The organism is Mitsuaria sp. GD03876 (assembly GCF_029840635.1).
Taxonomy (GTDB): Bacteria; Pseudomonadota; Gammaproteobacteria; order Burkholderiales; family Burkholderiaceae_C; genus Roseateles.
In genome coordinates this window covers 56,791-153,825 of the sequence record NZ_JAOCCU010000009.1, presented here as the reverse complement: position 1 = coordinate 153,825, position 97,035 = coordinate 56,791, and the positions used below count along the sequence as shown (strand labels likewise).

The following is a 97,035-nucleotide window of genomic DNA, read 5'->3' as shown; positions in this document are numbered from 1 at the left end:
AGGCGCTGGGACATCTGCTCGAGCTGGCCGGCGCCGACGTGCGCACCGCCGGGTCGGTCGAGGCCGGCTGGCACCAGAGCGCCGACACGCCGGACCGCGCGCCGCCACAGGCGCTGGTCAGCGACGTGGCCATGCCCGGCGAAGATGGCTACGCGCTGATCCGCCGGCTGCGCGAGCGCGAACGCGCCAACGGCGAGGAAACGCCGCTGTACGCGGTCGCGCTGACGGGCCTGGCGACGCTGCAGGACCGCGACGCGGCGATCGCCGCGGGCTTCGACGACCACCTGGCCAAGCCGGTGGACGTGGACCTGCTCATCGAGAAGCTGCTGGTCGCGCGGCCGCGCTGACGGCGCCGGCCGCGGCGCGGGTCAATCCGCCGCCTGCGAGATCACCGCCGGCACGATGACGCTGCGGCGCCGCGCGCGCTTGACCTCGTACATGCGCTCGTCGGCGAACTGAAGCGCCTCCTCGGCGCCGACGCGCGACGGATCGAGCGCGACCACGCCGACACTGGCGCCGGCGTACTGCAGCGCCTGCCCGTCCAGCTCGAAACGGCCGACGCTGGCCAGCGCGGCGCGCTGCTCCAGCGTGCGCGCCGCCAGCGCGGGCTCGCCCTGCTCGATCAGCGGTCCGGCCGACCGCGGCATCCCGCCCAGGCTCACGCCCGGGCCGACGACGACGAACTCGTCGCCGCCCATCCGGGCCAGCATGTCGGAGCCGCGCAGCTCCAGCATCAAGCGCTGCGACATGTCGCGCAGGAACAGGTCGCCGCGGTGGTGGCCCAGCTGGTCGTTGACCGCCTTGAACCCGTCCAGGTCGATGCAGCCCAGCAGCACGCAGGTGCCGTCGCGGGCGGCGCGCTGCAACTGCCGCTGCAACTCGTCGAACAGCGCGCGGCGGTTCGGCAGGCCGGTCAGCGCGTCGGTCAGCGCGTAGGTCGTCAACTGCTCGTTGGCGGCGCGCAGGTCGGCCACCAGCCGCTCGCGCTGCAGGAACTGGCTCACCAGCGTCGAGAACAAGCGCAGCAGCGATTCCGCGTCCGGGCCGATCGGGCGGCGCTCGGCGCTCGCAGCACACAGCGTGCCGAGCAACTCCCCGCCGTCGTCGCGCACCGGCGCGCTCACATAGGTCTGGATGCCGAGCTGTCGCGCGGCGTCCGAATCGCCCCAGCAGTCCGCCACGTCGCTGGTGGCCATGCGCCCGGCGTCCAGCGCCCGCTTGCACAGCGTGTCCGACCAGGCGACCGTCAACCCCTCCGGGATCGTCATCGTGCCCGCGTTGCGCGCCAGCAGCACATGCTGCTGGCCGGCCCGCAGGTCGATCGTGGTCAGGTAGGTGGACTCCAGGCCGGTGACCGTGCCCAGCATGTCCAGCAAGGGCCGGGTGAGCTGTTCCAGGTTCCGGGCGACGGGGACGGTCGACGTCAAGCGGGCAAGCAGGGCATCCAAGATCGAAACCGACAAGTTGGGAGGATCGGAGGGCGGAATTCGCCGATGTTGTCACAACTGCGAACTCGTGCCGGACGCCGTCCGTCATGACACCGCTGCCGTCCGCCGGTTTGTCGCCAAAACCCCCGCAAGCCGTCGCTCGGGCAAGGCGATTGCCGCTGGTTCTCCGTCGCACCAGCGGAAAACTCCAGGAGAAACCCTCATGCAACGCGAAGGCCAATACCGCGGCGTCAACTACCGCGTCGAATCCACCCCCGCCCCCGGAGGCGCCTACCTCGGCCACTACCAACTGCTCGACGCCGGACGGCGCCGCAGCGACGCCTCCGACCACGACTTCCTCGGCGGCGGCCCGGCCGCGAACGACGCCTTCGGGAATCAGCTCGAACCGGAGGGAGAAATGGAGGCTCCGCAGGCAGGCGCTCAAGACGTCGTCCATCCTCCCGTCGACACGGCCTGGGCGACCGAGAACGAAGCGCTCACCTACGCCACCGAGGCGGCCTGCCATGCCATCGAAATCATGCAACTCGGCCGGCCTCAAGCGCAGGGGCGAGGGAGCGGGTCGAGCTGGCGGCGCACCGATTCGCTCGGGCAGTGAAAGAGGCGCGTCTGCCACGGTCGCTTGACCTCGGGATGCCAGGCGCGGGCTCTTCACGATGCAGGGGGCGTCCCTCCGGGAACCCCCAGCATCATTCCGGCCCCACAAGCACTCGCTGACATCGGGCCTTGGTGTTCGGGCCCGGGGATGCGGGCCTGGGTATGCGGGCCCTGGTGTTCGGGCCTTTGTCAGGCTTCGCCGAGGGCTCGCGCGACGAGTTCCACCTGCTCGAGCTGATGGAGGGCATGCGAGGAGGTCGCGCCGCAGCCGTTGGCGCGACGCGCCACGCAGCGCAGCCGCGCATGCGGCGGCATCACCGCCTCCATCTGCTCGCGGATGAAGGACCACGCGCCCTGCTGGCGGTGCTCCTCCTGCACCCAGGTGATCTCCACCAGCGACGGATACCGCGCCAGCAGCGCCACCAGTTCCTCCTCGGGGAACGGATAGAACTGCTCGATGCGCGCCAGCGCCAGGTCCGCCCGCGCCACCGACCGCCGGCCCCGCTCCAGGTCGTAATACACCTTGCCGCTGCACAGCAGCAGGCGCTCGACCTGCCGCGGCGACTCGACCGCGGCATCGTCGATGACGGTCTGGAAACGCCCGCCGGTGAGGTCGCCGATCGACGCGTGCGACGCCTTCTCCCAGTACAGCGTGCCCTTGGGCGACATGACGATCAGCGGCTTGCGCAAGGTGTCGAAGGCCTGGCGTCGCAGCAGGTGGAACCACTGCGCCGCCGTCGACGGACAGGCGACGCGCAGGTTGTCCTCGCCGCACAGCTGCAGGAAGCGGCTGAGGTAGCCACTGGAGTGGTCCGGCCCGATGCCCTCGTTGCCATGCGGCAGGAGCACCGCCAGCGAGGAGGTGTCGCCCCACTTCTCCTCGCCCGAGCTGATGTACTGGTCGACGAAGACCTGCGCGCCGTTGACGAAGTCGCCGAACTGCGCCTCCCACACGGTCAGCGTGCGGGCCGCGCCGACGCTGTAGCCGTACTCGAAACCGAGCACCGCCTCCTCCGACAGCGGCGAGTTGAAGATGTCGAAGCGGCCCGCGTCCCCGCTGCCGTTGGCCACCTGGCGCAGCGGCACGAAGTCCATCGGCGCGCCGTCGGCCGCCGCCGTGTCCTGCGAGGTCCACACCGCCTGGCGATGCAGGAAGGTGCCGCGCCGCACGTCCATGCCGGAGACGCGCACGTTCAGCCCGCCGCGCAGGATCGTCGCGTAGGCGAGGTTCTCCGCGAAGCACCAGTCCGCCGGCAGCGGCGGCTCGGCAAGGCCGGCCATGCGCCGCCAGTGCTCCGCCAGCGTGCGCACCATCGCGTGCGGCTCGAAGCGCTCGGGCCAGGCCGTCATCGGCCCGATCAGCGCCTGGATGCCCGCGGCATCGATGGCCGGCACCTCGCCGGGGCGGCGCAAGGGCGTGGGGCCGTCGTCGTCGTCCGGGATCGCCGGGTCCGCGAAGGCCTGGTGCGCCCGCACGCGTCCATGCGTGACGTGCGAGGCCATGTCGGTGTCGGGCGGCACCACGCCGTCGGCGCGCAGCGCGGCGGCGTAGCGGTCGACGATGGTCGGATGCGTCTGCATGAGCGCGTGGATGCGGGGCCGCGTGAGCGCCGGCACGTCGCTTTCCGAATGCCCCAGCCGCCGGTAGCCGATCAGGTCGATGACGATGTCGCTGCCGAAGCGCGCGCGCCAGGCCAGCGCGATCGCGGCGGCGCGCAGCGCCTGCTCGGGCTCGTCGGCGTTCACGCGCAGGACCGGCGCGTCGACCATGCGGGTGACGTCGGTGCAGTACTGCGCCGGCCAGGCGCTCATCGGGTTGGGCTCGGTGAAACCGACCTGGTTGTTGATGATCACGTGCACCGTGCCGCCGACGGTGTAGCCCGGCTTGTTGCCCAGCATCAGCGTCTCCATGACCACGCCCTGCCCCGCGAAGGCCGCGTCGCCGTGCAGCATCAGCGGCAGCACCAGCCGCCGGCCGTCCTGGTCCGCGCGCTCGCGGCTGAGCGCGTCCTGGCAGGCGCGCGCAAGGCCGGTGAGGACCGGATGCACGCTCTGCAGGTGCGAGGGGTTGTGCGTCAGCATCAGCGTGACGCGGCCGTTGGGCGTGTCGAGCTCGCGCTCGGCGCCGAGGTGGTAGACGAGGTCGGTGTGCAGCTCCGGATGCGGCGACTTGGGGTCGAAGTAGTCCAGCACCCGCGCCGGCGCCACGCCCATCAGGTTGACCAGCACGTTGACCCGGCCGCGGTGCGGCATGCCCAGGAAGATGCGCCGCACGCCCTGGTCGGCCGCCGCCGCGCAGAGCGCGTCCAGCAGCGGGATCAGCGTCTCGTTGCCTTCCAGCGAGAAACGCTTCGCATGCGGGAAGGCCTGGGCGACGTGCTCCTCCCAGCCCTGCGCGCGGATCAGCCGCTCTAGCAGCGCCAGGCGTTGCGCGGCGCCGTCCGGCGCGGGCGGCGCGGACTCCATCTCGTGGAAGAGCCAGTCGCGCCGTGTCGCGTCGCGCACCGCGCTGGCGTCCAGCGCCAGGCCGCCGCAATAGATGGCCTTGAGCGCGCGGTCGAGGTCGCCGACGGTGCGCGCGCTCCACAGCGGCGTGCCCGCCGGCGACAGCCAGTCGCCGGGCTGCAGGCCGAAGCGCCGCGGGTCGAGCAGCGTGAGGTCCGCCGGCCGGGACAGCCCCAGCGGATCGAGCCGCGCGCCGCGATGGCCGTCGCGACGATGGGCCTCGATGAAGGCGAGGACCTCGGGCCGCCAGCGATGGTCGGCATTGCCGGGCGACGCGGCGCCCTCCTTGATGCGATCGTTCATGGGCGGCTCCCGCTACAGCACGAAGGCCCGTACCGCGTTGTTGAGATGGGCCGCCTCGTCCTCGAGCGCCTTGGCCGAGGCGGTGCTCTGCTCGACCATCGCGGCGTTCTTCTGCGTCGTGTCGTCCATCTGCATGATGGCCGCATTGACCTGCTCGATGCCCATGCTCTGCTCGCGGCTGGAGGCGCTGATCTCGGCCACGACGCCGCTGACGCGCTGGATGCCGGAGACGACCTGCGTCATCGTCGATCCGGCCTGCTCGACCAGCCGGCTGCCCGCGCCGACCTGCTCGGTCGAGGCGACGATCAGCCCCTTGATCTCCCGCGCCGCGCTGGCCGAGCGCTGCGCCAGCGCCCGCACCTCGGAGGCGACGACCGCGAAACCGCGCCCGTGTTCGCCCGCCCGCGCCGCCTCGACCGCGGCATTGAGCGCCAGGATGTTGGTCTGGAAGGCGATGCCGTCGATCGTGCCGATGATCTCGCCGATGCGCTGCGAGGACGCGGAGATGGAGCTCATCGTCGCGACGACCTCGCCCACCGCCTTGCCGCCGGCGCTGGCGACCTCGGAGGCCGACGCCGCGCTGGCGTTGGCCTGGTCGGCGTTGTCGGCGCTCATGCGCACCGCCGCGGTCAGCTGCTCCATCGCCGAGGCGGTCTGCTGCAGCGCGCTGGCCTGCGCCTCGGTGCGCGCCGACAGGTCGGCGTTGCCCTGCGCGACCTCGCGCGCCGCCGCCGAGATCGTGTCCGCGCCCTGCCGCACCTCGGAGACGATGCGGTGCAGGCTGCGCACCATGTGCTGCAGCGCGGCGATCAGGCGGCCGATCTCGTCGCTGCTCTGCGGCATGTCGCGCGGCGTGAGGTCGCCCCGGGCGACGTCCTCCGCCAACCCGATCGCGCCGTGGATGCGCAGCGTGATCGAGCGCGTGATGCTGTACGCCGTGGCGACGCCCAGCAGCACCGCGATCGCCGCCACCACGCCCATCCACAGCTTGGACAGGCGCGCGTCGTCCTTGGCGCGCGCGACGTCGTCGCTCATCGCCTTGGCCTGGTAATCCACCATCTTGTCGATCAGCGCGTAGTAGCGCACCTGCAGCTGCGCCATGTCGCCCTGGTAGACGGCCATGGCCGCCTCGCGCTGGCCGGCGGCGATGAGGTCGAAGAGCTTGCGCACCGCGACGCCGTACGCCTTCCGCGCCTCGGACTGCTCGGCGAAGATGGCCTTGCCCTCGTCGGTGTGGAGCAGCTTCTCGAACTTGGCGAAGTTCTCGGTGTTGGCGGCGCGCACCGCGGCGTACTCGTCCATGTAGCGCTTGACCTGCGCCGGATCGGTGGCCATCAGCAGCCGCCCGATGACGATGACACCCTGGTCCCCGACATTCTTGATGTCGTCGCTGATCGAGATCTGCGCGTAGCGATCGTCGACCAGCCGGTCCATGGTGTCGCTGGTGCGGTTGAGCACCGAGACCGCCACCGCCAGGACCAGCAGCAGCAGCAGGATGACGACCGCGAACGCGGCGGCCAGCCGGGTTCCGATCTTGAAGTTGGACAGCGTCGGCATGTTCTTTTCTCCCTGAAAGCCCACGGTCAGTCCCGGAACGGGGCAATGCGCGGGCCGGGTGGAATGTCACCGGACCCATGGGCGCAGCGGCGTGGGCAAGCTCGATGCCCACGGGCCCGCGGCCCGCGCCATTGCCCGCGCGGCTCAGGAAGGGCCCGCGCGGCGGGCGTGGCCGAGGCGGAGCCGGCGCGCCCGCGTGGCCGGGCACGCGGCTTGGCCCGGCGGCGCACGCTCAGGTTTGCTCACGCTTGTTCCGCAAAGGTGGCGATGTACTGGCGCGCCACGCGGTCGGCATGGTCGACGGCCTCGTCGGGGGAGGTGAACTCGTCCTCGAGTTCATGCCAGGCGGTGCCCAGGTGGCCGTCCTCCTCTCCCTTGACGACGAAACGCCCTCGCCACGGCCCGGGGCCCTGCCCGAGCGCATCGAGGACGTAGGTGCGGCCCTTGTGCTGGCGAACGGTCTGCGAGGTCGGCATGGTCGGCGGCATGGTCGGCAACGGACGGACGCTGGAAGCCGGATCGAGGCGCGCGGGGAGGAGGAACGCGCACGGACACGGGTGACGCGGTGTCCGTGGTTGTACACCGTCGCCCGCTTCACGGGAATGAAATCCTGTTCAGCGCACGCGGTTGCGGCCTTCGCGCTTGGCCGCGTACAACGCGTCGTCGGCCTCGGCGATGAGGCTCTCCAGCGTGCGTTCCTCGTCGGGCACGCAGGCCGCGACGCCCAGGCTGACCGTCACCACCGGCCCCGCCGGCGAGGCTGGGTGCGGCATCGCCAGCGACTCGATGCCGGCGCGGATGTGCTCGGCGATCTGCAGCGCCGCCGCCCGGTCCGCGCCCGGCAGCAGGACGATGAACTCCTCGCCGCCGTAGCGCGCCGCCAGGTCGCCCGCCCGGCCGATCGAGGCGCCCAGCACCGCGCCGACCGCGGCCAGGCACTCGTCGCCCTTGAGGTGGCCCATCTGGTCGTTGTAGCGCTTGAAGGCGTCGACGTCGACCAGCACCAGCCCCAGCGCGGTGCCGGCGCGGCGCGCCCGGCGCCACTCCTCGTCCGCCGCCTCGTTGAAGCGGCGCCGGTTGGGCAGCCCGGTCAGCGCGTCCAGGAAGGACAGCTGCTTCAGGTGCTCGTTGGCCTGGCGCAACTCCTCGGTACGCTGCGCCACCAGGCGTTCCATCTCGATCTGGCGGCGGCGCAGCTGGCGCATGCGCAGCATCACGCCGCCGGCGAACAGCCCGATGCAGGCCAGCCCCACCAGCAGGTGGAACCAGCCGGTCTCGTGGAAACGCGGCCGCACGGTGACGGGCAGCGGGGTCTCGGCCTCGCGCCAGCGCTGGCCGTCGGCGGAGGCCGCCAGCCGCAGCCGGTACTGGCCGTGCGACAGCGCGGGGAAGGTCAGCTCGCGGTCGTTGCCGACATCGGTCCAGCCGCGCGACAAGCCGTCCATCCAGAAGCGGAAGCGCACGCGGTCGGCCTCGCGCAGCGTGGACGCCGCCAGGCTGATCGACAGCGCCACCGGGCCCGGCGGCAGGTCCAGCGCCTGGCCGTCGGCCGGCAGCGGCTCGCCGTCGACGCGGATCTGCTCGATGCGGACCGCCGGCGGCGCGCCGCCGCCGGGCAGCCGCTCCGGATCGACGACGACCAGCCCCGCCGACGACGGCAGCCAGACGCGGCCGCGCGCGTCGACGGCGCCGGCCGCCTGCAGGTTGCCGGCGAAGCTGGTCGCGCGCAGCGTGTCGCCGGGGCCGAAGCCGACGCTGCGCACCTGCTTGGCGCGCCCGTCGAGGAAGGCGTCGAGGTCGTCGCGCGCGACGCGGTAGAAGCCGCGGTTGCAGGTGATCCAGAACTGGCCGGCGCGGTCCTCCAGGAAGACCTGCGACAGCCCGTCCCACAGGCCGTCGGCCGGCTTGATCGCGCCGACGCGGCCGCCCTTGAGGCGGTTGATGCCCTCGCCGTTGGTGCCGATCCAGAGTTCGCCGCGGGCGTCCTCCTTGAGCGCGATGATCCAGTCGGACAGCAGGCCGTCGGCGGTCGTGTAGTGCCGCGCCTGCCCGTCGCGCCAGCGCACCAGGCCCTGGCCGGTGGTGCCGAACCACAAGGCGCCCGCGCGGTCCTGCAGGATCGCGGCGACGCCCTCGTTGGGCAGGCCCGGCGCGGTGACGACGTCGAAGCCGGTGCCGTTGAAGCGCGCCAGCGCCGTCCGGGTGCCGACCCACAAGGTGCCGGAACGGTCCTCGTAGATCGAGCGCACCTCGACGCCGGGCAGCCCGCTGCCGGCGCCGAAGGTCTCCAGCCGGCCGTCGGGCAGGCGCCGCGCGAGCCCGGCGGTGTAGGTGCCGATCCACAGGCTGCCGTCGCGGGCCTCGTGCAGGGTGGAGATCTCGTCGGTGGGCAGGCCGTCGGCCTGGCGCAGCGTGGTGATGCGGCCGTCCTGCAGCCGGTTCAGGCCGCCGCCGGAGGTCGCCGCCCAGATCGCGCCGTCGCGCGCGGCGACGACCGAGCGGACGTTGTCATGGCTCAACCCTTCCGGCGTGCCGAGCACGGTGAACGCGCGGTTGCGCAGCCGGTTCAGGCCGTCGACCCAGGTGCCGACCCAGACGCTGCCCTCGCGGTCGGCCATCAGGGTCCAGATCTGGCTGCCGGCCAGGCCGCCGCCGGCGCCGCTGCCGGTGGAGACGGTGCTGAAGCGCCCGTCGCGCAGGCGGCTGACGCCCGCGCCCCAGCTGCCGACCCACAGGTCGCCGTGGGTGTCGCGGGTCAGCGCGGTCAGGTGGTCGCTGGGCAGGCCGTCGGCGGTGGTGTAGATGCGTTGGTCGGGGCGGTCGATGCCGCGCAGGCGCACCAGCCCGCCGCCCGCGGTCGCGGCCCAGATGCCGCCTTCCGGGTCCGGCAGCAGGAAACGCACCTGCGGATGCGGGAAGCCGGTCGAGGCGTCGAAGACCTTGAACTTGCCGTCCGGCGTCATCGCGAACAGGCCGGCGCCGGTGGTGGCGATCCACAGCGTGCCGGCGGTGTCGAAGGCGACGGTGCGCAACCGCGCGGTGGGCAGGCCGTCGGCGGGACCGAAGGTCTTGACCTGGCCTTCCTTCCAGCGGACCAGGCCGCCGTCGCCGGCGGCCCAGATGGCGCCGTCGCGGCCTTCGGCGAAGGACCAGATGCGGCGGCCGCCGGCCTGCGCCTTGGTGATCGCCGGCCGGAAGCGGCCGTGCTCGTAGACGACGGCGCCGGTCGGATGCCCGATCCAGAGCCGGCCCTGCCGGTCCTCGAGCAGCGCGAAGATCGGCTGCGACGCGGCCTCCAGCGATTGCGACGCCTCAAAGGTCACGAAGCGCTTGCCGTCGAAGCGCGCCAGCCCGCCGGCGGTGCCGATCCACAGGCCGCCGTCGCGCGACTGCAGCAGCGCCTGGACGGTGTTCAGCGGCAGGCCCTGCTCGGTCTGCCAGAGATCGATCTTGTATTGGCTGACGGCGCGCACCGGGTCGGCGAGGTCGCCGCCCCCGGCGACGGCGCCGGGCGAGGCGGCGCTCGCCGCCGATGCGGATGCTGCCGAGGGCGCGGGCTTCCGCGCCGAAGCCGCGGAAGCGCCCGAGGCGGCCGCCGTCCCCTGCGCGGTCTGCGCGACAGGCGCCGCCGGGGCCGATCCCGCGGCCAGCATCGCCATGCCGGCGAGCACCCACGCGACGACGCCCCGGCGCGAAAGCGGCGGGGACGCGAAGTCGGCGAAGGGGAGCGGGGACCTGTCGGACGTCATGGGCGGAACCGCCGATTGTGACCGTTCCTTACACAGCAGCCGCGCTGCCGTACGAGGCACGGGGGCGGTTCGCGAGAACCCTGAGCCCCGCCAAACGGGGGCTGTGGTATCGCGCCCGAAACCCTCAACGCAGCGCCGCGACGCGGTCCCAGGAGAGCCCGAACTTCAGCAGGTACTTGCGCAGCCGGTCGGCGTCGTTGACGACGCTGCGCGCCTGGCGGCTGGCCTGGAAGAGCCGCCGCCCGGCCTCCGACAACGACGTGGCGTCGCCGCAGACCCGCAGCACGGCGCCGAGCTGCAGCCGGTCGAACAGGTCCATCGCCGCCAGCTCGGCCGGATCGAGCAGGGCCGCCAGCAACGCCTCGCCGTCGGCGTCACCCGTCGCGCCGCCGCCGCGGCCGGTGTCGCGCTCCCACAGCCATTCGAGCCGCGCGATCTCGGCCTCCACCAGCGGCAGCCCGATGCGGCCGCCCTCGGCCAGCGTGACCAGCCGCGTCACCGAGGCCGACAGGTCGCGGAAGTTGCCGCTCCACGGCGCCCGCGGCGACTGCGCGAAGCCGAGGTAACGCGCCTTCGCCTCGGCGTTGAAACGCACCGCGCGGCCGCTCTCGCGCCCGACCTGCTGCACCAGGTGGTCGACGTTGGGCTCGATGTCCTCGGGCCGGTCGCGCAGGCCCGGCAGGCTGTAGGTCCACAGGTTGATCCGCGCGAACAGGTCGTCGCGGAAGCGCCCCGCCGCGACCTCGGCCCGCAGGTCGCGGTTGGTGCCGGCGATCAGCTGGAAGTCGCTGCCGACCTCCTTGTCGGCGCCCACCGGCAGGAAGCGCTTCTCCTCGATCGCCTTGAGCAGCATCGCCTGCTCGTCCAGGCCCAGCTCGCCGATCTCGTCCAGGAACAGCAGGCCCTGGTCGGCGGTGCGCAGCAGCCCGGCGCGGTCGGCCATCGCGCCGGTGAAGGAGCCCTTCTTGTGCCCGAACAGCGTGGACGCCGCGCCGTCGCCGCGCAGCGTCGCGCAGTTGACCTCGACGAAGTCGCCCGCCAGCTGGTGCCGCGCCTGCTTGAGCTCGTACATGCGCCGCGCGAGGAAGGACTTGCCCGCGCCGGTGGGGCCGGCCAGCAGCATCGGCGCGCGGGAGTGCACCGCCACGCGCTCGATCTCCTCGATCAGCGCGTTGAAGCGCCGGTTGCGCGTGGCGATGCCGCTCTTGAGGAAGGCGACGGCGTCGTGCTGCTCCGCCTCGAAGCGCCGCGCGATGCGGTCGTAGCGCGACAGGTCCAGGTCGATCAGCGTCATCGCGCCGGGCTCGCCCGCGCGCTGCTTGCGCGGCGGCGAGGTCTGCAGCAGCACGCCGGGGATGAAGCGGGCCTCCACCATCAGGAACATGCAGATCTGCGCGACGTGGGTGCCGGTGGTGATGTGGGCCCAGTACTGCTCGCGCGCGGGGTCGAAGCGGTAGCCGCGCACCCAGTCGTAGAGCGTCGCGTAGACCTCGCCGAAGTCCCACGGGTCGGCCAGCGGCATCTCGACCAGGTGGACCTCGGTCTCGGGGGACATCTTGGCGATGTCGTCGCGCAGCAGCCGGCCCAGCGCCGTGTGCTGCGGCGCGTGGAACAGCTCCAGCCGGTGCACGACCACGTCCGGCTGCGACACCAGCGAGATCGTCGGCCGCCACTTCTCCCAGCGGCCCGCGCCCATGCCGCCGTCCAGTTGCGAGCCGAGGTAACCGATCACCACGTTCTTCTTGTCCATGGGCGCGGAGTTTATCCACGCGCCCGTTGCCAACTAGCTGATTGGCTAGTTTTCTATCCAATGCGCTAATGCAACGTATGGGAGCGGATGAATGGAGGGCGGCCCCGCCGGCACCACCAAACTCATTTCCCCATATGGATCAATAGGTTGCCTCATTTCAGGCAAGACCTGGCACGCGCTGGCACGAGCGTTGCAATGAAGAAGGGGCGGCGCGTGTGTGCCGCCCCCGGGGAGCCGTGGCGGAGCTCGAGAACCACCGCCGAGACAATCAGTCGCAGTGAAAGCGACAGGCCGCGAGCGCGGCCGCTGGAGAAGCACATGAAGAACTACAACGAGATGGAAGTCGCCGGCGGCGTGCCGGTGAAGATGTGGACGCAGGGCGTGCCGGTCGAGGACGCGGCGCGCCAGCAGCTGGCCAACGCGGCCAAGCTGCCGGTCGTGTTCAAGCACATCGCGGCGATGCCCGACGTGCACCTGGGCATCGGCGCGACGGTGGGCTCGGTGATCCCGACGTTGAAGGCGATCATCCCGGCCGCGGTCGGCGTCGACATCGGCTGCGGGATGATGGCCTGCAAGACCACGCTGCGCGCCGAGGACCTGCCGGACAATCTGGCGCCGCTGCGTTCGGCGATCGAGGCCGCCGTGCCGCACGGCCGCACGCCCAAGGGCCGCGACGTCGGTGCGTGGGAGAACCCGCCCGAGGCGGTGGACCAGGCCTGGTCCGAGCTCGCGCCCGATTTCGCCGAGCTGTGCCGCGACTACCCGAAGCTGAAGAACACCAACAACCACAAGCACCTGGGCACGCTGGGCACCGGGAACCATTTCATCGAGGTCTGCCTGGATGAACTGGGCTTCGTGTGGTTCATGCTGCATTCGGGCTCGCGCGGCGTCGGCAACGCGATCGGCACGATGTTCATCGAACTGGCGAAGAAGGACGCGATGCAGCACCAGGCCAACCTGCCCGACGTGAACCTCGCGTATTTCGAGGAAGGCGCGAAGTACTTCGGCGACTACGTCCGCGCGGTGAGCTGGGCGCAGAAGTTCGCCGAGACCAACCGCGAGGTGATGATGCGCCGCGTGATCGCCGCCGCGAAGAAGGTGATCGGCAAGCGTTTCGAGAGCCACATCGAGGCGGTGAACTGCCACCACAACTACGTGCAGAAGGAGACCCACTTCGGCCAGGACGTGTTCGTGACCCGCAAGGGCGCGGTGAGCGCAAAGAACGGCCAGATGGGGATCATTCCCGGCAGCATGGGCGCGCGCAGCTACATCGTGCGCGGCAAGGGCAACCCCGAGAGCTTCGAGAGCTGCTCGCACGGGGCGGGCCGCACCATGAGCCGCACCGAGGCCAAGCGCCGCTTCACGCTGAAGGACCAGCGCGCCGCCACCGAGGGCGTCGAGTGCCGCAAGGACAAGGACGTCATCGACGAGATCCCGATGGCCTACAAGGACATCGACGCGGTCATGGCGGCCCAGCAGGACCTGGTGGAAGTCGTGCACACCCTCAAGCAGGTGGTGTGCGTGAAGGGTTGAGGACGCCGCCCCGCCGGACGCGGCGCGGCGTCCGGATTCAGGGAGAAACAAGATGGAATGGAATCAATGGTTCGCCGGCGGCAGGCCGGCCGAACCCGGTGCCGCGGCCTGGCTGCCGCGGCTGACCTCGCGCAGCGGCTACGAACGGCAGGAGGCCGTGGCCATGCTTGGACGGCTGCGCGCGCATGAGGCGCTGCCCGGTCTGCTGACGCGCGTCAACGACTGGGTGCCGGAGGTGCGGTCCGCGGCGAGATCCGCGGTCGGCGCCTTCCTCGACGACGACGCCCTCCCCGCCTGGCGCGAGGCCTTGCCGGCGCTGGTCGACGTGCTCCGCGGCGGCCGTGACGATCACGCGCCGCTGCTGGCGGCGATCGCCGCGTTCCTGCTGGCGCCGGCGCGTGTCGAGCGCTTGAAGGAGTCCGGTCCGGACCTGCCGCCGCTGGTGCGGCGCTGGCTCGACGCCAACCTGTGGCACGCCGCCGGTGACGCGCAGCGGACCGCGCTGCTGGCGGAGCGCCTGCGCGGCGGCGACGTCGTCGCGGCACGCTGGGCGCTGGATCGCGTGGACGAACTGGCCAGCGCCACGACGCGGTCCGCGCTCTGGCTCCTGGGTTGCGACAGCCCGTCCGGCACGGTGCGCGCGCATGCCCTGCGCCGCCTCTGCGACACCGCGCCCGACATCGGGCTCGCGAACGCGTCGCGGCTGGCCCTCGATCCCCGTACGGCGGTGCGGGACGTGGCGCTCGCCCGGCTGCGCGCGGCGGGACGGACCGAACCGGTGCGGCTCCTGGCCGAGGCGCAACTGGTGTCGCCGGTCGGAACGCCGCATCACGGCGTGCCCGCGCTGCTGGTCCTGGCGGTGCTCGATCCCGCCGGCACCACGGCGCGCTGCGAACGGTTGATGACGCTGGCCGGCGGGGCGCGCCCGCATGCGACCTTGCGCGGCCTGGCGCTGCAGCACCTCCTCGGCGCGAGTGCCGGCGAGACGCAGCAGCGCTGGCTTCGCCGGGCGCTGAGCGACGCGTCGGCTCGCGTGCAACGCGTGGCGGTGGACGCGGTGGCGCACGGCGTGCCGCCGCCATCGCCAACGGAACTCTGGCCCCTGGTGCTGGAGCATCGCGAGGTGCAAGCGTTCCGGCGCGGCCTGCGCCTGCTGCAGTACTGGGACCTGTGGAAGCAGCTCGGTGAATTGCTCGAATTGGCGCGGCTGCCGCTGCCCGACGGCGGCGCGGCGGCGCTGGCGGTTGCGCTCGATCTCTGGGAGGTCACCACCCGTCGCGGCGTCACCGCGCCGGCCGAGCCACTGGCGAGCCAGCTGCGCGGCCAATGGCGATCGAGTGCGCCCGCGCTGCCACCGGCCCTGCGGCAACGCCTGGCCTTCGCGCTGACCGTGAGCGGGCTGCTCCGCCAGGACTGAAGCACGCGAGCGCACGAGCGCACGCAAGACAACATCGGAAAACAAGAGAGAGGCGCGAGCCCGCGGCACCCGCCGCGGGCCTCGCGGAACGAGATGAAGACTCGGGAGAACATGATTGAACTGGACGGCTCGCACGGCGAAGGCGGCGGGCAGATCCTGCGCACCGCGCTGGCGCTGTCGATGTGCACCGGCACGCCGCTGCGCATCGAGCGCATCCGCGCCAAGCGCGCCAAGCCCGGCCTGATGCGCCAGCACCTGACCTGCGTGCTGGCCGCGCAGGAGGTCTGCGGCGCCACCGTGGTCGGCGCCGAGCTCGGCTCGCAGACGCTGGCGTTCCGCCCCGGCCGCGTGCATGCCGGCGACTACCGCTTCGCCATCGGCACCGCCGGCAGCTGCACGCTGGTGCTGCAGACCGTCCTGCCGCCGCTGATGCTGGCCGACGCGCCCAGCCGGATCCAGCTGTCCGGCGGCACGCACAACCCGATGGCGCCGCCGTTCCACTTCCTGCAGCGCAGCTTCGCGCCGCTGATGCGGCGCGCGGGCGCGGGGCTGGACCTGACGCTGCGCCGCCACGGCTTCTTCCCCGCCGGCGGCGGCGAGGTCGAGGCGCTCATCACGCCGGCCGCCGAGGGGCTGAAGCCCTTCGACCTGCTGGCGCGCGGCGAACTGCAGGACGCCTTCGCCGAGGCGCTGGCACCGGCGCTGCCGCGCGGCGTCGCGGAACGCGAGCTCGAGACGCTGGAGCGCCTGACCGGCTGGGACCGCACGCAGCTGCGCCTCGGCACGGCGCGCCAGAACGAGGGCCCCGGCAACGTGGTGATGACGACGCTGGTGCATGAGCAGCTCGCCGAGGTCTTCATCGCCTTCGGCGAACGCGGGCTCTCGGCGGAAGAGGTGGCGCGGGCCGTCTTCGAGGAGATGCGCGCCTACGAGGCCTCGGCCGGCGCGGCGGGTCCGCACCTGGCGGACCAGCTGGCCTTGCCGCTCGCGCTCGCCGTGGCGGGATCGGGCCGTCCGGCCGCGTACACCTGCACCGAGCTGACCGAGCACAGCCGCACCAACTTCGCGGTCATCGAGCGCTTCCTCGACGTGCGCTTCGACACGCGGCTGGAGGTCTCGCGCGCCGGCAGCGCGTGGCGCGTCGACGTGCTGCCGGGCGCCGCGTAACCACCTTGAAACGCGGCGCCCGGTCCGCCGCGCCACAATCCCGCACCTCGCGCCCACCCGGGCGCGATCCTCCGCAGCGCGCCCCGACGGGCGCGCTGTCCATTTCCGATCAGCCCCCTCCTCCGCCATGAGCCACGCCCTTCCGCTGCAGCAGCACGTCCCGTCCGCCAGCCCGCTCGCCTATGGCTGCATGGGCCTGGGCGGCCATTGGGACGACTCCCCCTGGACCGAGGCCCATGTCGATCACGCGCAAGCCGCCGTCGAGGTCGCGCTGGAGATCGGCATCACGCTGTTCGACCACGCCGACATCTACACCCGCGGCAAGGCGGAATCGGTCTTCGGCGAGCTGTTCCGCCGCAAGCCGTCGCTGCGCGGGCGCATCGTGCTGCAGAGCAAGTGCGGCATTCGCTTCGCCGACGGCGAGCACCCCGGCCGCTACGACCTGTCCGGCGGCTACATCGTCCAGGCGGTCGAGGCCAGCCTGAAGCGCCTGGGCACCGAGCGGCTGGACATCCTGCTGCTGCACCGCCCCGATCCGCTGATGCAGCCCGACGAGATCGCCGAGGCCTTCCAGCGCCTGCGCGCGGCCGGCAAGGTCGGCCACTTCGGCGTGTCCAACATGAATGCCGGCCAGATGGCCTGGCTGGGCCGCGCGCTGGACCAGCCACTGGTGGTGAACCAGCTGGAACTGGGACTCGGCCACCTGGAGCCGATCGACGCCGGCAGCTGCTTCAACGACCGGCAGGCCGCCGCGCGTCCCGGCGCGCTGGCCTGGCCCGGCACGCTGGAGCACTGCCAGCAGCACGGCATCCAGCTGCAGGCCTGGGCCGCGCTGGCCCGCGGCCGCTTCAGCGGAGAGACCGCCCAGGACCCCGCCGACGAGGCGGCCCGCGCGCTGGTCCACCAGCTGGCGCAGCGGCACGGCGTCAGCACCGAAGGCGTCCTGCTGGCCTGGCTGATGAAGCATCCGGCCCGCATCCAGCCGGTCATCGGCTCGGCCAACCCGGACCGCATCCGCGCCTGCGGCGACGCGCTGAAGCTGCAACTCAGCCGCGAGGAGTGGTACGCGCTCTACGTCGCGGCGCGCGGCGCGCCGCTGCCTTGAAGAGCGCCTAAGCGGCCAGCCGGCAAGCCGGCCGGTCGCCCGAAGGCGGCCGGTGGATGCGGCCCGTGCGGCCCGTGCGGCTCATGCCGATCACGCTGATCGGGTGGTTCAGGCGGCGTCGAAATCGGTCCCGCGCGCGACCGGCTCCCACGCGGCCATCTCGGCCAGCAGCGCCTGGGCATGCGCCCTCACGGCGTCGACCGAATCGCCGCCCAGTTGCAGCCGCAGCGGCGTGTCCGGCGCGGCGATCGCCCGCTCGATCGCGGCCGCCGCCTTGCGCGGGTCGCCCGGCTGGGTCTGGTGCATGTCCTTGGCGAACTGGCGCGTCGCGCCGATCGCTTCCTCGTAGACGCCCAGGATCGGCATGTGGCGCATCGCGCCGCCGGCCAGCTCGGTCCGGAACTGGCCCGGCTCGACGATCAGCACCTTGATGCCGAACGGCGCGACCTCCTGCGCCAGCGCCTCGCTGGCGCCCTCGAGCGCGAACTTGGTCGCCGAGTAGGCGCTGAATCCGCCGAACGACAGCTGCCCGCCCAGGCTCGACAGGTTGACGATCGCGCCGCCGCGCTGCGCCCGCATCGCCGGCAGCACCGCACGGGTGACCGCCATCGCGCCGAAGAAGTTGGTGTCGAAGAGGGCGCGCAGCTCGGCGTCCGGCGTCTCCTCGAGCGCGCCGAACACGCCATACCCGGCGTTGTTGATCAGCACGTCGATGCGGCCGAAGCGCTCGATCGCGGCGGCGACGGCGGCTTCCGGCGCGCCGGCGACCGTCACGTCCAGCGGCAGCGCCAGCACCCGGTCCGGCGCCAGCGCGACCAGGTCGGCGAGCGCTTCCGGCTTGCGGGCGGTGGCGACGACGCGGTGGCCCTGGGCGATCGCGTGCTGGGCGAAGGCGCGGCCCAGGCCGCTGGAGGTGCCGGTGATCAGCCAGGTCTGGACGGCGGCGGCGCGGGGAGTGGTCGAAGCGGTCATGGCGAAGTCCTTGTGCGGTGGTGTCGGAGGGCCTGCGTGCGGGGTTGTTTCCCCGGCGCATGGCTGCACTGTCGCCGCCAGCCACCTTTCGATAAAGAGGTCCTGATCGCAAGCATTGTTCGATACGATGCATGAATGGACCGCACGCTGCTCGCTCATCTGCCGATCGTCCTCGAAGTCCACCGCCGCCAGGGTTTCGCCGCGGCGGCGAACGCGCTGGGCATGAGCGCCTCGGCGGTCAGCCATGCGGTGCAGGCGGTGGAGCGCGCGCTCGGGGAGCCGCTGTTCACCCGCACCACGCGCAGCGTCCGGTTGACCGACAGCGGCGCGGCCTTCGTCGCCGCGCTCGGCCCGGCGCTGGACGGCATCGCCGAGGCCATCGATCACGTCGGCGCCCAACGTGGCCGCGTCGCCGGCCTGCTGCGGCTCAACGTGCCGCGCATCGCCTTGCCGATCGCGATCACGCCGATGCTGCGGGTGCTGACCTCGCGCCATCCCGACCTGGTCGTCGAGGTCTTCAGCGACGACGGGCTGGCCGACATCGTCGCCGCCGGCTTCGACGCCGGCGTGCGCCTGGGCCACACCGTCGCGCAGGACATGGTGGCGGTGCGGCTGACGCCGCCGCTGCGCGTGGCGCTGGTGGCCTCGCCCGCCTATCTGGAAGCGCACGGCGAGCCGGCCACGATCGCCGACCTCGCCGATCACCGCTGCATCGGCTACCGCTTCGTGACCTCGGGCGCCGTCTACGACTGGGACCTGCTGGCGCAGGGCAAGCCGGTGGCCGTCGCCGTGCCGGGGCCGCTGCGGGTCACGGACTCGCTGTACGCGAAGGAGCTGGCGCTGCTGGGCCTGGGCATCGCCTACCTGTTCGAGCCGCTGGTGCGCGAGGAACTGCGCGCCGGCACGCTGCGCCAGGTGCTGCCGCGCGCCGGCGTCGAGGAGCCGGGGCTGTTCCTCTACTTCCCGCGGCGCGCCGGCCAGCAGGCCAAGATGCGCGCGCTGATCGAGGCCGCGCGGGAGATCGAGGCCGCGTCGCGCGCGCCGGCCGAGACGTCGGCGAAAGCGACGGCTACGGGGACGGCGACGGCGAAAGCGAAGACGAGGGCGGCGGTCAGAACGCGGCGCTGAGCTCGCTCACCAGCGCCGCGGCGCCGGTCTCGCGCAGCGCGGCGAAATTCTGCCCCGCCCACAGCGGCGAGAAATCGCCGCTGCCCTGCGCCTCCGCCTTAGCCCGCAGGGGCGCGATGCCGGAGGTCGCCAGCGGGAACTGCGGCGCGGCCTCGCTCAGCGGACCGACCTCGCGCATCAGGCGATTGACGATGCCCCGCGCCGGGCGGCCGGTGAAGAGGTTGGTCACCGCCGTGTGGTGGTGCGCCGGGTCGCGCAGCACCGAGCGATGCGGCGCGCTGGTGGTGGCTTCGTCGCACAGCAGGAAGGCGGTGCCGAGCTGCGCCGCCGAGGCGCCCAGCGCCAGCGCCGCGCGGATGCCGCGCACGTCGGCGATGCCGCCGGCCGCGATCACCGGCACCTTCACCGCGCGCACGATCTGCGGCAGCAGCGCCATCGTGCCGGGCTGTCGCGTCAGGTCGTCGCTGAGGAAATGGCCGCGATGGCCACCCGCTTCCCAGCCCTGCGCGATCACGCCATCGGCGCCATGCGCCTCGAGCCAGAGCGCCTCCTCGACGGTCGTCGCGTTGCCCAGCACCAGGCTGCCCCAGCTTTTCACCCGCGCGACCAGGTCCGCCGGCGGCAGGCCGAAATGGAAGCTGACCACCGGCGGGCGGAAGGGCTCGACCAGGTCGGCGATCTCTGGCGAGAACGGCTGGCGGCCCGGTCCCGCCGGGATCTGCGCGGGGTCGATGCCGAACTCGGCGTAGTACGCGCCGAGGCGATCGCGCCAGCGCGCCTCGCGGGCCGCGTCGGGCGGCGGTGGCGTGTGGGCGAAGAAGTTGACGTTGAACGGCTTGTCGGTGCCGTCGCGCAACGCCTTCAATTCGCGCTGCAGCGCCTCCGGCGTCAGCATCGCCGCGGGCAGCGATCCCAGCCCGCCCGCGTTGCTGACCGCGATGGCCAGCCGCGCGTCCTGCACGCCGGCCATCGGCGCCTGGATCAGCGGCAACCGGGTGCCGAGGAAAAACGGAGCGAAGGGCGCGCTGGACGTGGGCATGGCGGCGGATCCGGACTCGATGGACGAGTCGCGATGATCGCGCAAGCGCAATGCCCCTGTCAGGACGCGTCCAACTCGAAGGGCGGAATGCGGCGTCCGTCGACATCGGTGAAGCCGTACTCGGCCGCGAGGTCGCCGACGCGCATCACGCGGCCGGTGCGATCCATGATCGCCGGGTCCGCGGCCAGCGCCGCCACCGCGCGACCCACGTAGCGCGGCGATTCGGTGCCGGCGAGCTCGGGGCGCTCGCGCCACCGGTCCTCGTCGGTGTGATGGCCGGCGAGGACGAACTCGGTCCGCATCCACCCCGGCGACACCGCCACCGAGGCGACGCCGTGCGGCTTCAGGTCCTGCGCCATGCCGCCGGCCAGGCGCGTCATCGTCGCCTTGGCCAGGTCGTAGATCACATTGCCCTTCAGGTAGCGGTCGCGGTCCCAGAAGGTGGTGGTGACGATCAGCCCGCGGCCGCGCGCGATCAGCAGCGGCGCCGCCGCGCGGCTGGCCAGCAGGTGGTTGCGCGCGCCGCGGTCCAGCATCGCGTCCCATTCGTCCATCGAGCGCTCCCAGAACGGCGCGTCGAAGACGCCGCTGAACACCTCATGGCCGCCCCAGGCGTTGTTGACGAGCAGGTCCAGGCCGCCCTGCTCCGCCTGCACGCGCTGGAACAGCGCCGTCACCTGCGCCTCGTCGGTGTGGTCGCAGCGCGCGGCGATGCCACGGCCGCCGAGCCGGGTCACCTCGTCGGCGGTGTCGTCGATCGATCCCGGGATCGCCGCGAGCTTCGCCTTGGCCTGCAGCTGGCCGTACTGCGTCGCCGGCTCGGCCCGCGTGCTGCGGCCGGTCACGTAGACCGTCGCGCCGGCGGCGCCCAGTTCCAGCGCGATGCCCCGGCCAGCGCCCCGGCTCCCGCCGGTCACCACGGCCACGCGTCCGGCCAGTGGCCGCTCCGCTCGTTCGGTGGTCATGTCGTCTCCCGCGTTGTTGGCAAGCGGAAACGATACGCGGCCCTCGAGGGGCCGCGCGTCCAGTCCTGTCAGCAGGTGCCGCCGCCCGGCTCGACGCCGGGCAAGCGGCCGCTCATGAGCGGCTCAAGGGCGGCTCATGGCCGGCTCAGGGACCGCTCACTTGCAGGTGAAGCTCTTCGAGTTCACTTCCTTGACGTTGCCCGCGCCGCAGGTGGCGGTGGCCTGCTCGCTCATCTTGCGCACGTCGTCCATGCGCTGCGTATTGGCTTCGGTGGAGTTCGGGGCGATCACGCAGCCGGTGGACAGCACGGCGGCGGCGGCGGCCAGCAGCAGGGCGACGGGACGGATGGAGCGGGTGGTCATGGCGAGGTTCCCTCGGTGGTTTCGTGTCGGGGCGCAGTCTAGGCGCAGGCCATGGCCTGAATCGACGCCTGCGACAGACTGCTTTCGGCCCGGCATGAACTGCATCGACGCCCGACAGGGCGGGGAACCGGCCGCGTTCCCCGTCCTAGGAGCGGGCGAGCGCCTCGACCGGGTCCAGCCGCGCGGCATTGCGCGCGGGGATGAAACCGAAGACCACGCCGATCAGCGAGGACACCGCGAACGCGCCGCCGATGGCCGTCATCGAGACCAGCATCCGGAACCCCGCCTGCTCGGCGAAATGGTTGAACAGCAGGCTCGCGCCGACCGCCAAGGTCACGCCCAGCCCGCCGCCGATCAGGCACACCAGCACCGCCTCGATCAGGAACTGCCGCAGGATGTCGCTCTGGCGCGCGCCCACCGCCATGCGCACGCCGATCTCGCTGGTGCGCTCCGTCACCGACACCAGCATGATGTTCATCACGCCGATCCCGCCCACCAGCAGCGAGATGAACGCGATCGCCGAGATCAGCGCCGTGATCGCCGCCGTCGTCTGCTCCACCGTCTTGCGGATGCTGTCGGTGTTGAACAGGAAGAAGTCCGTCGCTCCATGCCGCTGCGTCAGCAGCGTCTTGATGCCCTGCTCGGCCGCCGCGCTCGGCACCCCGTCCCGCACGCGCACCGTGATGCCGCGCAAGAAGTCCTGCCCCGTCATCCGGCTCATCGCCGTCGTGTAGGGGATCCAGACGTTGATCGAGTCGTCGTTGCCGAAGGCGCTCGCCTTCTTCGCCGTCACGCCGACGATGCGCACCGGCACGTTGCCCAGCAGGATCACCTCGCCCAGCGCCGGCTCGCCATGCGGGAACAGCGTCTTGCGCGCGTTCTCGTCGATCACCGCGTCCTGCGCCCGGTTGCGCACCGACACCGCGTCGAACGCCCGCCCCTGCCCCATCGTGTAGCCGCGCACGCGGAAGAACTGCTCGCCGACGCCGGAGATCGACGCGGCCACGTCGACGTTGCGGTAGCGCAGTCCCGCGCTGACCGCCACCGACGGCGTGACGCTGTCGACGTACTCCAGCTGCGCCAGCGCGTCCGCGTCGCCGGCGCGCAGCGTGCGGATCGCCCCGGCGCGCCGGTCGCCGAAGCCCTCGCCCGGCATGACGTCGATGGTGTTGGTGCCCATGGCGCTGATGTCGGCCAGCACCTTCTCGCGGGTGCCCTGCCCCAGGCCGACGACCGAGACCACCGACGCGATGCCGATGATGATCCCCAGCATCGTCAGCAGCGTGCGCAGCCGGTGCGCCAGCATCGCCTTGAGCGCCATGCCGGTCGCCTCCGCGACCCGCCCGAGCACCGCGCCCCAGGCCGGCCCCGAGGGCGCGGGATCGGGCTTGGCCAGCGTGGCCGGCGGCTTGGCGTCGGGCCGGCGCCGGTCGTCGACGATGACGCCGTCGCTGATCTCGATGACCCGCTGCGCATGCGCGGCGACCTGCGCGTCGTGCGTGACCAGGATCACCGTGTGGCCGTCGGCATGCAGCTCCTCGAGGATCTTCATCACCTCGCGGCCGCTGGCCTGGTCGAGCGCGCCGGTCGGCTCGTCGGCCAGGATCACGTCGCCGCCGTTCATCAGCGCCCGCGCGATGGACACGCGCTGCTGCTGGCCGCCGGACAGCTGTCCCGGCCGGTGATGCAGCCGCTCCGCCAGTCCGAGCCGCGCCAGCAGCGCCTTGGCGCGCGAATGGCGGTGCTCCGTGCGCGCGCCGGCGTAGATCGACGGGATCTCGACGTTGCCGACCGCGTCCAGGTCGCCCAGCAGCTGGTAGCGCTGGAAGATGAAGCCGAAGTGCTCGCGCCGCAACCGCGCCAGCTCGTCCGGGTCCATCGCGCCGGTCTCCAGGCCCGCCACACGGTAGCTGCCGCGCGTGGGCCGGTCCAGGCAGCCCAGGATGTTCATCAGCGTCGACTTGCCGGAGCCCGACGGGCCGATGATGGCGACCATCTCGCCGGCCTCGATCGTCAGGTCGACATCGCGCAACACCGCGACGGTGCCTTCGCCGGCCGGGTACTCGCGCACCAGGCCGCGCAGTTCGAGCAGCGCTGCCATGCTCACATCTCCGGCGGCGGGTGATGCTCCTCGCCCGAGGCGGCGGCGCTCGCCGGCGCGGCCTCGGCGGTGACGACCTTCTCGCCTTCCTTGAGCCCGTCCAGCACCTGCACGCGGACCCGGTTGTTCAGGCCGGCCTGGACCTGGCGGTCCTCGATGCGGCCTTCGGCGCCGAGCACCCGGACCTTGTAGCGACCGGTCTTGGCGTCGCGCGCGCCCAGCGCCGCCACCGGCATCGACAGCGCCGCCTTCGCCTGCGCCAGCACGATCGTCGCCTGCGCCGTCATGTTGATGCGCAGCGTGCCGTCGGGATTGGGGACGTCGAAGATGCCGTTGTAGTAGATCGCGCTGGTCGTGCCGGAGGAGCTCGACGTCGCCGCCGTCCCGGTGGCATCGGCCAGCGTGGTGTCGCCGGGCTCGACCGCGCGCAGCGTCGCCTGGATGCGGCGGTCCGGCTCGCCCAGCAGCGAGAAGTACACCGGCATGCCGGGCTTGACGCGGGGGACGTCGGCCTCGGAGATCTTGGCCTTGATCGTCATCGTGTCCAGCCGCGCGAGCTTGACGATCGTCGGCGCCGTCTGCAGCGCGTTCACCGTCTGGCCCTGCTCGGTGACGACCGCCACCACGGTGCCGTCCATCGGCGCGAGCACCTTCGCGTAGCCCAGGTTCAGCTGCGCCGTGTCCACCTTGATGCGGGACTGCGCCACCATCGCCTGCTGCGACTGGACATCCGCGCGCGCGGTGTTCAGCGCCGCCTCGGCGGTCTCCAGGTCGGCGCGCGCGCCCGCGTCGGCGGCCGCGAGCTCGCGCTGGCGCTTCGCGGCCAGCTCGGCCTGGGCCAGCGTCGCCTGGCGGGAATTCAGCAGCGCCTCGGCGCTGCGCAGCGAGGCCTGCGCGTCGCGCAGCTCGTTCTGCTGGGTCAGCGCGTCGATCTCGGCGATCAGCTGGCCTTCCTTGACCCGGTCGCCCAGCGCGACCGCCAGCCGCTTGACCTCGCCGGTCGCCCGGGCGCCGACGCTGACCAGCTTGAACGCGTTGATCGTGCCGGTGGCCAGCACGCTGACCTCGAGGTCGCCGCGCTCGACCGCGGCCGACGTCACCTGCGGCGGGGGCGGCGGCGTGAACCAGATCGCCTTGACCACCAGGCCCGCGATCACGAGCCCCGCCACGACCAGCGCCAGCCGGCGCGGCCTCATCCACTGCTTCATCGGATCTCCCTCGATTCCAGGGTCATGCCGTCGTCATGCGCCGACGCGCGCCGCGACGCCCTCATTCGGCCGCGGCCGCGGGGCCGGCGGTGTCCGCCGCGTCCTCGCGCCATCCACCGCCCAGCACCTTGTAGAGCGTGATGCGGTTGAGCTGCTCGCTCAGCCGCAGCGTCACCAGCGCCTGCTGCGCGCCGACCAGCGAGCGCTGGGCGTCCAGCAGGTCCAGCTGCGTCGTGCTGCCGACGCGGTACTGCGTCTCGGCCAGGCGCAGCTGGCGTTCGCTGGAAGCCAGCAGCGCCTGCTGCGCCGCCAGCCGGTCCGCCAGCGTCGCGCGCACCGCGAGCGCGTCGGCCACCTCGCGGAACGCCGTCTGCAGCGTCTTGTCGTAAGTGGCCAGCGCGATGTCGCGGCCGGCCTCGGCCTGGCGCACCGCCGCTTCTCGCGCGCCGCCGTCGAAGATCGGCAGCGACGCCGACGGCCCGAAGTTCCAGTTGCCGCTGCCCGACTTGAACAGGCCCGACAGCGCGCTGCTGCCGGTGCCCGCGCTCGCGGTCAGGCTGATCGACGGGAAGCGCGCGGCGCGCGCGGCGCCGATGTCGGCATGCCGGGCGATCAGCGCGCGCTCGGCGGCGAGCACGTCGGGCCGGCGTTGCAGCACGCTCGAGGGCACGCCCGCCGGCACCTCGACCAGCAGGCTCATCGTCGCGAGCGCGTCCGCGTCGCGCGGTTCCAGCTCGGCCGGCACCGCCGCGCCCAGCAGCAGCTCCAGCGCGTTCCGGTCCTGCGCGATCGTCGCCGGATACGCGGCGACATCGGCCCGGGCGCTCTGCACCGCGGTTTCCGCCTGCGCCAGCACCAGTCCGGACACCGCGCCGGCCGCATGGCGGCGCTGCGTCAGCGCCAGCGAGCGCTCCTGGCTCTGCAGCGTCTGCACGGCGAGCCGCTGGCGCTCCAGGTCGGCGGCCCAGGTCAGCCAGGCGGTCGCCGTCTCGGCCACCAGCGTCAGGCGCACGCTGCGGCGCGACTCGTCGGCGCCCAGCAGCGCCTGCTGCGCCGATTCGCTCAGGTTGCGCACGCGGCCGAAGAAGTCCAGCTCGTAGCTCGACAGCGCCAGCTGCATCGAGACCTGTTGTGTCACCTGTCCGGCCGCGCCCCCGCGGCTGGCGGTCGCCGAGCCGCCGATCGACGGCAGCCGCTGCGCGTCGGTCTGCCGGAAGGCGGCGCGCGCCTGCTCGACCTGCAGCGCCGCGACGCGCAGGTCGCGGTTCTCGCGCAGCGCCAGCGCGACGGCGCCGCGCAGCCGCGCGTCCAGGAACACCGCGTGCCAGTCGAGCGACGCGGCCTCCGTGGTGACCGGCACGGCGGCCTCGGCTCGCCGCGGCACCGCGGGATCGGGTCGGTGGTAGTCCGGCGCCAGGTTCACGCAGCCCGCGAGCGTCAACGCGACGACGAGGGCCAGGGGGACACGGGAAAGGACGATCGATGAGGCGAACGGGCGCGAGGATCGCGGGCCCGGTGACAGGAATCGGGTCATCGGCAGGGAAACGAACGGATCGGGCGACAGGACCTGGACGGTCCGCCTCTGCGGGCGGTGGTGCGCATCATGCACCACGCGCGGGCCCGTGGAATGCGCCACCGGTAAACCGTCATGTCAGCGCCGACGCAAAGGGCCCCTCGCGACGCGGTCCCCACTAGAGGGCCCATGCATGTCCCCAAGTTCAGCGGCCGTGCGCATCGCGCGCAGAGACCCCATTCACACAGGCTTGACGTTGACTCGGTAGCCTGCGGGTGTCGCCTTCGTGGCGGCCCAGGAGTAGCCATGACCGACCTCGCCTCGATCCAGCGCCCTGCGACCGCGGTCCGCGCCGCGGTCGTGGCGGTGTGCCTTCCCTTCGCGCTCGCCGCCTGCGTCTCGGAAACGCCCCGGCGCAAGCCCGAGATGAGCGCGCACGAGACCGCGCAGCACGACCGCTGCGTCGCGTTGCTGCGCCCGATGCTGCAAGGCCAGCCGGTGCGATCCACGACCATCGAGCGCGGCGCCCATGGCCTGGACTACGTCTGGGTGAACACCGACGTGCACGACGACGAGGACGACCTCGAACGCCGCGTCGCCAAGGGCACGAGCCACGGCGGCCATTGCCAGTTCGACGCCGACGGCCAGGCGGTGCACCTGCAGGCCTACGCGCTGGACGGCGACGCCGCGCATCCGGCGCCACAGGGCGACTACCGGTTCGTCGCCGGCGCGCGCGAGCGGGTCGCGAGCGCCGACGAGCGCTGAACTCCAGCTGAACTCCAACTGAACATCCGCTGAACGCCCACGCGGCCGCGCGCCTCGTCCGGCCTCGTCGCGCCCGGGATGGCGCTTCGGTTCGGCGGATACTCGCGGATCCCTGGACTCGCGGGAGCTCTCTTGGCCGCCCCTTCCGACGCCTCCGCTTCCGCCGACGCCGCGGCCGCCGCGTTGCCGCCGTTCCTGCGCGGCGGCGGCGAGATCGCGCGACGGATCGCCGGGCTCGACTGGCGCGCCACCGCGCTTGGCCCGCTGGCCGACTGGCCCGACCACATGCGGCACGCGACGGCGCTGATGCTGCGCGCGCGCGCGCCGATGGCGATGCTGTGGGGCGAGGCCGGCGTGATGCTCTACAACGACGCCTACGCCGGCTTCGCCGGCGGACGGCATCCGGCGCTGCTCGGCCAGCCGGTCCGCGAGGCCTGGCCCGAGGCCGCCGACTTCCACGACCGCCTGATGCGCGTCGGCCTGGCCGGCGGCACCTGGCATGGCGAGGACCAGCCGCTGACGCTGCGCCGCCACGGTCACGCCGAGCAGGTCTGGGTGACGCTCGACGCCTCGCCGCTGCCCGACGACGAGGGACGCCCCGCCGGCGTGATGGCGATCGTCGTCGAGACCACGGCCAAGGTGATGGCGCGCGCCTACGGGGAGCAGCAACGCTCGGCGCTCGCCGGCCTGAGCGAGCGGCTGCGCGAGGTCGCCTCGCCGGCCGACATCGGCTTCGCCTCGGCGCAGATGCTGGGCATGATGCTGGCCGCGACGCGGGCCGGGTACTGCACCGTCGACCACGACGCGGAGACGGTGCGCATCGACCGCGACTGGATGCGCGGCGGCCTGGACAGCCTGGTCGGCCTGCGCCGATTCCGCGACTACGGCGACTTCATCGACGCGCTCAAGCGCGACGAGGTCGTCGACATCGCCGATGTCGGCGAGGACCCGATGACCCGCGGCCACCGCGACGCGTTCGAGGCGATGCGCGTGCGCTCGATCGTCAACGTGCCGGTGCTGGAACAGGGGCGCCTGGTCGCGCTGCTGTTCGTGCACGACGAGCAGCGCCGCGCCTGGAGCGAGGACGAGATCGCGCTGATCCGCGAAGTGGCCCACCGCACCCGCGTCGCCGTCGAGCGCGCGCGCAACCAGGCGGTGGCGCAGGACCGCGAGGAGCGGCTGCTGCGCTCGGACCGGCGCAAGGACGAGTTCCTCGCGACGCTGGCGCATGAGCTGCGCAATCCGCTGGCGCCGATCCGCAACGCGGTGCATCTGCTCGGCGCGGCCGACCGCGACGGCCGCTTCGGCCCGATCCGCGACTTGCTGGAACGCCAGGTCAACCACATGGTCCGGCTGGTCGACGACCTGCTGGAGGTCTCGCGCATCAGCCGCGGCCTGATCACGCTGCGGCATGAGCCGGTCAGCCTGAACAACATCGCCGACGCGGCCGTCGAGAGCAGCCATCCGCTGATCGACCGCGAGCGCCACAAGCTGACGCTGCGCTTCGACGGCCCGGCGCCGTGGGTGCTGGGCGACCCGGTGCGGCTGACCCAGCTGCTGGTGAACCTGCTGAACAACGCGGCGCGCTACACCGACCCGGGCGGCCACATCGACGTGCACGTCGCGCGCGACGGCGCGGACGCGGTCGTCACCGTCAGCGACACCGGCATCGGCATCGCGCCGGAGCAGCTGCCGCAGCTGTTCGAGCTGTTCTCGCAGCTGGACCGCTCGCACAGCCGCTCGCAGGGCGGGCTCGGGATCGGGCTGAGCCTGTCGCAGACGCTGGCGCGGCTGCATGGCGGCCAGTTGACGGCCGCCAGCGAGGGCCTGGGCCTGGGCAGCCGTTTCGAGCTGCGCCTGCCGGAGATCCCGGCGCCCGCGGCCAGCGCGCCGGCGGCCGCCGAGGACGACGGCCCGATCGACGCGCGGCTGCTGCTGGTCGACGACAACCGCGACGCCGCCGACACCACCGCGGAACTGCTGCGCCTGATGGGCGCGCAGGTCGAGGTGGCCTACGACGGACACTCGGCGCTGGACACGGTCCATGCGCTGCGGCCGGACGCGATCCTGCTGGACATCGGCATGCCCGACATGGACGGCCACGAGGTCGCGCGCCGCTTGCGCGAGATGGGCGACGCCATCGGCCGGCCGCGCCTGATCGCGCTGACCGGCTGGGGCCAGGAACAAGACCGCGAGAAGACGCGCGCGGCCGGCTTCGACGACCACATGGTCAAGCCGGTCGACCTCGACGCGCTGAAAGCCACCTTGAAGGCCGCCCGCCGGCCGCACCTGAACTGACGACGACCATGCTGCTGCGCATTCATCACGCCGCGATCATCTGCTCGGACTACGAGCGCTCGCGCCGCTTCTACACCGAGGTCCTGGGCTTGCGCGTGATCGCCGAGACCTACCGCGAGGCGCGGCGCTCGTACAAGCTCGACCTGGCCTTGCCGGACGGCGCGCAGATCGAGCTGTTCAGCTTCCCCGGCGCGCCGCCGCGGCCGTCGTATCCCGAGGCGCAGGGGCTGCGCCACCTCGCCTTCGAGGTCGACGACGTCGAGGCCGGCAAGCGCGCGCTCGAGGCCCAGGGCATCGCCGTCGAGCCGGTGCGGGTCGACGAGCTCACCGGCAAGCGCTTCACCTTCTTCGCCGACCCGGACGGCCTGCCGCTCGAGCTCTACGAGCGCTGAGCGCTGCATGCCCGGCGCGGGGTGACGCCCCCGCACCGGCGCAGGGCCACTGGCGGTGGCGCGTGGCCACCGCGATACCGCTCAGTTCAGGCGGTAGTTCAGGCGCAGCCAGGTGATGGTGCCTTCGGGGCGGTTGCGCACCGAGAACTCCTTCATGACCTTGAAGTCGACGCCCCAGTCGCCGCTTTCCGACAGGTAGGCCACGAGCGGGCCGGCCGACAGCGCCTGCACCTTGTTGGCGCCGGCGTCCCCGCCGCGGTCGGCGGTGAACTGCTTGAGCACGTAGCCCTGCACGCCCAGCTTCCACTGGTCGTTGAGCTGGTAGGTGCCGGACCAGTCCGCGTGCAGGTACTGGCCGGAGCGCACGCCGGTGTCGTCGTTGCGGGTGTTGAAGGAGTAGGTCGCGCGCAGACCGACGGCCAAGCCGTTCTCCCACACGCGCGAGGCCACCAGCAGCGGCTTGAAGGTCCAGAACTTGCCGGCGCCCGGGTTGACGGGGCGGTCCGCGTCGTACGCGCCCATCGGCGGGTTGAACGCCACGCCCAGCGCGACGCGCGACTCGTCCTGCTGCCAGTCGATGTAGGCGGCGAGCTCGGGGTCGGCCAGGCCGCTGCGGGTGCCCGACAGCGCGGCGCCGGCGCCCGCCAGCTGCGCGTTGATCTGCGCGGCGGCGGCCGGCGGCACGGCGGCGGGGATCACCGTCGTCAGCGTGAAGTCGTTGGTCTGGCGGACCAGCGGGAACGCGGCGGAGAAGCCCAGGCGGCCGTCCATCACGATCTGGTCGGTGACCCAGGTCAGGCGCGGCACGAAGACGTCGGCCTTGATCGAGCCGTGGACCGTCAGCGGCAGCGTGCCGACACCGGGGATCGCCAGCGCGCGCGTGGGCGTGTTGCCGTCGGCGTCGCGCAGCTTGTCGGCCTCGTAGTGCTGGTACCAGGTCTGCAGGTACAGGCCGGGGAACTGCGGCGTCGAGATCTCGTAGGACGGCGCGCCGAGCAGCGCGCGGACCTGGCTGTTCTCGGTGGCGCGCGCGGCGCCGGCGCCCAGGCCGAGCAGCGTCGCGGCGCACAGCGCGGTGGCGGTCGCGGACACGCGACGGCTGGAACTATCGATGGACACGGGGATCCCCTCCGGTTGTTCTGGATTTGCGAAACGGCGCGCATCGTGCCAGCGGATGCGCGCGTCTCGCGTGCCAAACGTCACGCGGCCCCGTCGATTAGAGGCACAGCCCCAGTTTCCGGGGCTGACGCGCCACACCGCGCCGCGTTTTAATCCGGCCCGCCGCGACATGAGCGGAGGAGACACCCATGCCCATTCAAAAGATCCAGTTCGCCCGCAACGCCGTCGCCATCGGCCTCGCCGTGATTTCCAGCCTCGCCTTCGCGGCGGAGATCGAGGTCGAGGGCTACAAGTTCCAGGACGCCGCGACGGTGCACGGCCAGGCGCTGCAGCTCAACGGCGCGGCCACGTCCAGCATCCTGTCGACGCGCTCGACGGCGGTGGCCTTCTACCTGCCGAAGAAGCAGACGACGATGGAAGCCGCCGTCGCCGAGAAGGGTGCCAAGCGCATCACCTTCTACATGATGCGCGACGTGTCCTCGCGCGACCTGGCCAACGCGATGCTGGACCGCATCCGCCAGAACGCGGCGGACGAGTTCGCGAAGAACATCATCCAGACCTCGCAGCTGGGCGTGGTCTTCGGCAATCGCGCCAAGCTGCTCAAGGGCGACCTGGTGGTGATCGACTACGACCCGGCCAAGCAGACCACCGAGTTCAGCGTCAACGGCCAGAAGGTCGGCGACACGATCCAGGGCGAGAGCTTCTTCCCGATGATGATGAAGGTCTGGATCGGCCCGAAGGTCCGCGGCAGCACCCGGGACGGGTTGCTGGGTTTGCCGCCGTCGAAGTGATCGGCCGCGGGGCGTGACGCGCATTGCGCGTTCCGGGCAACGTGACGTTTCCGGAACCGCTCTTCACCGCCCCCGTTTCCACGACGAAATCGGAGGTGTCCGCAGCATCGCATCGAGCGGCTGACGGACACGACAGGCAGGGACCTCCGCTCTTGTGAGCACGGGCGTCCCGCCGCTTCAACACTCCGATTCGAGGGATTCGATCCATGGCGCAAATCATCAACACCAACCTGATGTCGCTCAACGCGCAGCGCAACACGTCGACCAGCCAGAACTCGCTGGCGACGTCGATGCAGCGGCTGTCGTCGGGCCTGCGGGTGAACTCGGCGAAGGACGACGCCGCCGGCCTGGCCATCGCGGAACGCATGCAGGCGCAGGTCCGCGGCATGAACGTGGCCATGCGCAACGCCAACGACGGCATCTCGCTGTCGCAGACGGCGGAAGGCGCGCTGTCCAAGGTCGGCGACTCGCTGCAACGCATGCGGGAGCTGGCGGTGCAGGCGCGCAACGCGACCAACACGACCTCCGACCTGGGCTCGATCGGCCAGGAATACGCGCAGCTGGGCGCCGAGATCCAGCGCGTGCTGGGCGGCACGACCTTCAACGGCAAGGCCATCCTGGCCGGCGGCGCGGGCACGCAGACCTTCCAGATCGGCGCCAACACGACGGCCAACGACTCGGTGGACGTGGTCACGACCAACATGAGCACCGATGCCACCATCACCAAGGTCACCGCGGCCACGGTGGACGGCACCTCGACGCCGGCCACGCTGGCCACGGTGATCAACGACATCGACACGGCCATGAAGACGGTGACCGACGAGCGCTCGAAGATGGGCGCGTCGCAGAACCGCTTCGACGCGATCGTGTCCAACCTGAACATCGCGTCGGAGAACCAGACGGCCGCGCGCAGCCGGATCATGGATGCGGACTTCGCGAAGGAGACGGCCAACCTGAGCCGCGCGCAGATCCTGCAGCAGGCCGGCAACGCGATGATCGCGCAGGCCAACCAGGCGCCCCAGCAGGTGCTGGCGCTGCTGCGCGGCTGAGGCTCAGGCCGCCGCGCGGCGCGGCCTGCGGTCGTGGCGCTCGAAGACCTCGGCGGCCCAGGCCATGAAGTGCCGCAGCTTGGCGCTGGCATGGCGCCCGCCGGGGTGGACCAGGTGCACGGGGTAGCGCGGGCGCGACCACTCGCCCAGGACCTCCCGCAGGGCACCGGTTTGCAGATGCGGCGCGGCGACGACCCGCAGGCATTGCCCGATGCCCGCGCCGGAAAGCAGCGCGTGCAGCTGGGTGCTGGTCTCGTTGACGCACAGGGCGAAGGGGCGGTCGATCACGACGCTCTCGGCGCCGCGGCGGAACGCCAGCGGCCAGCGCCGGCCGGAGCGCTTCGAGAAGGTGCCCACCAGCGCGTGGGGCGCCTCGGCCGTGCCGCCAGCGACGGCGTCCGCGCCATGCAGTTCCGCGGGGTGCCGGGGAACGCCGCGGCTGTCCAGGTAGGACGGCGACGCGCAGGTCACCCAGTCGAGCTCCGCGATGCGGCGCGCCACGAGCGCGGCGTCCGCGAGCTCGCCGCCGCGGATCACGCAGTCCACGCCTTCGTGCACCAGGTCGACGACGCGATCGCTGATGCCGAGCTTGATCTTGATGCCCGGATGGCGGGCGTGGAAGGACGGCAGCGCGGGAATGACGATGGCGCGCGCGAGCGCGGACCCGACGTCCACGCGCAGCACGCCCCGGGCGGAGGCGCCCGCGTCCTTCACGTGGCGGTCCATGGCCTCGAGTTGGGACATCAGGTCGGCGGCGCCGGCCAGGAAGGCCTCGCCTTGCGCGGTCAGGCGCACCCGGCGGGTCGTGCGATGCAGCAGCGACGCGCCCAGGTGCGACTCCAGCCGGCTGATCACCTGCGACGCCGTGGAGCGCGGGATCTGGACGGCGGCGGAGGCTTTCGTGAAGGTGCCGGTGGACGCGATGTGGAGGAAGAGGCGGATGGCCAGGAGCTTGTCCATGAGCGGGGCGGAGGCGGCGGGAGAAACGCGTCGGAGTGTCGGCGCGCGGGCCTCGTCCCGGTCGAGGGAGAGGCGCGCGGGAACCGCGGCGCATCGTGTGCACAGGGAAGCACGTCACCGTGGGCCCGGTCGCCTCCATCGGGGCTCCATGCTTCGTTCACCGAAGCTCCACGGCCCGCGTCGACAGTGCATGACATCGGGGAACGGCGGACCTGCGTCGCCCCGGAGGGTTGGATGGACATGGATCAGCTTCTTGCCTTGCGCCTGTTCGTGCGCATCACTGAATCGGGCGCCTTCGCCCACGCCGCGGATTCGCTCGGCATTCCACGTCCCACCGCGACCAAGGTGATCCAGCGGCTGGAACGGCATCTCGGGATCCGGCTGCTGCAGCGCACGCCGCGCAAGGTCGTGCCGACCGAGGAAGGCGCCGCGTACTACGAGCACGCCGTCAGTTTTCTGCTGGCGTTCGACGAACTGGAGATCAGCGCCCGTGGCGCGGATGCGGCGCTGCGCGGGCGATTGCGCGTCGACGCGGGGTCGGCGATCGCGGACCTGCTGATCGTGCCGGCCTTGCCGGCCTTCCAGGCGATGCATCCGGGCATCCAGCTCGAACTCGGCGTCAGCGACCGGCCGGTCGACCTGATCCGGGATGGCGTGGACTGCGCGGTCCGCGGCGGACCCCTGGACGGCCAGGCGCTGGTGGCGAGGAAGCTCGCCGAGCTCGAGTGGGTGACCTGCGCGAGCCCCGGCTACCTGCAGGCGCGCGGGACGCCGCTGGACCCGTCGGAGCTGATGCCGGCGCCGGCGCCGTCGTCATCGGCGCTCGGGACGCGGCGGCCGCATTCGTGCCTGGGTCATCGGACCAAGGGCACCGGCGAGGCGCATCCGCTGATCTTCGAGCGCGGCGACGTATCGGTCAGCATCGACCGGAGCGACGAGCTGTGCGTCGACGACGCGCATTCCCACATCGCGGCGCTGATGGCGGGGGTCGGCGTCGGACAGACGCTGCGCGCCGCGGTGACGCGGCAGCTGGACGAGGGCTCGCTGGTCGAGGTGCTGGGTGCCTGGAGCCGGCCGAGGTATCCGATCCATGTGCTGCATCCGGCGGAGCGGCCGCCAGCGCCCAAGGTGAGGCGCTTCATGGACTGGATCGAGGCGGTGTTCAGGCCGATCGACGCGGGCGCCGAGTCAGCGCGTCACTCCGCCATCGAAGCCGCGGAGGCCACCGAGGCCACGTAGAGCAGCAGCCCACGCTTGAGCAGCAGCGGCTCGACGCGCGTGAAGCCGGCCTCGGCCAGCGCGAGGCGCTGCTCCTCGATGCTCATGTAGAGCTGGTCGTTCTTCATGCCGCCGTCGCCGGCGAAGTGGTCGCAGACGAGGTAACGGCCGCCGGGCTTGAGCAGCCCGCGCACCTGCTCGTGCAGGGCCCGCGCGTGGCGCTTGTGGCGCAGTTCGTGCACCGCCTGGTTGGTGACGACGTGGTCGAACGGGCCCAGGCCCTCGACCCAGTCCGGCTCTCGGAAGCTGCGCTCGACGAAGCGCACGCGCGACGCGGCGGGGCCGAGGCGCTCGGCCGCGAGCTGGTGCATCGCCGACGAGAAGTCGAGCGCGACGTAGTCGATCTCGGGCAGCGCGCCCAGCAGGTAGTGGGCGAGGAAACCGGGACCCGAGCCGAGTTCCAGCACGTGGTGCGCGTTGCCGGCGTCGAGCGTCTGGGCGAAGGTCTCGAAGAACTCGGTCCGCCACGGCCGTTTGACCATCGCCTCGTCGGCCCATTGGCGGGCATCGGCCATCTGGCGCAGGTCGATCGGGCTGGGGACGTCGAGCAGGGACATGAGCGCTTTCGCAGTCGGTGGAAGAAGCCGCCGACTCTAGCGTCGTCCGGCCCCCATCGACCGGGAGTCATGCCTCGAAGGGCTGCCCCGGGAGTCAGGGCCCCGGGGACAGATCCCGGCGGCTCAGCGGCCGAGTTGCTTCAGCGCGGCCTGCAGGCCGGTGACGCCGCCGACGCGCTGGTCGTTGATGAAGACCTGCGGCATCTGGCGCACCGAGGGACCGCACTTCTCGTAGAAGGCCATCCGTTCGGCCTCGTCGTCGATCAGGATCTCCTGGTAGTCCATCCCGCGGGACTTGAGGAGACTCTTCGCCGTGTCGCATTGCGGGCAGGCGGACTTGGAGTAGACGACGATCTTGAGCTGCATGGGGCGGGAGTGTATTCGCCGGTCCCGCGCGACGTCGTTGCGGGCTGTCCCTGATGGCGCCGGGGCCATTGCCCGCTCCGCCGCTCGGACATGGGGATCCAGGATTCCGACACCCCGCTCCTCGCGTCGCATCGATCACATCGTCGATGTCGATGTCGATGGCGGCGGACAGGCGGGCGCCGGCAGGCGATCGGCCGGATCGCCCCGACGCGTCGGCCGCTGCGGCGACGCCGCCGCGCTGCGCCAGGTCGCGGCCGGCCACCAGCGCTCGCGGGCGGTGTCGAACGGCGGCTCGATCGACTGGCCCGGACGCGGCGTCGCCACGTCCACCGCCGCGCAGGCCGCGGCCGCCAGCGCGCGCTCGACCGGCTCGATCCACGGATGCGGCGCCTCCTGGATCAGGCCCCAGTGCACGGGCACCATCGTCCGGCCGCGCACCTGCTGGTGCGCCAGCACCGCGTGCTCGGGCCCGAGGTGCGTGTCGGGCCACAGCGGGTTGTACTGGCCCGCCTCGATCATCGTGAGGTCGAAGGGACCGAGCCGGCGGCCGATCTCGGCCAGGCCGTCGTGGAAGCCCGTGTCGCCCGAGTACCAGGCGCGGTGCGCCGGCCCGACGACCGCCCATCCCGCCCACAGCGTCCGGTTGCCGCCGCCCAGGCCGCGGCCGGACCGATGGCGCGCCGGTGTTGCGACGAGGCGCACGCCCCGCAGCGCCGTCTCCTGCCACCAGTCGAGCTCGACGATGCGCGTCGCGGGCACGCCCCAGCGCTCCAGATGCGCGCCGACGCCGAGCGGCACGATGAAGCGCGTCGACCAGCCCGCCATGCCCGCGATCGCGCCCTGGTCGAGGTGGTCGTAGTGATCGTGGGAGATCAGCACCGCGTCCACCGGACCGGCCGCGGCGATGTCGTCCAGCGTCGCCGGCGGCGCGTACCAGCGCTTCGGGCCGGCCCAGGCGACCGGCGAGGCCCGCTCGGAGAACAGCGGATCGATGAGGACGCGCAGGCCGTCGATCTCCAGCAGCATCGACGAGTGCCCGAACCAGGTGAGCCGCAGCCCGCTCGACGGCGGCGAGCGCAGGCGCTCCGCCGCGTTCGCGTCGACCGCGACCGGCACATGCGGCGTGGCGTCGGGCGTCGCGGGGCCGAACAGCAGGTCCTGCCAGGCGCCACTGGCGTCGGCCCACAGCGGTTGCGGATCGACGAAACGCGTCCCCTGCCATTGCGGCGACTGCGTAGCGGCGTCCAGGCGGGCGCCGTCGAGCTTGCCGCCGAGCGCGGTGCAACCGCTGACCAGGCCGGCGACCGACACGGCGAGCATCGCGCCCATCGCGAGCGCCCAGGCGCCGCGGCGATGCCAGCGGCTCATGGCGCGGTCCTGGCGCCGGCGTCCGGCGCGCCGCGCCACTGCGGGTCCTCGGTGGCCAGCAGGCTGCGCGCGCAGTCGACCACCGTCTCCACGCCCGGCCGCGGCGCGAAGCCGAGCAGCCGGCGCGCCTTGTCCGCCGCCGGGTGATGCACGCGGCCGAGGTCCGCGGCCAGCATGCGCAGCGGCGGCATCGCCAGCGCCAGCAGCCGGAACACGACGTCCGGCATGCGTCGCGTCGGCACCTTCGCCGCGCGCGCGCCGAGCGCCTGGCGCAGGTGCGTGGCGATGTCGCTCATCCAGAGGAACTCATGCGTGGCCAGGAAGCGCTGCCCCGCCGCCGCGGGCGACGTCATCGCCGCCACGTGCAGCACCGCCAGGTCGCGGACGTCCACCACCGCGAAGCCCAGGCGCGGCACCGCCGGCGGCCGGCCCGCCAACATCCGTTGGATCACCTGGACCGATCCCCATCCGTCGCGCGATAGCACCGGTCCGAAGACCGCGCCGGGCAGCACCGTGGTCAGCCGCGAGGTCGCGCCGCGCTCGCCCATGAATTGCCAGGCGGCGCGTTCGGCCGCGACCTTCGACGCGCGATAGGGGTCCTGCCGGACCGCCGGGTCGGGCCACAGCGTCTCGTCGATCCGCACGCGGCCGTCGCGCTCGGCGCGCGCCGCGGCGGCGGCCGAGGTCATCACGACGCGTTCGACCCCCGCGCGAAGCGCCGCCGCGAGGACCCGCAGCGTGCCGTCACGCGCCGGCACCAGCAGCGCGTCGAGGTCCTTGGGCGTCTTGGCGCCGAGCGGCGAGGCGACATGCAGCACGTAACGGCAGCCCGTCATCGCGGCGTCCCAGCCGTCATCGGACAGCAGGTCGGCCACGGCGACTTCCAGCCGCTCGCGGTCGTGGGCGGCCTCGCCCGCCTGCGAAGCGATCGCCGCGCGCATCGCCGCTTCCCGCCCGGCGCCGCGCACCGTCGCGCGCACCCGGTAACCGCGCCGCAGCAACTCGACGACGCACCATCCGGCAACGAATCCGTTCCCGCCCGTGACCAGCACACGCTCCATCATGTCGACGCTCCGCTCGTGGACCGGATGCGCCGGCGCACGCCGGCACCGCATCCGAAAACGGCGCAAGTATACACATGTATACATAAGACGCGACAAGCCTCCGGGAAGCGGTCCCGGTCGCGCGGCGCGGCTACTTGGCGGGGGCGTCGATCAGGTGCTGGATCACGCCGCCGAGGACCTCGGCCAAACGCTTCGGATCGGCCTCGGCCAGCGGCGACAGGGCGATCATCTGGCGCATGATCTGCAGCCCGGCGATCAGGCTCAGCAGCAGCGCGGCACGCTGGTCACGCCGGGCGCCCTTGAGGCTGCCGGCGATGGCCTTCTGGTGGAACAGCTCGATCTGCTCGCGCGCGATGCGGGCCGCGACCTCGCTGGAGGCCGATCGCAGCATGATCTGGAACCCCTCGAGCGGCACGTCGTGCGCGTCGGTCACGCTGAGCAGCGCGGCGGCGATGTCGGCGCCGGTCGCGCCGGCCTTCAGGATGCGCGGCAGCACGACGGTGGTGGTCGCCATGCTGGCGGCGACGGCCTCGGCGAACAGCCCTTCCTTGTTGCCGAAGTAGCGGTTGACCAGGATCGCGGTGACGCCGGCCCCGGCGGCGATCTCCCGCAGGCCGGCGCCGTCGTAGCCGGCACGGGCGAAGGCGGCGCGGGCGGAGTCGAGGATGGCCTGCCGCGTGGCGGCGGCGTCGCGGCGGCGGACGGGCGGGGTCGGGGGCGTCTCGGACATGGCCGGGAGTCTAGGGGCTCCGCCCGCGCGCTTAAGCTCCGCCCCCATGGACGCCCTGATCACCGCCGCCGCCCGTTTCCTCGCCGCCGGCGACGCGTTGAGCGCGCTGCAGCGCGTGGCGCTGCGCGACGATCCGCCGGCGCTCGCGTTGCGCGGGATCGCGATGGCGCAGCTCGGCGAGCATCCGCGCGCCCGCGAGCTGCTGCGGCGCGCGGCCAAGGCCTTCGGGCCGAAGGAGGCCGTGGCCCGGGCGCGCTGCGTCGTCGCCGAGGCGGAGGTGGCGCTCGCGATGCGCGATCTCGGCGACGCGCCGCGCGCGCTGCTGCAGGCGGCCGCGGCGCTGGAGGCGCACGACGACCGCGTCAACGCGCTGCAGGCCCGGCTGATCGCGGCGCGGCGGCTGATCCTGCTCGGGCGGCTCGACGAGGCCGCCGCGGCGCTGCCGGCCGTCGACCTCGATGGACTCCCTCCGATGCTGGCCGCGATGGCGGCGCTCGCGACCGCGGAACTGGCGATGCGCTCGCTGCGCAGCGGCGATGCGTTGGCCGCCGCCGGACGCGCGACCGACGCGGCGCGACGCTCCGGCGTGCCGGCGCTGATCGCGGAAGCGGTCGAACTCCGCGGCCTGCTCGAACGGCCGGTCGCGCGGCGCATCGATGCCGGCGAGGAGCGGCCCCTCGTCCTGGGCGAGGTGGAGGCCCTGCTGGACTCGCCCACGCTGGTCGTCGACGCCTGCCGCCGCGCGATCCGCGGCGCGGGGCTCGACGTCGACCTGGCGCGGCGGCCGGTGTTGTTCACCCTCGCCCGCGCGCTGGCGGAGGCCTGGCCCGGCGATGTCGACCGACAGACGCTGATCCTCCGCGCCTTCCGCACTCGACACCCGGACGAGACGCATCGCGCGCGGCTGCGGGTCGAGCTCGGCCGGCTGCGCGCGCTGGTCGAGCCCGCGGCCGCCATCGAGGCGACGCCCGAAGGATTCGCCTTGCGCGTGGGCGAGGACAGCGGTGGTGGGAATCGCGGCGCAGGCGTAGGCGTAGGCGTAGGCGATGGCGATGGCGATGGCGATGGCGATGGCGATGGCGATGGCGATGGCGATCGTCGCGGCGGCGAGGGCAGCCATGGCGGATTCCGCGCGGTGACGGTGCTCGTGCCGCCGATCGAGGGCGAGCTCGCCTCGCTGCAGGCCTTGCTGGCCGACGGCGCGGCCTGGTCGACCTCGGCGCTCGCGCTGGCGCTGGGCGCAAGCCAGCGGACGGTGCAGCGCGCGCTGTCGGAACTCGAGGCGGACGGGCGGGTCCGGGCGATCGGCCAGGCGCGCGCCAAGCGCTGGCTGGCGCCGCCGATGACCGGAATCGCGACGATCTTGTTACTCCCCGCCTTGCCGCCGGCTGGATAGATTGCGGTCCATGCGGCGAGGGTTTCGCCGCCAAGGAGAGAGCGATGTCCTGTTCCGATTCCACCGCCTGCGACCCGCATGCCCAGGCGCGCATGGCCTCCAACGAGGGACTGCCGGAAGCCCGGCCCGCCGAGGTCGTCCGCGAGTACGGCCCCTACCCCGGCGCCCCCGCCGTGCACGGCGTCAGCCATGACGGCGACCGCGTCTGGGCCGCGACGGCGCTGGGCCTGCTGGCGATCGACCCGGCCAGCGGCGAGGTGCGGCGCACGCTGCCCTGTGCCGCGGACGCGGGCACCGCCTTCGACGGGCGCCACCTGTACCAGATCGCGGAGTCGCGCATCGACAAGATCGATCCCGCCAGCGGCCAGGTCGTCGGCTCCATCCCGGCGCCGTCCGGCCAGGGCAGCGACTCGGGCCTGACCTGGGCCGAAGGCAGCCTGTGGGTCGGCCAGTACCGCGACCGCAAGATCGTCCAGATCGATCCCGAGACCGGCGCGGTGCGCCGCACGATCGAGTCCAACCGGTTCGTCACCGGCGTCACCTGGGTCGACGGCGAACTCTGGCACGCCACCTGGGAAGGCGACGAGAGCGAGCTGCGCCGCGTCGACCCGCGGGACGGCCAGGTGATCGAGCGCCTGGCGATGCCCGACAACGTCGGCGTCAGCGGCCTCGAGTCCGATGGCGCCGACCTGTTCTATTGCGGCGGAGGCGGCAGCGGCAAGCTGCGCGCGGTCAAGCGCCCGGCGCGCGCCTGAGGCACGGCGCCGTCCCGCGACGGCGCCCTTCCCCGCCGCCTTTCTCCCCCGCATTCCCCTGTCCTTCGATCCCGTCCGCGCGCTCCGGCGCCGCGGCGATGGGCGTCCTCACGCCCGCGTTTCCCGAACCCTCACTCCCCTCTGCTTCTGGAGCTCGACATGAACAGCCCGACCGATCCCCAAGTCCTCGCCCGCCACGAGGTGGTCTCCCGCGATCGCTGGATCGCCGAACGCAAGCGGCTGCTGGCCCGCGAGAAGGAACTGACGCGCCTGGGCGACCAGGTCGCCCGCGAGCGCGGCGCGCTGCCGTGGGTGCGCATCGACAAGGACTACGTCTTCGACACCGCGGCCGGCCCGCGCCGGTTGGGCGAGCTGTTCGGCCCGCACCGCCGGCTGGTGCTGCAACACCTGATGTTCGCGCCGGGCTGGGAGGCGGCCTGCAAGAGCTGCTCGTTCATGGCGGACCACACGGACCCGGCGCTGCCGCACCTCGCGGCGCGCGGCGTCGCCTTCGTGGCGGTGTCGCGGGCGCCGCTGGCGGACCTGGCGCGGTTCAAGGCCCGCATGGGCTGGCGCTTCGACTGGGTCTCCTCCTTCGGCAACGACTTCAACCGCGACTTCCACGTCTCGTTCACCGACGAGGAGCGCGCCCGCGGCGACGTCTTCTACAACTTCACGATGCAGCCCTTCCCGCAGGAGGAAGCGCCCGGCATCAGCGTGTTCGCCAAGGACGACGACGGGACGGTCCACCTGACCTACTCGACCTTCGGGCGCGGGGTCGAACTGATGATGCACACCTATCGCTTCATGGACCTGCTGCCCGAAGGCCGCGACGAGGACGCACTGCCGTACACGATGGCGTGGGTGAAGCATCACGACCGGTACGACCAGGCCGAGGCGCCGACGCCGACGCCGGCGTCGGTCGCGTCTGGCGCATCGAGCGCATCGGGCGCTTCGGGCGCTTCGAGCGCTTCGAGCGCCGTGGGGGTGCCCAGCGCCAGCAGCGGTTGCTGCGCGTCCCACGACTGACGCCACGACCGACCACGCTCTCGACGACGAGACCGGACCACGGAGGCGCTCATGGACACGCTCTGGCCCTGGATCGCCGTGGCCGGTGCCGGCGCGCTGCACGGCCTGAACCCGGCGGCGGGCTGGGGGCCCGCCGTCGCGCTCGCGATGCGCGGCGACGCCGGCTCACGGCGGATGCTGCGCGCGCTCGCGCCGATCGCGGCGGGGCACCTGCTGTCGGTCGGACTCACCGCCGTCGCGATCGCCCAGGGCCTCGAGCACGGACGGACCTGGCTGGCGCTCCTCGCGGTCGCCGGACTCGTCGTCATCGGGGTCCGTCATGCGCGCCGGCGGACGACGGCTTCAAGCGCGCGGCTCACCGGCTGGGGACTGGGCGCCTGGTCCTTCGTCGCCGCGACGGCGCACGGCGCCGGGATGATGCTGCTGCCGGCGCTGGCGCCGTTGTGCCTCGGCGCGACGGTGGGGCGGGAGATCACCGCCTCCGGCTCGCTCCCGCTGGCGCTCCTGGTGGTGGCGGTGCACGCGGCGGGCATGCTTGTCGCCGGAGGGATGGCCGGCCTGCTCGCGACGCGCGCGCTCCACCTGGCGGGGCGATGGAGCGCGGCCGCGCGCCGGCGCTCGCCGTCAGCGCCCGACGCATCTCATTGAGCCGCGCGAGCTCCCCGGCGCGCGGCCTGCGGCGCGACACCGAAGTGCTTCACGTAGACCTCGCGCAGGTGACGCCGGTCGCGAAAGCCCACCTCTCGGGCCACCACCTCGAGCGAATGGCGGCTCTGCTCGATCATCAGCCGGGCCGCTTCCAGCCGCAGGCCCTCGACCGCCTTGGCCGGCGGCACGCCGGTCTCCGCCGAGAACACCCGGCTGAACTGCCGCGGGCTCAAGGCCGCCACCTCCGCCAGCTCCTCGACCGACAAGGGCCGGGCGAGGTTGGCCCGCGCATAGGCGAGCGCCTGCTGGATGCGGTCCGACCTGGGCGCGAGGTCCAGCATCTCCGAATGCTGCGACTGGCCGCCGCTGCGCCGCTGCTGCATCACCAACTTGTGCGCCACCGACCGGGCGATCTCCTCGCCCAGGTCCTTCTCCACCATCGCCAGCGCCAGGTCCAGCCCCGCCGTCATCCCGGCCGAGGTCCACACCGGGCCGTCGACGATGAAGATGCGGTCGCTGTCGACGTCGATCGACGGATGGCGTTCCTTCATCGCACGCGCGAAATGCCAGTGGGTCGTGGCGCGCCGGCCGTCGAGCAGTCCCGCGTCGGCCAGCACGAACCCGCCGGTGCAGATGCCGGCGATGCGGCGCGCATGCCGGTCGGCGCGGCGCAGGAACTGCAGGACCTCCTCAGGGGCCGGCATCTCGACCGGCTCCGACACGCCGGCCACGATCCAGGTGTCGGCCCGCGTCGCAGCGGTGAGGGGCCTGGCCGACACGCTCACGCCCATCGATGAGCGCACCTCGCCGCCGCCCGGCGTGTAGCAGGCGATCTCATAGAAGGGCTGGCCAGTGACGAAGTTGGCGTACTCGAACGCCGCCTGGGTGCCCAGTGCCAGCAGTTGGAAGCCCTCGTTGAGCACGTAGCCGATGCGATGCATGAGGTGTCCGGATTCCGGTCGTCGGTGAACGTCGATGGCACGAATCATAACCCTCTACGTCATTTACGCCATCCGACCTGATTCCTACCATGAACGCACTTTCAGCCACTTGCGTCCACCGGACCGAAGGAATCTCCATGACCGCGACCCCTGTCTCCGCCACCGCTTCCGCCCGCCCGGGCACCGCGCTGATCACCGGCGCCTCGACCGGCATCGGCGCCATCTACGCCGACCGGCTCGCCCGGCGCGGCCATGACCTGATCCTCGTCGCCCGCCAGCGCGATCGCCTGACCGCCCTGGCCGCGCGCCTGGCGAATGAGCATGGCCGCGCGGTGGAGGTGCTGGACGCCGACCTCGGCGACGCCGCCCAGCGCCGGCGCGTCGAGGACAAGCTGCGCGAGGACGCCAGCATCACGCTGCTGGTGAACAACGCCGGCATCGGCACGCACACGCCGCTGCTGGAGAGCGACGTCGAGCGGATGACGCAGATGGTCGAGCTGAACGTCACCGCGCTGACGCGGCTGACCTACGCGGCGGTGCCCGGCTTCGTGGCCCGCGGGCGCGGGGCGGTGATCAACGTCGCCAGCATCGTGGCGATCGCGCCGGAGCTGTTGAACGGCGTCTACGGCGGCAGCAAGGCCTTCGTCGTCGCGTTCAGCCAGTCGCTGCAGCATGAGCTCGGCGGGCAGGGCTTGCGCGTGCAGGCGGTGCTGCCGGGCGCCACCGCGACCGACTTCTGGGCCATCGGCGGCCGGCCGGTCGAGCACCTGCCGCAGGAGATCGTGATGAGCGCCGAGGACATGGTCGATGCCTCGCTGGTCGGCTTCGACCGGGGCGAGCTGATCACGATCCCGGCGTTGAGCGACGAGTCGCAGTGGCAGGCCTTCGACGGCGCGCGCCGGGCGATGTTCGGCGGGCTGTCGGCCAGCGTGCCGGCGCCGCGCTACGCGAAGGGCTGAAGGCGGCGTCGCGGCGGGCCGGGCCGGGCGGGTCCGGCCGCGTCAGCGCGGCTTGCCCAGGTCCATGACCCAGTACTTGCTGTAGGCGTTGGCCGAGGAGGCCGCCGGGCGGCAGGCGACGCCCATGTCGACGAAGTTGGCCGACATCAGGTTGGCGCAGTGCCCGGCGCTGTTGCGCCAGGAGGTCATCACCGAGGCGACGGTGGTCTGGCCGGCGGCGATGTTCTCGCCGACGGCGCTCCAGCCGTAGTTGACCGCGTTGATGCGGTCGACGAAGGTGCGGCCGTCCTGGCTGTCGTGCTCGAAGTAGTTCTTCGTGGCCATGTCGAGCGCGTGGCCGTCGGCGGCTTGCGTGAGCTTGTCGTTCCAGACGACCGGGGCCACGGCCGGGTAGTTCGTGCTGCCGCAGGTCGCGCCCGAGGCGCGCAGCGCGTTGATGCGGTCCAACAGTTCCTGCTTGAAGTTGGGCAGGTCGCAGGTGCCGGCGACGACCGGCGGATTCGTCGGCGCGGGCTGGCTGGGATCGGTCGGGGAAGAGGCGGCGGGAGGAGGCGTGGAGACCGGTGTGCCGCCGGCGGCGGGCGCATCGCCGCCTCCGCCGCCGCACGCGCCCAGTCCGAGCGCCAGGAGGGCGGCGGCAATCGTGGCCATGGGGAAATGCCGGTGGGCCGGCTTGTTGGAAGTGACGTCCATCTGGACATCTTAGGAAACGACTCGAAAGAATTCTGGAACGAAACGTTCCAAAGGTCAGCGTGCGAGGCCGCGTTGCAACAGCCCGCGGTGATTCTTCTCGAACCATGCGGCAACGTCATCGAGGAACGGGACGACCCACGCCATCGCCTCATCATCCCAGGAGGCATCCATCCGGGTGCCGTTCGAGATCGCCGGATGGCGGGCGTCCCGCAGTTTGGTCTGGGCCTGCCCGAGCCACTGGATGGCATCGCGCGCGTTCACCGCGATCGCGCGGAGCGGCGCATCAGGCTGGGCGGCCAGCTCCCGAAAGGACTTCAGCATCGAACTCTCCGATCAAGGGAATTCGCGGCCCTCGCACGATGTCCTGCGCGAAGCTCTCCCCGCCACGAAGTTGTTCCTGAAAGGAGGCGATCGTAGAAACCGTGGCGCGCACCTCGCGGCGAAGCGCCCGCCCCACAGGCTTCAACACCACATTGAGCTTGAGTTCGGACAAAGTTCCGAGCACCAGCACGTCGATGTCGCTGCCAGCGCCGGCTTCGCCGCGAGCGACCGATCCAAACACGACGGCCGCCTGAATGCCCTTCAAGGGTTCAAGGGCCTCGCGCAACGCCCGCGCCAGCGCGCTGTCCTGCTGCATCAACTGCACCAGTGGCATCAGCGTGGGATCGGCACTCGCCGAGTACCGCGGCACCCCTGCCGTTTCCCGGCGGACGACCAGTCCGGTGCTGGCCCAGCGTCTGAGCCAGCGGGCGACGCTTCCCGCGTCCGTGCCGGCTTCGGCAGCCAGTTCGCGCTGTCCGAATCCGCGCTCAGGTTCGGAGAACAGCGCCCGTAGGACCCGGAAGCGTCCGACGCTGCCAAAGATCTCGGTGAGCTGCAGTTCGTTCATGGCTCGTGTGTAGGCAATTTGCCCACATTGTAGGCAAGTCGCCTACGTCGTAGCCAGATTGCCTACACCGTAGCCAATTTGCCTACGGTCTTTTCGGACGGAAAAAGGGCCGCGCGCCCTCCCGGGCGGCGGCCCTGTCCAGGGTCACAGCAGGTCGTAGCGATCCAGGTTCATCACCTTGGTCCACGCCTTGACGAAGTCGCCGACGAAGACCTTCTCGCCGTCCTTCGAGGCATAGACCTCGGCCAGCGCGCGCAGCTGCGCGTTCGAGCCGAACACCAGGTCCGCCGTCGTCGCGGTCCACTTCACCGCGCCCGATGTCCGGTCGCGGCCCTCGAGCACCCCTTCGTCGCCCTCCGAGCGCTGCCAGCGCGTGCGCATGTCCAGCAGGTTCACGTAGAAGTCGTTGCTCAAGGTCTCCGGACGCGTGGTGAAGGCGCCGTGCTTCGTGTGGCCGAAGTTGGTGCCGAGCACCCGCATGCCGCCGACCAGCGCGGTCAACTCCGGCGCGCTCAGCGTCAGCAGCTGCGCCTTGTCGACCATCAGTTCGGCGGCGTGCTTCACCAAGTCCTTGCGGATGTAGTTGCGGAAGGCGTCCGCCGCCGGCTCCAGGACGCCGAAGGATTCGACGTCCGTCTGGTCCTGCGACGCATCGGTGCGGCCCGGCGAGAACGGCACCGTGACGTCATGCCCGGCCTTCTTGGCCGCGGCCTCGACACCAGCGCAGCCACCCAGCACGATCAGGTCGGCCAGCGAGATCTTCTTGCCGCCGGCCGCCGCGCCGTTGAACTCCTTGCGCACCGCCTCGAGCTTGGCCAGCACGTCCTCGAGCTCCCGGGGCTGGTTGACCGCCCATTCCTTCTGCGGCGCGAGCCGCAGCCGCGCGCCGTTGGCGCCGCCGCGCTTGTCGCCGCCGCGGAAGGTCGATGCCGAGGCCCACGCCGTCGACACCAGCTGCGACACCGTCAGCCCGCTGGCGAGCAGCTTGGCCTTGAGCGCCGTGACGTCCTTGTCGTCGACCAGCGGATGGTCGACCGCCGGCACCGGGTCCTGCCAGATCAGTTCTTCCTTGGGAACCAGCTTGCCGAGGTAGCGCGACACCGGGCCCATGTCGCGGTGCGTCAGCTTGTACCAAGCGCGCGCGAAGGCGTCGGCCAGCTCTTCCGGATGCTGCATGAAGCGGCGCGAGATCTTCTCGTAGGCCGGGTCCACGCGCAGCGCCAGGTCGGCGGTGGTCATCATCGGCGCGTGGCTGCGGCTCTTGTCGTGCGCGTCGGGCACCGTGCCCGCGCCCGCGCCGCCCTTGGGCGTCCACTGGTGGGCGCCGGCCGGGCTCTTGGTCAGTTCCCATTCATAGCCGAACAGCGTCTCGAAGTAGCTGTTGTCCCAGGTCGTCGGCGTCGGGGTCCAGGCGCCCTCGATGCCGCTGGTGATCGTGTAGACGCCCATGCCCTCGCCGAGCTTGTTCTTCCAGCCCAGGCCCTGTTCCTCGACTTCCGAGCCTTCGGGCATCGCGCCGACGTGGTGCGCCTCGCCGGCGCCGTGCGCCTTGCCGAAGGTGTGGCCGCCAGCGACCAGCGCGACGGTCTCCTCGTCGTTCATCGCCATGCGCTTGAAGGTCTCGCGGATGTCGCGCGCGGACTTGGCCGGGTCGGGGTTGCCGTTCGGGCCTTCCGGGTTCACGTAGATCAGGCCCATCTGGACCGCGGCCAGCGGATTGGCCAGGTCGCGGTCGCCGGCGTAGCGCTCGTCGCCGAGCCAGGTGGTCTCGGGGCCCCAGAAGGTGTCGGTCTCGGGCTCCCAGATGTCGGCGCGGCCGCCGGCGAAGCCGAAGGTCTTGAAGCCCATCGATTCCAGCGCGACGTTACCGGCCAGGATCATCAGGTCGGCCCAGGAGAGCTTGCGGCCGTACTTCTGCTTGACCGGCCAGAGCAGGCGGCGGGCCTTGTCGAGGTTGCCGTTGTCGGGCCAGCTGTTGAGCGGCGCGAAGCGCTGCGCGCCGGTGCCGGCGCCACCGCGGCCGTCCTGCACGCGGTAGGTGCCGGCGGAGTGCCAGGCCATGCGGATGAAGAACGGGCCGTAGTGGCCGTAGTCGGCGGGCCACCAGTCCTGGGAATCCGTCATCAGCGCGTGCAGGTCCTTGACGACGGCATCGAGGTCGAGGGTCTTGAACTCCCGCGCGTACTTGAACTCCTCGCCCATGGGATTGGTCTTGGGGGAATGCAGGGAGAGGATGCCGAGGTTGAGCTGGTCGGGCCACCAGTCGCGGTTGCCCTTGGCGCCGGCCGTCGTGTGCTTGTGTGACACGCCCGTGAACGGGCACTTCGAATCGACTGACATGTCTGCCTCCTGAGTTGAGCCTGGGGAACAACAGTCCGCTTGTCCGCAGAGTGCGAGCGCGGACGAGTCTAGGACCCGTCCGGAGGTCGGGGCAACAGGCGATGTTTATCGAGGCGATAGCTTTTCTGAGGGACCCGGGCCGTTCGGATCAGGCCGCTTCTTCAAGAACGGACTCCGGCCGTCTGGCGTCCTCGCCGTCACGCCGCTCGCGGCGACGAGCGGTCGAGCGAAGGCCATCGATGTGTTCCTGGAGGTTGGCCGAAACGGGCTGCCACATCGGATCGAGGATGAAGTCAACGCCTTCGCGGCGGGCCAACTTGGCGGCCGGAACAAAGTCAGAGTCGCCGGACACAAGAACGATCTGATCGACCTGCTTTCGCAGCGCGAGCGTCACGATGTCAACGCCGATGTTCATATCGACGCCCTTTTGGCGAAGGTGAGGAACGACATCGCCTTCCGTGAGATCGTCCGACCGGATCTTTCGCTTGAGGAGGGCCTGGATCGCCTCGGGCTTGATCGTCCAGACAGAGTCAGAAGCCAGATGCCCCAATCGAAGCGCCATCTTGCGCTTCGTCTTCAGCCGCTCGTGGAGTTGGATACGAAACAGGGCCTCCGAGCTTGTCGAGAAGTTGATGCCTTTCCCAGAGATCGGGTTCTGCAGTCGCTTCATCAGCGGTGGGCAATCGTAGAAATAAATGCGGAAGAGCTCCCGGAAGCGCTTGCCGCGCCCCCGTCCTCGTTCGACGAGATGGGCAAGCGCCCACCTGAACGCGCAATCGGCCGCTCGCTCGGCATCGTGCGCATTGCCCGGCTCCAAAGCGCGAAACCGCTTCACGAAGAACGCACCGTCGATAAGGATCGCCGTCGGCATGAGGATCTCCCGCACTTCGGAGAAAAAACGCCCCAGGGGCACAGCCCATCCACGATGTATTAGGACGGGGGGCAGCCTGGGGCGGGGATGCGAAGTCTATCGGCCTGCGCGCCCTTCGCGATCGATTTTCAGATGACCACAGGGGCATTCCAGCGGCCGGGAACTTGGCACCTGTTGTCCGCGCCCGACGCCCCCACCCGTCGATCGCGCCCTTCTCCCCCACCGTCATCACTCAGTCCCCTTCGGCGACCACACTGGTCGCCAGGAGACTGTTCATGCCCCTCGTCCTGCTGGTCCTGCTGACCGGCCTGCTGCTGCCACTGTCCTGCCTGGCCGCCGGCGGTCACCACGCCGTCGACGACGCCGTCATCGCCGTGCCCGGCCAGTGCAACCTCGAGCTCTGGGCCGAGCGCTCCAACCTCGACCGGCGCCAGCGCCAGCACGCCGGCCTGGGCTGCTACGTCCTGGGCGTCGAAGCCGAGATCAACGCCGACCGCGAGACCGCCCAGCCCGTGCCCAACCTCCACGCCCACGCGGTGCAGCTGAAGTGGGCCACCGACCTGCGGCCCCGGCTCGCCATCGGGCTGGTCGGCGCGCTCAGCTGGCAAGACCAGGCCCCGCGGTCGCAGCGCTCGCTGCTGGTGCCGCTGAGCTGGACGCCGCGCGACGACCTCGCCCTGCACCTGAACCTGGGCCGCGCCTTCGTCCGCGGCGGCGAGGACCGCACCCAGCGCGGCATCGCCGTCGAGTGGCAGATGGTCGCCGGATGGCAGCTGCTCGTCGAGCATTTCCACGACGGGCTCCGGCCGATGTCCCGGCTCGGCCTGCGACACGACGTCAACGAGCGCCTGTCGCTCGATCTGAGCTTCGCGCGGGCCTCGGCGACCGGCCGCGGACCGAAGGAAGGCTGGTGGACCGCCGGCGTGAACTGGACCTTGGGACAGTGAGGCCATCGCCGGCCACATGCGGCCGGCGCATGAGTAAAGTCGCGGGTCGAGTAAAGCCATTGGGCAGACTCGACCCTTCAACCTTGGAGCCCACCATGTCTCTGCGCATCAACGACACCGCCCCGAACTTCACCGCCAAGACCACGCAAGGGGAAATCGACTTCCACAACTGGATCGGCGACAGCTGGGCCATCCTGTTCTCGCATCCCAAGGACTTCACCCCGGTGTGCACGACGGAACTGGGCTACATGGCGCGCATCGAGCCTGAATTCACCCAGCGCAACGCCAAGCTGATCGGCCTGTCGATCGACCCGGTCGAGAACCACAGCAAGTGGGCCGCCGACATCCAGGAGACGCAGGGCGCCGAGGTGAAGTACCCGATGATCGGCGACACCGACCTGAACGTGGCCAAGCTCTACAACATGCTGCCGGCCGACGAAGCGGGCGGCTCGGACGGCCGCACCGCGGCGACGAACGCGACGGTGCGCTCGGTGTTCATCGTCGGTCCGGACAAGAAGATCAAGCTGATGCTGACCTACCCGATGACCACGGGCCGCAACTTCGACGAGATCCTGCGCGTGCTGGACTCGCTGCAGCTGACCGCCAAGCACCGCGTGGCCACGCCGGTGAACTGGAAGCAGGGCGACGACGTGATCATCGCGGGCTCGGTGTCGGACGACGAAGCCAAGACGATCTACCCCGAAGGCTGGAAGGCGCCCAAGCCCTACCTGCGCATCGTCAAGCAGCCGAAGTGAGGCCGCGATGACGGCCGGGTGAGCCCGCCGTCACGGGCCATCGACATGCCGTTCACGGGTCGCGAAGGCCGGTGCCCTCCGATGGGGGGCACCGGCCTTTTTCCATGGCGGCGTCGATAACATCCGCGCCTTCGATGCGGCGACCGGCCGCGAGAGGAAAGCGACCGATGTCCGATCGACGCCGTTGGATCGCGGCCGCCGCGCTGGCGCTGGCCGGCGCGAGCGCCTGGCTCTGGGTGGCGCCGCCCACCGGCCAGCGCGCCGTCATGGCCGCGCCGCTGCCGGGAGCCGCCGCCGCCGGCGCGAAACACGACAACACCGGCACGCCCGCGTCCGCGCCCGTCGGAGCCAGCGGCCGAAACGGGCCTTCCGTCGCGATGCCCGCGTCGATCGGCGCCTCCGCGTCCATGCAGGACTATGGCCAGCGCGCGCTGGCCGCGATCAACGGCGGCACGCCACAACAGGCGGGCGATGTCGCCAGGTTGATCTCGGTGTGCGGCGTGAACCCGACCACCCGCTTCGCGGTCGAGACCTTGAAGGAGAACGGCCGGTTCGACAACGCCATGGCCAACCGCGTGCTCGCGCAGGTCGACGAGCAGGACCGGCAATGCCAGTCGCTCACCGACGAGATGAAAGCCAAGAAGAAGGAGCTCGCGGAGCGCGCGCTGCTCGGGGGCGTCAAAGGCATCGGCGCGGTCTACGCGGAGTCCGTCCAGTTCGATCCCGCGGAATCCATGCGCCGCCCGCTGATCGCCGCCTTGCACGCCGACCTCCTGGACGGCGATCCCTCCCCGGCCCTGACGCTCGCGCTGAACGGCCGACGCTGGGGACTGTCGGCCGTCGAGGTCCGCGCCTACGAGATCGCCTTCGACACGCTGTCCGCCGACGGGATCAGGGAGATCGTGACCCGTCAATCCGGCGAGGCGACCGTGTCGCTCACCGAGGACGAGGCCCGCCAGGCGGCGGCGCTCGCCGCGCCATGGATCGCGGCGGCCAAGAAGGCGCGGGCCGACCAGGAAGCCGCCCGGGAAGCGGGCGGACGGCGCCCGCCCGGCGGCTAGACACGCGCGACGCCTGAGGCCGCGCGGCGGCTAGAGCGGCGGCTAGAGCGGCGGCTAGAGCGGCGGCTAGAGCGGCGAGCCGATCAGAAGTACCCCGCGTCCGCCAGGTCCTGGGCCAGCGTCGGCTGCCGCGGCGTCCAGCCGAGCGCCGCGCGGGTCTTCGCGCTCGACGCCGCCAGCGTCATGCCGGCGAACTTCGAGAACCAGCCGAAGTGCGCCGCCGCCTCGTCGCCGTCCAGGCGCGCCAACGGCACGCCGAGCCCCTCCCCGATCGCGGCCGCGATGTCCTTGAAGGGGATCGACTCCTCCGCGACCGCGTGCCAGCGCGCGCCGGCCTCGGCCGTCTCCACGGCGCGCCGGAACACGACCGCCGCGTCGCGCCGGTGCGTGGCGCTCCACGCGTTCATGCCGTCGCCGACGTAGGCGGACCGGCCCGTGCGCCGCGCCAGGTCGATGAGGATGGGCACGAAGCCGTGGTCGCCGGCGCCGTGCGTCGTCGGCGGCAGGCGCACGACGGACGCGTGGATACCGCGCTCCGCGAGCGCCAGCGCCGTCGGCTCCGACGCGCGGGCATAGCCCTCGGAGACCGGCAGGCAGGCGTCGCTCTCCTGCCCGAGGCGGCCTTGGACCGCCATCGCGAGGCCGGTGGTCACGACCAGCGGCCGCGAAGAACCGGCGAGCGCCTCGCCCATCGCCTCGATGGCGACGCGGTCGCGCCGGCAGTTCTCGGCGAAGCGGGAGAAGTCGTGGTCGAACGCGGTGTGGATGACGCCGTCGCAGGCGGCGGCGCCGGCGCGCAGGCCGTCCAGGTCGTCGATCGACCCGCGATGCACCTCGGCGCCGGTCCGCGCCAGCGCTTCGGCCGACGCGTCGGAGCGGACCAGGCCCAGCACGCGGTGGCCCGCGTCGATCAATTCCTGCACGACCGCCGATCCGACGAAGCCCGTGGCACCAGTGACGAAAACTCGCATGGGAAATGCCCTCTGTGATGAATGGGGCGGATCCTCCGCGCAGAATGCATCCTGGTGTAGTAGTGACCTTATCCAGGTATAGCCACTACCCCCCAGGCCCCTGGCTCCCTCCCACCTCAGGATCTTCGTGAGCGCCCGCCCCTCCTCCATCGCCCCAGAGCGGGACAACCTGCTCGGCGCCTACCTCCGCGACCGGCGCGAGCGCCTGGACCCCGCGGCCTTCGGCCTGCCGATGACGCGCCGGCGCACGCCGGGCCTGCGCCGCGAGGAGGTCGCGCAGCGCGCGCACGTGAGCTCGACCTGGTACACGTGGCTGGAGCAGGGTCGCGGCGGCGCGCCGTCGGAGGTCGTGCTCGAGCGCATCGCCGGCGCGCTGCTGCTGACCGATGTCGAGCGCGAACACCTGTTCCTGCTCGCCTTCGGCCGCGCGCCCGAGCTCCGCGCGCCGGAAACCACCGGCGTCACGCCGCGCCTGCAGCGCGTGCTGGACGCGCTGACGCTCAGCCCCGCGATCGTGAAGACCGCGCTGTGGGACGTCGTCGCCTGGAACCTCGCCGCCACCGTCGTGCTGACGGACTACGGCGCCCGCGCGCCGGAGGACCGCAACATCGTCCGGCTCATCTTCTGCGACCCGCGCGTGCGGGCCGCGCAGGACGACTGGGAGGGCGTGGCGCGATTCGTCGTCGCCGCGTTCCGGGCCGACGCGGCGCGCGCGGGCGATCCGGCGAAGGTCGAGGCGCTGGTCGCCGAGGTCGGCGCGCGCAGTCCGGAGTTCGCCGCGTTCTGGCGCGAGCACGACGTGCGCGGTTTCGGTGAAGGCCTCAAGCGCCTGAACCATCCGGTCGCCGGGCCGCTGGCCTTCGAATACTCGGCCTTCGCCGTCGATGGCCGGCCGGACCTGGGATTGGTCGTCTACCAGCCGGCGACGCCGCAGGACGAGGACGCCGTCCGGGCGCTGCTGCGGAGCGCCTGAGGCCGGGCGCCGCGATCCGGCGCCGCGCTCGACCATCGCTCCAGCCGGCCGGGCCGATCGGCCGCGCCGCGTTCAGGCCTCGAAGAGCACCCGTTCCTCCTCGAACACCCGCTGCAGGTGATCCGCCACGGTCCGGATCGGCCGGTCCTTGCGATCCCCGCCGCGGATCAGCAGCCAGACCTCGCGCGGCTCGCGCACCGCGTCGAGCGCGCACACCCGCAGTCCCGGCACCTGCCGCCCGAGGTAATGCGGCAGCAGCACGATGCCCACCCCGGTCCGCGCGGCGATCGCCTGCGACAGGTGGTTGTCGGCCCGGAACGCCACCCGCGCCCGGGGGAAGTGCCGCGCCAGCCAGGTCGCGTCCGGCATGTCGCTGTTCTGCTCGTCGAAGGTGATGAACACCGGCGGCGACCCGCTCTCGACCGCGTCGCACACCGCCGGCGTGCCGTAGAACCCGAACGCCATCGTCCCCAGCGGCTTGGCGATGAAGTCGCCATCGCGCGGCCGCGTCAGCCGCACCGCGATGTCGGCCTGGTGCCGGTCCAGGCTCACCGACCGCAGGTCCGTCGCGAGGTCGATGTCCAGCCCCGGATGCGCCGTCGTCAAGCGCGCCAGCCGGTCGATCAGGAACCCCTGCGCCAGCGCCGGCGACGCATTGATCCGCACCAGCCCGCGCACCGCGCCGTCGTCGTCGCCTTCCCGCGCCAGCGTCTGCGCGGCGGCTTCCATGTCGCTCGCCGCCGCCAGCGCCAGGCGCCCCGCTGGCGTCAGCACGTAGCCGTCGGGCCGGCGATCGACGAGCCGCTCCTCGAGGCTGTCCTCCAGCGCCTGGATGCGTCGCGAGATCGTCGCGTGATTGACCCCCAGCGCCCGCGCCGCGGCGGACAGGCTGCCGTGCCGCCCCAGCGCGAGGAAGACCCGCAGGTCCTCCCAGTCGAGCCGCTCGACCCTCTTGCGGGACCCTGTGCGTTTTTGCTCAGCCATTGAGACAGGATAGCGGCTACCGCCCGGGAGGGCCGGCTCCTACGCTCTCGACAACGCCGAACGATCCTCGATCCCGCCGGCGCCATCGACCACCCCGGATCCTCCGGATCCCCCATGCCCAGGAGCTTCTCCATGTCCATCGCTTCCAGCACCACCGCCCCCAAGGTCGCCATCGTCACCGGCGCGTCGCAAGGCATCGGCGCCGGCCTCGTCGCCGCGTATCGCGCACAGGGCTATGCCGTCGTCGCCAATTCCCGGAACATCCGGCAAGGCGACGACGCCGGCGTGATCGCCGTGCCCGGCCACATCGGCGACCGTCTCGTCGCGCAGCGTGTCGTGCAGACGGCGCTCGACCGCTTCGGCCGCATCGACACGCTGATCAACAACGCCGGCATCTTCATCGCCAAGCCCTTCACCGAGTACACCGCCGAGGACTTCCAGAACGCGCTGTCGGTGAACCTGGCCGGCTTCTTCCACGTCACGCAGCTGGCGCTGCCGCAGATGCTGCTGCAGAAGCACGGCCACATCGTGCAGGTGACGACCACGCTGGTGGACCAGGCGATCTCCGCGGTGCCGACCGGCCTGGCCGGGCTGACCAAGGGCGGCCTGGACGCGGTCACCCGCGCGCTGGCGATCGAGTACGCCAAGACCGGCGTGCGCGTGAACGCGGTGCGGCCGGGCGTCATCAAGACGCCGATGCACGCGCCGGAGACGCACGACTTCCTGTCGGCCTTGCACCCGATGGGCCGCATGGGTGAAATCGACGAGGTCGTCGACGCGGTGCTGTACCTGGAGCGCGCCGGCTTCGTCACCGGCGAGACGCTGAACGTCGACGGCGGCCAGCACGCCGGCCATTGAGCGACGCGCCACGCCATCCCGCCTCTCCCACGCGATCGAAGGAGCCCCCATGCCCTACGTCAACATCAAGGTGACCCGCGAGGGCACCGCCCCCGGCGCCAGCGCCACCACGCCCGAGCAGAAGGCGGCCCTGATCCAGGGCGTCAGCGACCTGCTGTTCGAGGTGATGGGCAAGCCGCACCACATGACCTTCGTCGTCATCGACGAGGTCGAGCTCGAGAACTGGGGCGTGGGCGGCCTGCCGACGCCGGAGTTCCGACGCCGGCAGGCCGGCACGCCGGGCTAGGGAGGCCCTCGAAAGCGTGTCGCCGTGGGGATCGGGGGGGTCAGCCGCCCTTGATCCGCACGGTGAACGTGATCTTGTAGCTGCCGCCGTCGCCGTTGTACGAGAGCGGCGACAGCGGCGTCTCCACCGTCACCGTCGGCACGACGAAGCTGTGCCAGCCGAGGTATTCGTCGTTGGACAGCGAGCTGCTGAGGAAGTTGGCCAGCTTGGGCCCGACCACCGAGCGCAGCTGCGACGCGGTCAGGTTGGCCCAGCCGCTCTGGCCGTAGACGTTCCAGACCGACTGCATCATCAGCTGCAGCACGCCGCCGCTGCCCAGGTCGGGATCCCAGTCCTCCTCGAGCAGGAAGGCGAAGACGAAGGCGCCGCCAGCCTCGGCCTCGTCGACGATCTGGCGCGTGTTGACCGTCTTGCCGGCATGGAAGGCGTTGTCCCAGTCGGGGTCGCGCACGCGGATCAGCTTGCCGCCCGGCACGTTGCGGTGGGCCATGAAGACCACCAGGTAGGGGGCGTCGTCGCCCGATTCGCTGGTGTCGTCGACGCACTTGAGCTGCGTCACCATGAGCTGGCGTGTGGGCATCGCGTGTCTCCCCTGCGAGGTCTCGCATCTCGGCCACCGCCCGTGATCGGGCCGTGAAGAAGCCGTGAGCCAGACTAGGCAGGGCCCGGGAAGCGGCCCATCCCTAGGTCGCCTCCCCACCCCTAGGTTGGCAGGGGCCCGCCGCGCGGGCCGCGCGACGCGGGCTCAGAGCACCGCGTAGCGGCCCGGCTTGTGATTGACCGCGATGAAGAGATTCATCACCACGGCCGCGAGCACCGAGTACGCGACCCGCTCCGGCTCCACCACCGTCAGCGCCAGCAGCACGATCGCGCAGTCCATGCCCATCTGCACCTTGCCGGCGCGCCAGCCCTTGGCCTTCTGCAGGTACAGCGACACGATGGTCGCGCCGCCCAGGCTGGCGCGGTGCCGCGCCAGGAACAGGCAGCCCGAGCCCAGCAGTGCGCCGCCGAGGATCGCCGCGTAGGCCGGGTGGATGCGGTCGATGGCGAACAGCTTGGGCGAGAACTCGGTCATCACCGACAGCAGCGCGATCGAGAGGAAGGTCTTGATCGTGAACTCGCGGCCCATGCGGGTCCACGCGAACCAGTAGAACGGCAGGTTGATCAGGAAGAACAGCTTGCCCAGGCTGATGCCGGTCGCGTAATGCAGCACGAAGGCGGCGCCGGCCGTGCCGCCGGTCAGCAGCCCGACCTGCGCGAACAGGATCAGCGCCAGCGACACGAACAGCGTCCCGGTGAAGATCGCCTGCGCGTCCTCGAAGGCGGTGTGCGAGCGGATCGCCAGGTCGGCCAGGGGTTCGGCCGACGCGGCCGGGTCGGAGGCCTCGGGCGACGCGGCGGTCGCGGAGGACGGCGGGGAGGAGTGGGGTTCGCTCATGGCGTAGACAAAGCAGGTTGCGTGCCCGCGAAGGGCGCGCATTGTCCCGCAATCGCCGGCAACGGCGAAGTCCCTTCCGGGGCTGCCCCGCCGGGCCGGGCCGGGCCAGGCCGAGCCGCGCTCAGCGCCCCTGGGCCTTGAGCCGCGCGTCCAGGCGCGGGAACACGCGCCGCGCGTTGCCCTCGTAGACCTGGTGCCGTTCCTCGGCGCTGAGGTGCGGCGTGGCCTCGATGTAGCGCTTGGTGTCGTCGTAGGAGTGCCCGGTCTCGGGGTCGATGCCGCGCACCGCGCCGATCATCTCGGACGCGAACAGCACGTTCTTCACCGGGATCACCTTCGTCAGCAGGTCGATGCCGGGCTGGTGATAGACGCAGGTGTCGAAGAACACGTTGTCGAGCAGGTGCTCGTCCAGCAGCGGCTTCTTGAGCTCCTGCGCCAGGCCGCGGAAGCGGCCCCAGTGGTACGGCACCGCGCCGCCGCCGTGCGGGATCAGGAACTTCAACGTCGGGAAGTCCTTGAACAGGTCGCCGGTCAGGCACTGCATGAAGGCGGTGGTGTCGGCATTCAGGTAATGCGCGCCGGTCGTGTGGAAGCAGGCGTTGCAGCTGGTGCTGACGTGGATCATCGCGGGGATGTCCAGCTCGACCATCTTCTCGTAGAGCGGGTACCAGTGCCGGTCGGTCAGCGGCGGGCTGGTCCAGTGGCCGCCGGACGGATCGGGATTCAGGTTGATGCCGACGAAGCCGTAGTCCTTCACGCACTTCTCCAGCTCCGGGATGCAACTGGCGGGATCGACGCCGGGGCTCTGCGGCAGCATCGCCGCGCCGGCGAAGTGGTCCGGGAACATCTCGGCCACGCGCGCGCAGAGCTCGTTGCAGATCGCCGCCCAGGTCGACGAGGTCTGGAAGTCGCCGATGTGGTGCGCCATGAAGCTCGCGCGCGGGCTGAAGATCGTCAGGTCGGAGCCGCGCTCCTTCATCTTCTTGAGCTGGTTGGTCTCGATGGACTCGCGCAGCTCGTCGTCGGAGATGCGCAGCGCGCTGGCCGATGGCGCCTGGGAGGGGTCCTTCAGGCCGGCGACCTGCAGGTCGCGCCAGGCGCCCAGCGCCGCCGGGGCCGTCGTGTAGTGTCCGTGGACGTCGATGATCATGAGCCCTCTCGCTGTCTCAAGCCGGTGGGGAACGATCGCGCCACGGCGGCGCCCTGCCGCGATCGACTGCGGCGGATTGTGGACAGCCCGGCTCCGGCGTCCTAGTTATGGCCCGAACTAGCTGCTATGCGAATCGGGCATGGCGGGACAGTGCCGGGATGAGGGTCTCACTGAGCCCGCCCCTGCGTGAGCGAGTACGCCGCCCGATGCAGGTGGGCCATGAAGTGCCGCACCGCGGGCTTCACCGCCGCGTCGTTGCGCGCCATGGCGCTGAGCGTCAGGCGCAGCGGCGCCTCCTTCACCGGGACGACGTGCAGGTACTGGCTCGCGAACGGATGTGCGGCGATCTGGCGCGGCAGCAGGCCGACGCAGTTGCCGCTGGCGATCACCGACAGCAGGCCCAGCGTCGAGTTGACGACCGCGCCCGCCGGCGGCGGCGCCAGGCCGTGCTGCTCGAACAGCGTGCGCGGCAGCCCGGTGGCCTCGGTGGCGCCGGTGTAGACCCAGCGCGCCTCGCCCAGCTCGGCCAGGTGCCGCGACCGCCCCAGCGGATTGCCCTTGCGCACGACCACCACCATGTCGATCGGCATCAGCGACTCGACGGTGCATTCGCCGCGCGGCAGGTGCTCGGGCAGCGGGCCCAGCGCGATGTCGACCTCGCCCTTGCGCACCCGCGTCAGCTGCGCGATGTAGAGCTCCTCGACGATGCGCAGCTGGATCTGGGGGAACTCGGCGCCGAAGGTGCGCAGCGCCTCGGGCACCAGCAGCATCACCGCCAGCGGCACCGCGCCGATCGTCAACGAGCCCGTCATGCGGCCGCTGAGCTGGTGGATCTGCTCCCGGGCATGGGCGAGCTCGCGGTCCGCGGCCAGCGCGCGCTCGTACAGCACCATGCCCTGCGCGGTCGCCAGCACGCCGGTGGTCGAGCGCAGCAGCAGCGTGGTCGCGAGCTCGCGTTCGAGCTCGCGGATCATCTTCGTCAGCGCCGGCTGGGACACGCCGACGCGGCGCGCGGCCGATCGCAGGCTGCCTTCCTCCACCGCGGCGACCAGCGCCCGCAAGTTGGTGAGCTTCATGCGGCCGGATGATAGCCAGCGATAACGAGCGGTTATCGCCTCCCCGTTCGCGCCATCTATTCGTGGCGCGGTGCGCTCCCTAGAGTCGCGCCGGTTTTCGCAACGAGGAGACAACGCGATGACGACAAGAACGATCGCCAAGGCGACGACGGTGATGGCGGCGGCCGGCGCGCTCTGCGCGGCGGCGCAGGCGCAGACGGCGACCAACGTGCAGATCTACGGTTTGCTGGACGTGCCGGTCGAGTACCTCAACCACGTGGGCGCGTCGGGGGCGAGCCTGACGCGGATGCCGGGGCTGAGCGGCGGCTTCGCGCCGTCGCGGCTTGGGTTCCGCGGCACGGAGGATCTCGGCGACGGGCTGAAGGCGGTGTTCACGCTCGAGATGGGCCTGGGCGCCGACAGCGGCACGCTGAACCAGGGCGGCCGCGCCTGGGGCCGGCAGGCCTATGTCGGGCTGCAGGGCGGCTGGGGAACGATCAGCCTCGGGCGGCAGTACTCGATGCTGTTCTGGTCGCAGACCGATGCCGACATCCTCGGCCCGGCGATGTTCGGCTCGGGCTCGCTGGACAGTTACCTGCCCAACGCGCGCGTGGACAACGCGATCGCGTACCGCGGCCAGTTCAGCGGCTTCACCGTCGGCGCCACCTGGAGCCCCGGCCGCGACGCGGTCAACGCGGGGCCGAGTCCCTCCGGCACCAACTGCGCCGGCGAGAACGCGGCGGACAAGAAGGCCTGCCGGCAGTGGTCGGCGATGGTCAAGTACGACACGCCGGTATGGGGCCTGGCGGCCGCGATCGACGAGATCCGCGGCGGCGCGGGCGCCTTCGCCGGGCTGACGAGCAGCGCGATGACGGACCGGCGCGGGACGGTGGCCGGGTGGTTCAAGACCGGCGACTGGAAGCTGGCGGCCGGCGTGATCGCGCGCCGCAACGAGGGCAGCGCGACGACACCCAAGAGCCGGCTCTGGTACGCCGGCGCCACCTGGTCGCTGCTGCCGAACTGGGCGATCGACGGCCAGGTGTTCAAGCTGGACTACCAGCACAGCGCCAACGAGGCCACCTTGTGGGCGGTGCGCGGGACCTACTTCCTGTCCAAGCGCACGTCGGTCTACGCGACGGCCGGCCGCATCGACAACGACGGCACGCTCGCGCTGGGCGTCAGCAACGCGGCCGCGGCGGCGGGCAGCACGCCGGTGGCGGGCGGCTCGCAGACGGGGCTGGGTGCCGGGATCCGGCACAGCTTCTGAGCCGCGCGGGCCGCGGGCGGGCCGCCGAGCGCCGGCGCGCGAGGGGGCGTGAGGGCGGGCGAGGACGGGCGAGGACGGACGGGACGCCGCGGGCCTCAGCGCCTGGCCTTGCCCGCCGGCGCGGTGTCGCCCAGTTCCTTGTGCAGCCAGGCGATCCGCTGCTTGATCTCGTCGACCATGCAGCCCCCGGCCCAGGCGGACTGCCAGGCGCTCGTGCCGCCTTCCTGCGCGCCGTGCAGCTCGCAGCGAGCCTGCATGTGCTCGTACCAGGTGCGGTGCACCTTCAGGCCGACCTCGCGGGTGTAATCGGGCGAGGTGGTGTTCTCGATGTCCATCGCGGCATGGCGCTGCACCAGCGGCGCCAGTTCGCGCTTGAGCACCGCCACGCGCATGTACTGGCACTTCCCGGCGCCGATGCCCGAGCCCAGCGAGCGCGACGCGATCCTCTCGTCGCAGAAAAGCTGGGACAGGCGCAGCTCGTACTGCTGCGTCAGGCAGTCCGCCGTCGTGCACGCGTTGCGCCTGGCGAGCCAGCTGCGCTGCGCGATCCGCACCGGGTCGTTGGCGGGCACGTCGTCCTCGACCGGGTAGATGTCGCCGAGGTCGTCGTCCATCTCGGACAACGCGCGGTCCTCGCAGATCAGGCGCTCGACCTTCGTCGATGCCTTCTTGCAATCGAAGCTCGCGGCGTTCGCCAGCAGCGGCGCGCCGAGCGCCAGCGCGGCGCCGATCGACAGCGCCAGGCGGCGAAGCGCCGTCCTTCCCTCAAGCCTCATGGGCGATCTCCCTCGTCTTGCCGGCGCTTCCGGGACCGGCGAAGGCCGCTCCTTGCCCGGATCGGCGCGCAGGGTAAGCGACCTCCCGTCAAGAACCCGTTAGCGCGGGGGCCGGAGGCCGCCGGACCTCGTGCGGTAAAGTCCCGCGCCCGCCGTGTCGGCCGGGCATGCAGTCGAGGCCAGGCCGGAAGGGAAGCAGTTGTGCAGGAAGTGCGGGACACCGATGTCGTGATCGTGGGCGCGGGCGCCGCGGGGCTGATGTGCGCCTTCATGGCCGCGCAGCGCGGCCGCCGGGTGCTGCTCGTCGACCACGCCAACAAGGCCGGCAAGAAGATCCTGATGTCCGGCGGCGGCAACTGCAACTTCACCAACCTCTACACCGAGCCGGCCAACTTCCTCTCGCAGAACCCGCATTTCTGCAAGTCGGCCCTCGCGCGCTACACCCAGTGGGACTTCATCGCGCTGGTCAACAAGCACGACATCCCGCACCACGAGAAGAAGCTGGGCCAGCTGTTCTGCGACAACAAGTCCATCGACATCCTGCGCATGCTGCTGGCCGAGTGCGCCGAGGTCGGCGTGACGCCGATGCTCGAGACCTCGGTCGAGACGATCGAGAAGACCGAGGCGGGTTACCTGCTCGCGACCTCGGCGGGACCGATGCGCTGCCAGTCGCTGGTGATCGCCACCGGTGGGCTGTCGATCCCGACGATGGGCGCGACCGGCTTTGGCTACCAGGTGGCCAGGCAGTTCGGCCACAACCTCCTGCCCACGCGTGCCGGCCTGGTGCCGTTCACGATCACGGACCAGCTGAAGGACCTGTGCAACGAGCTCAGCGGCACCTCGGTCGACTGCCTGGTCAGCTGCAACGGCAAGAGCTTCCGGGAGAACATCCTGTTCACCCACCGCGGCCTGAGCGGGCCGGCGATCCTGCAGATCTCGTCGTACTGGCTGCCGGGGCAGGCGGTGGCGATCAACCTGCTGCCCGACCTGGACGTGCCGGCGTGGCTGGCGCAGCAGCGCAACGACCGGCCGAACGCCGAGTTGAAGACGCTGCTGGCCGAGCGCTTCACGAAGAAGATGGCGACGCTGATCGGCGAGCAGTGGTTCGTGTCCAAGCCGACGAAGCAGTACACGCACGCGGAGCTGGAGCAGATCGCGGAGCGGTTGAGCGCCTGGCAGGTGGTGCCCGCGGGCACCGAGGGCTACCGCACGGCGGAGGTCACGCTGGGCGGGGTCGACACCAAGGAGGTGTCGTCCAAGACGATGGAATCGCTGAAGTCGCCGGGGCTGTACTTCATCGGCGAGGTGCTGGACGTGAGCGGCCACCTGGGGGGATTCAACTTCCAGTGGGCGTGGGCGTCGGCGCACGCGGCGGCGCAGTTCGTCTGAAAGACAGACGGCCCCCGAAGGGGCCGCCGCATTGCGGGGATTCTCTATCGCGTCGACCGCGAACGCCCATTCCAGCTGGGACCCGATTGCTCGGGCGGCACTACCTTTTTCACCCCACCACGGGTAGATCTTGAGGCGCGCAGTCTAGTGATTCCAGGCCGCTCCGCAAGATTCCGGTCGACAACCCACGTCGCCCGCTGAACGGTGCGGCCTCCTGCGACAACAACGCGTCGATCGAACGCAAGCCCCAGTCAGGGTCTCCGGAAAATTGACTCGTTGAGGGTGGTCGGCTGGCGACAGCGCAACCAGGTTTTGCTTGACCCCCGACACCTTTGATCGAGCGCAACGCTCGAGATGAACTTCATCGGAAACATGACCGCCCTCTTGATTTCGAGGGCTTCCCGTCATGAGCAATTCCGTGCTGGAGGATGAGCCACGGCCATCCTCCGAGTCCCCAGTTCTCACCGAAGTTTCGATCGCCGATCACATTGAACTGGTGCGCCCCCATCATCGATTCAGGGGGGTCTCTCATGGCGGCGACCCATGGGATCTGTCGCATCTCGACCCATTTGCCTTCCGCGTCGATCCAGGGTTGGGCTTCGAAGTGACCGTTGTCGTCCTGTTCTCTTCTCACTGCTTCACCAAATCGCTTGCGCGCGATGGTCGTCCTCGCCGTCTGATCCCACTTGCGGAGCTCTTTGACGATGGCCGTGAAGTACGAGTGCTATGCGAACGCCGGTACGAGCATTCACGCCGCCATCTGCCAGTGCTCGTGCGTGACCTGCATCGTCGAACCATTCAGTTTGCACGGGACAACCCGCCGAACTTCGTCACATCGACTTCCGTCGACGGCCAGAATCCCTCCGGCCACCAGTACGTCGTCTTCTTCGAGATCTCGCGCGACAACAAGCGGAAAGGTCGTCTGCTCCTGCAGGTCCAGTCCGCCTATGCCGTGGAGCTATCCGAACAACAGCGATTCCGACTTCGTCGCCGAATCGCATTCCTCAACTTGTTGAAAGCCACCTCGCTGCGGCGGAAGGTGTCCGGATAGAAGCCGCAGAGCTGAAAAGACAGACGGCCCCCGAAGGGGCCGCCGCATGCGGGGGTCTCTATCGCGTTGACCGCGAACTACCAGTCCAGCTGGAACCCGATTGCTCGGGTGGCTCTACCCATCACACTCCGCCCAGGTAGATCTTGAGGCGCGAAGTCTAGTGAGATGCCTGCGGCGTTGCAAGACTTCCATCCGACAACCTCGCGCACGCTACCTCTGCTTGTCACACGCCTTCGCGAAGATCTCCGCCTGTTCCGCCGACCGAGGTTCGCCATGCGATCGATCGCCCTGTTGCTGCTGTCGTTCTCCGCCCCATTCACCGCGCAGGCGGCGAATGAGCCAACGTCCACCGCGGCGGTCTCGATCAAGGCCTCCGCCTGCCAGGAAACCGATCGCATGATGGATTGGCGCGAGATCACCTGCGCTCTCCCCGCCGACGCCAAGCTCGACCGCTTCAGCTTCCGCGCGATGTTCACCGGCGGCCATGACGACACGTCCGCCAGCATCGTCCCCGAGCTCGACGGCCAGCCGTTCGCCTGCGGCCCGGGCAGCAAGCTCAGCCTGTTCGGCGAGGACGGCAACGTCAGCGTCCATTGCCAGTTCACCCGCGCGTCCGTGCCCGCGACCGGCGCCCGGCTGAAGGTGCTCATCAAGTGGAGCCACGCCGAGTTCGCCGACTACGACTTCGCCGCCGAATGACCGCGGCGCGCCGGGACCGGCGCGCCCGCGGACCCTCCCTGCCCGTCCGGCCTGTCGCCGCCCCTCCCCTCCCGCGGGAGTGACGAATGGCGGGTACGCTCGCTCCCGTTTCAATCGACGCTTCGTCGATCAGGGAGATCACATGACCAAGTCGATCCGCACCGCGCTGCTCGCGGCCGGTCTGGGCGGGCTGCTGGCTGCCATGCCCGCGATGGCCCTCACGCCGGTGGCCGCGGCCGCCGCCACGACCGCCGCGGCCAAGTCCGCCTCCACCGACTTCACCGCCGCCGGCTTCGACGCCTGGGCCGAACGCGTCGCCGCCGAGCGCATGCGCGCCGATCCCGAGCACGCCACCCGCATGCAGTACTTCCAGGGCGCCGAGCAGGCCCGCATCGACGGCCAGTGGGGCGCCCACACCCGCCAGTCCGCCCTCGCCGACATCGCCCGCGACCGGCAGGCGCTGGCCGAGCTCGACCGCTTCAAGCGCGAGGAGCTCTCGCCCACGCAGCGCACCTCCGCCGCGCTGATGGCCTGGACGATGCGGCAACGCGTCGCCGATGCCGCCTTCCTCGACCACCACTACGTGTTCGAGCACATGTCCGGCGTGCACGTGGAGCCGATCACCTTCCTGGTCCAGGAACACCCGCTGCGCAATCCGCGCGACGTGCAGAGCTACCTCCAGCGCATGGCCGGCCTGGCCGCGCTGATGGACCAGGGCATCGCGCGCGCCCGCGAGGCCCAGGCCAAGGGCATCCTGATGCCGCGCTTCATCACCGCGACGACGATCGGCCAGTTCGAGCAGTTCGTCGCCGCGCCGCCGGCGGCCAATCCCCTCGTCGTCGGGCTCACCGCGGGCATGGCCCGCATCGACGCGATGACGCCGGCCGCGCGCAAGCGCGCCCGGGCGCAGGCCGAGGCGATCGTCAAGACATCGGTGATCCCCGCCTGGAAACGCGGCCTCGCGCTGGTGCGCGCGCAGCTGCCGCTGACCACCGACGACGCCGGCGTCTGGCGACTGCCCGACGGCGACAAGTACTACGCCGCACGCCTGCGCGAGAACACCACCACCGAGCTCACGCCGGCCGAGATCCACGCGATCGGGCTGCAGCAGGTCGCGCGCATCGAGTCCGAGATGGACGGCCTGCTGCGCCAGCTGGGCTACACCGAAGGCACGATCGAGCAGCGCTACCGCAAGATGGACGCGGACCGCCAGCCCAAGGACGCCGCGCCGCAGGTGAACCTGCTGGACCGCTACACCGGCTTCCTGCGCGACGCCGAATCGCGCGCGCGGCTGCTCTTCGACGTGATGCCCAAGGCGCCGGTCGAGGTCCGCCGCGAACCGGCGCTGACCGAGCCCACCGCCTCGGCGCACTACACGACACCCGCGCCGGACGGCTCGCAGCCGGGCGTGTTCTGGGCGCCGCTGCCGGGCCCCACCTACGACATCGCGGACATGCGCACGCTGGTCCACCACGAGGCGGTGCCGGGCCATCACTTCCAGCTCGCCATCCAGATGGAGGCCAAGGACCTGCCCTACTTCCGCCGCCGCGCCGCGTTCCTCGCGGGTTCGGCCTATGTCGAGGGCTGGGCGCTGTACGCGGAGCAACTGGCCGTCGAGGACGGCTGGTACGACGGCGATCCGGTGGGCCACCTCGGCCAGCTGTACGGCGCGCTGTTCCGGGCGCGTCGACTGGTCGTCGACACCGGCCTGCACGCGATGAAGTGGACCCGCCAGCAGGCGATCGACTACGGCATCACCCCGCAGGAGGTCGACCGCTACGTCACCTGGCCGGGCCAGGCCTGTGCCTACATGCTGGGCCGGCTGCGCATCGAGGCGCTGCGCGAGAAGGCGCGCCAGCAGCTCGGCGACCGCTTCGACATCAAGCAGTTCCACAACACCGTGCTGCTGACCGGGGACGTGCCGCTGACGGTGCTGGAACAGGTCGTCGACGAATGGGTGGACAGCCGGCGCGGCGCCGGAGCGGGCGCGGCCGTTTCCGCGCCCTGAGCGCGCCTTCTGCGCTCCGGGTCAGGAGCCCGTGCCGATCACGGGCGCGTGCCGGGCCATCAACTCATCGATCCACTCGATGAAGACGCGCAGCTTGGCGCTGACGTTGCGATTGGGCGGATACGCCAGGTACATCGGCATCGGCGCCAGCCGCCACTCCTCGAGCAAGGGCACCAGCTCGCCGCGAGTGGCGTGCGCCTCCGCCATGTAGCGGGGCAGCCAGAGTACGCCCAGCCCGGCGAGACCCGCCGCCAGGTAGGCATTGCCGTCGTCGGCCGCGACGACGTACCGGCCCCGCACCTCGATCGATTCCTCGCCGCGATGCATCTCGACCGGCGCCACCTGGCCGGTGCTCGAGCGCAGGAACCCGACGATGCGATGTCGTGGCTCCTCGATCTCGCGCGGATGTGCCGGCGCGCCCGCGGCGGCCAGGTAGGCCGGCGCGGCATAAACGCCCAACGCCAGATCGCCGATGCGGCGCGCGATCAGCGACGGCACCGTCACCTCGCCGCCGCGCAGCACTGCATCGACGTTGTCACCGATCACGTCGACGATCCGGTCGCTGACGCCCATGTCGAGCTGGATCTCCGGATGACGCGCATGGAACTCCGGCAAGGCCGGCATCAGGATCAGGCGCGCGAACGGGCTCGGGACGTCGATGCGCAGCCGGCCGCGCGGCGAGGCCGTGGCGCTGGACAGCGCGGTGTCGGCGTCGTCGAGCTCGGCCAGCACCCGCACGACGCGCTCGTAGTACGCGGCGCCGTCCGGCGTCACCCGTACCTGGCGCGTGGTCCGATGCAGCAGCTTCACGCGCAACCGCGCCTCGAGCTGCTGCACCAGCTGCGTCACCGTGGTCTTGCTCAGGTGCAGCGTCTGCGCCGCCTTGGTGAAGCTGCCCGCCTCCACCACGCGGGCGAAGGCCTGCAGCGCATCGAATCGGTCCATGCCGGAAGCCCCTCGGGATTGTTTGGAATCTCCAAACAGTCATTGTGCGACCTGCCTGTTTATCGACCCGCCCCGGCTTCCTAAAGTCCCCGCATCGCTTTCCGATCCACCTGACTTTCAAGGAACTCCCCGCATGTCCGCACGCGATGTCGTCTTCCCTCCCGGCCGCCAGGCGCTGTACGAGCGCAACCGCTACTCGCCGGCGATCCGCTCCAACGGCTTCCTCTTCGTCTCGGGCCAGGTGGGCAGCCGGCCCGACGGCTCGCCCGAACCCGAGCTCGAGGCGCAGGTCCGGCTCGCGTTCCAGAACCTGAACGCGATCCTGGCGGCGGCTGGTTGCAGCTTCGACGACGTGGTCGACGTGACGGTGTTCCTGGTGAACCCCGACAAGACCTTCGAGCGCGCGTGGCCGATCGTCGGCGAGTTCTGGGGCGAGGCGCCGCATCCGACGCTGACCGGCATCGGCGTGACCTGGCTCTATGGCTTCGACTTCGAGATCAAGGTGATCGCGAAGCTGCCGGAGAGGCAGGCCTGAGGGCCTGGCGCCGCGGCCTCAGGCGTAGGCGACCCAGCCCCGGAACGAGAACCCCATGAAGAACTGGCTCACACCGCTGAAGCCGGCCTCCCGCAGCAGGGCTTCGTCCTCGTCGGGCGTGAGGATGGTCAGTTCGCGCTCGACCTTCTGGCGCGTCATCGCGGCGCTTTCCGGCGGCGTGCCCGACGCGACGAGGAAGGCCTGGTAGCGCGACATCCAGCGATCGCGACCGCCCTCGCGGTCGTCTACGCTGAGGTGCATCGCGACGAAGGGCGCGCCGGGCTTGAGCCGGCGATGGATCTCCGCGTTCATCGCGCGGCGCTCGGCGACGGACACGAAGTGGTAGGTCAGCAGACAGGTGGCGGCGTCGAACGGGCCTTCGGGCACCGATTGCACGTAGCCCTCGTGCAACCGGACCCGGTCGCCGAGCGGTCCGAGCCGGCGGGCGGCGAGGTCCAGCATCGCGGCGCTCGGATCGACGCCGTCGAACTCCCAACCGGGCTCGGCCTTGGCGAAGGCCTCGAGCTCCAATCCACCACCCGCGCCGACGACCAGCACCCGCGCCTGCGCGCCGACGCGCTCGGCCAGCAGGATGCGCGTCATCGGCAGGATGCCGTGATAGCCGGGGACCGCGCGCGGCGGACCCTCGGCGTAGCGGGCGACGGCGTCAGCGTCGGAGAAGACGGTGGAGGGGGCGGAGGACATGGGGCGGGATGATGGCATGCAGGCGTGCCCGCTGCTCGTCGACGAGTTGCCTCCATGTCTTCAGAAGCACGACCGTCGAGCCTTGTCGAACGATGCAGTCACCGTGCTCCCGCATCCGAAAGGCGGCATGCGTTCCAAGCGTTCCGGCAATGGCTAGAAACGTCCACCGTGAACGCGCGCCAGCGCCTCGGTCATCCATGGCGATAGATGCCGCCAGCCCTTCGATGGCAGAGATCGCGCGGCCGTCCAGTTCCGCGGTGGCGCTTCCGGCCAAGACCACCAAGTGCGATCCGGACGTCGACTCCGACTCGTTCAGCGACCACATCATGGGCTGATCCGTGAGGGCATCGGTCGACCACTCCTGCATATGAAGACTCGCGACGAGGGTGGGCTTGGGCGCCCTCATTGCCAACAGGAACTCGTCGCCAAAGAGCCAAGGATTCGGACCCAGCAGACGGTCCACCCACGTGGCGCGCGATGACTCCTGGGACGGGGAATCAACGAGCAATGCTTGCTCGAGTTCGGTCAGGATCTGCAGGCGCTCGATGACGAGCGCTGCCCTCCAGGAACTCGCTGGTTGGAGAAGCTGCGACTTGAATTCAACCGGGTACTGCTGCGTTGCCAAGTCATCACCTCGACAGGAATTGGGGCCGAGGAAAAGTCTATGGCCGGCCAGACCTGTCCGATTTCAACCGTCCCAGGGAATGGTTGCGCCGTCGCCACGGCGCTCGCGTGGATGGGGCCGACCACGAGTTCCTACTCCCCTCCAAGGGGTGGCGACGTCGACGCCGCGGCGGTAGATTCCCCCATCCCCACTCGGACTCGACCGCCATGCGCCACCTCGTATCCACCCTGATGGGCGTGCTCGCCGCTTCTTCGCTCGCGTCGTTGCCGGCGCATGCCCAGGACGGGCCGCTCGAGCAATTGAGCTGGCTCGCCGGCTGCTGGGCCGCGGAGAAGGGCGACCCCGGCTCCGTCGAGCACTGGCTGCCGCTGGCCGGCGGCACGATGCTCGGCGTCAGCCGCACCATCCGCAACGGCCGCACCGTCGAGCACGAGTTCCTGCAGATCCGCCTGAACGCCGAAGGCAAGGCGGTCTACATCGCGATGCCGTCCCGGCAGAAGGAAGCGACCTTCGTCGCCGCGTCGATCGGCGACCGCGCCGTCACCTTCGAGAACCCCGAGCACGACTTCCCGCAGCGCATCCTCTACAAGCAGGTCGGCGTGGACCGCCTCGAGGCGCGCATCGAAGGCCAGCGCAACGGCACCACGCGCGGCATCGACTTCCCGATGAAGCGCGTCAGCTGCGACAGCGCGATGACGCGCTGACCGCCGACGGCCCAGGACGAAAGGACCCCGCGATGGACCGATTCACCGGCGGTTGCCTTTGCGGCGACGTCCGCCTCGTCGCGACCGGACGCCCCTATCGCGTCGGCGTCTGCCACTGCCTCGACTGCCGCAAGCATCACGGCGCGCTGTTCCATTCGTCGGGGATCTTTCCCGAGGGCGCAGTGGCGATCGAGGGCGAGACCCGCGAGTACCGCGGCCGGCATTTCTGCCCGCGCTGCGGCTCGTCGGTGTTCTCGATCTCCGGCGACGAAGTCGAGGTGAACCTCGGCGCGCTCGACGCGCCCGATCAGCTTCAGCCCACCTACGAGCTCTGGACCATCCGCCGGGAGTCCTGGCTGCCGGCGTTCCCGCTCGCGAGGCATTACGAGCGGGATCGGGAGGGACTCACCCGCACCGAGGAGTAACCCCGGCTCCAGCGCCGCTACCGGGCACCGCGCCGGATCATCGGTGCGTCACCCCAACGACGGCACCGCCACCGCCGCGGGCTCTTCCTTCCTCTGCCCCACCACCTGCCCGTCCTGCATCCGCACGACGCGGTCAGCGAGGTGGAAGTACCGGTCGTCGTGCGAGATCACCAGCACGCATTTCCCCTGCGCCCGCAGTTCGGGCAGCAGCTCCCGGTAGAAGACCTCCTTGAACACCGGATCCTGGTCCGCCGCCCATTCGTCGAAGATCAGGAACGGCCGGTCCTCCAGGTAGGACACCACCAGCGCCAGCCGCTTGCGCTGGCCCTGCGACAACTGGCGCGTCGTGAACGCGCCGTCCTTGACCTGCACCTTGCTGTCCAGCAGCAGCTTCTCCAGCAACTGGTTGCCGCGCTCGTCGAGCTCCGTCGACGCCCCGTCCAGCAGCTGCTCGAACAGATGGAAGTCCGAGAAGATCGCGCTGAACAGCTGGCGATACGCGTCCCGGTTGGCATCCGTCACCGGCTCGCCGTCGAGCGCGATCGCCCCGCCGTCCGGCCGGTACAGCCCCGCCAGCAGCTTGGCCAGCGTCGTCTTGCCGCTGCCGTTGCCCCCCACCAGGAAGGTGATCTCCCCCGGCCGGAACTGCAGGTGCACCGGCCCGAGCGCGAACATCTCATTGGCGCCCTCGTGGAAGTAGCGGTGGCCGATCCCGTTCAGCGCCACGCTGCGGAAAGTCCGCGCCGGCACCGGCGTCGTCTCGCGCTCGACGCGCTCGAGCTGCTTGGCGATCTCGTCGATGCGCGCGCCCGAGACCTTGGCCAGGTTGGCCTTGGGCAGGCACAGCAGCAGCGTCTCCAGCGGCGCCACCATGTAGACGAACACCAGCGCGAAGCCCGTCATCACCCGCGCCCGGTCCGGCACGTCGCCGACCAGCACGAACAGCACCAGCCCGATGAAGCCGTAGATCAGGAAATTGCCCCACGACGCCGACAGCACGAACACCGACATCCCCGTCGCCCGCTCGCGCCGCACCGTCTCGATCGAATCGCCCAGCACCGCGCCGGCGAAGCGCTCGCGCTTGGCGGCGTTCAGCCGCAGTTCCTTCGCGCCGTCCACCAGCGAGCGGAAGTGGTCGAACAGCCGGTCCTGCTCCTTGGCCGCCGTGTCCAGGTGCCGGATCGCCCGCAGGTGCGCCAGGTGGTAGCCCAGCGAGCCCAGCCCGATCACCAGCACCGCCGCGGCGAAGACCTGCCACGACAGCAGAGCCATGTAGACCATGCAGCCCACCACGATGATGGTGTTCACCAGGATCGTCGGGAAGCTGACGAAGAACTCCGCCACCTTCGCGCTGTGCTCGGACAGCGCGGACTGCACCTTCGGCGCGCCCAGTTCCTCCAGCCGGCGGAAGTCCGCCGACAGCACCCGCGCCGAAATGAAGCGCCGCAGCTCCGCGTGGGCCCGCTGGCTCAGGCGCTCGAACATCACCGAGGCCACCATCTGGCTCAGCATCGCGCCCAGCGCCGCCGCGGCGAAACGCCAGGCCAGGACCGTCCGGTCCGCGCCGGCCTCCTGCGTCAGCGCCATGTTGATCTGCGCCACCACCAGCACGCTGCACACGCCGGTGACCACGCTGGCCAAGCCCGCCGCCCACAGCAGCAGGCGGGACTGTCGAATCAGATAAGCAAGCACGGTGCACCCATCCCGAGGTAATGCCGAGGAAAAGACGACGCGCGACCGCGCGACGCTCCCCCCTTGACGCCTCAGACCCCACGCATGTTCAGCGGGTGCGGCAGCGGCTGAACAAGCGACGGTCGCCGTTCGTCCTGTCTCGAGACCGGAACCAGCTCCGGACACCGATGTCGATGATTCCGCTGCTGCAACCGATCTTCCAGGGCGACTGGGCGCCCCATGGCGAAACCGTCCAGTGCTCGCCGCCTCCGCCAGGGGCGATCCTCGTCGCCGACCTGGTGTCGCGGCCGGGGCTGCTCGCCGACGTGATGGCGCGCCACGCCGGCCACCTGGGCGTGACCGGCCGCGACTGGCGCGCCGTCGCCTCCGCGTGGAGCCTCGACTACCTGTGGACGCTGCTGCCGCCGGTCGTTGCCGCGGCCAGCCTGCTGCAGCACCGCTTTCCGGTCAGCCCCGCGCGCATGGCGCTGGTGCTGGACGACGACGCGCACCCGGTGCGCTTCCACATCGGCGACCTCGGCGAGGCGATGCCCGGCACCGGCACGGTCGAGCGCTATTCGCCGTTGCTGCACGAGCACCTGCAGCCGCTCTTCGCCGCGCTGCATCGCGAGACGCGCGTGGCCGAGAAGATCCTCTGGGCCAACACCGCCCGCTACCTGGGCGAGATCCTCGAGCAGGGCATCGCCCTCGCCGGCCCGCTGCCGCCGCTGGTGGCGGACCAGGCCATGCTGCTCGAAGGCGGCTCCTGGCCGGAAGGGCGCGGCAACCCGATGCTCGCGCTGCCGCGCCGCAGCGCCTGCGACGCGGCCGGGCAGCGGGTGACGCTGCACCGCCACTGCTGCCTGTACTACCTGCTGCCCGAGCAGCCCTACTGCGGCGGCTGCCCGCTGGCGCCGCAGCACCGGGCCACGCTCAGAACGACAGCACCGACCGCTTGAGCGCCGGATCGCGCGCGATGTCGCGCTCGTGGAACGGGAACGGCAGCCAGTCCTTGCGCGAATAGCGCCGGATCGGATCGAGCCCGATGCCCGCGTCCAGCGCGCGTTCGTCCTGGCCGGCGGCCTGCAGCGTGAACGCCTCGACGCCGGCCGCGCCGAAGCTCACGACCTGCAGGTAGGTGTTGCCCGAGGTATTCGGACCCATGCGCTCACCGCCCTCGCTGTTGCAGGCGACGACGAAGTACCCCGCCGAATGGCAGCCACCGTAGATCGGCAACTGCTGCCCGCCGCTGGCCACTTCGCGATGCCGCGCGACGGCGGCATCCAGCGGCAGGCCCTTGGCCTGCAGCGCCTGCACCGCCTCGGCGAGCGCGCGCGCGACGCGCCCGTCCGCGGCGCCCGGCGACGCTGGCGTCACCAGCGGCTTGTCCGCGGCGAAGGGCACGCGATACAGCGCCGCGTCGGGCAGCGCGTCGACGCGGTCCCAGAACGCATCCCACAACAGCGCGCCGTGGTCATTGGCGTCGGCGCGACCGTCCCAGCGACGCAGCACCTCGCAGGCCTGGGCGATATCGACCCGTTGCATCGCCGGCGCTGGCGCCGATGCGGGAACCCCGGCACCGGCAGCCGTGGCGGCGGAGGCCGCGGCACCGGCCGATGCGGCAGCGGGGCCGGAAGCGGCCGTCGCCACCGGCCACTCGACCACCGGACTCGCGCACGCCTGGCGCAGCACCTCGTCCTTGAACAGCTCCGCCGAGTAGGCCCGCGGCGTCAGCGCCGCCTGCTTCAGGCGGCGGCTCAACGCCCCGGCCGAGCGCGCGTCCGCCTTCAGCAGCTCGCCGGCCATCTGGTGTCCCAGCCGCCCGCGCAGCGTCAGCGCCTTGCGCTCCCCGCCGAGCACCGTCGGATAGCCCTCCAGCGGCGCGCTCGCGTTGGTCAGCCAGTAGCTGTCGTTCATGTTGGCGACGTAGTCCCGCCGCAGCAGCGCCGGCATCGCCTCCGCGGGCATCAGCCCCGGCTTCGTCGCGCCGGGCGCCTCGCTCCAGTCGCAGGCCGCGCGGCTGCCGTCCAGGAACGGCGTCGTCGGGTCGAGCTGCGCGAAGCCCGCGCCCAACGGCGTGCCGCAGGCGGCGCGCAAGGCGTCGGGCACGTTGGGCACCGGGCCGATGTCGGCGAACCAGACCCGCCCGTCGCCACGCCCGATCGCCGAGGTGTTCACCCACGGCGTGGCCGCCTCGCCGCGCTGGATCGCGATGAACTCGTCGAGCGACGCCGCCCGGTTCCAGCGGAAGAAGTTGCGGAAGGCGCCGAAGTTCTGCTCGTTGGCGTCGCGGATCGCGATCGCGGTCCGCCCGGTCCAGCCGAAGGCCGCGTTGTGGCGGCCCAGGTCCACCACCGGGCCGAAGCGGCTGCGGTACAGCGTGCGCGTCACCGGCGCGGGCTTGCCGTCGGGACCGCGCAGCTCGACGCGCACCTCCCTCGCCTCCAGCCGCTCGGACTGGCCGTCGCGCAGGATGCGCGTCGGGTCCGCCGGATCCAGCGTCAGCTGGAACAGCCCGAAGCGCCGCGCCGCCGACACCGTGTGGCTCCACGCCACCTGGTCGTTGAAGCCGATCATCACCACCGGCACGCCCAGGAAGGACACGCCCGCCACGTCGAGCTGGCCCGGCACGGTCAGGTGCATCTGATAGAAGCGGTCCGGCCCGCCCCAGAACCAGTGCGGATTGCCGATCAGCAGCGCCTGGTCCTCGCCGGTGGCCTCGCGGCCGAAGGCCAGCATGTTGCTGCCCAGCGCCGGCTGCTCGCCGATCGAGTGAGACAGGCGCGACTGCAGCGGTTCGGCGCCGTCGAGATCGCGCCCGGGCCTACCGATGGACGCGACAGCCAGCGCGGGGGAAGCGGTCGATACAGCCGATGCGCTCGATGCACTCGACGCTGCCGGCGCGGCGGCGGCCGGCAGATGAGCCGGCTTCGCATTGACGATCTCTGGGATGAAGCGCGCCAGGCCGGCCGCGACCTGCGCCGCGTACATGCGGCGGTAGAGGTCGTCGGCGCTGATCTCGCGCAGCCAGTCGGCGCCGGCGCAGGGCCGGCCCGCCTGCGCCTTCGGGTCCTGGCGGAACTCCGCGAGGTAGCGGTTGTAGCCCGCCGCGAAACCGTCGACGAGGTCGTTCAGCTCGGCCGGCTGCTCGGCGCGATAGCGCTTCGTCACCGCCTCGTCGGCGAAGCCGCGGAAGAAGAAGTCCAGGTCCAGGTTCTTCGACCGGCCGAAGGTCGCGTGACGCGCCGGGCGCTCGTCCGGGCCGAAGAACCAGGAGCGCCGCCCCTCGTAGGTGACGAAGGCCTCGGCCAGCGTGCACAGCGCGTCCTGCGCCTGGACGTAGCCGATCCCCGCGCCCAGCGAGCGCCAGTCCTTGGCCTTCAGGTGCGGGATGCCGTCGGTCGTGCGCCGGATCTCGACATCGCCCGGCGCGAGCGCCACGCGGGCCTTGGCGGCCCGTCCGGCCTTTCCGGCCTTTCCGGCCGCCTCGGCCTGGCCCGCCTTGCCGGTGTCCCGGGCCTGCGCCAGGCCCTGCGCGCCCAGCAGCGCGACCGCCGCCGCGCCTGCCAGCGCCCATGCGCGCCGCCCGCGGCGAGACGCCGCTCGCCCTTCATGCCATCCGCTGTTCGCTGTCATCTGGATCCTTGTCGTCGCCAATGAAAACCGGGGCCGGAGGCCCGCGTCGGGGAGTGGGCGGGCACGCGCCGCCCTCGGGCGCGCGCCCGTCCCTGCCCAGACGATCCGACGCGGCGGATGTTCAACACGCCCCGGTCTGAACATCCGGATCGCTGGATCGTCCAGACAGGGATTGGCCACCTTGAGGAGTTTTCCGATGTCTGATCCCGCGGCCTCCGATCTGGACTGGAGCGAAGTCACCACCCTCCGCAGCTACCCCGGCGGAGTTCCCCATGCCGTCCTGCGCGACGGCCACGCCCTGCTGGTGCAGGCCGAGGGCGTCCCGGCGCCGCAGCGCTGGTCGTTCACGACCGGCCCGGCCGGCCTGGAACTCGCCTGGTCCGGCGCCTCGACGCCCGGCGTCGACGGCGTGCTCGCCGCGCTGGAGGCGACCTTCACCTTCCACCCCGCCTTCCGCGACTGCCGCCTCACCGGCGCCGAGTGGCCGGCGGAGCTGTTCCGCATGGGCGCGCTGCTGCGCGACGCCGGCGTCGAGGGCGCCCCGGGCGCCGTCCGCGCCACCCGCGAGCTGCTGTGGCAACTGCCCCGGCTGTGGAAACCGGCGGTGCCGCCGGTGATGCCGCTGCAGTACGCGCTCAGCCAGGGCAAGCGACATCCGCTGCGCCCGCCCAAGCCCGAGGGCCTGGTCTACCAGCGCTTCATCCCGTGGCTGGGCAAGACCTTCTCGTTCCGGATGGCCGACGCGGCCACCGACCTCGAGCGCCTGAACCGCTGGATGAACGAGCCCGCGGTCGCCAAGGTCTGGGACGAGGCCGGCGACCTCGACAAGCACCGTGCCTACCTGGCCGGCCTGGCCGCCGATCCCCACATCTACCCGATGATCGCCAGCCTCGACGGCGAGCCCTTCGGCTACTTCGAGGTGTACTGGACCAAGGAAAACCGCGTGGCGCCGTTCTACGACGCCGACGACCACGACCGCGGCTGGCATGTGCTGATCGGCGAGCCGTCGTTCCGCGGCAAGGGCATCGCGACGGCCTGGCTGACGTCGATCTCGCATTACCTCTTCCTCGACGACCCGCGCACCGATCGCGCCGTCGGCGAGCCGCGCGCGGACCACGCGCAGCAGATCCGCAACCTGGACCGCTCCGGCTACGCCAAGGTCAAGGAATTCGACTTCCCCCACAAGCGCGCGATGCTGGTGCTGCTGCTGCGCGAGCGCTATTTCACCGACGCGCTGTGGTGGCCCCGCGTGGAAGCCGCCGTCCCCGCCACCGCCGTGAAGGAGGCCTGAGCATGCAACCGCAGATCCACGACCTGGTGGGCGTCGGCTTCGGCCCGTCCAACATCGCGCTGGCCGTCGCGCTGGACGAGCAGCGCGCGCCCGGACGCCGCCTCGACGCGCTCTTCATCGAGCGCCAGGACGCCTTCGCCTGGCACCCCGGCATGCTGCTGGACCAGACGCACATGCAGATCTCGTTCATCAAGGACCTGGCGACGCTGCGCAACCCGACCAGCCGCTTCAGCTTCCTGAACTACCTGCACGAGAAGCGCCGCCTGGCCGACTTCATCAACCTGAAGACCTTCTATCCCAGCCGGCTGGAGTTCAACGACTACCTGGCCTGGGCGGCCGCGCAGTTCGACGACTGTTGCGCCTACGGCGAGGAGGTGATCGAGGTGCTGCCCGAGCGCGCCGCGCACGACCGCGACGTCATCGACGCGCTGCGCGTGCGCGCGCGCGGCGCCGACGGCCAGGTGCGGGACCGCCTGGCGCGCCACCTCGTCGTCAGCCCCGGCGGCAGCGCCAACGTGCCGGAGGTCTTCCGGCCGCTGCATGGCGACGCGCGGGTCTTCCACTCCAGCCGCTACCGCTCCGGCATCGCGCGGCTGCCGCGCGCGCGCAAGGTCGCCGTCATCGGCGCCGGCCAGAGCGCGGCGGAAATCTTCCTGGACCTGCAGGGCCGGGGCGAGGACATGCAGGTCGACCTGGTGATGCGGGCGCGGGCGATCAAGCCGTCCGACGACAGCCCCTTCGTCAACGAGATCTTCAATGCCGAGTTCATCGACGACGTCTACAGCGCCAGCGATGTCGAGCGCTCGCAGATGCTGCGCGAGTTCTGGCACACCAACTACGCCTGCCCGGACCTGGAGCTGATCCAGCAGATCTACAAGGTGCTCTACGAGCAGAAGGTGCACGGCAACACGCGGCTGCGGCTGCTGCGCCGCCACGAGGTCCAGGCCGTCACCGCCGACCGCGACGGGCTGCACCTGCGCCTGCGGCAACTGCACGACGGCCAGGCGACGTTGGAGCGCTACGACGCGGTCGTGCTGGCCACCGGCTACGAGCGCGAGATGCACCGCGGCCTGCTGGCGCCGTTGGCGCCGTGGCTGGGCGAGTTCGCCGTCGACCGCCACTACCGCGTGCGCGGCCCGGCCGGCTTCCGCCCGGCGGTCTTCCTGCAGGGCGCCTGCGAGGACACGCACGGCCTGAGCGACACGCTGCTGTCGGTGACGGCGGTGCGCACCGGCGAGATCTGCGACGCCCTGCTGAAGGCCCACCACCATCCCTCGCCGCAGACGGCGGGCGCCCTGTAGCGCGCCGCCCCGACGCTCCCTCCGGCCCGGCGCGGCTTCGGGTCGCCCCCTGGCGACAGCCGCGCCGCCGGCCGCAAGAACAAGAAATTCCGTCCACCACCATGAGCAACACGATGACCGCCCCCGCCCGGGTTTCCTCCCCCCGCCCGTCCCCCGTTTCCCGTTCTTCCCGTCCTTCCCGTCTTGTCGCGCCGTCCGCCGGCGCTTCCGGCGTCTCCCTGACCGCGCTGGCCGCGGCGGCGGCCCTGGCCGGCCTGGCCGCCGCCGGTCCGGTCCGCGCGCAGGAAGCGCCGGCCGCCGACACGGCCCAGCCCGCGCTGCCCACCGTCCGCGTCGACGGCAACCGCAACGGCGACAAGGGCACCGTCGTCAAGCGCGCCTCGTCCGGCACCAAGACCGACACGCCGCTGATCGAGGTGCCGCAGTCGCTGCACGTGATCACCGCGCGCGACATGGAGAACATGGGCCTGACCACGCTGACCGAAGCGGTCCGGGGCACGCCCGGCGTGTCGGTGAACCCGTACGGCGCCGACTCGCGCGCGCCGGACTGGGTGGTGCTGCGCGGCTTCGACGGCTGGAACTCCAGCAGCTACCGCGACGGCATGGTGCAGACCGTCGGCATGACCTTCCTGGGCGTGCAGACCGAGATCTACGGCCTGGAGCGGCTGGAGATCCTGCTGGGCCCGTCGTCGGTGCTGTTCGGCAAGGGCGACGTCGGCGGCGTGGTCAACCGCGTCAGCAAGACGCCCACGCCCGACCAGGTCAACGAGATCGAGCTGCAGACCGGCAGCTTCGACCGCAAGCAGGCCGCGGCCGACATCGGCGGCGCGCTGACCGAGGACGGCAAGCTGCGCTACCGCCTGGTCGGCCTGTACCTGGACACCGGCACGCAGGAGAAGTACCCCACCGGCCAGCGGATGAAGCGCCAGCGCGATTACGTCGCGCCGTCGCTGCGCTGGGACTTCACGCCGCGCACCTCGCTGATCCTGCAGGCCGAGCACCTGCGCGACGACGCGTCCGACGACATCCAGTACGTCACCGGGCCGGACGGCAAGCCGACCGACATCAAGGAAGGCGACCCGCGCTACAGCCGCATGGTGACCGGCTCGGACGCCGGCGGCTACCAGCTGGAGCACCGCTTCGACAACGGCTGGCGCCTGGGCCACAAGCTGCGCTACGTGCGCCGCACGATGGACAAGAACCACATCCTGTCCTTCATCGACGAGGACGGCCGCACGCTGCTGCGCCAGGCGCGGCACGACGTCGAGTCGGTGCGGGAGGCGACGACCGACACGACGCTGCAGGGCACCGTCGACACCGGCGAGCTGCGCCACGGGCTGCTGTTCGGCGCCGACTGGGACCGCAGCAAGGCGCGCTGGCAGCGCTGGCAGGACATGACCACGCCGCTGGACCTGCTCAACCCGGTCTACAACGTCGACCTGCCGCGGCCGAAGACGCCGGTGGCGGACAACGAGGCCACCACGACCCAGCTGGGCTTCTACGCGCAGGACCAGATCCAGTGGGGCGACCACTGGCGCTTCACGCTGGGCGCGCGCCATGACCGCGTCAAGACCGACGGCGAGGACCGGCTCGCCTCCGCGCAGTCGCGCCAGAAGGACAGCGCGACGACCTTCCGCGTCGGCGCGAACTACCTGCTGGGCAACGGCTGGGCGCCATACGTCAGCTACGCCGAATCCTTCGTGCCCAACGTCGGCGTCGACTACACCGGCAAGACCTTCGTGCCCAGCGACGGCCGCCAGGTCGAGGTCGGCGTGAAGTACCTGCCGACCCATCTGCCCTACTCGTTCACCGCCGCCGTCTTCGACCTGAAGAAGACCAACGTCGTCGGCTACGACCCGGTCAGCTTCGAGGCCCACCAGATCGGCGCGGTCCGCTCGCGCGGGCTGGAGCTGTCGGCCAAGGCGGAACTGACGCGGCAGCTGAACCTGACCGCGTCGTTCACCGCGCTGGACCTGAAGGTCGTCAAGACCGTCAACCCGGTCGAGCTCGACAAGACGCCGATGCTGGTGCCCGAGCGCACCGGCTCGCTGTGGCTGGACTACACGGTGGCCGACGGCGCGCTGTCGGGCCTGGGCTTCGGCGGTGGACTCCGCTATGTCGGCAAGCGCTGGAACAACGAGGCCAACACCTCGTCCGAGCCGGCCTACACGCTGGTCGACGCGTCGGTGCGCTACGTCACCGGACCGTGGCGCTTCGCGCTGAGCGGCAGCAACCTGTTCGACAAGAAGTACTACGCATCCGCCGCCTATGGCAGCTTCTTCCGCGGCGAACAACGCGCGCTGCTGCTGAGCGCCAAGTACCACTTCTGACCTGACCAGGATCGGGACCGAGGATCGAGGACTGGGACCGGCCAGCCGAGGCCACGGCCCTTTCCTTGACCGGTCGATCCGGAGGGGCCCGGCCCCTCTCGAGCGATTGCTCCGGGCGCCCCGGCGGGGGGTGCCCGACATGATGGCTGCCCGGGCTCCGGCCCGGGCAGCCTTTTTTCATCCGCCGCGGTCGGCGGCGGCGAGCCGCTCCGCCAGATCGGCCAGCAGCGCCGGGCTGCGGATGATGTCCAGGTGCGTCGCCGCCGGGATGTGGCGGGTCGCGAGGACCGGCGCCAGCGCGGACCAGTCGCGCAGCGTGCCTTCGGCGCTCAGCGACTCCTGCGCCTGATACACGTGCAGCGGCGTGTCGCTCGCTTCATGGCGATGGCGGGTCGCCTGCAGGCGCTTGTCCAGCGTGGTCCAGAGCAGGTACTCGGCCGCGTCCTCGCCGTCGCCGTCCAACGGCAGCGGGACGTCCTCGCGCAACGCGTTCTCGGCCACGAAAGCGCGGGCCGGCTCGTCCATGCGGTCGAGCAGGTCGCGCCACCGATCGGCCATCGACGACTGGGCCAGCCAATCGGCGAGGGTCGCGTCGGCCGCCGCGCGGCGGGTGTCGTCGAGCACGGCCTCGGTGCGCAACGGCTCGGTCTCGAAGACGTCGACCATCGCGGCGAAGCGCACGTCGACGCGGCCCTTCAGCAAGCGCGCCACCTCGTGCGCCAGGTCGCCGCCCGAGGACCAGCCCAGCAGCGCGCAACGCGCGCCGGGCGCGGTCGCCTCGATGTAGTCGGCGTACTCGGCGGCCAGCGCCGGGATCGAGAAACCGCGCCAGCGCTTGCCGGTGTAGACATGGCTGACGAAGGCATGCACCGGCCGGTCACGGCCGAGCGCGTCGGCCAGCGCGGAGAACTCGCGCGTGTTCACGATCATCCCGGGGATGCAGTAGAGCGGCAGGCCCGCCGCGGTCGAAGCGGCTGTCGATCCGGAAGACGCTTGGGACGCTGACATCGCCGCCGATGCAGGTTCAGTTGCCGCCGATGCCGCGGACGCCGCTGTCGATCCGGATGCCGGGACGGCGCCCGGCCCAGGCGCGAGGCGCACCGCGTCGTGCGATTCCTCCAACCCGCGTCGCAGCGACGCCGCCAGCTCGCCGAGGTTCGCGGCCTGCATCACCGCCGGCAGCGACAACCGCGCGCCGCCCTTGACCTGGCGCCGGATGCGCGCGATCAGCTTGAGGCTGAGGACGGAGTCGCCACCGAGGTCGAAGAAGCTGTCCTCGGCGCGGATGCGCTCGGGCGGCAGGTTCAGCAGCTCGCCCCAGAGGGTGGCGAGCGCCTGCTCGGACGGATCGCGCGTCTGAACGCCTTCCGCCCCCTGCCCGACGGCGACGTCGTCGGCATCGGGCAACGCCGGCCGCGGCAACGCACGGCGGTCGACCTTGCCGTTGGCGCTCAGCGGCAGCGCCGGCAGCACCATCACGGCGGCGGGCAGCAGGTAGGCCGGCACGCGCTGGCGCAGGCCGGCCTGCAAGGCCGCCACGTCGATCGCCGCGCCGGTCCTCGGGACCACGTAGGCCCACAACTCGGCGCGGCCCTGGTCGCCGGTGCCCGCGAGCACGAAGGCATCGGCCACGTCCGGCGCCTCGCGCAGCACGCCTTGCAGCTCGCCGGGCTCGACGCGGTAGCCGCGGATCTTGACCTGGTCGTCCTGTCGGCCCAGGAAGCTGAGCGTTCCGTCGCTGCGCAGGCGCACGCGGTCGCCGGTGCGATAGAGCCGCTCGCCGTCCGCGAACGGCGAGGCGACGAAGCGGCTCGCGCTCAGGCCCGGTTGGCCGAGATAACCGCGCGCCACGCCGGGACCGCCGACGAAGAGCTCGCCGGCCATGCCCGGCTGCAGGACGTTCATCCGCTCGTCCAGCACGTAGGCGGTCATGCCCGGCAGCGGGCGGCCGAGCGGCAGGATGTCCGGCGCGGTCTCCGACGGCGCGAGCGCGTGGGTCAGCATGCCGACCGTCGTCTCGGTCGGGCCGTAGTGATTGACCACGCGCAGGTCGGGGCGCAGCTGGCGGATCTGGCGCAGCAGCGATTCATCGGCCGCCTCGCCGCCGAGCACCAGCGCGCGCGCCGGCAGCACAGCCGCGGCATCGCGCGCGTTGAGCAGACCGCGCAGATGGCTGGGGACGATCTTCAGCACGTCGGCCGGATGACGCGCCATGTGCGCGGCGAAGGCATCGGGGTCGAAGGCTTCGGCGGCGTCGGGCAGATGCAGCGCGCCGCCGCTGCACAGCGCGCCGAACAGCGCGGTGTGGCCCAGATCCGCGGCCACGGTCGAGACCATCGAGAAGCTCGCGCCGGCCGGCAGCGCCAGGCGCGTCAACAGCCCCAGCACGTAGTTGGCGAGTGCGCCGTGCGACACGACCACGCCCTTTGGCCGTCCGGTCGAGCCGGACGTGTAGATCACGTAGGCCGCCTGGGCGGGATGCGGCAGCGATGACGGCAGCGGGGCATCCTCGCCCGTGGGCGCGTCGAAACGCGGCACGAGCGTCGGCACGACCTCGGCCCATGCCGGGACCTCGCTGCTCAGGAGCGCCGCGGCGCCGCTGTCCTGCAGCACCTGGCGCAGCCGCTCCGGCGGTGCCGTCGGATCCAGCGGCACGAAGGCTGCCCCGGATCGCATCACCGCCAGCATCGCCAGCACAAACTCCGGCGATCGTTCGAGGCAGATCGCCACGCGGTGTTCCGGGCCGATCTCCAGCGCGCGCAGCTGCACGGCCCAATGGTCGGCCGAGCGCGCGAGTTCCACGTAGCTGAGACGGCGATCGCGCTGCACCAGAGCCGTCGCGTCGCCGCGTGCCTCGGCGAAGGCGGTGAACATCGCCGGCACGCTGTCCGGCGGCGTGGCGTGGCCATCGGCGATCAGCGCCGAGCCGGAACCCGGCAGGGTCATCGCACCGATGGCGCATTGCGGATCGCGCGACGCCTGCGCCGCGACCGCATGGAAGGCGGCGATCAGGCGATCGATCGTGGCGCGATCGAACAGCTGCGTCGCATACGCGAGGTCGAAGCCGAGCCGATCGCCGTCGACGACCACGTCCAGGCTCAGGTCGAAGTGGACGTCGTCAACGTTAATCCCGCGCGCGGAGACCTGCAGCTCGGCGGCGGTACTCGCTGGCGCAACCTCGCTCTCGCCCTCTCCACCGCCCACGCTCTCACCTTCGCCCACGGTCGCGCCGGGCCTCCCGGCGGCCCCTGCCGACGTGGGCTGTCCGCCCGTTTGCTGCGCGCACTTGATCTGAAAGAAGGGATGCAACCCCGGCTGCCGCTCGACACCGAGCTGGTCGACGAGCAGGTCCAGCGGCAGCTCGGCGTGTCGCTTCGCATCGAGCAGCCCCCGCCGGACTTGCAGCAGCAGCGCGACGAATCCGGCGTCCGTGTCGATGCGCGTGCGCAGCGGCAGCACGTTGGTGAAGTGCCCGACGACCGACTCCAGCTCGACCCGGTCGCGGTTGACCGTCGGCAGGCCGATGCACACGTCGGTCTCGCCGGCGTAGCGGGCGACCAGCAGGTTCAACAAGGCGACGGTGACCATGTACGGCGACGCCGCATGCTGACGTCCGAGCGCGATCAGCGCGGCGCTCACGCCGGCATCGAGCTGGAAGCTCACCAGCTCGCCGCCCGCATGCTGACCGCGGCCGCGCGCGCGGTCCAGCGGCAGCGCGGTCGCCGCCGGCAGCCCGTTCAGGCGCTCGCGCCAGTAGGCGAGCTGCCGGTCCTGCTCCCCCGCCTCGAGCCAATGGCGTTGCCAGGTCGCGTAGTCCGCGTAGTCGACCGCCGATGGCGGCGGCACGCCACGCCCTTGCAAGTCAGCCACCAGCTCCTGCATCAGCTGGTCCACCGAACTGCCGTCGGCGGCGATGTGGTGCACGCCGAGCAGCAACTCCAGCGCCTCGTCCTCGAAGACATGCAGCGCCGCGCGGAACACCGGACCCTCCGCGAGGTCGAACGGTCGGCTCGCGAAGTCGAGCTCGCAGGTCCGCAGCGCGTCGTCCTGACCGTCGCGCGGCACGGGCCAATCGCGGCGCGTCCACTCGAAGGCGGCGGCGTCACCGGCCGGCCGCACGCGCTGCTCGGGCTCGCCGTCGGCGTCGATGCCGAAGCAGGTGCGCAGCGCGCCGTGGCGCTCGACCAATCCGCGCACCGCCGCGGCGACGGCGTCTGGGCTCACTCGGCCGCGCAGGCTCAGCCGGCCCGCCAGGTTGTACGCCGGCGACTGCGGCGCCCGCTGCCATGCCAGCCACAGGCCACGCTGCGCGCAGGCCAGCGGCGCCGTCGAGTCATGAACGGGCGATGCGGCCCCGGCTCGCGGTAGCGGCACCGACGAAGCTGCCGTGGCCGCCGTGGCCGCCGTGGCCGCAGTGGCCGCAGTGGCCGCGGTGGCCGCGGTGGCCGTGGTGGTCGCGATCGGGCCGGCGCCGGCCCGGGCGGTCGGTTCACGCCGCACGATCGGCAGCGTCGCGAAGTCGAGTCCCTCGCCTCGCAGCCGCTCCAGGAAGATCCGCCGCTTCGGCGCGCTCAGCTGCGCGAAACGGCGGGCCAGCGATTCCAACTCCGCATTCATCGTCGATCCTCAGTCTTCCAGGTCATCCAGCAGCGCCGCGAAGCGGCCCGCGTCGGCGGCCGCGGTGGCGGCGACGGTCGCCGTCGAGACCACCGCGCCTTGTGCCGCCAGCCAGTCGGCGAAGTCCACGAAGCGTGGACGCTCGAACACCGCCTGCAGCGAGAGCTCGACGGCGAAGCGCTGCCGCAGTCGCGTCGCCAGACGGACCGCGAGCAGAGAATGACCGCCGAGCTCGAAGAAGTGGTCCTGCCGCGAGACGGCCGGCACGCCGAGCACGTCGGACCACAGCGCCGCGAGCGCGGTTTCCAGCTCGCCGCTCGGTGCCTCGCCCACGGCCGCGGTGCCGAGCTCCGGCGCTGGGAGCGCCTTGCGGTCGATCTTTCCGTTCGCGTTGAGCGGCAGCGCGGGCAACACCGTCACCACCGCCGGCAGCATGTAGTCGGGCAGCGCGCGGGCCAGCCGCTCGCGCAGCGTGTGACCCAGCGAGGCGGGGTCCACCTCATCGGTGGATGCTGCCGTTGCTGCCGTTGCTGCCGTTGCTGCCGTTGCTGCCGTTGCTGCCGACGATGGGGCGTCCGCCCGGATCGCCGCACCCGTCGACACCGGGGCCGCCGTCGCGGCAGTCGATGTCGCAGAGACATACGCCAGCAGCCTCGCGCCGGTCGGCGTGGCGTCGGCCACGACCACCGCCTCGCGCACCTCGGGCTGCGCCAGCAACTGCGCCTCGATCTCGCCGAGTTCGATGCGGAAGCCGCGGATCTTGACCTGGTGGTCGATGCGGCCGAGGTACTCCAGCTCGCCGGCCGCGTTCCAGCGCACCAGGTCGCCGGTGCGATACAGCCGGCCGCCCTGGCCGTCGAACGGATCGGCGACGAAGCGTTCCGCGCTCAGCCCGGGGCGCTGCCAGTAGCCGCGCGCCAGCAGCTCGCCGCCGATGCACAGCTCGCCGGCAGCGCCGGGCGGCAGCAGGTTCATCTCGGTGTCGACGACGCGCATCACACGACCGGGCAGCGGCGTGCCGATCGCCACCTGCGCCGGCACCTCGCCGCCATCGCGCACGTACGGCGAGCAATCCAGCACCGACGCGGTCACCGCGGCCTCCGTCGGCCCATAGGTGTTGAGCAGCCGCACCCCGGCGAGCCCCGCGGCCTGCCATGCCCTCAGCCCCTCCGGCGACATCGCCTCCCCGCCCGCATGCACCTGGCGCAGCGAGGGCGGGACCGGCAATCCCATGCGCTCGAAGTCCTGGATCAGCAGCAGCCAGTAGGCCGTGCTCAGGTCCGCGACGGTCACGCCGTGCGTGCTGACCTGCCGGTGGAACTCCGCGCTGTCCCACAGCGTGGGTCCACGCAGCACGATGGCCGCGCCGGCCAGCAGCGGCCCGAACAGCTGCTCGACGAAGCCGTCGAAGTTCAGCGTCGCGAACTGCAGCACGCGATCCTCGGCGGTCAGGTCGAAGAAGCCGGCCGTCACGCGCGCATGACGCATCAGCACTGCATGCGAGATGCCGACGCCCTTCGGCCGGCCCGTCGAGCCCGAGGTGTAGATCAGGTAGGCGAGCTGATCGCCGTGCACCGCGATCCGCGGATCGGTGGCGGGCATGTCGCCCAGGTCGAGCTCGTCGAGCAACACGACCTCGGCACCTGCCTTGGTACCTGCATTGGCGGATTCCTTGGCGCCTGCCGTGTCGCCGGGGCCGACCGGCTGACCGCCCCCGACAGGGCCAGCAACCTCGCCAGCGTCCACCGCAGACGTCCCGCCAACCACCGGCAGACCCGCGAGGACACGGCGCTGCGTCAGCAGCAGCACGATCCCGCTGTCCTCGACCATGGCTTCCAGCCGGGCGGCCGGATAGGCCGGGTCCAAGGGCACGTAGACGCCGCCGGCCTTCAGCGTCGCGAGCACCGCCACGATCATGTCGATCGAGCGCTCGGTCGCGATGCCGACGCGGCCCTCGCGGCGCAGGCCGCGTCCGATCAGGTGATGCGCCAGGCGATTGACGCGCTCGTCGAGCTCGGCGTAGCTGAGCGACTCATCGCCGCAGCGCAACGCCAGGGCCTCCGGCCGCTGCGCCGCATGGCGCGCGAGGAAGTGATGGATGCGTTCGTCCGGTGCCGATGTCGCCTCGGCACCGCGCCCCCATTGCTCGAGTTGATCGCGCTGCGCCGCGCCGACGGCGGCGATGCGACCGAGCGGCTGGTCCGCACCGTCAGCCAGCGCCAGCAGCAGCCGCTCGACCTGCGCCGACAGCCCCTCGACCGTGGCCTCGTCGAAGGCCGCTTGGTCGTAGCCGTAGTCCAGCGTCAGCCGCTCGCCCAGGTTCACCGACACCGTCATCGGGTAGTTGGTGTCGTCCTGGCTGCGCACCTCGCCGAAACGCAGGCCGCCCGGCGCGGCCTCGCGCAGCGCGGCGTCGATCGGGTAGTTCTCGAAGACGAGCAGGCTGTCGAAGAGCGCCTGGCCGCCCTGGCCGGCCCAGCGCTGGATGTCGTACAGCGGCGTCTGCTCATGCTCACGCGCGGCGACCGCGCCGGCCTGCAGCGCGCGCAGCCAGTCGCCGACGGGCCGATGCGCCGGCAGCGGCACGACCTGCGGCAGCGTGTTGATGAACAGGCCCAGCATCTCTTGCGAGCCTGCCAGTTCCGGCGGCCGGCCCGACACGGTCGCGCCGAACACCGCTGACGGCAGGCCGGTATGGCGCGCCAGCAGCAGCGCCCAGGCGCCCTGCACCAGCGTATTGAGCGTCACGCGCTGCGCGCGGGCCGCCTCGCCGAGGCGCCGTGTCACGGCGGCGTCGAGTCGGTGGATCCGATGCGCGATGCCGGTGCGCGCGACCGCCGGGCGCGGCAACGCCGGCACCAGGCGGCACGGGCCGTCGAGCGATGTCAGTTGACCGCGCCAGAACGCCTCGTCCGCGTCGACGTCCCGCGCCAGTAGCGCGCGGATGTGATCGCGGAAGCGCGCCGGCGGAGGCGGCGGCGTCTGGCCGTCGTAGCGGCGCAGCACCTCGCCCATCAGCTGGGAGGCGCTCCAGCCGTCGAGCAGCAGGTGATGGCTCGTCCAGATCAGGTGATGGCGTGACGGGCCGGTGCGGGCCAGCGTCAACCGCATCAGCGGCGGCCGCGCGAGGTCGAAGCCAGTCGCCAACTCCCGCTCGGCCAATGCGTCGACCCGATTTGCTTCGGCTCCTGCTTCGGCTCCTGCTTCGGCTTCGGCTCCTGCTTCGGCTTCGGCTTCGGCCTCGCCATTGCCATTGCCACGATCGAGGTCGAGGTCGAGGTCGAGCGCATCGATCTCCCGCAACGGCGTGTCGACGGCCCGCGCCACCCATTGCAGCGGGCGCTCCAGGTCGGTCAGGAAACCGGTGCGCAGCACCTCGTGGGCGGCCAGGACTTCCGTCCAGGCGCGGCGGAACCGCGGCAGGTCCAGGCCGTCGATGTCCACCCGCAGCTGCGTCAGGTACTGCCCGCCCTCCGGATCCGCGAGCACGTGAAACAGCATGCCCGCCTGCATCGGCGACAGCGGGTACAGATCTTCGACCTCGCGCGCGGCGACCGGCAGCGCATCCAGTTCCTGCTGGGACAGCGCCGCCAGCGGCACGTCCGACGGCGTCAGGCCCTGCGCGCCATCGCAGCAATGCGCGATCAGCCCGCGCAATTCCGACTCGAAACGATCGACCCAACCGCGCACGGTCGCGGCGTCGTGACGCTCGCGGCTGTAGCCGACGCGCAGCGTCAGCGCGCCGTCCAGCACCTGGCCGTTGATCGCGAACTCGTGCGACTGGTCGGCGGTCTCGTCCATCGGCGCGCCGGCGCTTTCGGTCGCGACGCGCCAGGCGCCGGCGTCGAAGCCGCTGTCGACCTGGCCCAGGTAGTTGAAGACGACCTGCGGGCGAGGCACCTCGGCCAGCGCCGCGCGCTGCGCGTCGCCGCCGAGGTGACGCAGCACGCCGAAGCCGAGACCGCGCAACGGAACGCGGCGAAGCGTCTCCTTGACCCGCTTCAGCGCGGCGCCGGCGTCGCCCGACGCGTCGATCGCGACGGGGAACAGGCTGGTGAACCAGCCGACGGTGCGCGAGACATCAGGCGCGTCGCCCCAGTCCTCGCGCCCGTGGCCTTCGAGATCGATCAGCAGGCGCTCATGGCCGCTCCAGGCGCACAGGGCGCGGCCGAGCGCGGTCAGCAGCAGGTCGTTGACCTGCGTGCGGTAGGCCGCGGGCGCGCGCTTGAGCAGCGCCTCGGTCGTCGCGGCGTCCAGGCGCAGCTCGACGGTGTCGATTGCGGACAGCGCGCGCGGGCCGTTGGGGCGCTCGCAGGGCAACGCCACCGGCATGCCGATCAGCGCGCGCCAGTGGTCGAGTTCCGCATGTGCCGCAGGGTCCTCGGCACGGCGCTGGAGCGCGTTCGCCCATTCCTGCAGGCTCGCGGTCTTCGGCGGCAGCGCGCAGGGTTGTCCGGCAAGACGTTGCGCGTGGGCCGCCTGCAGGTCCTCGAGCAACACGCGCCAGGACACGCCGTCGACGACGAGGTGATGGACGACCAGCAGCAGACGCCACGAGCCGTCGGCCATCGCCACGCCCAACCCGCGCAGCAACGGACCACGCGCGAGGTCAAGGCTGCGCTGAACCTCGTCACACAAGACCGTCAGCGCGCGTGCGTCGTCGGCGCGGCGCCACCACAGCAGTTCCCGGCGTTGCGATGCCGGCATGTCTTCGTAGGTCTGCGTCCAGCGGCCGTCCGCGTCCTGGCGATAGCGCAGGCGCAGCGCGTCGTGCTGGTCCAGCAGCGCCTCAAGCGCCTCCTGCAGCGCCGGCTGGGACAGCGCCGCATCGCTGCGCAACAGCACGGCCTGGTTCCAGTGGTGACGGTGCGTCACCGCGCTGGCGAAGAAGTCGGCTTGGATCGGCAGCAACGGCACGTCGCCGACGGCCATCCCCTGGTCCGCCTCGACACCCTCGCGGATGCCCATCCACGATCCCTCGGCATCGAACGCGCTGGTCCCGCGCGCAGCCCCACTCGCTTCCCGACGCGCTACCGCCGCGTCGCCCGCGAGCGCCACGGCAACGGGTGCCAGCTCGGCGATGCTCTGATGCTCGAAGAGCTGCCGCGGCATCAGACGCCAGCCCGCCCGGCGGGCGCGCGCCACGACCTGCAGGCTGAGGATCGAATCGCCGCCCAGCTCGAAGAAGTTGTCATGGCGCCCGACACGCGGCGCGCCGAGCAGCTCGGCCCAGATCGCCGCGAGCGCCGTCTCGACCTCGCCTTGCGGCGCGGCGTAGGCGCGGGTCGCCGCCAGCGTGGGCTCGGGCAGCGCCTCGCGGTCGAGCTTGCCGTTCACCGTGCGCGGCAACACATCCAGCGCGACGATCGCCGCGGGCACCATGTGCTCGGGCAGGCTGGCGGCCAGGCGCGCGCGCAGCAACGTGGCGTCGATCCGATGGCCATCGCGCGGTGACACGTAGGCGAGCAACCGCGCGCCGGACGCGCCCTGCCCCGCGACCACCGCGGCCTCGCCGACCTCGGGCTGCTGGCGCAGCAGCGACTCGATCTCCCCCGGCTCGATGCGGAAGCCCTGGATCTTGAGCTGCTGGTCGATGCGGCCGAGGTACTCGAGCTGGCCATCCTCGTTCCAGCGCACGCGGTCGCCGGTGCGGTAGAGGCGGCCCCCGGCCGGATCGAACGGATCGGCGACGAAGCGTTCCGCCGTCAGGCCGGCGCGTCCCAGGTAGCCGCGCGCGACACCCGCGCCGCCGAGGTACAGCTCGCCCGGCACGCCCGGCGGCAGCAGCGCCAGGTCGGCGTCGAGCACCCGCGCCGTGCGGTCGCCCACCGGGCGGCCGATCGGCGCGTAGGCCGAGGCGAAGTTCACCTCGGCCGTGCCTCGGCGCGCCTTCCACAGCACCGGCGTGACGACGGTCTCCGTCGGGCCGTAGCCGTTGATCAGCAGATCGGGGCGCAGCTGCTCGTCGACCAGCGCGATTCCCGCGCGCGGCATCGCCTCGCCACCGAACGAGATCAGCTTCAGCGGTGGCACGCCGCCGGCTTGGCGCGCTTCGGCCGCCACGGCCTGCAGGTAGGCCGGGGGGAATCCGGCGTTGGTGACCGCGTGCTCGCGCATCGCGGCCAAGGTGCGGTCCGGCGACCACAGCTCCGCGTCGCGCAGCACCAGGCTCGCGCCGCAGCACAGCGCGGTGAACAGCCGCTCCTGCGCGCCGTCGAAGGAGAACGACAGGAAATGCAGTTCGCGCGAGTTGGCGTCCATCTCGTAGACGACCGCCGTCTCCTGGCAATGCATGCTGAACGGCCCGTGCGCGACCGCCACGCCCTTAGGGCGGCCCGTCGAGCCCGAGGTGTAGATCACGTAGGCCAGTTGGTCGCCATGGATCGGCAGCGCCGGATCGGCGTCGACGCCGTCGTCGAGCGGAAGCTCGTCCAGCAACAGGCGGCGAACGTCACCCTCGATCACGCCGGCCAGCGACGACTGCGTCAGCAGCAGCGCGATGCCGCAGTCCTCGGCCATGAAGGCCAGGCGTTGCGGCGGATAGGCCGGGTCCATCGGCACGTAGGCACCACCGGCCTTGCACACGGCCAGCACGGCGACGACGAGGTCGATCGACCGCTCCAGCAGGACGCCGACGCGCGACTCCGGCGTCAGGCCGAGCGCGATCAGCCGATGCGCGAGGCGATTGGCGCGCCGGTTCAACGCGTCGTAGCCGATGCGCTCGTCGCCGAGGATCAGCGCGGTGGCCTCGGGCTGCGCGCGGGCGTGGGTCTCGAACAGCTCGTGCACGGGAGCCGGCGCGTCGTAGCGCGCCACGTTGACGCCCCAGTCGCGCAGCAGCGCTTGTTCTGCGTCGCCAGGCAGATCGACCTCGGCGAGGCGCCGCGAGGGCGTCTCGGCGATGGCCGACAGCAGTCGCAGGTAGTGCCCGGCGAAGCGCGCGATGCTGTCGGGCGCGAAGAGCTCGGCGGCATACGAGAAGCTCGCCGTCGCCCCGCCGTCCGGCGTCTCCACGACGTTGAGCACCAGCTCGAATTGGGCGCTCGGCTCGCCCAGCGGGTACTCGGTCAGCGCGAGTCCCGGCAGCGATTGCAGGCCCTCGAGATCACGGCGCTGGTGGTTGAACATCGCCTGGAACAGCGGCGAGGTCGTGAGGCTGCGCTCCGGCTGCAGCGCGTCGACGAGATGCTCGAACGGCAGGTCCTGATGCGTTTGCGCGCCGAGGACCGCCTCGCGCGTGGCCGCGATGAGCGCGTCGAGTCGGCTGCGGCCGTCGACGACGGCGCGCAGCACCTGCGTGTTGACGAACAGGCCGACGATCCCGGCCGCTTCCGCCCGGTGCCGGTTGGCCACCGGGACGCCGACGCGCAGGTCGGTCTGGCCGGTCAGCCGGTGCAGCAGCGCCTGGTAGCCGGCCAGCAGCAGCATGAACGGCGTCGCGTCGCTTAGCCGGGCGCGCTCGCGCAGGGCGTCGAGCAGCGGGCGCGGCAGCGACACCGCGTGCACCGCCGCGCGATAACGGCCGTCGGCGCGGCGCGGATGGTCGGTGGGGAGCTGCAGCACCGGCTGCTCGCGACCGAGACGTTCGACCCAGTACGCAAGCTGGCTGTCCTTGCCGCCCGCCTCCATCCAGCGGCGCTGCCAGGCGGCGTAGTCGACGTAGCGCAACGCGGGCGCTTGCAGGTCGGACGATCGACCGCCCACGCGGGCGCGGTACTCGCGCACGAACTCGTCGACGATCAGCTGCAGCGACGCGCCGTCCGACACGATGTGATGCATCGCGAGCACCAGCACGCGCCGATCCGGGCCGGCGTCGGCGAGCCCGACGCGCAGCAACGGACCGCGGGTCAGGTCGAACGGCTCCTCGGCGAAGCGGCGGATCGCCGCATCGACGCGAGCGTCGCGCGCGGCGTGGGCGCGATCGTCGCGCGCGGCGTCGCCCCGCGCACCCGTGCCAGTGCCAGTGCCAGTGCCAGCGCCAGTGCCAGTGCCAGTGCTAGCGGCAGCGGCAGTGGCGGTGCCAGCGGCAGACTTGGCGTCGGCGATGGACGTCGGGCTTGCCTCGATCTCGATGTCCACCACGGTGACCGGCCCGGGCGGCTGCACCACGGGGCGCGCCAATCCATCGTCGGTCGCTTCGAACACCGTGCGCAGCGCCTCATGCCGGCCGACGATCGCGGTGAACGCGGCGCGCAGGGCATCGACATCCAGCTTGCCTGCCAGCGCCACGGCGCCGGCCACGTGATACGCGCTGCTCGCCGGGTCCATCCGCCACAGGAACCACTGCCGCCGCTGCGCATGGGACAGCGGCGCCTCCTGCCCCTCGGGCATGGCGACGATCGGCAGCCCGGCGAAGGCGATGCCCTGCGCGTCCAGCGCGCGGACGAACGCCACCTGCTTGTCCGCCGGCAGTCGCGCGAAGCGCTCGGCGATGTCTCGCTTCTTCTGTTCCATCAGGACTCCAGCGTCTCCAGCGATCCCAGCAAGCGGTCCATGTCGTCGAGGTCCTTGTCGGTTTGCCGCGCCGCCTGCGGCTGCAGCGCGGCCAGTTCGGCCGCCAGCGCGGACAGCGTCCGCAGTTCGAAGAAGCGGCGCAGCGGCAGGGCCACGCCCCAGTGCGACTCGGCCTGCGCCTGCACCTGCACGATGGCGAGGGAGTGCCCGCCGAGGTCGAAGAAGTCGTCGTCGCGTCCGACGCGGGCGGCGCCCAGCACGGACGACCAGATCGCGGCCAGCGCGATCTCGTCCGGGCCGCGGGGCGGCTCGCCGCCGCGGCTGGTGCCCGCTTCGGGCATCGGCAGCGCGCGCCGGTCGAGCTTGCCGTTGGCGTTCAGCGGCAGCGCGTCCAGCACCACGATCGCCGAGGGCACCATGTGCTCCGGAAGCGAGGCGGCGATCTGACGACGCAGCGTCTCGACATCGAGCGCCTCCGCGGCGACAGCCTCGCGAGTTCCGGCACCGGCACCGGAATCGCGGACGCGGAGATCGAGGGCGTCGGGATCGCGACCATCGCGCAGCTTCGCCGTGACGAACGCCACGAGGCGCGGCCCGCCCGCGCCCTTGTCCACCAGCACGGCGGCCTCGCGCACCCCGGGCTGCGCGAGCAGCTGGGACTCGATCTCGCCCAGCTCGATCCGGAAGCCGCGGATCTTGACTTGCTCGTCGATGCGGCCCAGGTACTCGATGTCGCCGTCGGCGCGCCAGCGCGCCAGGTCGCCGGTGCGATAAAGCCTGCCACCCGACGGATCGTTCGGGTCCGCGATGAAGCGGGAGGCCGTGAGCCCGGGCCGCCCCAGGTAGCCACGCGCCAGGCCGGATCCGCTGACGAAGAGCTCGCCCGGCACGCCGATCGGCACCGGCTGCAGCTCGCTGTCCAGCAGTTGCAGGCCGAGGTCGGGCAACGCGCGGCCCATCGGACTGCCGCCGTCCTCGAGATCGGCGACCTCGATCGGCCGGTGGCTCACATGCACCGTGGTCTCGGTGATGCCATACATGTTGATCAGGCGCGGCCGGGCCAGGCCGAAGCGCTCGGCCCAGGGCCGCAGGCTGCGCGGCTCCAGCGCCTCGCCGCCGAAGATCACCCACCGCAACGACAGACCGGCCGGGTCGGTCATGTCCTCGGAGGTCCCTGAAGCTCGCTGCTGCGCCGAGGTGTCCGTGGAGAGGTCCTGCGCCGCGACATGCATCAGCTGCTTGAACGCCGACGGCGTCTGGTTGAGCACGGTGACGCGCTGCTCGCGCAGCAGGTCGAGGAACTCGCGCGGTGACCGGCTGACGAGATGCGGCACGACGACGACGCGGCCGCCGGTGCACAGCGCGCCGAACAGTTCCCACACCGAGAAGTCGAAGGCATAGGAATGGAACAGCGTCCAGACGTCGTCCGGACCGAAGTGGAAATGACGGTCGCTGGCGTCGAGCAGCCGGACCACGTTCGCATGCGTGAGCTGCGCGCCCTTCGGCCGCCCCGTCGATCCCGACGTGTAGATGACATACGCAAGCTGGTCCTGCCGCTGGGCGCCGCTCGGCGACGGCAGAGCCCGGCCCCGGCCCTGGCCCTGGCCCTGGCCCTGGCTCTGTCTCTGGCTCTGGGCCAGGGCCGGGGCCTGCGAAGACTGACTCCCTCTCCCGCTTGCGGGAGAGGGTTGGGGTGAGGGTCGTGCCGCCGCCTCGGTATCGGCGCGCAGATCGATCCGCGGCACCTGCACCTCGGCCAACGCCGGATGGTCCCCATCGCACAGCAGCAGCGCGAGTCCGCAGTCCTGCGCCATGAACGCCAGCCGGTCCGCCGGATAGGCCGGATCGAGCGGCACGTACGCGCCTCCGGCCTTCAGGATCGCCAACATCCCGACGACCATCTCGATCGACCGCTCCACCGCGAGGCCGACGCGGCTCTCGATGTCGACGCCTTGCTCGCGCAGCCGATGCGCGAGTCGATCCGCCGCGCGGTCGAGTTCGCCGTAACTCATCCGTCGCTCGCCCTGCACCAGCGCGATGGCCTCGGGGTCCCGGCGCGCATGCGCCTCGAAGCGCTGATGGATCAGGTCCGTGACGACGAGGTCCTCGCGCCCGCCCCACTGCGCGAGTTGCCGCCGCTCCTCGGCATCCGGCAGGACGACGTCGCCAATCGCGAGATCCGGTGTCTCGCACAGCGCGCGCAGCAGCGCGAGGTAGTGCCCGCCCATCCGCTCGATCGTCGCGCGGTCGAACAGCGCGCTCGCGTAGCGGAACCACACCTGGACGCGACCGTCCGCATGCTCGGCGGTCTCGATCGTCAGCTCGAAGGGCGCGCTGCGCTCGCCGAGGTCCACGCGTTCCACGGCGAGGCCCGGCCAGGCGGGCGCCGAGCGCTCATCCAGCCGAAGATGGTTGAACAGCACCTGGAACAACGGCGAGGCCCCACCCGCGCG

General features: G+C 71.5%; 77 protein-coding genes (1 of these 77 only partly in view). 36 read left to right on the top strand and 41 right to left on the bottom strand.

Translation table 11 applies throughout. The features are described from left to right. Positions 1-347, top strand: a 347-nt coding sequence (locus tag N5D62_RS08105; RefSeq protein ID WP_279757174.1) for a response regulator, incomplete at its 5' end; no start/stop codon positions are given. A gap of 21 nt (positions 348-368) precedes the next feature. Here N5D62_RS08105 and N5D62_RS08100 read toward each other — a convergent pair. Then, positions 369-1,448: a sensor domain-containing diguanylate cyclase gene (locus tag N5D62_RS08100; RefSeq protein ID WP_279757173.1), complete on the bottom strand. Its 1,080-nt coding sequence runs from the start codon at positions 1,446-1,448 to the stop codon at positions 369-371. 202 nt (positions 1,449-1,650) lie between these two features. On the opposite strand from N5D62_RS08100, the gene N5D62_RS08095 reads away from it, so the two are divergent. Then, positions 1,651-2,043 carry a hypothetical protein gene (locus tag N5D62_RS08095; RefSeq protein ID WP_279757172.1) on the top strand — a complete coding sequence of 131 codons (393 nt, stop codon included), beginning with the start codon at positions 1,651-1,653 and terminating at the stop codon, positions 2,041-2,043. A 188-nt stretch (positions 2,044-2,231) separates the two neighbouring features. On the opposite strand, the gene N5D62_RS08090 is transcribed toward N5D62_RS08095, so the two are convergent. The 5 genes from N5D62_RS08090 to rtcR form a co-directional block, all read right to left on the bottom strand. Then, a complete protein-coding gene (locus N5D62_RS08090) occupies positions 2,232-4,850 on the bottom strand; it encodes a 2-oxoglutarate dehydrogenase E1 component (RefSeq protein ID WP_279757171.1) in 2,619 nt (872 codons plus the stop codon). A 12-nt stretch (positions 4,851-4,862) separates the two neighbouring features. Next, on the bottom strand, positions 4,863-6,407 hold the full coding sequence (locus N5D62_RS08085) for a methyl-accepting chemotaxis protein (protein ID WP_279757170.1): 1,545 nt from the start codon (positions 6,405-6,407) through the stop codon (positions 4,863-4,865). Positions 6,408-6,649: 242 nt separating this feature from the next. Further along, positions 6,650-6,895: a hypothetical protein gene (locus N5D62_RS08080; protein WP_279757169.1), complete on the bottom strand. Its 246-nt coding sequence runs from the start codon at positions 6,893-6,895 to the stop codon at positions 6,650-6,652. A 126-nt stretch (positions 6,896-7,021) separates the two neighbouring features. Then, complete coding sequence (locus tag N5D62_RS08075) at positions 7,022-10,156, bottom strand: two-component regulator propeller domain-containing protein (RefSeq protein WP_279757168.1); 3,135 nt, start codon at positions 10,154-10,156, stop codon at positions 7,022-7,024. Between the two features lie 124 nt (positions 10,157-10,280). Continuing rightward, complete coding sequence (rtcR, locus tag N5D62_RS08070) at positions 10,281-11,906, bottom strand: RNA repair transcriptional activator RtcR (protein ID WP_279757167.1); 1,626 nt, start codon at positions 11,904-11,906, stop codon at positions 10,281-10,283. A 318-nt stretch (positions 11,907-12,224) separates the two neighbouring features. Here rtcR and N5D62_RS08065 point away from each other — a divergent pair, with 318 nt between their 5' ends. The 4 genes from N5D62_RS08065 to N5D62_RS08050 all read left to right on the top strand — a co-directional run bounded on the left by N5D62_RS08065 (position 12,225) and on the right by N5D62_RS08050 (position 17,128). Further along, positions 12,225-13,439, top strand: coding sequence for an RtcB family protein (locus tag N5D62_RS08065; protein WP_279757166.1), 1,215 nt, complete (start codon positions 12,225-12,227; stop codon positions 13,437-13,439). Positions 13,440-13,491: 52 nt separating this feature from the next. After that, positions 13,492-14,856, top strand: coding sequence for a HEAT repeat domain-containing protein (locus N5D62_RS08060; RefSeq protein WP_279757165.1), 1,365 nt, complete (start codon positions 13,492-13,494; stop codon positions 14,854-14,856). Positions 14,857-14,967: 111 nt separating this feature from the next. Further along, positions 14,968-16,023 carry an RNA 3'-terminal phosphate cyclase gene (gene rtcA / locus N5D62_RS08055; RefSeq protein ID WP_279757164.1) on the top strand — a complete coding sequence of 352 codons (1,056 nt, stop codon included), beginning with the start codon at positions 14,968-14,970 and terminating at the stop codon, positions 16,021-16,023. Positions 16,024-16,150: 127 nt separating this feature from the next. Next, entirely contained in the window at positions 16,151-17,128 is a 978-nt protein-coding gene (locus N5D62_RS08050; RefSeq protein ID WP_279757162.1) for an aldo/keto reductase, read from the top strand. A 108-nt stretch (positions 17,129-17,236) separates the two neighbouring features. Here N5D62_RS08050 and N5D62_RS08045 read toward each other — a convergent pair whose 3' ends face one another. Then, positions 17,237-18,100, bottom strand: coding sequence for an oxidoreductase (locus N5D62_RS08045; RefSeq protein ID WP_279757160.1), 864 nt, complete (start codon positions 18,098-18,100; stop codon positions 17,237-17,239). Positions 18,101-18,235: 135 nt separating this feature from the next. On the opposite strand from N5D62_RS08045, the gene N5D62_RS08040 reads away from it, so the two are divergent. After that, positions 18,236-19,228, top strand: coding sequence for a LysR family transcriptional regulator (locus N5D62_RS08040; protein WP_279757159.1), 993 nt, complete (start codon positions 18,236-18,238; stop codon positions 19,226-19,228). On the opposite strand, the gene N5D62_RS08035 is transcribed toward N5D62_RS08040, so the two are convergent. The 6 genes from N5D62_RS08035 to N5D62_RS08010 form a co-directional block, all read right to left on the bottom strand. After that, positions 19,212-20,267, bottom strand: coding sequence for a nitronate monooxygenase (locus N5D62_RS08035; RefSeq protein WP_279757158.1), 1,056 nt, complete (start codon positions 20,265-20,267; stop codon positions 19,212-19,214). The genes N5D62_RS08040 and N5D62_RS08035 overlap by 17 nt on opposite strands. Before the next feature lie 59 nt (positions 20,268-20,326). After that, positions 20,327-21,232: an SDR family NAD(P)-dependent oxidoreductase gene (locus N5D62_RS08030; protein ID WP_279757157.1), complete on the bottom strand. Its 906-nt coding sequence runs from the start codon at positions 21,230-21,232 to the stop codon at positions 20,327-20,329. A 156-nt stretch (positions 21,233-21,388) separates the two neighbouring features. Then, positions 21,389-21,595 carry a hypothetical protein gene (locus N5D62_RS08025; protein WP_279757156.1) on the bottom strand — a complete coding sequence of 69 codons (207 nt, stop codon included), beginning with the start codon at positions 21,593-21,595 and terminating at the stop codon, positions 21,389-21,391. A gap of 145 nt (positions 21,596-21,740) precedes the next feature. Beyond that, positions 21,741-23,696 (bottom strand): MacB family efflux pump subunit, encoded by a 1,956-nt coding sequence (locus N5D62_RS08020; RefSeq protein ID WP_279757155.1) that lies wholly within the window; start codon positions 23,694-23,696, stop codon positions 21,741-21,743. Positions 23,697-23,698: 2 nt separating this feature from the next. Continuing rightward, positions 23,699-24,904 carry an efflux RND transporter periplasmic adaptor subunit gene (locus N5D62_RS08015; RefSeq protein WP_279757154.1) on the bottom strand — a complete coding sequence of 402 codons (1,206 nt, stop codon included), beginning with the start codon at positions 24,902-24,904 and terminating at the stop codon, positions 23,699-23,701. 61 nt (positions 24,905-24,965) lie between these two features. Then, complete coding sequence (locus tag N5D62_RS08010) at positions 24,966-26,438, bottom strand: efflux transporter outer membrane subunit (RefSeq protein ID WP_279757153.1); 1,473 nt, start codon at positions 26,436-26,438, stop codon at positions 24,966-24,968. A 285-nt stretch (positions 26,439-26,723) separates the two neighbouring features. On the opposite strand from N5D62_RS08010, the gene N5D62_RS08005 reads away from it, so the two are divergent. The 3 genes from N5D62_RS08005 (at position 26,724) to N5D62_RS07995 (ending at position 29,872) form a co-directional block, all read left to right on the top strand. Beyond that, positions 26,724-27,182: a hypothetical protein gene (locus N5D62_RS08005; protein WP_279757152.1), complete on the top strand. Its 459-nt coding sequence runs from the start codon at positions 26,724-26,726 to the stop codon at positions 27,180-27,182. 132 nt (positions 27,183-27,314) lie between these two features. Beyond that, positions 27,315-29,480, top strand: a complete 2,166-nt coding sequence (locus tag N5D62_RS08000; protein WP_279757151.1) for an ATP-binding protein — start codon at positions 27,315-27,317, stop codon at positions 29,478-29,480. A gap of 8 nt (positions 29,481-29,488) precedes the next feature. Further along, positions 29,489-29,872, top strand: a complete 384-nt coding sequence (locus N5D62_RS07995) for a VOC family protein (RefSeq protein WP_279757150.1) — start codon at positions 29,489-29,491, stop codon at positions 29,870-29,872. Positions 29,873-29,953: 81 nt separating this feature from the next. Here N5D62_RS07995 and N5D62_RS07990 read toward each other — a convergent pair whose 3' ends face one another. Then, positions 29,954-30,964 carry a transporter gene (locus N5D62_RS07990; RefSeq protein WP_279757149.1) on the bottom strand — a complete coding sequence of 337 codons (1,011 nt, stop codon included), beginning with the start codon at positions 30,962-30,964 and terminating at the stop codon, positions 29,954-29,956. Positions 30,965-31,179: 215 nt separating this feature from the next. Between N5D62_RS07990 and N5D62_RS07985 the strand changes: the two genes are divergently transcribed. Then, entirely contained in the window at positions 31,180-31,782 is a 603-nt protein-coding gene (locus tag N5D62_RS07985) for a chalcone isomerase family protein (RefSeq protein ID WP_279757148.1), read from the top strand. Between the two features lie 206 nt (positions 31,783-31,988). Beyond that, entirely contained in the window at positions 31,989-32,831 is an 843-nt protein-coding gene (locus N5D62_RS07980; protein ID WP_279757147.1) for a flagellin, read from the top strand. A 3-nt stretch (positions 32,832-32,834) separates the two neighbouring features. On the opposite strand, the gene N5D62_RS07975 is transcribed toward N5D62_RS07980, so the two are convergent. Continuing rightward, positions 32,835-33,791 carry a LysR family transcriptional regulator gene (locus N5D62_RS07975; protein WP_279757146.1) on the bottom strand — a complete coding sequence of 319 codons (957 nt, stop codon included), beginning with the start codon at positions 33,789-33,791 and terminating at the stop codon, positions 32,835-32,837. Positions 33,792-34,031: 240 nt separating this feature from the next. Here N5D62_RS07975 and N5D62_RS07970 point away from each other — a divergent pair, with 240 nt between their 5' ends. Continuing rightward, positions 34,032-35,030 carry a LysR family transcriptional regulator gene (locus N5D62_RS07970; RefSeq protein WP_279757145.1) on the top strand — a complete coding sequence of 333 codons (999 nt, stop codon included), beginning with the start codon at positions 34,032-34,034 and terminating at the stop codon, positions 35,028-35,030. Here the strand turns inward: N5D62_RS07970 and N5D62_RS07965 are convergent. From N5D62_RS07965 to N5D62_RS07945, 5 genes are all read right to left on the bottom strand, one after another. Continuing rightward, entirely contained in the window at positions 34,988-35,626 is a 639-nt protein-coding gene (locus N5D62_RS07965) for a class I SAM-dependent methyltransferase (protein ID WP_279757144.1), read from the bottom strand. The genes N5D62_RS07970 and N5D62_RS07965 overlap by 43 nt on opposite strands. A 123-nt stretch (positions 35,627-35,749) precedes the next feature. Then, positions 35,750-35,992 carry a glutaredoxin gene (locus N5D62_RS07960; protein WP_279757143.1) on the bottom strand — a complete coding sequence of 81 codons (243 nt, stop codon included), beginning with the start codon at positions 35,990-35,992 and terminating at the stop codon, positions 35,750-35,752. 135 nt (positions 35,993-36,127) lie between these two features. Beyond that, positions 36,128-37,360, bottom strand: a complete 1,233-nt coding sequence (locus tag N5D62_RS07955) for an MBL fold metallo-hydrolase (RefSeq protein ID WP_279757142.1) — start codon at positions 37,358-37,360, stop codon at positions 36,128-36,130. Next, complete coding sequence (locus N5D62_RS07950) at positions 37,357-38,424, bottom strand: NAD-dependent epimerase/dehydratase family protein (protein ID WP_279757140.1); 1,068 nt, start codon at positions 38,422-38,424, stop codon at positions 37,357-37,359. The genes N5D62_RS07955 and N5D62_RS07950 overlap by 4 nt, the downstream gene beginning before the upstream one ends. Positions 38,425-38,554: 130 nt before the next feature. Next, on the bottom strand, positions 38,555-39,154 hold the full coding sequence (locus tag N5D62_RS07945) for a TetR/AcrR family transcriptional regulator (RefSeq protein ID WP_279757139.1): 600 nt from the start codon (positions 39,152-39,154) through the stop codon (positions 38,555-38,557). A 46-nt stretch (positions 39,155-39,200) separates the two neighbouring features. Between N5D62_RS07945 and N5D62_RS07940 the strand changes: the two genes are divergently transcribed. The 4 genes from N5D62_RS07940 to N5D62_RS07925 all read left to right on the top strand — a co-directional run bounded on the left by N5D62_RS07940 (position 39,201) and on the right by N5D62_RS07925 (position 42,982). Continuing rightward, positions 39,201-40,550 carry a helix-turn-helix domain-containing protein gene (locus N5D62_RS07940; RefSeq protein ID WP_279757138.1) on the top strand — a complete coding sequence of 450 codons (1,350 nt, stop codon included), beginning with the start codon at positions 39,201-39,203 and terminating at the stop codon, positions 40,548-40,550. A gap of 92 nt (positions 40,551-40,642) precedes the next feature. After that, positions 40,643-41,305 carry a PQQ-binding-like beta-propeller repeat protein gene (locus N5D62_RS07935; RefSeq protein WP_279757180.1) on the top strand — a complete coding sequence of 221 codons (663 nt, stop codon included), beginning with the start codon at positions 40,643-40,645 and terminating at the stop codon, positions 41,303-41,305. A 159-nt stretch (positions 41,306-41,464) separates the two neighbouring features. After that, positions 41,465-42,334 (top strand): thioredoxin family protein, encoded by an 870-nt coding sequence (locus N5D62_RS07930; RefSeq protein ID WP_279757136.1) that lies wholly within the window; start codon positions 41,465-41,467, stop codon positions 42,332-42,334. Between the two features lie 51 nt (positions 42,335-42,385). Further along, entirely contained in the window at positions 42,386-42,982 is a 597-nt protein-coding gene (locus tag N5D62_RS07925) for a hypothetical protein (RefSeq protein ID WP_279757135.1), read from the top strand. Here N5D62_RS07925 and N5D62_RS07920 read toward each other — a convergent pair. Beyond that, positions 42,976-43,923 carry a GlxA family transcriptional regulator gene (locus N5D62_RS07920; protein WP_279757134.1) on the bottom strand — a complete coding sequence of 316 codons (948 nt, stop codon included), beginning with the start codon at positions 43,921-43,923 and terminating at the stop codon, positions 42,976-42,978. The genes N5D62_RS07925 and N5D62_RS07920 overlap by 7 nt on opposite strands. A gap of 137 nt (positions 43,924-44,060) precedes the next feature. Between N5D62_RS07920 and N5D62_RS07915 the strand changes: the two genes are divergently transcribed. Continuing rightward, entirely contained in the window at positions 44,061-44,882 is an 822-nt protein-coding gene (locus tag N5D62_RS07915; protein WP_279757133.1) for an SDR family oxidoreductase, read from the top strand. 42 nt (positions 44,883-44,924) lie between these two features. Here N5D62_RS07915 and N5D62_RS07910 read toward each other — a convergent pair whose 3' ends face one another. The 5 genes from N5D62_RS07910 to N5D62_RS07890 all read right to left on the bottom strand — a co-directional run bounded on the left by N5D62_RS07910 (position 44,925) and on the right by N5D62_RS07890 (position 49,675). Then, entirely contained in the window at positions 44,925-45,575 is a 651-nt protein-coding gene (locus N5D62_RS07910) for a CAP domain-containing protein (RefSeq protein WP_279757132.1), read from the bottom strand. Between the two features lie 54 nt (positions 45,576-45,629). Further along, positions 45,630-45,896 carry a hypothetical protein gene (locus tag N5D62_RS07905; RefSeq protein WP_279757131.1) on the bottom strand — a complete coding sequence of 89 codons (267 nt, stop codon included), beginning with the start codon at positions 45,894-45,896 and terminating at the stop codon, positions 45,630-45,632. Beyond that, positions 45,859-46,464, bottom strand: a complete 606-nt coding sequence (locus N5D62_RS07900; protein WP_279757130.1) for a nucleotidyltransferase domain-containing protein — start codon at positions 46,462-46,464, stop codon at positions 45,859-45,861. The genes N5D62_RS07905 and N5D62_RS07900 overlap by 38 nt, the downstream gene beginning before the upstream one ends. 144 nt (positions 46,465-46,608) lie before the next feature. Next, positions 46,609-48,804 (bottom strand): catalase/peroxidase HPI, encoded by a 2,196-nt coding sequence (katG, locus tag N5D62_RS07895; protein WP_279757129.1) that lies wholly within the window; start codon positions 48,802-48,804, stop codon positions 46,609-46,611. 148 nt (positions 48,805-48,952) lie between these two features. After that, on the bottom strand, positions 48,953-49,675 hold the full coding sequence (locus tag N5D62_RS07890) for an NYN domain-containing protein (RefSeq protein ID WP_279757128.1): 723 nt from the start codon (positions 49,673-49,675) through the stop codon (positions 48,953-48,955). Between the two features lie 275 nt (positions 49,676-49,950). On the opposite strand from N5D62_RS07890, the gene N5D62_RS07885 reads away from it, so the two are divergent. The 3 genes from N5D62_RS07885 to N5D62_RS07875 all read left to right on the top strand — a co-directional run bounded on the left by N5D62_RS07885 (position 49,951) and on the right by N5D62_RS07875 (position 52,438). Continuing rightward, on the top strand, positions 49,951-50,622 hold the full coding sequence (locus N5D62_RS07885; RefSeq protein ID WP_279757127.1) for a hypothetical protein: 672 nt from the start codon (positions 49,951-49,953) through the stop codon (positions 50,620-50,622). A 95-nt stretch (positions 50,623-50,717) separates the two neighbouring features. Further along, complete coding sequence (locus tag N5D62_RS07880; RefSeq protein ID WP_279757126.1) at positions 50,718-51,377, top strand: peroxiredoxin; 660 nt, start codon at positions 50,718-50,720, stop codon at positions 51,375-51,377. A gap of 266 nt (positions 51,378-51,643) precedes the next feature. Continuing rightward, complete coding sequence (locus N5D62_RS07875; protein WP_279757125.1) at positions 51,644-52,438, top strand: hypothetical protein; 795 nt, start codon at positions 51,644-51,646, stop codon at positions 52,436-52,438. Between the two features lie 83 nt (positions 52,439-52,521). Here the strand turns inward: N5D62_RS07875 and N5D62_RS07870 are convergent, their stop codons facing one another. Beyond that, entirely contained in the window at positions 52,522-53,409 is an 888-nt protein-coding gene (locus N5D62_RS07870) for an SDR family oxidoreductase (RefSeq protein WP_279757124.1), read from the bottom strand. 148 nt (positions 53,410-53,557) lie between these two features. Between N5D62_RS07870 and N5D62_RS07865 the strand changes: the two genes are divergently transcribed. Beyond that, positions 53,558-54,382: a helix-turn-helix transcriptional regulator gene (locus N5D62_RS07865; RefSeq protein ID WP_279757179.1), complete on the top strand. Its 825-nt coding sequence runs from the start codon at positions 53,558-53,560 to the stop codon at positions 54,380-54,382. A 72-nt stretch (positions 54,383-54,454) separates the two neighbouring features. Here the strand turns inward: N5D62_RS07865 and N5D62_RS07860 are convergent, their stop codons facing one another. Further along, a complete protein-coding gene (locus N5D62_RS07860) occupies positions 54,455-55,366 on the bottom strand; it encodes a LysR family transcriptional regulator (RefSeq protein ID WP_279757123.1) in 912 nt (303 codons plus the stop codon). Between the two features lie 132 nt (positions 55,367-55,498). Here N5D62_RS07860 and N5D62_RS07855 point away from each other — a divergent pair, with 132 nt between their 5' ends. After that, positions 55,499-56,224 (top strand): SDR family NAD(P)-dependent oxidoreductase, encoded by a 726-nt coding sequence (locus N5D62_RS07855; RefSeq protein WP_279757121.1) that lies wholly within the window; start codon positions 55,499-55,501, stop codon positions 56,222-56,224. Between the two features lie 49 nt (positions 56,225-56,273). Beyond that, entirely contained in the window at positions 56,274-56,510 is a 237-nt protein-coding gene (locus N5D62_RS07850; protein WP_279757120.1) for a 4-oxalocrotonate tautomerase family protein, read from the top strand. A gap of 40 nt (positions 56,511-56,550) precedes the next feature. Here N5D62_RS07850 and N5D62_RS07845 read toward each other — a convergent pair whose 3' ends face one another. The 4 genes from N5D62_RS07845 to N5D62_RS07830 all read right to left on the bottom strand — a co-directional run bounded on the left by N5D62_RS07845 (position 56,551) and on the right by N5D62_RS07830 (position 60,174). Next, positions 56,551-57,090 carry a hypothetical protein gene (locus N5D62_RS07845; protein ID WP_279757119.1) on the bottom strand — a complete coding sequence of 180 codons (540 nt, stop codon included), beginning with the start codon at positions 57,088-57,090 and terminating at the stop codon, positions 56,551-56,553. Between the two features lie 165 nt (positions 57,091-57,255). Continuing rightward, positions 57,256-57,948 carry a YitT family protein gene (locus tag N5D62_RS07840; RefSeq protein WP_279757118.1) on the bottom strand — a complete coding sequence of 231 codons (693 nt, stop codon included), beginning with the start codon at positions 57,946-57,948 and terminating at the stop codon, positions 57,256-57,258. Positions 57,949-58,069: 121 nt separating this feature from the next. Further along, complete coding sequence (locus N5D62_RS07835; RefSeq protein WP_279757117.1) at positions 58,070-59,098, bottom strand: amidohydrolase family protein; 1,029 nt, start codon at positions 59,096-59,098, stop codon at positions 58,070-58,072. 167 nt (positions 59,099-59,265) lie between these two features. Then, positions 59,266-60,174, bottom strand: coding sequence for a LysR family transcriptional regulator (locus tag N5D62_RS07830; protein WP_279757115.1), 909 nt, complete (start codon positions 60,172-60,174; stop codon positions 59,266-59,268). A 118-nt stretch (positions 60,175-60,292) separates the two neighbouring features. Between N5D62_RS07830 and N5D62_RS07825 the strand changes: the two genes are divergently transcribed. After that, positions 60,293-61,420 carry a porin gene (locus N5D62_RS07825; RefSeq protein WP_279757114.1) on the top strand — a complete coding sequence of 376 codons (1,128 nt, stop codon included), beginning with the start codon at positions 60,293-60,295 and terminating at the stop codon, positions 61,418-61,420. A gap of 95 nt (positions 61,421-61,515) precedes the next feature. On the opposite strand, the gene N5D62_RS07820 is transcribed toward N5D62_RS07825, so the two are convergent. Further along, the gene (locus tag N5D62_RS07820) at positions 61,516-62,196 is read right to left on the bottom strand and encodes a hypothetical protein (protein ID WP_279757113.1); all 681 of its coding nucleotides are present in this window, start codon (positions 62,194-62,196) and stop codon (positions 61,516-61,518) included. Between the two features lie 201 nt (positions 62,197-62,397). Here N5D62_RS07820 and N5D62_RS07815 point away from each other — a divergent pair, with 201 nt between their 5' ends. The 4 genes from N5D62_RS07815 (at position 62,398) to N5D62_RS07800 (ending at position 67,343) form a co-directional block, all read left to right on the top strand. Beyond that, on the top strand, positions 62,398-63,585 hold the full coding sequence (locus N5D62_RS07815) for an NAD(P)/FAD-dependent oxidoreductase (RefSeq protein WP_347881809.1): 1,188 nt from the start codon (positions 62,398-62,400) through the stop codon (positions 63,583-63,585). A 406-nt stretch (positions 63,586-63,991) separates the two neighbouring features. Then, positions 63,992-64,636 carry a hypothetical protein gene (locus N5D62_RS07810; RefSeq protein WP_279757112.1) on the top strand — a complete coding sequence of 215 codons (645 nt, stop codon included), beginning with the start codon at positions 63,992-63,994 and terminating at the stop codon, positions 64,634-64,636. 273 nt (positions 64,637-64,909) lie between these two features. Then, positions 64,910-65,335: a hypothetical protein gene (locus N5D62_RS07805; protein WP_279757111.1), complete on the top strand. Its 426-nt coding sequence runs from the start codon at positions 64,910-64,912 to the stop codon at positions 65,333-65,335. Positions 65,336-65,477: 142 nt separating this feature from the next. Next, positions 65,478-67,343, top strand: coding sequence for a DUF885 domain-containing protein (locus N5D62_RS07800; protein ID WP_279757110.1), 1,866 nt, complete (start codon positions 65,478-65,480; stop codon positions 67,341-67,343). Between the two features lie 21 nt (positions 67,344-67,364). Here N5D62_RS07800 and N5D62_RS07795 read toward each other — a convergent pair whose 3' ends face one another. After that, positions 67,365-68,288: a LysR family transcriptional regulator gene (locus N5D62_RS07795; protein ID WP_279757109.1), complete on the bottom strand. Its 924-nt coding sequence runs from the start codon at positions 68,286-68,288 to the stop codon at positions 67,365-67,367. Positions 68,289-68,421: 133 nt separating this feature from the next. Here N5D62_RS07795 and N5D62_RS07790 point away from each other — a divergent pair, with 133 nt between their 5' ends. Beyond that, positions 68,422-68,823: a RidA family protein gene (locus tag N5D62_RS07790; RefSeq protein WP_279757108.1), complete on the top strand. Its 402-nt coding sequence runs from the start codon at positions 68,422-68,424 to the stop codon at positions 68,821-68,823. Between the two features lie 18 nt (positions 68,824-68,841). On the opposite strand, the gene N5D62_RS07785 is transcribed toward N5D62_RS07790, so the two are convergent. Next, positions 68,842-69,528: a class I SAM-dependent methyltransferase gene (locus N5D62_RS07785; protein ID WP_279757107.1), complete on the bottom strand. Its 687-nt coding sequence runs from the start codon at positions 69,526-69,528 to the stop codon at positions 68,842-68,844. Then, a complete protein-coding gene (locus tag N5D62_RS07780; protein WP_279757106.1) occupies positions 69,491-70,153 on the bottom strand; it encodes a hypothetical protein in 663 nt (220 codons plus the stop codon). Before N5D62_RS07780 ends, N5D62_RS07785 begins: the two co-directional genes overlap by 38 nt. A gap of 206 nt (positions 70,154-70,359) precedes the next feature. Here N5D62_RS07780 and N5D62_RS07775 point away from each other — a divergent pair, with 206 nt between their 5' ends. Together N5D62_RS07775 and N5D62_RS07770 are read left to right on the top strand one after the other, a co-directional pair. Beyond that, the gene (locus N5D62_RS07775) at positions 70,360-70,857 is read left to right on the top strand and encodes a DUF6265 family protein (RefSeq protein WP_279757105.1); all 498 of its coding nucleotides are present in this window, start codon (positions 70,360-70,362) and stop codon (positions 70,855-70,857) included. 32 nt (positions 70,858-70,889) lie between these two features. Continuing rightward, the gene (locus tag N5D62_RS07770; RefSeq protein ID WP_279757104.1) at positions 70,890-71,282 is read left to right on the top strand and encodes a GFA family protein; all 393 of its coding nucleotides are present in this window, start codon (positions 70,890-70,892) and stop codon (positions 71,280-71,282) included. Positions 71,283-71,330: 48 nt separating this feature from the next. Here the strand turns inward: N5D62_RS07770 and N5D62_RS07765 are convergent, their stop codons facing one another. Then, positions 71,331-72,974 (bottom strand): cyclic peptide export ABC transporter, encoded by a 1,644-nt coding sequence (locus tag N5D62_RS07765; RefSeq protein ID WP_279757103.1) that lies wholly within the window; start codon positions 72,972-72,974, stop codon positions 71,331-71,333. A gap of 167 nt (positions 72,975-73,141) precedes the next feature. Here N5D62_RS07765 and fhuF point away from each other — a divergent pair, with 167 nt between their 5' ends. After that, the gene (gene fhuF, locus N5D62_RS07760) at positions 73,142-73,912 is read left to right on the top strand and encodes a siderophore-iron reductase FhuF (RefSeq protein WP_279757102.1); all 771 of its coding nucleotides are present in this window, start codon (positions 73,142-73,144) and stop codon (positions 73,910-73,912) included. Here fhuF and N5D62_RS07755 read toward each other — a convergent pair. After that, the gene (locus N5D62_RS07755) at positions 73,887-76,589 is read right to left on the bottom strand and encodes a penicillin acylase family protein (protein WP_279757101.1); all 2,703 of its coding nucleotides are present in this window, start codon (positions 76,587-76,589) and stop codon (positions 73,887-73,889) included. The two genes, fhuF and N5D62_RS07755, sit on opposite strands and share 26 nt — an antisense overlap. Before the next feature lie 196 nt (positions 76,590-76,785). Between N5D62_RS07755 and N5D62_RS07750 the strand changes: the two genes are divergently transcribed. The 3 genes from N5D62_RS07750 to N5D62_RS07740 all read left to right on the top strand — a co-directional run bounded on the left by N5D62_RS07750 (position 76,786) and on the right by N5D62_RS07740 (position 81,511). Then, on the top strand, positions 76,786-77,880 hold the full coding sequence (locus tag N5D62_RS07750) for a GNAT family N-acetyltransferase (RefSeq protein ID WP_279757100.1): 1,095 nt from the start codon (positions 76,786-76,788) through the stop codon (positions 77,878-77,880). A gap of 2 nt (positions 77,881-77,882) precedes the next feature. Then, a complete protein-coding gene (locus N5D62_RS07745; RefSeq protein ID WP_279757099.1) occupies positions 77,883-79,181 on the top strand; it encodes a lysine N(6)-hydroxylase/L-ornithine N(5)-oxygenase family protein in 1,299 nt (432 codons plus the stop codon). 113 nt (positions 79,182-79,294) lie between these two features. Then, positions 79,295-81,511, top strand: a complete 2,217-nt coding sequence (locus tag N5D62_RS07740; protein ID WP_279757098.1) for a TonB-dependent siderophore receptor — start codon at positions 79,295-79,297, stop codon at positions 81,509-81,511. Positions 81,512-81,688: 177 nt separating this feature from the next. Here the strand turns inward: N5D62_RS07740 and N5D62_RS07735 are convergent, their stop codons facing one another. The 3 genes in view from N5D62_RS07735 to N5D62_RS07725 are tightly spaced (at most 9 nt apart) and all read right to left on the bottom strand, a layout consistent with a single transcriptional unit that may run on beyond the window. Next, positions 81,689-86,128 carry an amino acid adenylation domain-containing protein gene (locus tag N5D62_RS07735; protein WP_279757097.1) on the bottom strand — a complete coding sequence of 1,480 codons (4,440 nt, stop codon included), beginning with the start codon at positions 86,126-86,128 and terminating at the stop codon, positions 81,689-81,691. A gap of 9 nt (positions 86,129-86,137) precedes the next feature. Next, entirely contained in the window at positions 86,138-94,582 is an 8,445-nt protein-coding gene (locus tag N5D62_RS07730; RefSeq protein WP_279757096.1) for a non-ribosomal peptide synthetase, read from the bottom strand. Beyond that, positions 94,582-97,035, bottom strand: the 3' portion of a protein-coding gene (locus tag N5D62_RS07725) for an amino acid adenylation domain-containing protein (protein ID WP_279757095.1). Its footprint extends 1,431 nt past the window's final position; 2,454 of the gene's 3,885 nt are visible here — the last part of the coding sequence; its start codon lies off the right edge, out of view — the gene reads right to left on this strand; it ends in the stop codon at positions 94,582-94,584. The genes N5D62_RS07730 and N5D62_RS07725 overlap by 1 nt, the downstream gene beginning before the upstream one ends.

What these genes read in the sequence shown, in the direction of transcription:
- N5D62_RS07870 (WP_279757124.1), bottom strand. Translation starts at nt 53,409, where the DNA reads ATGCGAGTTTTCGTCACTGGTGCCACGGGCTTCGTCGGATCGGCGGTC.
- N5D62_RS08010 (WP_279757153.1), bottom strand. Translation starts at nt 26,438, where the DNA reads ATGACCCGATTCCTGTCACCGGGCCCGCGATCCTCGCGCCCGTTCGCC.
- N5D62_RS07845 (WP_279757119.1), bottom strand. Translation starts at nt 57,090, where the DNA reads ATGCCCACACGCCAGCTCATGGTGACGCAGCTCAAGTGCGTCGACGAC.
- N5D62_RS08005 (WP_279757152.1), top strand. Translation starts at nt 26,724, where the DNA reads ATGACCGACCTCGCCTCGATCCAGCGCCCTGCGACCGCGGTCCGCGCC.
- N5D62_RS07750 (WP_279757100.1), top strand. Translation starts at nt 76,786, where the DNA reads ATGTCTGATCCCGCGGCCTCCGATCTGGACTGGAGCGAAGTCACCACC.
- N5D62_RS07920 (WP_279757134.1), bottom strand. Translation starts at nt 43,923, where the DNA reads ATGCATCGCATCGGCTACGTGCTCAACGAGGGCTTCCAACTGCTGGCA.
- N5D62_RS08035 (WP_279757158.1), bottom strand. Translation starts at nt 20,267, where the DNA reads ATGCCCACGTCCAGCGCGCCCTTCGCTCCGTTTTTCCTCGGCACCCGG.
- N5D62_RS07930 (WP_279757136.1), top strand. Translation starts at nt 41,465, where the DNA reads ATGAACAGCCCGACCGATCCCCAAGTCCTCGCCCGCCACGAGGTGGTC.
- N5D62_RS08080 (WP_279757169.1), bottom strand. Translation starts at nt 6,895, where the DNA reads ATGCCGCCGACCATGCCGACCTCGCAGACCGTTCGCCAGCACAAGGGC.
- N5D62_RS07775 (WP_279757105.1), top strand. Translation starts at nt 70,360, where the DNA reads ATGCGCCACCTCGTATCCACCCTGATGGGCGTGCTCGCCGCTTCTTCG.
- N5D62_RS07745 (WP_279757099.1), top strand. Translation starts at nt 77,883, where the DNA reads ATGCAACCGCAGATCCACGACCTGGTGGGCGTCGGCTTCGGCCCGTCC.
- N5D62_RS07950 (WP_279757140.1), bottom strand. Translation starts at nt 38,424, where the DNA reads ATGATGGAGCGTGTGCTGGTCACGGGCGGGAACGGATTCGTTGCCGGA.
- N5D62_RS07860 (WP_279757123.1), bottom strand. Translation starts at nt 55,366, where the DNA reads ATGGCTGAGCAAAAACGCACAGGGTCCCGCAAGAGGGTCGAGCGGCTC.
- N5D62_RS07900 (WP_279757130.1), bottom strand. Translation starts at nt 46,464, where the DNA reads ATGAACGAACTGCAGCTCACCGAGATCTTTGGCAGCGTCGGACGCTTC.
- N5D62_RS07785 (WP_279757107.1), bottom strand. Translation starts at nt 69,528, where the DNA reads ATGTCCTCCGCCCCCTCCACCGTCTTCTCCGACGCTGACGCCGTCGCC.
- N5D62_RS07835 (WP_279757117.1), bottom strand. Translation starts at nt 59,098, where the DNA reads ATGATCATCGACGTCCACGGACACTACACGACGGCCCCGGCGGCGCTG.
- N5D62_RS07965 (WP_279757144.1), bottom strand. Translation starts at nt 35,626, where the DNA reads ATGTCCCTGCTCGACGTCCCCAGCCCGATCGACCTGCGCCAGATGGCC.
- N5D62_RS07875 (WP_279757125.1), top strand. Translation starts at nt 51,644, where the DNA reads ATGGCCGCGCCGCTGCCGGGAGCCGCCGCCGCCGGCGCGAAACACGAC.
- N5D62_RS07790 (WP_279757108.1), top strand. Translation starts at nt 68,422, where the DNA reads ATGTCCGCACGCGATGTCGTCTTCCCTCCCGGCCGCCAGGCGCTGTAC.
- N5D62_RS08040 (WP_279757159.1), top strand. Translation starts at nt 18,236, where the DNA reads ATGGACCGCACGCTGCTCGCTCATCTGCCGATCGTCCTCGAAGTCCAC.
- N5D62_RS08075 (WP_279757168.1), bottom strand. Translation starts at nt 10,156, where the DNA reads ATGACGTCCGACAGGTCCCCGCTCCCCTTCGCCGACTTCGCGTCCCCG.
- N5D62_RS08015 (WP_279757154.1), bottom strand. Translation starts at nt 24,904, where the DNA reads ATGAAGCAGTGGATGAGGCCGCGCCGGCTGGCGCTGGTCGTGGCGGGG.
- N5D62_RS07855 (WP_279757121.1), top strand. Translation starts at nt 55,499, where the DNA reads ATGTCCATCGCTTCCAGCACCACCGCCCCCAAGGTCGCCATCGTCACC.
- N5D62_RS07805 (WP_279757111.1), top strand. Translation starts at nt 64,910, where the DNA reads ATGCGATCGATCGCCCTGTTGCTGCTGTCGTTCTCCGCCCCATTCACC.
- N5D62_RS07940 (WP_279757138.1), top strand. Translation starts at nt 39,201, where the DNA reads ATGGACGCCCTGATCACCGCCGCCGCCCGTTTCCTCGCCGCCGGCGAC.
- N5D62_RS07795 (WP_279757109.1), bottom strand. Translation starts at nt 68,288, where the DNA reads ATGGACCGATTCGATGCGCTGCAGGCCTTCGCCCGCGTGGTGGAGGCG.
- N5D62_RS07980 (WP_279757147.1), top strand. Translation starts at nt 31,989, where the DNA reads ATGGCGCAAATCATCAACACCAACCTGATGTCGCTCAACGCGCAGCGC.
- N5D62_RS07885 (WP_279757127.1), top strand. Translation starts at nt 49,951, where the DNA reads ATGCCCCTCGTCCTGCTGGTCCTGCTGACCGGCCTGCTGCTGCCACTG.
- N5D62_RS08090 (WP_279757171.1), bottom strand. Translation starts at nt 4,850, where the DNA reads ATGAACGATCGCATCAAGGAGGGCGCCGCGTCGCCCGGCAATGCCGAC.
- N5D62_RS07735 (WP_279757097.1), bottom strand. Translation starts at nt 86,128, where the DNA reads ATGAATGCGGAGTTGGAATCGCTGGCCCGCCGTTTCGCGCAGCTGAGC.
- N5D62_RS07985 (WP_279757148.1), top strand. Translation starts at nt 31,180, where the DNA reads ATGCCCATTCAAAAGATCCAGTTCGCCCGCAACGCCGTCGCCATCGGC.
- N5D62_RS07850 (WP_279757120.1), top strand. Translation starts at nt 56,274, where the DNA reads ATGCCCTACGTCAACATCAAGGTGACCCGCGAGGGCACCGCCCCCGGC.
- N5D62_RS08050 (WP_279757162.1), top strand. Translation starts at nt 16,151, where the DNA reads ATGAGCCACGCCCTTCCGCTGCAGCAGCACGTCCCGTCCGCCAGCCCG.
- rtcR (WP_279757167.1), bottom strand. Translation starts at nt 11,906, where the DNA reads ATGGACAAGAAGAACGTGGTGATCGGTTACCTCGGCTCGCAACTGGAC.
- rtcA (WP_279757164.1), top strand. Translation starts at nt 14,968, where the DNA reads ATGATTGAACTGGACGGCTCGCACGGCGAAGGCGGCGGGCAGATCCTG.
- N5D62_RS07770 (WP_279757104.1), top strand. Translation starts at nt 70,890, where the DNA reads ATGGACCGATTCACCGGCGGTTGCCTTTGCGGCGACGTCCGCCTCGTC.
- N5D62_RS07910 (WP_279757132.1), bottom strand. Translation starts at nt 45,575, where the DNA reads ATGGACGTCACTTCCAACAAGCCGGCCCACCGGCATTTCCCCATGGCC.
- N5D62_RS07915 (WP_279757133.1), top strand. Translation starts at nt 44,061, where the DNA reads ATGACCGCGACCCCTGTCTCCGCCACCGCTTCCGCCCGCCCGGGCACC.
- N5D62_RS08085 (WP_279757170.1), bottom strand. Translation starts at nt 6,407, where the DNA reads ATGCCGACGCTGTCCAACTTCAAGATCGGAACCCGGCTGGCCGCCGCG.
- N5D62_RS07975 (WP_279757146.1), bottom strand. Translation starts at nt 33,791, where the DNA reads ATGGACAAGCTCCTGGCCATCCGCCTCTTCCTCCACATCGCGTCCACC.
- N5D62_RS08065 (WP_279757166.1), top strand. Translation starts at nt 12,225, where the DNA reads ATGAAGAACTACAACGAGATGGAAGTCGCCGGCGGCGTGCCGGTGAAG.
- N5D62_RS07880 (WP_279757126.1), top strand. Translation starts at nt 50,718, where the DNA reads ATGTCTCTGCGCATCAACGACACCGCCCCGAACTTCACCGCCAAGACC.
- N5D62_RS07755 (WP_279757101.1), bottom strand. Translation starts at nt 76,589, where the DNA reads ATGACAGCGAACAGCGGATGGCATGAAGGGCGAGCGGCGTCTCGCCGC.
- fhuF (WP_279757102.1), top strand. Translation starts at nt 73,142, where the DNA reads ATGTCGATGATTCCGCTGCTGCAACCGATCTTCCAGGGCGACTGGGCG.
- N5D62_RS07995 (WP_279757150.1), top strand. Translation starts at nt 29,489, where the DNA reads ATGCTGCTGCGCATTCATCACGCCGCGATCATCTGCTCGGACTACGAG.
- N5D62_RS08020 (WP_279757155.1), bottom strand. Translation starts at nt 23,696, where the DNA reads ATGGCAGCGCTGCTCGAACTGCGCGGCCTGGTGCGCGAGTACCCGGCC.
- N5D62_RS07970 (WP_279757145.1), top strand. Translation starts at nt 34,032, where the DNA reads ATGGATCAGCTTCTTGCCTTGCGCCTGTTCGTGCGCATCACTGAATCG.
- N5D62_RS08025 (WP_279757156.1), bottom strand. Translation starts at nt 21,595, where the DNA reads ATGACCACCCGCTCCATCCGTCCCGTCGCCCTGCTGCTGGCCGCCGCC.
- N5D62_RS07925 (WP_279757135.1), top strand. Translation starts at nt 42,386, where the DNA reads ATGGACACGCTCTGGCCCTGGATCGCCGTGGCCGGTGCCGGCGCGCTG.
- N5D62_RS07800 (WP_279757110.1), top strand. Translation starts at nt 65,478, where the DNA reads ATGACCAAGTCGATCCGCACCGCGCTGCTCGCGGCCGGTCTGGGCGGG.
- N5D62_RS07960 (WP_279757143.1), bottom strand. Translation starts at nt 35,992, where the DNA reads ATGCAGCTCAAGATCGTCGTCTACTCCAAGTCCGCCTGCCCGCAATGC.
- N5D62_RS07905 (WP_279757131.1), bottom strand. Translation starts at nt 45,896, where the DNA reads ATGCTGAAGTCCTTTCGGGAGCTGGCCGCCCAGCCTGATGCGCCGCTC.
- N5D62_RS07740 (WP_279757098.1), top strand. Translation starts at nt 79,295, where the DNA reads ATGACCGCCCCCGCCCGGGTTTCCTCCCCCCGCCCGTCCCCCGTTTCC.
- katG (WP_279757129.1), bottom strand. Translation starts at nt 48,804, where the DNA reads ATGTCAGTCGATTCGAAGTGCCCGTTCACGGGCGTGTCACACAAGCAC.
- N5D62_RS07810 (WP_279757112.1), top strand. Translation starts at nt 63,992, where the DNA reads ATGAGCAATTCCGTGCTGGAGGATGAGCCACGGCCATCCTCCGAGTCC.
- N5D62_RS07955 (WP_279757142.1), bottom strand. Translation starts at nt 37,360, where the DNA reads ATGAGCCGCTGGCATCGCCGCGGCGCCTGGGCGCTCGCGATGGGCGCG.
- N5D62_RS08045 (WP_279757160.1), bottom strand. Translation starts at nt 18,100, where the DNA reads ATGACCGCTTCGACCACTCCCCGCGCCGCCGCCGTCCAGACCTGGCTG.
- N5D62_RS08030 (WP_279757157.1), bottom strand. Translation starts at nt 21,232, where the DNA reads ATGACCACCGAACGAGCGGAGCGGCCACTGGCCGGACGCGTGGCCGTG.
- N5D62_RS07945 (WP_279757139.1), bottom strand. Translation starts at nt 39,154, where the DNA reads ATGTCCGAGACGCCCCCGACCCCGCCCGTCCGCCGCCGCGACGCCGCC.
- N5D62_RS07840 (WP_279757118.1), bottom strand. Translation starts at nt 57,948, where the DNA reads ATGAGCGAACCCCACTCCTCCCCGCCGTCCTCCGCGACCGCCGCGTCG.
- N5D62_RS08095 (WP_279757172.1), top strand. Translation starts at nt 1,651, where the DNA reads ATGCAACGCGAAGGCCAATACCGCGGCGTCAACTACCGCGTCGAATCC.
- N5D62_RS08060 (WP_279757165.1), top strand. Translation starts at nt 13,492, where the DNA reads ATGGAATGGAATCAATGGTTCGCCGGCGGCAGGCCGGCCGAACCCGGT.
- N5D62_RS07730 (WP_279757096.1), bottom strand. Translation starts at nt 94,582, where the DNA reads ATGGAACAGAAGAAGCGAGACATCGCCGAGCGCTTCGCGCGACTGCCG.
- N5D62_RS07830 (WP_279757115.1), bottom strand. Translation starts at nt 60,174, where the DNA reads ATGAAGCTCACCAACTTGCGGGCGCTGGTCGCCGCGGTGGAGGAAGGC.
- N5D62_RS07825 (WP_279757114.1), top strand. Translation starts at nt 60,293, where the DNA reads ATGACGACAAGAACGATCGCCAAGGCGACGACGGTGATGGCGGCGGCC.
- N5D62_RS07935 (WP_279757180.1), top strand. Translation starts at nt 40,643, where the DNA reads ATGGCCTCCAACGAGGGACTGCCGGAAGCCCGGCCCGCCGAGGTCGTC.
- N5D62_RS07820 (WP_279757113.1), bottom strand. Translation starts at nt 62,196, where the DNA reads ATGAGGCTTGAGGGAAGGACGGCGCTTCGCCGCCTGGCGCTGTCGATC.
- N5D62_RS07890 (WP_279757128.1), bottom strand. Translation starts at nt 49,675, where the DNA reads ATGCCGACGGCGATCCTTATCGACGGTGCGTTCTTCGTGAAGCGGTTT.